This is a genomic window from Streptomyces sp. NPDC091292 (assembly GCF_044757265.1).
Lineage (GTDB): Bacteria > Actinomycetota > Actinomycetes > Streptomycetales > Streptomycetaceae > Streptomyces.
Window position 1 is genome coordinate 115,344 of sequence record NZ_JBIVUQ010000011.1, and the last position, 100,873, is coordinate 216,216.

A 100,873-nucleotide genomic window follows, 5' to 3' on the forward strand; every position below is an offset into this window, starting at 1 on the left:
CCCCGAAGCCGACCACGGCTCAGGCTGGCGGATCAGCCGGGCGGGCGAGCTGTCCCCTGAGGCCGGTCTGACCGCCGTCACCACCGCGGGCGAGGACGCGGCCTGGGCCGTGGGGCAGCAGGGCTTCGCGGGCAGCGCCACCGGCACCGTCCTGAAGTGGAACGGCAGGTCCTGGACCGAGGACTCCGCGCCCGGCCTCCCGGAGGTCAAGTACTGGCACGCCGTGAGCGCCGTCTCCGCGCGCGACGTGTGGGCGTACGGCTGGGACGAGACCGAGGAGACCATGGCGCGCTACGACGGCCGTCAGTGGCGCCGTGTGGCCCTTCCCGAACTGCCCGGGGGCGCGCAGCACGGCTTCTCGGAACTCGCCGCCGTGCCGGGCCGCACCTGGTTCGCCGGTGGCCGCTGGATCAGCACCCACGCGCGGGGCACCTGGACGACGACCGACCTCGGTGTCGGCACGGTCGTCACGGACGTCTACGCGCGCTCCGCGCGGGACGCCTGGGCCGTGGGCGGGTTCGCGCTCGTCGGGCAGCCGTCGCGCCCGGTCGCCCTGCATTGGGACGGCGCCCGGTGGACCGACGTACCGCTGCCCTTCCCGGGGATCCGCCTCGCCGACGTGTACGCGGAGTCCGCCCGCAGCGTCTGGGTGAGCGGCTACACCTCACCCGTCGGCGAGGACGGCCTCCGGCCGAAGGTCCTGCACTGGGACGGCGCCACCTGGCGCGATGTGACCGGCCCGATCAAGGACATCTCCCCGGACGCCCTGAGCGGGGACGGCCGGGGCGGCGTCTGGTTCTCCGGCGACCCCGCGGGGTGGGAGGGGCCGCCGGTGTTCTGGCACTTCGCGCGCGACCGGTGGACCCGGACGGAAGGTGCGACCGTGTCGTACGAGCTGATCGAGCGCTCCCCGCGCTCATCGCGCTGATCCCGGCGGGAGACCGGGTCCGGCAGACCGGGCCTCTCGTGGCTCCGGCCCGGTCGCCCGCTCGACCCGGGCTCAGTCCTGGGGCTCCCGGGCGCGGAAGCGGTGCAGGACGTCGTACGGATACGGCAGCGGCCTCGCGCTCGCCTCCGTGAGCCGCCGCTCCTGCTCCGCCGTCAACTCCCAGCCCACCGCGCCGAGATTGTCTGTGAGCTGTTCCATGGTGCGCGCGCCGACGATCGGGGCGGTGACCCCGGGCTGCTGGAGCAGCCAGCGCAGCGCGACCTGGGCCGGGGTGCGGCCGGCCTCGTCGGCGACCGCGAACACGGTGTCGACGACCCGCCAGGTGTTCTCGTGGTCGCGGTCCCGCCACGTCTCACGGCCCTGCTGTTCCTGGGCGTGGGACTCGCGTGAACCGCTGGGCGCCGCCTCCATGCCCCGGCGGTACTTGCCGGAGAGCCAGCCGCCCTGGAGCGGGCTCCAGGGGATGACGCCGACGCCTTCCGCCTCGCTCAGCGGGAGGAGTTCCCACTCCACCTCGCGCGCGAGGAGGTTGTACAGCGGCTGAAGGCACACATAGGGCTCCCAGCCATGTGTCCGTGCCACGTCGAGTGACTTCTGCAGTTGTGACGCGGACACATTGCTCGCGCCGATGTAGCGCACCTTGCCCGCCTGGACGAGGGTGTTGAGCGCGCCCAGGGTTTCCTCGATCGGTGTGGGCGCGTCCCACACATGCGTCTGGTAGAGGTCGATGTAGTCGGTGCCCAGGCGGCGCAGGCTGGCCTCGACCGCCGACAGGATGTGCTTGCGGCTCAGGCCGCCTGCGTTCGGGGCGTCGCCCATCGTGCCGAACACCTTGGTGGCGATGACCAGTTCGTCCCGGCGCCGCCCCTTGAGCCAGCGGCCGAGCACTTCCTCGGACACGCCTTTGGTGTACACGTCGGCCGTGTCGATGAAGGTGCCGCCGGCCTCGGTGAACGCGTCGAGCATGCGGTGCGAGGTCGCCTCGTCCGCGCCCCCGTCCGCACCGAACGTCATGGCGCCCAGGCACAGCTCGCTGACCCGCAGTCCGGTGCCACCCAGATAACGCTGCTTCATGGTCCAGTCCTTTCGGATCGTCTTCGGGCACGCTAGGAGGTGAAGTGCGCTCGAAGGCAACCGATTTACGTGCCGCGCCGACGGACCCGCCGACCAGCCCGCCGACGGACCACCCACACCCGCAGACGGACCCCCTCACACCTGCCGAAGCACCGCACACGACTCGCCCGGCACCCGCAGCATGCCGTCCGCGCCGGGCGGCTCCACAGGCTCCCAGGCGGCGAGTACGCGCGCGGGGCGGGTGCCGAACGGGATCGCGGCCGTGTCCTTCGCCAGATTGACGACGACCCGGACGTCCCCGCGCCGGAAGGCGAGCCAGCGGGCGTCCGCGTCGTACGCGACCCGGACCGCCGCCAGATCCGGGTCCGAGAGATCGGCCTGCGACTGCCGCAGCGCGAGCAGATCCCGGTACCAGGCGAGCACGCGCGCGTGGTGGCCGTCCGAGGGCTCCGACCAGTCGAGACAGGACCGGTCGCGGGTGGCAGGGTCCTGCGGATCCGGTACGTCCTCCTCGGCCCACCCGTGCGCCGCGAACTCCCGGCGCCTGCCCCGCCGTACGGCCTCGGCCAGCGCGGGATCCGTGTGGTCGGTGAAGAACTGCCAGGGCGTGCCCGCCGCCCACTCCTCGCCCATGAACAGCATCGGCGTGAACGGGGCGGTCAGCGTCAGCGTCGCCGCACACGCCAGCAGCCCGGGGGACAGGGTCGCCGCGAGACGGTCCCCCTGTGCGCGGTTGCCGATCTGGTCGTGCGTCTGGGAGTAGCCGAGGAGCCGGTGCGCCGAGGTGCGCGTACGGTCCAGGGGCCGTCCGTGGCCGCGTCCCCGGAAGCTCGAATAGGTCCCGTCGTGGAAGAAGCCGCCGCTGAGCGTCTTGGCGAGGGCCGCGAAGGGTGCCTCGGCGAAGTCGCCGTAGTAGCCCTGCGACTCGCCCGTCAGGGCTGTGTGCAGGGCGTGGTGGAAGTCGTCGCTCCACTGCGCGTCCAGGCCCAGACCGCCCCTCTCGCGCGCGGTGATGAGCCGGGGGTCGTTGAGGTCCGACTCGCCGATCAGGAACAGCGGCCTGCCCAGGTCGCCCGCGAGCCGGTCGACCGCGTGCGACAGCTCTTCCAGGAAGTGGCACGCGCGCGTGTCGCGCAGCGCGTGCACGGCGTCGAGCCGCAGTCCGTCGAGCCGGTAGTCGCGCAGCCAGGCCAGCGCGCTGCCGACGAGATACGCGCGCACCTCGTCCGAGCCGGGCGCGTCCAGGTTCACGGCGGCGCCCCACGGCGTCTGGTGCGTCTCGGTGAAGTACGGCCCGAAGGCGGGCAGATGGTTGCCCGAGGGGCCCAGGTGGTTGTGTACGACGTCCAGGACGACGCCGAGCCCCAGGGCGTGGGCGCGGTCCACGAACCGCTTCAGCGCCTCGGGGCCGCCGTACGGCTCGTGCACCGCCCACAGCGACACCCCCTCGTACCCCCATCCGTGGCGGCCGGGGAACGGGCAGACCGGCATCAGCTCCACATGGGTGACGCCGAGGCCCGCCAGATGCTCCAGACGTTCGGCCGCCGCGTCGAAGGTGCCCGCGCGCGTGAAGGTGCCCACGTGCAGCTCGTACAGGACGGCGCCCGGCAGCCCGCGCCCCGCCCACTCCGTACGCCAGATGTGGCGTCCGTGGTCGACGACGGCGCTGAGGCCGTCGGGGCCGTCCGGCTGGCGGCGGGAGCGGGGGTCGGGCAGGACGGGCCCGTCGCCCGCGCCCTCGGCCGCGTTGCCGAGGGAGTACCCGTAGCGCGCCCCGTCGTCGGCCTCCGCCTCGGTCGACCACCACCCCGGGCGGTCGTCGTCGCGCTCCAGCGCGCGCGTGGTGCCCTCCAGGTGGAGTGCGACGCGGTCGGCCTCTGGTGCCCACACCTCGAACTGCACGGACGGTATCCCCTCGTCTCCCGACAGTGACTCCTGTCCATGGTGGGGCACGCGTGCGTCAGACGAGATTGATTCGCTTCTCCGTCACGGGATATCCGGCGCGGGTGAAGTTCGCCGCCATCGGAACGTTTCCGTCGTCGGTGGCCCCCGCGATGAACTCGGCGCCCTGCTCGACCAGGAAGTGCGTCGCCTCCACGAGCAGGTCGTACGCGTATCCGTGGCCGCGCTGCTCCGGTACGACGCCGATGAAGCCGATGCAGGGTCCGCCCGGGTTGTGCGCGGGGACCTCGATGCCGACGAGTTCACCCTCCGGGGTGTACGCCAGCCGCAGCCACGCGCGCGGGGACGGGCACCAGTGGAAGAAGTCCAGCTCCTCCTGGGCGGCGGCCTCCAGCCCCGACGCGGCGGTGGTGGCCAGGGCGTGCGCGTCCAGCGTCGCCGAGTGGACCCGCTTCAGCACCTCCAGGACCACGGCGTCGTCCGGCTCGGGGCGGAAGACGAGCCGCCCCGGGCGCTCGGGCAGCCCCCGGTCCGGGGTCCAGCGGTACCGCATGCGCTCCACGAGGAACGTCATGCCCGCCCGTTCCGCGGCCCGGATCCGCGCCTCGCCCGCCTCCCGCGCCTCGGGCCGCTCACGCCAGTCGGCGGGCAGGATCAGCTCGTACTCGACGTCGTAGGGGGCCCGGCGGAGCAGTTCCACCGCGGCGTCCTCCTCGCCGTCCGCGAAGTCGAACCAGTTCAGGTTCACGGGCTTGTCGTCGTCGGCGCCGCCCCACCACGCGGCCCGTGCGACCACGCGGCCCTCGCGCATCGCCACCCAGGTCCACTCGGGGCGGTAGTCGCCGCCCTGGGTCACGGTGCGGTAGTCGGTGCCGGTGACGGCCCGGCCGACGAGACCAGGGTCGTCGAGCGTGTGGAACAGCTCGGCGTCGGACTCGGTGAGCGCGCGGACGGCCAGTGAAGACAAAGTGATGGTGTTCCCCTCGGGGGTGTCGGTACGCGAGCGCCACGTCGGCGCCGTGGCCGGGTGACGGTAACAGCGGGGCCGCCCGTGCCCCCACCGATTTTCTGGACACCCGGCGCGCGCTGTCCGACAATCGCGGACGTGACCTCACCCGAGTTCTCCACGTACCCCGCTCGGCGGCTGTCCGACGCCGAACGCGACCGGGCGTTACGGATGCTCAGGGAGGGCGTCGCCGAGGGCAGGCTGTCGCACGACACGTACGTACGGCGCATGGAGCTGGTGTTCGCCGCCCGCCGCGCCGACGAACTCGCCGTCCTCACCGCCGATCTGCAGACCGAGGGCCGCTGGGCACGGGCCGTGTTCGGCACGGTCGAGGCGGTCTCCGGGTTCACGGTCCGGCTGCGCCGCGCCTGGCAGGCGGAGCGGCTGCCGAAACTGCTGCTGCCGACGCTCATGGGCGCCTACCCGCTGCGGATAGGCCGTGACCCGGCGAACGGCCTCTGCCTCAGCCACGAGACGGTGTCCCGCGTCCACGCCGAACTGACCCGCCAGGGCGGCCTCTGGGTCCTCCGCGACCTCGGCTCCACCAACGGCACATCGGTCAACGGCCGCCGTGTCATCGGAGCGGTCATAGTCCAGTCCGGCGACCAGGTCAGCTTCGGCCACCTGATGTTCCGCCTCTCCGGGAGCTGAGCGGCGAACTCAGGCGCACGCGCGCGTGGCCATGCGAAACCCTTCCGCGCACGCGTGCGTGGCCATGCGCCGGGCCCTACCGCCCCACCCCGCGCGCGTGGCGGGCCGCCGCCAGGACCGTGCGGGTCTGGTGTTCGACCTGGTGTTCCAGGGGGACCCAGCGGGCCCGGAAGTGGGTGGCGAAGGAGGTGCACCAGTCGGTGACCAGGGCCTCCAGGCGGGGGGCCGCCGCGTCGTCCAGGTCGTCGAGTACGCGGAGCAGCATCGCGGCGGCCCGCAGCGGCAGGCGCCGGCCGAAGGCGTCGATGCTGCCGACGAAGGCCACCGTCGTCTCCGGCGGCGGTGGTTGGATCCAGTCGTCCGCCAGGCCCGGGACCAGGGCCAGGGCCCAGCGGGTGGCGCGGAGCAGTGCGCCGTCCGCGCGCGGGAGGCGGGGGGTGACCTCCCTGAGGATCTCCTCCACGCGGTGCGTGTCCTGGCGCAGGCGCAGCGACAGGCGGCGCATCTCCTCGGCCGGTGCGGGATGCGGTGCCGGGTCGTCCACGATGTCGCTCGCCCACATCGGCACCTCGACGATCGCGGTCAGCCCGCCGTACTGGTGCGCGTAGTGCCAGGTGCTCTGCCGGGCGTCGTCGGGCATGCTCGGGAACGCCGCGTGCGAACCCGGCGCAGGCATCACATGGACACCGGGGCCCGAGGCCGGCCAGCCCGCCGCGTCCGACGCGCCCGTCTCCACCGGGATGTGCAGCTCCGCCGCCGACTTGGCGAAAGGTTCCGCCAGACCGGGCACGTCCTTCGTCAACTGCACCCAGCTGCCCCCGAGATCGGTGCCGTGCAGGGACACCTGGAGGTACGGCCGTACGTCGTCGATGACCGACGTCAACGCGCGCGTCTCGGGCGGCAGCCGGTCGGGCGGCAGCACCGAGGGCGACCACTCGGGCTGTTCGGGTCCCGCCGGGCGGAAGAAGTGCCGGTGGTAGTCGAGCAGGGTGCGGGGCGCCGGGGTGCGGTGCAGATGGGCGCCGTCCGGATCGGCGCACAGCAGGAAGTGCCAGGACGTCCGCTCGCGCAACACCGGTTCGTGCAGGGTCCGTTCGGCCAGGTGCAGCACCGTGGAGCCGCCGGTGGGCTCATTGGCGTGGGCGCCCGCGACGACCAGGACGGCGGCGGGCGCGTGACCGACGGACAGAAGGTGGAGGGGGCGCCCCGCGCGTGAGGTGCCGATCTGTCTCAGCCTGCTGAGACCGGGGTGGAGGGCCGTCAACGTCCGGGCGGCCGACACCAGTTCCGTCACTGTGGGGTAGCGCTGCTCCGTCAGGTGACTCACCCCCGTCTGGCCCGCCCGGCGTCGCAATCCGCAGTACTCCACGGACGGCGGCACCTGTCAAGGAGTTGCCCCCGTGTGCCCCGGAGGCAAGAGAGGCGGAGGGGGACGTACCGGTGGCCGCCCGACCGGGCCGCCGTGAGGAGCCGCAGGCAGCGGGCGGGGCGCGGCCCCGGCCCGCGAGTGCGTCCCCGGTCCGCGGGCCGTTCCCACGGGCCCTTTATTCACCCGTACGAGGGGCGCGCCGCAGCAGGGCGACGGGTTGCTCGGCGAAGAGGTCCGCGACCCGCACGCTCCCCGTGAACTCCCGCCCCGGCGTGAGCACATCACCCCAGACCCCCTCCGGCAGCGCGAGTACGGTCCCGCCCCAGCCGCCCGACTCCTCCAGACGCAGCGAGAGGCGCGTGACGGCCGCCAGGACGCTCCCGGAGCGCACCTGGGCCACACAGTGCCCGGCGGCCGTCCCGGAGGCGTACAGCGGCTCGTACGCCGCCGCGTCACCGAACACCTCGGGCCACTCCCGGCGCAGCTCCAGCGCTGCCGTCGTCAGGGCCGCCTTCTCGGCCGACAGATCACGGCGCCCCGAGCCCTCACGGGCCTCCGTCAGAAGCTCCGGCACGAACCGCGCGGGCCGCCGGTTGTCGGGGTCGACCAGCGCGCGGTACTCACGCTCCGTGCCCTGGTACAGATCCGGCACCCCCGGCATCGTCAGATGCAGCAGCGCGGCCCCCAGCACGGCCGCCCGCACATGGGGCGCGAGGGCGGACGCGAACTCGGCGACGGTGTAGAGCGGGGGCCCGGCCGGCCCGGCCTCCACGTACTGCGCCACGAGCCGCTCGTACGCCGGGTCCTGCTCCGTCCACGACGTGTGCAGCCCCGCCTCCCGCACCTGCTTCAGCAGCGCCTCGTCCAGCCGTTCGCGGGAGGGGAACCCGAAGGCGACGGCGGTCTGCCACACCGCCCACACCGTCTGCGGATCCGGCGCCCGCACCCCCGCGAGCCCTGCCGTCCGCGCGGTGACGTCCGCCAGGAGGGCCGCCCAGCGCCCGGGACACTGCGTGAGCACGGCGATCCCGGCCCGCAGATCCGCGCTCCGCTTCGTGTCGTGCGTCGACAGGACCGTGCCGGTGAGCGGCCAGTCGCGCTGCACGCGCGCGCAGAAGGCGTGGAAGTCCTCCGGTGTCACCGCAGGGCTGCCCGGGTCGCCGCCGACCTCCGTGGCCGACAGGAGCGGCGTGTAGCGGTAGAACGCCGTGTCCTCGACGGCCTTGGCGTGCAGCGCCGACGCGGTCTGCGCGAACCGCGCGCGGAACGCGTCCTGTTCGGCGCCGTGCCCGTACCCGCCGGTCAGGAAGGACCGGACGACGTCGACGGCCGCCGCCTCGTCGGGCACCGTGAACGCGCCCTTCGCCTCCCGCACGGCCCCCTCGCTCAGCAGTCGCGCGGCATCCCCGGTGCTGTACGGCCGGTACACCGGTAGACGCACCATCAGCTCCCGGATCGCGGTGCGCAGGGCCCACGGCGCGTGGTCGCGCAGCGCCGGGTCGGCCGCGCACAGGCGGTGGCACGCGCGCGTGAGGCGGTCCACCTCGGCGGCCAGTTCATGCGTGACGACCTTGTACGACGCCCTGCGTACCGTCGCCTCCCACTGGCCGCCCCGGTCGGCGGGCGCCCCGGTGAAACGCCGGTACTGGCCCAGGAGTTCCCCCGCCCCCGCCGGATCCGTGAACAGCCCGTCGATCTGCCGCAGCGCGTCATAGCCCGTCGTCCCGGCGACCGGCCACGACGCGGGCAGCCGCTCGCCGTCCATGAGGATCTTCTCGACCACCGTCCAGCACCCGCCGCTCGCCTCGTGCAGCCGCTGGAGATACCCGCCCGGATCCGCGAGGCCGTCCGGATGGTCGATCCGCAGCCCGTCCACGACACCGTCCCGCACCAGCTCGACGATCTTCGCGTGCGTCGCGTCGAACACCTCCGGATCCTCGACACGGACCGCGATCAGCTCCGAAATCGTGAAGAAGCGCCGGTAGTTCAGCTCGGTCCTGGCCAGCCGCCACCAGCCGAGCCGGTACCACTGGGCGTCCAGGAGCGCCGGCAGCGGCAGGTCCTGGGTGCCCTTCCGCAGCGGAAACGTGTGCTCGTGGTACCGCAGGACGTCCCCGTCGACCCGCAGCTCAGACAACTCCTCCCCGACGCGCTGCCCCAGCACCGGCAGCAGCACCTGTCCACCGCCCGCCTCCCAGTCGATGTCGAACCAGCGCGCGCAGGGCGATCCGGGTCCTTCGCGCAGGGTCTCCCACAGCGGCCGGTTCAGCCGGGGCACCGCCGCCATGTGGTTCGGCACGAGGTCCACGACCAGACCGAGGCCGTGCGCCCGCGCCGCGCGCGCCAGCGACCGCAGCCCCTCCTCACCGCCCAGCTCGCCGCGTACGCGCGCGTGGTCGACGACGTCGTAGCCGTGCGTGGAGCCCGGCACCGCTTCGAGCACCGGCGACAGATGCAGATGCGACACGCCGAGCGCGGCCAGGTAGGGCACGGCCGCCTCGGCCGCGGCGAACGGGAACGCGGGCTGGAGCTGAAGCCGGTAGGTCGCGGTGGGCGGTACGGGGAGCACGGGCTCGGCGGGCGCAGACGTCATGCGAACGTACGTACCCGCATGGGCGCGATTCGTCTCATCGGGTGGGCAGGCGGCGTAGGCCATCGGTGGGACGGGCGGCGTGCCTCGCCCGTCGGGCGGTGGCGCACGGGACGCCACCCCACCCTCCGCCGGGACGCCCCATCCTTCGCCGGGACGCGCCCCCCGCCCTTCGCCGGGCCCCGCGTCAGGCCGGCCGCTGCAACACCGTCATGCTCCGGTCGAGCAGCGTCAGCCGGTCACCGGCGGCCACCTTCCGGCCCGTGCCCGGCGGCACCCCCTCGGCGCGTGCCGTGTCGACGACCACCTGCCACTGCCGGCCGTGGTTGACCGGGATGACGAACTCCAGCGGCTCCGGCGACGCGTTGAACATCAGCAGGAACGAATCGTCCGCGATGCGCTCGCCGCGCGGACCCGGCTCCGAGATCGCGTTTCCGTTGAGGAACACCGTCAGCGCGCGTGCCTGTGCCGCGCTCCAGTCACGCTGCGCCATCTCGCCTCCCTCGGGCGTGAACCAGGCGATGTCCGACAGCTCGTCGTGGGTGCCCTCCACCGGCCGGCCGTGGAAGAACCGCCGTCTGCGGAACACGGGATGGTCCCGCCGCAGCCACACCATCGCGCGCGTGAACGCCAGCCGCCGCGCCGCAACCCCCGCACCGGCCTCCGCCTCCAGGGCCGACCCGGTGGACCGGGCGGACCCGCGCCCCTCGGAGACCCCCTTGCCGGACCCGCCTTCGCCCGCCCCGACCTCGTCCGGCCAGCTCACCCACGACAGCACGCTGTCCTGGCAGTAGGCGTTGTTGTTGCCGCGCTGGGTGCGCGCGAACTCGTCCCCGTGGCTGAGCATCGGCACACCCTGCGACAGCATCAGCGTGGCGATGAAGTTGCGCATCTGCCGTTCCCGCAGATCGAGGACGTCCGGATCGTCCGTGTCGCCCTCCGCGCCGCAGTTCCACGACCGGTTGTGGCTCTCGCCGTCCCGGTTGTCCTCGCCGTTCGCCTCGTTGTGCTTGTCGTTGTACGAGACCAGGTCGTGCAGCGTGAAGCCGTCGTGACAGGTGACGAAGTTGATGGACGCCAGCGGGCGCCGCCCGTCGTCCTGGTAGAGGTCCGACGAGCCCGTCAGCCGGGACGCGAACTCCGCGAGGGTACGCGGCTCACCGCGCCACAGATCGCGCACGGTGTCCCGGTACTTACCGTTCCACTCCGTCCACATCGGCGGGAAGTTTCCCACCTGGTAGCCGCCCTCGCCGACGTCCCACGGCTCCGCGATCAGCTTCACCTGCGACACCACAGGGTCCTGCTGCACCAGGTCGAAGAACGACGACAGCCGGTCCACCTCGTGGAACTGCCGGGCCAGCGTCGCCGCCAGATCGAACCGGAACCCGTCGACATGCATCTCGGTGACCCAGTACCGCAGTGAGTCCATGATCAGTTGCAGGACGTGCGGGGACCGCATCAGCAGTGAGTTCCCGGTGCCCGTCGTGTCCATGTAGTACCGCGGATTGTCCGCCAGCCGGTAGTACGAGGGATTGTCCAGGCCCCGGAAGGACAGCGTCGGACCCAGGTGGTTGCCCTCCGCCGTGTGGTTGTAGACCACGTCAAGGATCACCTCGATCCCGGCCTCGTGCAGCGCCCGCACCGCCGACTTGAACTCCAGGACCTGCTGTCCCCGGTCGCCCCAGGACGCGTACGCGTTGTGCGGGGCGAAGAAACCGATGGTGTTGTAGCCCCAGTAGTTGTTGAGGCCCATCTCGACCAGACGGTGGTCGTTGACGAACTGATGGACCGGCATCAGCTCCAGCGCGGTCACCCCCAGCTCCGTGAGGTGCTCCAGGATCGCCGGGTGCGCCAGCGCCGCGTAGGTGCCCCGCAGCTCGTCCGGGAGCGCCGGGTGCCGCATCGTGAGGCCCTTCACATGGGCCTCGTAGATCACCGTGCGGTGGTAGTCCGTCCGGGGCGGCCGGTCGTCGCCCCAGTCGAAGTAGGGATTCACCACGACCGACGTCATGGTGTGCGGCGCCGAGTCGAGGTCGTTGCGTCTGTCGGGCGCGCCGAAGTGGTAGCCGTACACCTCCTCGCCCCACTCCACCCGACCGCTCACCGCGCGCGCGTACGGGTCGAGAAGCAGCTTCGCCGAGTTGCAGCGCAGCCCCCGCTCGGGCGCGTACGGGCCGTGCACACGGAAGCCGTACCGCTGCCCCGGCATGATGCCGGGCAGATACGCGTGCCGCACAAAGGCGTCGCTCTCGCGCAGCTCGACGGCCGTCTCGGAGCCGTCGTCGTGCAACAGACACAGCTCGACGCGGTGCGCGGCCTCCGAGAAGACCGCGAAGTTCGTGCCGGCGCCGTCGTACGTGGCACCTAGGGGATACGCCTGTCCAGGCCAGACCTGCATGGATACGACTCTTCCACTTCCGGCCCGTGGTCTGGGGGCCACTGGGGGCAGAGTCTCCCCGAAAGTGAGTGAACCTCCTAGGACTTCGGTCCGTCCTACCGGGTGACCACACATACTCGGTATGCCCGCACACCGGGCACAGGGGACTTTGGGGGAAGAAGTGCGCCAATGGGCCAGACGCCATCTGGGGAAGGTGGTGGCCGGCGGAGCACTCGCCGTGGCCGGCACCGCCCTGATGGTCGCGGTGACCCTGCCGGGCACGGCGGGGGCGGGGGAGGCCAAGGACACCGGCGGCACCGCCGCGTCCGGCACGCCCGCCGCCGGATCCGGACAGCGGGAGCAGGCGCCCCCGGACGGCGTCGTCGAGGACGCGCCCGACGAGGGCGAGCGCGGGACGGGCAGCGACCCGCTCACCGACGACGAACTCCGGCGGGCCGAACAGATCGCCATGGCAGGGGGCCTGCGCGCGAGCGCGCGGAACGTCGAGGGCGACCGGGGACCGGAGCGGCTCTCCACGAACCTCGGCGAACCCGACCCGTCCGACGCGCCGGGCAAGGACGGACACCGGTTCGCCGAGATCGTCCTGTACGACTACAAGAGCGACGCCGTCATCACCAGGACCGTCGACCTGACCACCGGCAAGGTCGCGGAATCGACCACCGCGCGCGGGGTGCAGCCGCCGCCCGGCCAGGGTGAGCTGACCGAGGCCGCGCGCCTGCTCATCGACGACCGGCTCGGCAAGGACCTCAAGGCCGACTACCGCCACGCGACCGGCAAGCAGCTCACCGACCCGGGCCAGCTGGAACTCAGCGGCATGGTGTTCCGCAAGGAGACCACCCAGCGGGTACCGGCAGGGCTCGCCGACTGCGGCACCCACCGGTGCCTGCGGATCGTCGTCAAGGTCAAGAACGGCCCGTGGATCGACACGCGCGCGATGGTCGTCGACCTCAGCGCCCGCACCGTCGGCCGCCTGGGCTAGCCGTTCCGCGGGGCAGCCGCCCCGCCCTCTTCTTCTCCCGATCAGCTTCTCTCCCAGAGGGAGTCACACCGCATGCACGTCCGCAGACTGTCGCGCGCCCGCAAGACGGCCGGCGCGGCCCTCGCCACCGCCGCGCTCCTCGGCACCGCCGCCGCCGCGGGACCCGCCCAGGCCGCGCCCGCGGCCCCACCCGCCGCCCCCGCCCCGGCGGCCGACTGCAGCGCCGCCTACCGCATCCAGCAGACCCTCGACGGCGGCACCACCTGGCGCATGTGCTGGCACTACAACACCCTGTCCGGGCTCGTCCTCGACAAGATCAGCTACCAGCCCAAGGGCGAACCGAAGCCCATCCCGGTCCTCAACAGCGCCCGCCTCGCCCAGGTGCACGTGCCCTATGACGACGGCGAGGCCGAGTACGACGACATCACCGGCACCGACTTCGGGTACGCCCTGCAGAACCTGAAGCCCGCCGAGTGCCCCGGCGGAACCGTCAAGACCGTCAAGGTCCCCGACCGGGGCGACGTCAAGGGCCTGTGCACCACCACGCGCGCGCGGGGCCACGCCTACCGCCTCGCCAACGACGAGGGCACCAAGGTCTGGCAGGCCCAGGGCAAGGACCTGCTCGTGTACAGCGTCAACAAGGCGTCCTGGTACGAGTACATCACCGAGTGGCGCTTCTCGTCCGACGGCACCATCACCTCCAACGTCGGCGCCACCGGCAGCCTCTCGCCCTACGACTACGACGGCGGCGACAGCCGCGGCTGGCCCATCGGCAAGGGCGCCCGGGACTACGCCGAGAGCCACAGCCACAACGTCTTCTGGCGGCTCGACTTCGGCCTCGACGGCTCCACCAAGAACAAGGTCGAGCAGTACGACTCCGCGGTGACCCCGCCGCGCGGCAACGGCAGCCCCACCACGAAGACGACCCGCACCCCCGTCACCAAGGAACTCGCCGGCGACGCCAAGGCGCTGCGCTGGTGGCGCGTCGTCAGCACCGCGGGCAAGAACAAGGACGGCCACCCGCGCTCGTACGAGATCGTCCCCGGGCACACCGCCAAGTTCTCCGGACGCCCGTACACCAAGCACGATGTGTACTTCACCCAGTACGCCAAGTGCGAGAAGTACGCGAGCAACAACCCGAGCTGCGCCACCGGAGCCCCCACCAGCGTCGACAAATGGGTCAACGGAGAGACCCTCAAGCACCCCATCACCTGGGTCAACATCGGGTTCCACCACATAGCCCGGGACGAGGACCAGCAGCCCATGCCGGTGCACTGGCAGGGCTTCTCGCTCGCCCCGCGGGACGTGACCGCTATGAATCCGCTCACTCCCGCCGACCTCGCCGACCAGAACGGCAGGCCGCGCGCGGGGAGTTGAGAAACGACCCTGGCCATCCGGCTGCACCGCCGACCGCTCCCGGAGTACCCTTCCTTGATCGTTGACTGGGGGAGTGCGCAGGGGTGCGGAAGGCGGTGCGCGGGTGAGCGCGGGAGGGCTGGAGCTGCCCCCTGGTGACGGTGGTCACGAGGAGGGCTCCGCAGACGTCCCACCCGGAACGGTCTCCCTCGCCAGGCCGATGGAGATGGGATCGCAGATCGGACCCGAACTGGACTGGGGCGCCGACGCCTGGCGTGAGGTGCGCACCCGCGCGCGGCGCGCCGGGCGGGCCTACATCTGGCTGAACCTGGTCGAGCAGCGGCTCCGCGCGGTCGTCGCCGCCGTGCTGCGTCCGGTGTACGAGCCGGTGCACGGCGACGACTGGGTGGTCGCCGCCGCGGGTCCCGCGGGACAGGAGTGGGTCCAGCGCGCCGTCGCCGTACGGGAGGTCAGCCGCCGCAAGGGGTACCTCCTCGACCCGGCCGACGACAACGTCCTGAGCTTCCTGACGCTCCCGCAGCTACGGGAGCTGATGGTGCAGCACTGGCCGTGCTTCGAGCCCTACTTCGACGACCGGCGCGACGTCGAACTCGCCCTGGACGAGCTGGAGGTCACCCGGAACGTCGTCTCACGCAACCGCGCGCTGTCCGAGGCCGTCCTCGCCCAGGCCGAGCGTGCATCGGCGCGGCTCCTGGAGATACTCGCCACGGGCTCGGACGTGCCGTCCGCGCGCCGACTGCCCGTGGACGCCGTCGAGGATCTCGTCGGCGACCGGTTCGCGGACGTGGTGGGGGTGCATCCGGACCGGGTGCGGCTGATGCGCCAGTTCCCGGCAGAGGACATCTTCGGCGGCGCCCGCCGGGTCGACGCCATCGGGATCGGCCTCAATCTGCTGGTGCAGAACTTCTCCGGGCGGCGGCTGATACGCCTCGCCGAGTCGGGGTGCCGGGTGCGGCTGCTGTTCCTCAACCCGGCGTCCAGCGCCGTCAAGCGGCGGGAGCGGGAACTGGGGCTGAAGCGCGGGGAGTTGAGCCGTTCGGTGGAGATGAACATCCTGCACATGCGGCGGGTGCGGGCGCGGCTGCGCGATCCGGGGGCGTTCGAGATCCAGGTCTTCGACGAGACCCCCCGCTTCATGGCCTATCTGGTCGACGGGGACGGGCCCGACGGGATCGCCGTCGTCCAGAGCTATCTCCGGCGGACCCGGGGGATGGAGGCGCCCGTGCTCGTGCTGCGGGGCGGCGGCCGGGTCGTGAAGGCCGGCGAGCTGGGCGAGGGCGGACTCTTCGAGACCTACCGCGAGGAGTTCGAGTCGGCGTGGGCCGACTCACGGCCGGTGTCCTGAGGCGCACCGGCCGGTCTTCCGGGCAGACGAGGGGCGCCCCAGGGGGCTAAGCGGAATGCGGCCGTCGGATTGTCAGTGGCCCGTGACAGGGTGGTGGTCACCGGGGGAACGCACCACGAAGGAGGGCGCCGCATGGGGTGGCACCAGGAGCTGCTGATCGGCTTCGACCTGGAGACGACCGGGACGGATCCGCGCGAGGCGCGCATCGTCACGGGAGCCGTGATCGAGGTGAGGGCGGGTCAGCAACTGGGGCGGCGTGAGTGGCTGGCCGATCCGGGGGTCCCGATCCCGGCGGACGCGGTCGCGGTGCACGGCATCTCGAACGAGCGGGCGACGGCCGAGGGCAGACCGGCCGACCAAGTGGCCGACGCCATTGCGAACACCCTCGTGACCTACTGGAACGCGGGCGTGCCGGTCGTCGCGTACAACGCCGCCTTCGATCTGACGCTGCTCTCCGCAGAGCTGCTGCGGCACGGACTGCCGTCCCTGCGCGACCGGTTGGGCGGCCGGGACCCGGCGCCGGTCATCGATCCCTACACCATCGACCGGACCGTCGAGCGGTACCGCAGGGGCAAGCGGAATCTGGAGGCGGTCTGCGCGGAGTACGGCGTGGTGCTCACCGCCGCCCATGACGCGTCGGCCGACGCCCTGGCCGCGGCCCGCCTCGCCTGCGCGATAGCCGTCCGCCACGCGAAGGTCGCCTCGGCGGGCCCGGCCGAACTGCACCGCCGCCAGATCGAGTGGTACGCGGAGTGGGCCGCCGACTTCCAGAGCTTCCTGCGCCGCAAGGGGGACGAGACGGCGGTGGTGGACGCGTCGTGGCCCCTGCGGGATCCGGCGCCGGACCCGGTTCCGGGGGCCGACCGGACAACCGGGTGACGCGGTGAGCGGGGGCCCCGGGTATCAGAACGGGTGCCAGCGAGTGGTCTCGTCCGCCGTCCGCAAGGACGTGACGCGGCGCCGGAACTCCTCCAGGGCCTTCGGGTTGCTCGGGGCGTGCTGGGCGACCCACGCACAGCTCGCCGTCTCCCGGGCGCCGCGCAGCACCGCGCACCCCTCCCACGCCCGGACATCCCAGCCATAGGCGTCGGTGAACGCGTCGTACGCCTCGTCGGAGAGTCCGTACCGGTCGTGGGAGAGGGCCATGACCACCAGGTCGTGCTCGCGGAAGTCCCAGGAGAAGGTCTCCAGGTCGACCAGGACCGGACCGTCCGGGCCGACGTGCACATTGCGGGGCAGCGCGTCCCCGTGGATCGGGCCCATCGGCAGATGCGGCGTCAGGGCAGCGGCGGCTGCCGCGAATCCGTCCCGGCGCTCCCGCAGGAACGCCGCGTCGGCCGGGTCGACGGCGTCCCCCGCCAGCCGCAACCAGCGTTCGACACCGCCGAGGAGTTCACGGCGGGGCAGTTCGACATCGGGCGACGGCAGGGCGTGCACCAGACGCAGGAGGCGGGCCAGGTCGCGGGGTTCGGCGGGGCGGACGGCGTCCGGCATGCGGTGCCACACCGTCACCGGGTGACCGTCCACCAGCAGCGCGTCCGGCTCGGCCGCCCGGACGGCGGGGACGCCCGACGCGGCCAGCCACCGGGCGACCCGCACCTCGCGGCGTGCCCGGTCGAGGAGATCCGTGCCCCGGCCGACCTTGACGACCCGGTCGCCGGCCGCGAAGACGGCGTTCTCGCCCAGGGACAGCAACCGCGCGCCGGACACCCCGGCGGGCAGGACGTCCCGCGCCACACCGGCCAGCACCTCCCGTGCCCGCACCTCGTCCATCCCGTGCCACCCGCTTCCCGCTCCCGCTGCCGTACCCGTTCGTCGGTCAGTGTCGCATTCGTACTGGTCGGGACATGGCCTGGGGCGTGCGCGGTGCCTTGACGGCGGGAAAGTCCGTCAGCACGATGACGGGGGCCGCCAGGGCGGCCGGATCTGGATCAGCCGCCCGAGAAGGAGCCGATGCAGTGACCTGGGCGACCGCGACGACGCGGCCCGCGAAGCGAGCGGACTTACCGGGCGGCGCGCCCGGACCCGGACCCGGTGGCGGACCCGGTGGCGGATCGGGCAAGGACCGGAGGTTCGTCGACCACGGCGCCTGGTTCCTGGTGCTCCCGGCGCTGATCCCGATCCTCGTCCTCAGCGTCGGACCCCTCCTCTACGGCATCGCGCTGGCGTTCACCGACGCGCAGTCGGGCCGGACCCAGCCCACGCAGTGGATCGGGTTGCTGAACTTCCGGGACCTGCTGCACGACACCCTGTTCTGGGACTCGTTCCGGATCGGGCTGCTGTGGGCCGTCGGCGTCACGGTGCCCCAGTTCCTGCTGGCGCTCGGACTGGCGCTGCTCCTCAACCAGAACCTCCGGTTCCGCTGGCTGGCGCGGGCACTCGCGATCGTGCCGTGGGCGATGCCCGAGGTCGTCGTCGGCATCATGTGGCGCCTCGTCTACCACCCCGACGCGGGCGTCCTCAACGAAACCCTCCGCGATCTCGGCCTCGGCGACGGCCGCGACTGGCTGACCGGCCTCGGCACCGCACTGCCCGCCGTGATAGTCGTCGGGATCTGGGCGGGCATGCCGCAGACCACGGTGGCGCTGCTCGCCGGACTCCAGAACACTCCGCGCGAACTGCACGAGGCGGCGGCGATGGACGGCGCGGGCGCCTGGCGCCGGTTCCGTACGGTCACCTGGCCCGCGATCCGGCCCGTGGCCCTGGCCATCTCGGCGCTCAACCTGATCTGGAACTTCAACGCCTTCGCCCTGGTCTACGTCCTCACCAACGGCGGACCCGGCGGCCGGACCCGGCTGCCGATGCTGTTCGCGTACGAAGAGGCTTTCCGCTACGGCCAGTTCGGCTACGCGGCGGCGATGGGCTGCGTGATGGTCGCCGTGATCTCGGTGTTCCTGGCCTGCTTCCTGGCCGGCCGCCTCAGGGGAGGCGACGCGTGACGACACCTCGACGCGTGACCGCGCCCCGGACCGTGGCCCGCACCGGGCAGTACCTCGCGCTGCTCGCGTATCTCGTCTTCCTCGCCTTCCCGTTCCTGTGGCTGATCTCGACGGCCTTCAAACCGCCGCGTGAGCTGGGCAGTCTGCATCCGACGTGGATTCCGGAGGATCCGACGCTCGCCAACTTCCGGCAGGCGTTCGACGAGCAGCCGCTGCTGCAGGCCGCGCTGAACTCGCTGGTCGCGGCGGTCGGCGCGGCCGTCATCGCGGTCGTGATCGCCACACCCATGGCGTATGTGATGGCCCGCCGCAGGACCCTGTTCGCGCGGGCGGCCACCGGCTGGGTCGTGGTCAGCCAGGCGTTCCCGTTCGTCCTGGTCATCATCCCGCTGTTCCTCGTCCTGAAGAACCTCCGGCTGATCAACTCCGTACCCGGGCTGATCATGGTGTACGTGGTGTGGGCGCTGCCGTTCGCGCTGTGGATGCTCGTCGGGTACGTACGGGCGGTGCCGGTCGAGTTGGAGGAGGCGGCGGCGGTCGACGGGGCCGGGCGGCTGCGGACGCTGCTGTCGATCACCGCGCCGCTGCTCGCGCCGGGCATCGTGGCCACCGCGCTGTTCGCGTTCATCACCGCGTGGAACGAGTTCTTCTTCGCGCTCGTCCTGCTCAAGACCCCGGAGAAACAGACCTTGCCGGTCGTCCTCACGCACTTCATCGGCGCGGAGGGGGCCGCCGACCTCGGGCCGCTCGCCGCCGCCGCGTTCCTCGCCACCATCCCGTCCCTGGTGATCTTCGCGATCATCCAGCGGCGGATCACGGGCGGGATGGTCACCGGGGCGGTGAAGGGCTGATGCGCCGCCACGCGCTGGCCGCCGTCCTCGCCCTCCTCCTCCCGCTCGCCCTCACCGGCTGCTCCGGCGGCGACGGCGGAGGCGACGACGGCGGCCGGATCACGCTCGACTTCCAGTCGCTGGCCTGGCAGAAGGAGTCCGTGGACGCCAACAAGCAGTTGGTGGAGGAGTGGAACGCGACCCACCCGGACGTCCAGGTCCGCTATGTCCAGGGGAGCTGGGACAGCGTCCACGACCAGTTGCTGACCTCGTTCGAGGGCGGCGAGGCGCCCGACATCATCCATGACGCGTCGGACGACCTCGCGGACTTCGCGTACGGCGGCTACCTCGCCGATCTGCGCGACCTGCTGCCCCGGCGGCTCAAGGACGACATCCCGCAGCGCAGTTGGGACACGGTGACGTTCGGCGAGGGGATCTACGGTGTGCCGTTCCTCCAGGAACCGCGGGTCCTGATCGCCAACGCCACCTGGCTGAAGGAGTCCGGTGTACGCATCCCGACCCCGGAAGCCCCCTGGTCCTGGGACGAGTTCCGGGCCATCACGAAAGAGCTGAGCGGCAAGGACCGGTACGGGATCGCGTGGCCGCTGAAGGAACCGGTGTCGGCGACGCTGAACCTGTCGCTGTCCACGGGCGGCCGGATGTTCGTGCGGGGCCCGGACGGCAAGGTGAAGGTCCGGTTCGAGGCGGCCGACGCCGTCATGCCCCGTACCGTCCACGACCAGGTCGGTGCGGACGGGAGCGCGTCCGGCGCGACGCTCGGGATGGGCGGCTCGGACACGCTGCCCGGGTTCTTCGGCGGCAAGTACGCGATGGTCCCGCTCGGCTTCTCCTACCGGCAGCAGATCGTCCAGCAGGCGCCCAAGGGCTTCGACTGGCAGGTGCTGCCCGCGCCCGCCGGGGCGGACGGGCTCGCCCAGGGCGTCAGCCCGCAGACGCTGTCCATCGCCGAGGACAGCCCGCACAAGAAGGAGGCCGCCGCGTTCGTCGACTTCCTGCTGCGGCCCGCGAACATGGTGCGGCTCGCGCTCGGCGACTGGATGCTGCCGACCGGTACCGAGGCGCTGAAGGACCCGGCCCTGCGCACGGAACGCGACGACTGGGCGACCGGGACCGCGCTCGCCGAAGGGCTGCGCCCGGCGCCCGCGCAGTCCGTACGGGGCTATCCCGAGTGGAAGGACAAGGTGGCGACCCCGGCGTTCCAGGAGTACTACAGCGGGGCCATCGGCCTGGAGGAGCTGCGGAAACGGCTGGTCGACGACGGGAATCTGGTGCTGGCGCGCTATCAGCGGTGAGGTGGCCGGGCGGAGCGCCTGTCCAGGTAATCGGTTGCACGAGACGTTTCGTCTCGCGTAGGGTCACGGGCATGACCACCCCCCGTAACCCCGGCGCGTCCCGACCCGCCCACATCGCCATGTTCTCCATCGCCGCGCACGGCCATGTGAACCCGAGCCTCGACGTGATCAGGGAGCTGGTCGCCCGGGGGCACCGGGTCACCTATGCGATCCCGCCCGCCTTCGCCGAGAAGGTCGCCGAGACCGGCGCCGAACCGAAGCTGTGGACCTCGGTCCTGCCCACCGACGACGAACCGGAGGCGTGGGGCACCGAGCTGATCGACCACATCGAGCCGTTCCTCACCGACGCCCTCCAGGCCCTCCCGCAACTCGCCGACGCGTACGCGGGGGACGAGCCGGACCTCGTCCTCCACGACATCACGTCGTACCCGGCGCGCGTCCTCGCCCACCGCTGGGGCGTCCCCCTCGTGCAGCTCTCGCCGAACCTGGTGGCCTGGGAGGGGTACGAGGAGGAGGTCGGCAGGCCGATGTTCGAGCCGCTGAAGCAGACCCCGCGCGGCAAGGCGTTCTACGAGACCTTCGGCCGCTGGATCGCGGAGAACGGCTTCGAGATCGGCGTCGAGGACTTCATGGGCCGCCCCGACCGCTGTCTCGTCCTCATCCCGAAGGCGCTCCAGCCGCACGCCGACCGCGTCGACACCGAGCGCTACACCTTCGTCGGCGCCTGCCAGGGCGACCGCGCGGCCCAGGGGGCGTGGCGGCGGCCCGCCGGCGCCGAGAACAAGAATGTGGTGTTGATCTCACTCGGCTCGACCTTCACCAAGCAACCGGCGTTCTACCGCGAGTGCCTGAAGGCGTTCGGCGATCTCCCCGGGTGGCATGTGGTGCTCCAGATCGGCAAGCATGTCGACCCGGCGGAGCTGGGAGAGATTCCTCGCAATGTCGAAGTGCATGACTGGGTTCCGCAACTCGCGATTCTGCGGGAAGCTGATGCATTCATCACACACGCAGGTGCGGGTGGCAGCCAGGAAGGGCTCGCCACGGCGACCCCGATGGTGGCCGTTCCCCAGGCCGTCGACCAGTTCGGCAACGCGGACATGCTCCAGGGGCTCGGCGTCGCCCGGCACGTACCGGCCGATGAGGCGACCGCCGAGACGCTGCGCGCCGCCGTGCTCGATCTGGTCGCCGATCCAAAGGTGGCCCGCCAACTCGCCGCGATCCAGCACGAGATGGCGACCGAGGGCGGCACTCCGCGCGCCGCCGACCTGATCGAGGCGGAACTTTCGGCAAGCCTGAAGGCGAACGGAACGGCAAGCGGAACGGCGAGGGCGGTTCGGCCTGGGCAGGGCGAGGGATGAAGGTGCCCTGTGCAACCAAGATGGCCGACCGGTTCGAAAGGTTGCCCGGTGGCCGCCACTTATTCATAACCATCGGATAACGCCGCACACAACCTGCCATGGCCATTGACCCGGTTGTCCAGTGAGACCAGTACCCCTCACCAAAGGTTGCCCACGCAGCTTCTTGAATTTGGTGTGAATTTCTTTCTAGCGTGAGAAGAACTCAGATCGAACGCCAGGAAGTTGACCATGCCCCGAGACATTCCGCCCCTCCATGAGGTGCGCCGCATCACCCAGAAGAAGCGCGACGCGTGGTGGACGGTGTTGCTCGTCGACCCCGTCGCCACGCCTCTGGTGCGGGTGACGGCCAAGTGGACGCGGATCACGCCCAACCAGATCACCTGGGCGGCCCTGCTGCTCGGTCTCGTCTCGGCGGGCTTCTTCGCGATGGGGGACTGGCGGTGGCTGATCGTGGGCGCCGTCCTCTATCACGTCAGCTTCATCCTCGACTGCATGGACGGCAAGGTCGCCCGGCTGACCGGCCGGGGCTCCGTGTTCGGCGCCTGGCTCGACTACATCTTCGACCGGATACGGGTCATGGCCTGCGCCATCGCCCTGATGTGGGGCCAGTACGACCGTACCGGCGACACCGTGTACATCTGGCTCGCGGCGGGCGTCGTGTTCCTCGACGGACTGCGGTACCTGAACGCGCTGGAGATCTTCAAGACCCGGCACAACATGCGCAAGCAGATCAAGGCCCGTATGCGGGCCGCGCGCCAGGCCGAGGACGAGTCGGGCGTCGCGTTCATGGAGGACCTGCTCCGGGACAACCCCGAGGCGGACATCGAGCACGACAACCAGACGGCACAGACCGCCGCCGCGGAAGCCGCCGCGACTCCGGAGGTCCCGGCGCAGAGGACCACCTCGGCGACGGCAACCCCGGGCGCGACGGCAACCCCGGCCACGGCGGCCACCGTGACTACGGCCGAGACGGTGGAGTCGGACGAGTCGGATGGGCCGGCCACGCCCAAGCAGGTCATCGACCTCCAGCAGGAGTTCCGCCACCGCTTCCCCGCCTACCTGCGGTTCCGCTCCTTCCTGCTGCGCCACCGCATCCGGACCCACCTCATCAGCGGTATCGAGTTCCAGATGGGCGTCTTCATCGTGGGCCCGCTCCTCGACGCCGTGATCCCCGTGACGCTCGTCTCCGGCGCGATGCTGCTCGTCTTCGAACTCGCCATCGTCTACAAGCTCCTGCTGTCCACCCGGGACTTCACCCGCACCCTGGACTCCTTCGACCTCGACGAGCGGAAGATGCCCGTCACGACCGCCTGAGCAGCGGCACGGATCACGGCGGTACGGAAACGGCGGTACGGGGAGGGACGCGCGCGCGTCCCTCCCCGTACCGCCGTATCTCTGTGTCAGGGGCCCGTCAGACCCCGACCCGCTCGCCCTCCACCGACGGCGGCCGGGGCGGTGCGACCGGCGCGGCGGACGCGTCGGACTCGTCGTGCGTCAGGTCGGGCAGCTTGTGCAGCCACTTCGGGAAATACCAGTTGCGCTCGCCGAGCAGGGTCATCACGGCCGGCAGGAGTACACCGCGGATGATCGTCGCGTCGATCAGGACGGCCGCCGCGAGACCCACACCCATCTGCTTCATCGACTGCATCGACAGGGTGCCGAAGATGGCGAACACCGCGACCATGATGACCGCCGCGCTGGTCACCACGCCCGCCGTCGTCACGACCCCGTGCGTGATCGCGTCCTTGGTGTCGCGGCCCCGCATCCGCGCCTCACGGATCCGCGACACCACGAACACGTGGTAGTCCATCGACAGTCCGAAGAGGATCACGAACAGGAACAGCGGCAGCCAGCTCACGATCGCTCCCACGCCTTCGGCGCCCACCAGCGACGCGCCCCAGCCGTGCTGGAAGACCGCGACGAGGATGCCGTAGGCCGCGCCGACCGACAGCAGGTTAAGGACGATCGAGGTGATCGCGACGGTCAGGGAGCGGAAGGACAGCAGCATCAGCAGGAAGGCGAAGACCACGACGAACGCGAAGATCGGGGCCACGGACCCCACGATCTGGTCGTTGAAGTCCTTCGACCCGGCGACCTGCCCGGTCACCGGCGCCTCCACACCGTCGACCTTGCCGAGCGTCGCGGGCCGCACCTCGTCGCGGATGAGTGCGAGGCTCTTCTCGGCCCGGCTCTGATCGGAGCCGCCGACCAGCGGCACGGACACCAGCGCGACGTTCTGCGTGTCGTGCACCTTGATGTCGACCGGCCCCCGCGAGGCGCCCGAGCTGACCGCCTGGGCACGGAAGTCGGCGAGTGCGGCCTTCACCTCGGGGGCGTTGATGTCCTTCGCCTTGACGACGACCTCGGCGGGCTGGGAACCGCCCGGGAAGGCTTCGTTGAGCCGGTTGTACGTGGCGACGATCGGCAGCGAGTCGCCGAACTCCTGGTCCATGGTGAGGTTCTGCGTCTTCATACCGAGCGCCGGTGACGCGACGGCCAGCAGGGCGCCGGTCGCGACGACCAAGGAGACGACGGGACGGGCCAGGACGACGCCCAGCACCTTCTTCCAGAACCGGCTCTCGTTGATCGCCTTGCCCTGACCGCCCTGCGCCGCCCCCGCCCCGGACCGCCGCGCTCCGCGCCGCAGAAACGGGATGCGCCCCTTCTCGACCCGCTCACCGAGCAGCGAAAGGAGCGCCGGCAGCACCGTCACGGAGCCGACCATGGCGACCGCCACGACCATCAGCGAGGCCAGGCCCATCGCCTCGAACTCCGCGATCCCGGTGAACAGCATGCCCGCCATCGCCACACACACCGTGACACCGGACACCACGATCGCCCGGCCACTGGTCGCCGCCGCGATCCGCAGCGCGGTCTCCGGGTCACGGCCCGCCTCGCGCTCCTCCCGTTCGCGCCGCAGATAGAACAGGCAGTAGTCGACGCCGACGGCCAGACCCACCAGGAGCATCACGGAGTTGGCCGTGTCGCTCATCGGCTGGAAGTGGCTGACGACCCCCATCAGACCCATCGTCGCCATGATCGCGGTGATCGCCAGGGCCACCGGGAGCAGCGCGGCGACCAGCGCGCCGAACGCGATCAGCAGAATGCCCAGCGCGACCGGCACGGCCGAGTACTCGGCCTGCTTGAAGTCGTCGCCGAACGCGTCGTCGAACGTCTTGTTCATGCTGGCGCTGCCGATCTCCGATATCCGCAGGTCGCCATGGTTCTTCTGGACGCCGTCGACGGCCTTGAGGACCGGCTCGACCCGCTGGCCCGCGGTCTCCGCCTCGCCCCGCATCTCGAACTGCACCAGCGCGCTGCGGCCATCCTTGGAGATGGTCTGCGCGTCGTACGGGGAGGTCACGGCGGTCACCTTGCCGGTGGCCTCGACCGCCTTCATGACATCGGCGACGGCGGCCCTGAAGTCCGCGTCGGTGGCCTTGGTGCCCGCGTTCTTGCCCTGGATCAGCACCGTCTCGCCGGCCGGTTCGTCGATGCCGGCCGCGTCGATGATGCGGGCGGCCTGACTGGTCTCGCCCGACATCTGCTCGCTGTCCTTGACCTTCACGGTGCCCGCGGCGGAACCGAGACCCATCGCCAGGACGACGAACAGCACCCAGATCCCGACGGCGGCCCATCGGTGGCGGGCGCTCCACGCGCCGGCCCTCGCAGCGACGCCCCGCACGCGTGTGTCTCGGTTCCCCATGACGGGATTGCCCCCCCTGTGTGCGGCGGAGCGCCCTTCGCCGCCGCCTCCCCGAAGAAGCTACGGGCACAGGGGTGGGTCTCTCGTCGTGCTCCCCGGTGAACCGGGCGGCCCCCGTCTCCTCCCTCCGGACCCCGCCCCCTCACCTCGGGGAAGGACGATGGGCCCCTACATCTATCGGGGTAACCGGAGGTTAGCCCTCAGGGCCCAAGGGGGCGTGGCGGCCCGTCGCGGTACCCGTCCACTGTCGTACCCGCGTCCTATCGTGGGCGCATGACGACGTACGCGGCGCTGTTGCGCGGGATCAATGTCGGCGGCAGGAGACTCCCGATGGCGGACCTGCGGGGCCTCCTTGAGGGTCTGGGGTACGGGGACGTGCGGACGTATCTGCAGAGTGGCAATGCCGTCTTCACGAGCGCGGGGCGCGACGAACAAGGGATCGCCGACGACCTCGCGGACGCCCTGGCGGAGCACTGCGGATTCCGGGTCGACGTCCTGGTGCGCGGGCACGCCTATCTGCGGGCCGTAGCCGACGCCTGCCCCTTCCCCGCCGCCGAACTGGAGGGGAGGCAACTGCATGTCACCTACCTCTCCGAGCCCCTGGACGCCGACCGGTTCGCCCACCTCGACCAGGACGCGTATCTCCCCGAGGCGTTCCGCCTGGGCGACCGGGCGCTGTATCTCTACACACCCGACGGCCTCGGCCGGTCCAAGCTCGCCGAAGCCCTCGCGAAGCCCGGCCCGTACCGGGGCGCGATCGCCACCAGCCGGAACTGGAACACCGTCGTCAAGCTCGTGGAGATGACCCGTGGCTGACCCGAGGACCGCCGTCGAGGCCGCCATCGAGGGGGAGTTGCGCCTCCTCGACCCCGAGGTGCGCCGCTCCCCGGAGCAGGTCGGCGCGCTGCTGCACCCGGACTTCGCCGAGATCGGCGTCTCGGGGCGGCTCTGGGACCGGCCGACGATCATCGCCGCCCTCGCCGCGCGGGCCCGCCCCGGAAGCCGGCCCGTCACCACGTCCCGGATAAAGGGCGTCCAGCTCACACCGGACTGTGTGCACCTCACGTTCGACACCGAGCACAACGGCCGCATGGCGCACCGCAGTTCACTGTGGCACCGCACCGAGGACGGCTGGCGGCTCTACTTCCACCAGGGCACACCGTTCACCCCGGAGCAGGAGGACTGAGGCTCACGTACAAGAAGACCGAGGGCTCATTCCTCGATGGGCAGCGTGACCTTCCGTACCCCGCCATGTGTGGTGTACGAGATGATCTCGCGCGGCAGCGCGAGGCGCGGATCGGCGGCGAACCTGGCGAGTGCGTCCCGGGCTGCCTCCTCCGGCCGTTCGTGTGCGGCGGCGAGGGCGTCGAGCAGGTCCAGCTCGTCCGCCGGGACCTCCGCCGCCGCCTCCGGCGCGGCGATGCCCCAGCAGTCCCACGGCAGCACCTCCACACCGTGCAGCGCGGCGAGATCGCGGAGCATGTTGCCGCGTACCATCCACAGCCCGAGCAGCCCGTCGATATGGCCCACGCCGAAGGTCGCCGGGTCCGCACCGCCGGACCGGCACGCGCGCCATGCCGCGTCCGCGACGAGGAACTGATCGCGGGGTACGTCCATGGGGTCGAACGGCACATCGTGGCCACCGTCCGCCAACTGGGCGTCGACCAGCCGCCACCCGCCGTCCGGCAGGCGGTACTCGGTGACCCAGTGGTCGTCGTGGAAGCCTTCGCCGAAGTACCGGGCGTAGCCGCAGCGGACCCGCGCCGGTGTGCCGGTCGCCCGCAGCAGCGCGCAGTGCAGTACCGCGAAGTCCCGGCAGGTCCCGACGATCCGGTCCTCGGGCGGGCGGCTCTCGGTGAGCGGTGCGGGGGAGCGGTCGCCGAGAATCCGCAGCATCTCGGTGACGTACCGCGACTCGGGCTCCTCACGGAGGCGGTCCATCGGGATGGTGTGGCCGAAGCGGTCGCCCTCCAGGGTGTGCAGGACCAGTCCGCGTACGAGGTGGGCGAGTCCGGGGGGTCGCGCGGCAGTCCCGCGAGATCGAGTCCGCCGAGGTCGGTGTAGGGGGTCTGTTCGAGATACCGGGCAGCCGGTTCTGTGCGGTAGGTCATGCCGGAAACCTCGGCCTTGCCCCAGGGGCAGGGTCAAGCAGCCGGGTGGCCCGGGGGCTCAGGCCAGCGCGTCCAGCCGGGCCACGTCCTGCGGGGACAGCCGCAGCCGGGCCGCCGCCAGGTTGTCCGTCAGATGGGCCACCGTGCTCGTCCCGGGCGTCGGGCACAGGACCGGTGAGTGCTGGAGCAGCCAGGCCAGGGCGACCTGCGCCGGACTCACGCCCCGCGCACGGGCGATGTCCGCGCACACCGGGTCGTCGGCCAGGGAGCCGTTGCCCAGCGGGAACCACGGCAGGAACGCGACACCGCGCGCCTCGCACAGCTTCAGCAGCGGCTCCGACGCCCGGTCCAGGACGTGGTAGCGGTTCTGTACGGACACGATGTCCACGATGCCGAGATCCACGGCGGCTTCGAACTGCTCGGGCGTGACCGAGTCGAGGCCGACATGGCGGACCTTGCCCGCCCGCCGCAGCTCCGCGAGCGCCCCGAGCTGATCGGCGAGCGGAATCCCGGGGTCGAGTCGGTGCAGTTGATACAGGTCGATCGTGTCGACCCGCAGCCGCCGCAGACTCGCCTCGCACATCGCCCGCAGCCGGTCCGGATGCCCGTCGACATGACACACGTCGGGCCCGGTGCGGACCACACCGCCTTTCGTCGCGACCGTCAGCCCGGGAGCGTACGGATGAAGGGCCTCGGCGATCAGTTCCTCGGCGACCGACGGGCCGTAGTTGGCGGCCGTGTCGATCAGCGTGACACCGCCGTCGACGGCGGCCCGCAGCAGGGCGACGGCGTCCTCGGTACTCCCGCGCGGGCCCCAGTAGCCGGGGCCGGTCAGCTGTGCCGTCCCGTAGCCGAGCCGCCCCACGGACACCTCGCCGGCGATCGCAAAAGTTTCCGAAATCATTCCGTGGACCCTACACGCGTCTGCCCGAGGTGCCAGGCTCGACATATGCGCTACATCATCATCGGAGCAGGGGCGGTCGGCGGCACCGTCGGGGGACGTCTCGCGCAGGCGGGGCACGAGGTCGTACTGGTCGCGCGCGGGGCGCACTACGCGGCGCTGCGCGACGGCGGGCTGCGGCTCAGGACGGCCGACGGCGAACGGACGCACCGGCTCCCCGTCGTCGACGGGCCCGAGGCGCTCGGGCCGCTGCGCGCCGACGACGTACTCGTGCTCGCCGTGAAGACCCAGGACGGCACCGCCGCGCTCGACGCCTGGTGCGACCGGCCGGTCGCGGGCGGCTCCACGGCGGCCGAACGGCTGCCGCTGGTCTGCGCGCAGAACGGCGTCGCCGGGGAACGCATGGCCCTGCGCCGCTTCCAGCACGTGTACGGCATGTGCGTCTGGCTGCCCGCGACCTACGTCGAACCGGGCACCGTCGCCGCTGCGGGCGCCCCGCTCACCGGCATCCTGCACATCGGCCGCTACCCGTCCGGCACCGACGACACCGCCCGCCGGATCGCCGGCGATCTGGAGAAGTGCCCGTTCGAGGCGCCCGTCGTGGCCGATGTGATGCGCTGGAAGTACGCCAAACTCCTCGGCAATCTCGCCAACTCCGTCGAAGCCGTCACCGGAGTCCTCACCGGCGACGACGGCCTCGCCCTCTACCGGCGCGCCCGCGCGGAGGGCGAGGCCGTGCTCGCCGCCGCCGGGATCGAGGCCACGAGCGAGGACGAGCAGCACCGGGTCAGGGCCGACAAGATCCGCTTCGCGCCCTTCGACGGCTCCGCACGCGGCGGCGGCTCCTCCTGGCAGTCCCTCAGCCGGGGCACCGGCACCATCGAGGCCGACTACCTCAACGGCGAGATCGTCCTCCTGGGCAGGCTGCACGGCATACCGACCCCGGTGAACGAAGTGCTGCGCCGCGTCGCCAACACCTTCGCACGGGAGCGCCGGGCGGCCGGTTCGATGACGGTGGCGGAGCTGACGGCCCTGGTCGACGCCGAATCGGCATACGCCGCCGACTGACCCCGCCCCCCGCTCGCATCCGCCGCCTTGTCGCTTTTCTTCAAGCCCCGGCGCCCGCGCCCCGCCTAGCGTCGGAGGCATGGAGAACGAGCACGACACCCCTATGAACGAGCACTACACCTGTATGAAGGAGTGCGCCGCCGAGGCCGCCCGGGTCGCCCGTGGTGTCGACCCCGCCCGGCTGCCGGAGCCGTCTCGCTGCGCCGACTGGGACGTCCGGACCCTCGTCAACCACTGGGTCCTGTACACCTCGTACGGCCTGGAGCACCGCGCCCGCCGCACGACGCTCCCCGACGAGCTGACGGCGCGCGATTTCACGGCCGAAGCGGACTGGGCCGAGCGGTACGCCGGCCAACTGGAACGAGCCGTCGCCGTGTGGTCCGACCCGGCCGTGTGGGAGGGCGACATCGACCTCGGGTACGCGAAGGTGCCGGCCGCCGACGTCGCCGCGCTGGTCACCAAGGAGATGGCCCTGCACGGCTGGGACGTGGCCCGCTCGACCGGCCAGGACTTCCGCCTGACCGACGCCTCGGCCCTGCTGATCCTCGCCACGGTCGACGCCAACGCCGAGCTGTACCGGCAGTACGACGGCTTCGCCGCACCCGTACCCCTGCCCGACGAGGAGTCCGCGCCCCCCTTCGCCCGAGCCCTCTCCCACAGCGGACGCGACCCGCACGCCTGAGCCGGGGCGGACTCGTACAGCCGTCCGGGATATGCTCCAACGCCCGCGAAACGGCGGGGCGGTGCTGGGGAGCGCCGGGGATCTCGGGTGGGGGAAGCTTCATGGTGGAGGACCGCAGACCGTCGGGCACGGGAGCGAGGCTGTCGGGCACGGGAGCGCGGAGGTGGCCGATCGCCGTGCTCCTCGGGCTCCTGGCAGGTGTCTGTGCCGCGCTGGCCGTCGAATTCCACTGGCTGGGCTGGACGTCGATCCCTGGCGGCTCCTGCGGCGGCCGTTACGGGTCCGCGTGCCCGGACGGCACGGGGCCCACCCTGCTGCTCGCGTTCCTGTTCACCTTCGCCGGACTTCCCCTGATCGTCACTTCGCTCGGCCTCTGGCTCCCGTTCCGCCGGGGCCTCCTGATCGCGCCCGCCCTGATCTGCGTCGGCGCCGCCCTCGCGGTGTGGCCGGGCTACCAGGCGTACCTCTGGATGCGCGGACCCGTCCTCGACGTCGCCTGGGACACCCCGCACGACCGGCCCAAATCGGTCCAGGGCAAGGGGGTGTGGGTGCGCGCCGACGGTACGGTGATCCGCGCCAAGGACGACGCGCTGGTGGCGTACGACCCCGGTGACGGCTCCCGGCGCTGGACCGTGAAGGCCCCGGTCCGCAAGTCGGTCTGCGCGATGAGCCGGAGCGCCCCGGACGGCGTCGGCGTCGTCGCCTACCACCGGCACGGTAAGCCGTGCGACACGGTGGCCGGGATCGATCTGGACAGCGGGCGCACCCTGTGGGAGAAGCCGTTCGACGGCACGACCAGGTTCACCAACGCCTCCGACGGGCTCGTCGCGGCGGACGGCGGGACCGCCGTCGCGGTGACCGAGGACGGCGTACGGGCCTTCGGCCTGCGCGACGGCGAGCCCCGCTGGACGCACCGCATCGGCGACGACCAGCGCCCGTTCCTCACCGACGCGGCCGGCGGACGGGTCCGTGTCGTCACCGAGAACGGCACCGACGGGTCCGCCGCGCCGGAGGCCCGGCTCGTGACCCTCGACGCCGAGAGCGGTGACGAGGTGGGCGCCGAGCCGCTGCCCGTGGAAAGCGGGGTCGAGTCGGTCTGGGTCGTCGCGGCCGAGCCGTTCACGCTGTGGCTGAAGGAGGAGGACGACCGCGGCATCGACGCCTTCCTCGTCTTCCCCGCGCAGGGCGGTGATCCGCTGGTCGTGGACCGTACGTCCGACGACGAGGACCTGGTGGCGGAGCCCGGACTCGGCCTCTTTCCGGCCCGCCCGCCGCTGCTCGCGACCGTCAGGGGCGACACCCTGATCGCCGCCTCGCAGAAGCCGGGCGAGGACTATCCGACGGCCGTGTCCGCCTACTCGCTCAAGGACGGCGAGCGACTGTGGCGTACGGGCGTCGGCGACTCGGTCCACGCGATGGTGCCGTTCGGCACCGACCGTCTCGGGGTGCTCACCCAGGAGGGCCGGGTGTGGAACCTGGACGCCCGGACAGGTGCCAAGGACTCCGACGCAGGCGTTCCGATCCGTGACGAGAACGGCAGCTTCGGCCGGTATCCGCAGCTCGTCGCGGAGGGGGACGGGGACTGGCTGGTCGTCAACAATGACGGTGACGAGTTCCCGCCGGTGATCGGCCTCACCAGGGGGTGACCGGGGGGACCAGGGGGGTGGCCAAGGTGCGGCCGAGGGGCGCTTCAGGCTCCCACGGCGATCCGGTGTTCCGCCCGCACCGCCCCGTCGTACCGCCGCAGCAGCACCCGCGCCACCTCGGGCGCGGGCCCCAGCACCCCGGCGAGCACATCGGCCCCGGCGTCGACGGCGCCCCGCGCGATGCGGTCGGGCAGGAACCCGGGCGCGAGGACGTAGGGGGCGACCGCGATTCCGTGACGAGAACGGCAGCTTCGGCCGGTATCCGCAGCTCGTCGCGGAGGGGGACGGGGACTGGCTGGTCGTCAACAATGACGGTGACGAGTTCCCGCCGGTGATCGGCCTCACCAGGGGGTGACCGGGGGGACCAGGGGGGTGGCCAAGGTGCGGCCGAGGGGCGCTTCAGGCTCCCACGGCGATCCGGTGTTCCGCCCGCACCGCCCCGTCGTACCGCCGCAGCAGCACCCGCGCCACCTCGGGCGCGGGCCCCAGCACCCCGGCGAGCACATCGGCCCCGGCGTCGACGGCGCCCCGCGCGATGCGGTCGGGCAGGAACCCGGGCGCGAGGACATAGGGGGCGACCGCGATCCGGCGCACGCCCTCGGCGCGCAACCGTCGTACGGCCTCCTCGGTGCGGGGGAAGCCCGCGGGGGACTCGGGAGAGGACGCGGAGGCGAACGCGGGCCGCACGGCGCACCAACCGGTGTGCCGCCACTCCCGCGCGATTGCTGCGATCACCGCGATCGCCTCCGGGTCGGTGGAGCCCGCCGAGGCCAGGACGACCCCGGTCGTGGGCTTGTCGCCGGGCGCCAACCCGGCCTCGTACAGGCGCCGTTCGAGCGCGGACGTGAGCAGCGGCGACGGGCCCAGGACCTCCGCCTGCCGGATCCGCAGCCGCGCGGGCGCCGCGCCGAGGACGGCCGGGATGTCGGCCTTGGCGTGGAACGCCCGGGTGAGCAGCAGCGGTTGGGCGACGACGTCCCGTACGCCGTCCGCGGCCAGCGACTCCAGGACGCCGGACACGGACGGCACGTTGAAGTCGAGGAAGCCGGTCTCCACGCGCAGGCCTGGCCGCAGCGCCCGGACCCGCCGTACCAGGGCGTGCACGGTCGCGGCATGGCGGGGATCGCGGCTGCCGTGCGCCACGACGACCAGCGCCGGGCCGTAGCCGTGTCCCTGGCCGTAGCCGCTCCCGTGCACGGACATCAGCTCTTCACCAGCAGACCGCGCCCGCGCAGCACCCGCCGCTCCAGCGGACTGAAGATCAGCAGGTCGATGGCGATCCCGACGAGCAGGATGAGGAAGATCGCGAGGAACACCTGCGACATGCTGCTGTTGGTCCGGCCCGCCTCCAGCAACTGGCCGAGCCCGATGCCCAGATCGGGCGACGACGCGATGATCTCGGCGGCCATCAGCGACCGCCACGAGAACGCCCAGCCCTGCTTCAGGCCCGCGAGATAGCCGGGCAGCGCCGCAGGCATCACGATGTGCCAGGTGCCCCGCAGGCCCGTGGCGCCCAGGGTGCGGCCGGCGCGCAGGAACAGCGGCGGGACCTGGTCGACGCCCGACACCAGACCGTTGGCGATCGACGGCACCGCGCCGAGCAGGATCACCGCGTACATCATCGAGTCGTTGAGCCCGAGCCAGATCACGGCCGGCGGCACCCACGCGACCGACGGCAGCGACTGGAGCCCCGACAGGATCGGTCCGATGGCCGCCCGCACGAACCGGACCCGCGCCACCAGGAGCCCCAGCGGCGTCCCGATCGCCAGGGCGAGGAGGAAGCCGAGCAGGCCGCGGGACACGCTGGTCCAGATGTAGTCGAGGAGGGTGCCCTGCTCCCAGGCGCCCACGACCTCCTGCCACACGTCGGCGGGCGGCGGCAGCTTGTAGGTGTCGGTGACCTTCGCCCAGACCAGGATCTGCCACACCACCAGGACGAGCGCGACCGCGATGACCGGCGGCAGCACCTTCTGGACCAGCGTCTCGCGCAGCGGTGTCCGCCGGGTGTGGACCGTGTCCAGGGCGTCGAGCCCCGCTTCGAGTCCGGCGAGATCGTGCCCGTCACCCCGGGACACGCCCGCGCTGGACCCGGAACCGTCGGCCCCGGGCGCCCGGCCGTCCTTGCCGACCGTCGTCTCAGTGCTGCCCATGGCGGCGGATCTCCCCACGCAGTTGTTCGGTGATCTCGACGGACAGCTCGGCCACGGCGGTGTCCTCGATACGGCGCGGCTGCGGAATGTCGACCGTCCACTCCCGCGCGATCCGGCCGGGCCGGGACGACAGGAGCACGACGCGCTGCGCGAGCCGTACCGCCTCCCGGACGTTGTGCGTGACGAACAGGACGGACAGGCCCGTCTCGCGCCAGATCCGGGTCAGCTCGTCGTGCAGTACGTCCCGGGTGATCGCGTCGAGCGCCGCGAACGGCTCGTCCATCAGCAGCAGCTTGCTGTCCTGCGCGAGCGCGCGGGCCAGCGCGACCCGCTGCCGCATCCCGCCGGACAGCTCGTGCACCCGCTTGCCGTACGCGTCGGTCAGCCGCACCAGTTCGAGCAGCGCCTCGGCCCGCTCCCGGCGCTCGGCCTTCGGGACGCCCCGCAGTTTCAGGGCGAGTTCGATGTTCTTGCCCGCGGTCAGCCACGGGAACAGGGCGTGCTCCTGGAACATCAGGGCGGGCCTGCCGTGCGTGCTGATGGTGCCCGCGCTGGGCCGGTCGAGACCGGCGGCGAGGTTCAGCAGCGTCGACTTCCCGCACCCGGAGGCTCCCAGGAGGGTGACGAACTCGCCGGGCGCGACATCGAGGGTGATGTCGTCCAGGACGAGCTGGGGCCCCGAGGGCCCCCCGAAGGACTTCGAGACGTGCTCGATCCGCGCGGCGTGCTCCACCGCTTCCGTGCCGTCGGCGGCCTTGGCGAGTGTGGTGGCCATGGTCGTCACCTCCTGGGAGTCGGGGAGTGCGGGCTACTTGGCGCCGAGACCGGCGTCGGCGACCGCCGGTTCGCCCTCGGCCTTGAGGACCTTGTTGAGCGTGGTCAGGTCGTAGATCCCCTGGAGGTCGGGCTGCTCCAGGAGGCCGGCCTTGACGGCGTGCTGTGCCTCGGTGTCGAGGGTCGACGCCAGCGGGTCGTCCGTGAACTGGATGGACTTCCACGCCGGGTCGATGACGTCGGCGGGCAGCGCCTTGCCGGACAGCTCCTTGAGCTTGGCGTTGGCCGCTGCCTTCGCCTGGTCCGGGTTGGCGTTGATCCACGTGTTGGTGCGCACCGAGCCGCGCAGGACCGCCTCCACGACGTCCGGGTGCTCCTTGAGGAACTTCTGCGACACGATGATGTTGGTGATCACGAACTTCTTGTCGGGCCACAGGTCCGACTCGTCCAGCAGCACTTTGCCGCCCTCGGCGACCAGCTTCGACGCGGTCGGCTCCGGCACCCAGGCACCGTCGATGGAGCCCGACTTGTAGGCGTCAGGGGTGATCTTGTTGTCGGTGCGGACCACCGACACATCGCCCTTGCCGCTCTGCGCGTCGACCTTCCAGCCCTTCTCGGCGATCCAGTTGAGGAACGCCACGTCCTGCGTGTTGCCGAGCTGCGGAGTCGCTATCTTCTTGCCCTTGACGTCGTCCAGGGTCTTGATCTTGTCCGGGTTGACGACGAGCTTCACCCCGCCGGACGCCGAGCCGCCGATGATGCGCAGGCTCTTGCCCTGGGACTTGGTGTAGCCGTTGATGGCGGGCGACGGGCCGATCCAGCCGATGTCGATGGAGCCCGAGTTCAGCGCCTCGATCTCCGAAGGGCCGGCGTTGAACTGCGCGTACGACGCCTTGGTTCCGCCCAGTTCCTTCTGGAACAGGCCCTGCTGGTCGCCGACGAGCGCGGTCGCGTGCGTCAGGTTCGGGAAGTAGCCGATCTTGACGGTGTCGGCGGAGAGCTTCTTCGCACCGGCGGCGGGAGCGGCGGCGTCGGACGAGTCGTCCGCCTTGGAGCCGTAGCCGCAGGCCGTCGCGGCGAGCGCGAGGAGCGGGAGCGCGGTGGCGGCGGCGATGCCGCGGCGCAGGGCGACGGAGCGGGTGGTGGCAGGCACGGGAGGCGGTCCTCTCGTTGGCCCGGCGGTCACGACGTCAGGTCGTGGCCGGGAGGTCGGCAGGTCTGCGGCGCCCTCGGTGGGCGCGGCGATGGGGACAGCGGTGCGGGTGGAGCCGGTGGGCGCGCAGGCAGTGCGCGTACGTCATCGCGCACATCGAGCCACCCCGCCCTGGCCGCTGCCGAGGGCGCCGCTGCCGACCCGGCCGCCCTCCTTCGCGAAGGTCGAGAACATGTCGATGCCCGTCATGCCGCGTCTGTCCGTGACGGTCGGACCCGTTCGGTGAGCAGTGATCGGACTGTCCATGATCAGAAGTCCCACCCGTCGTCGTCTGCCGGAGAGGCCGCAGCGGCCGGGGCGGGCGCGGCGGGCCGCGCGGCGAACGAGTCGCCCGCCATGCCCGCCGCGAGCGTCGTCCCGTCCGCCGGGTCGATCAGCAGGAAGGAGCCGGTGCGCCGCGAGTCGGCGTACGCGTCCATGGCCAGCGGTTCCGCCGTACGGACGCGGACCCGGCCGATGTCATTGGCGACGAGCTGCCCCGGCTCGGGGTGGAGCGAGAGGTCGTCCAGGGTGAGCCGGGACGGGATCCCTTTGACGATCGCCTTCACCGTGCGGGTGGTGTGCTTGAGCAGCACGCGCTGCCCGACGGCCAGCGGCTGGTCGGCGACATGGCAGACGGTCGCCTCGATGTCCTGGGTGGTGGCCGGGGCGTCCGTGCTGGGCACGATCAGGTCGCCGCGCGAGACGTCGACGTCGTCGGCGAGGAGCAGCGTCACCGACTGCGGGGTCCATGCCACGTCGACCGGGGTGCCGAGCAGGTCGATCCCGGCGACCGTGGAGGTCAGCCCGGACGGCAGTACGGTCACCGGCTCGCCGACGCGGAAGGTGCCGGCGGCGATCTGGCCCGCGTACCCGCGGTAGTCGGGGTGTTCGGCGGTCTGCGGGCGGATGACGTACTGCACGGGAAGCCGCGCGTGGCAGGTCGTCAGGTCGTGGCTGACGGGCACGGTCTCCAGGTGCTCCAGGACCGTCGGGCCGCCGTACCAGTCCATGGTCGCGGACGGCTCGACCACATTGTCGCCGACGAGCGCGGAGATCGGGATGGCGGTGACCTCGGGGACGCCCAGCTCGGTCGCGTACGCCGTGAACTCCTCGGCGATGGCCGCGAAGACGGGCTCCTTGTAGTCGACCAGGTCCATCTTGTTGACGGCGAGCACCACGTGCGGCACCCGCAGCAGCGCGGCGATGGCGGCGTGGCGGCGGGTCTGTTCGACCACGCCGTTGCGGGCGTCGACCAGGACGACCGTCAGCTCGGCCGTCGACGCGCCGGTGACCATGTTGCGCGTGTACTGCACATGCCCGGGGGTGTCGGCGAGGATGAACCGGCGCCGGGGCGTGGCGAAGTAGCGGTAGGCGACGTCGATGGTGATGCCCTGCTCGCGCTCCGCGCGCAGCCCGTCGGTGAGCAGCGCCAGGTCCGGTGCCTCCTGGCCACGGCTGCGGGACGCGTGCTCCACGGCCTCCAACTGGTCGGTGAGGACCGACTTGGAGTCGTGCAGGAGGCGGCCCACCAGGGTCGACTTGCCGTCGTCGACGGAACCGGCGGTGGCGAACCGGAGCAGGGTCGTCGCGGAGAGACCGGCGAGCTGCCCGGCGGCTGCGGGTGTGGTGCTGGTCATGGCTAGAAGTACCCCTCGCGCTTGCGGTCTTCCATGGCTGCCTCGGAGAGCTTGTCGTCGGCCCGGGTCGCACCCCGCTCGGTGAGCCGGGACGCGGCGATCTCCGCGATCACGGCGTCCAGCGTGGTGGCGTCCGAGTCGACGGCGCCCGTGCAGGACATGTCGCCGACCGTGCGGTAGCGGATCAGCCGCTTCTCGACGGTCTCGCCGTCCTTGGGGCCGCCCCAGTCACCGGCCGTCAGCCACATCCCGGAGCGCTGGAAGACGTCCCGCTCGTGCGCGAAGTAGATCTCCGGCAGCTCGATGCCCTCGCGGGCGATGTACTGCCAGACGTCCAGCTCGGTCCAGTTGGACAGCGGGAACACCCGGACGTGCTCACCGGGCGCGTGCCGGCCGTTGTACAACTGCCACAGCTCGGGGCGCTGGCGGCGCGGGTCCCATTGTGAGAACTCGTCGCGCAGCGAGAACACCCGCTCCTTGGCGCGGGCCTTCTCCTCGTCGCGCCGCCCGCCGCCGAACACCGCGTCGAACTTCTCGTGCTGGATCTTCTCGGTGAGGGGAAGGGTCTGGAGCGGGTTGCGGGTGCCGTCGGGCCGCTCGCGCAGGGTGCCCGCGTCGATGTACTCCTGCACCGACGCGACCAGCAGCCGCAGCCCGTGCCGGGCGACCGCGCGGTCCCGGTAGTCCAGGACCTCGGGGAAGTTGTGCCCCGTGTCGACGTGCAGCAGCGAGAAGGGGACGGGGGCGGGAGCGAACGCCTTCAGCGCGAGGTGCAGCATGACGATGGAGTCCTTGCCGCCGGAGAACAGGATCACCGGCCGCTCGAACTCACCCGCCACCTCACGGAAGATGTGCACCGCCTCGGACTCCAGGGCGTCCAGGTGCGACAGCGCGTACGGACTGTCGGTGTCGCCGGGGACGGCGGCCACGGTCGTCGTCATGACAGGCCCCTCTCGATGAGCAGCGCGTGGAGCGCCGCCGCGGACTCCTGCACGGTCTGGTGCTGCGACTCGATGCGCAGATCGGGCGACTCGGGCTCCTCGTAGGGGTCGTCGACCCCGGTGAGCCCGGAGATCTCACCGGCCGCCTGCTTGGCGTACAGCCCCTTCACATCGCGTACGGAGCACACATCGACCGGCGTCGCCACGTGCACCTCGATGTACGCGGTGCCCTCGCCCTGGTGGCGCCCCCGCACCGCGTCCCGGCTGTCCGCGTACGGCGCGATCACCGGCACCAGGGCCAGCACGCCGTTGCTCGCGAGGAGTTCGGCGACGAAGCCGATGCGCTGGACGTTGGTGTGCCGGTCCTCGCGGGTGAAGCCGAGGCCCGCCGAGAGGAACTCGCGGATCTCGTCGCCGTCGAGTACCTCGACGCGGCGGCCCGCGGTCCGCAACCGGTCCGCCAGTTCATGGGCGATGGTGGTCTTGCCCGCGCTGGGCAGACCGGTGAGCCAGACCGTGGCACCGGTCACCTGGTTCCCTCCCGTCGTCGCTGCCGTCACGGCGGCCGTCGCTTCCGTGGTCATCAGCCGTGCAGCCCGCATTCCGTCTTGCCGCGCCCGGCCCAGCGGCCCGCGCGGGCGTCCTCGCCCGCCAGCACCCTGCGGGTGCAGGGCGCGCAGCCCACGGACGCGTAACCGTCCGTCAGGAGCGGGTTGGTGAGGACCCCGTGCTCGGCGACGTACGCGTCCACGTCGTCCTGGGTCCAGCGGGCGATCGGGGAGACCTTGACCTTGCCGCGCCTTTCGTCCCAGCCGACGACCGGCGTGTTCGCGCGGGTCGGCGACTCGTCGCGGCGCAACCCGGTCGCCCACGCCTGGTACCCGGCGAGGCCCTCTTCGAGGGGCTTGACCTTGCGCAGCGCGCAGCACAGGTCGGGGTCCCGGTCGTGCAGCTTCGGGCCGTACTCGGCGTCCTGCTCGGCGACGGTCTGGCGGGGTGTGAGGGTCAGGACGTTGACGTCCATGACGGCTTCCACGGCGTCCCGGGTGCCGATGGTCTCGGGGAAGTGGTAGCCGGTGTCGAGGAAGACGACGTCGACGCCGGGGAAGACGCGGGACGCGAGGTGGGCGACGACGGCGTCCTCCATCGAGGAGGTCACGCAGAAGCGCGGGCCGAAGGTGTCGGCGGCCCAGCGCAGGATGTCGGACGCGGACGCCTCTTCGAGGTCCCGGCCCGCCCGCTCGGCGAACTCCCTGAGGTCGGTCTCCGTGCGGTCGGTGCGGCCGGTGCTGTCGTGTGCGACGGTCATATCTCGTCCCCTCCACTGTCCTGGCGCCGAAGGCCCCGGGCGAGCAGCCCGAGGAACTTCAGTTGGAAGGCGCGGTTGCATGCCGCGCATTCCCACGCGCCGTGACCGGTCTCGTTGGGCCGCAGGTCCTCGTCGCCGCAGTAGGGGCAGTAGAAGGGCGCCGCACGCTCACTCACGACAGGGCCTCCTCTGAAGCGCGGGCGGCCCACGTCGCGAAGCGTTCGCCGGTCTCGCGCTCGGCCTGGAACCGCTTCAGGACCCGCTCGACGTAGTCGGGCAGCTCGTCCGACGTGACCTTCAGGCCGCGGACCTTGCGGCCGAACCCGGCCTCCAGGCCGAGCGCGCCGCCGAGGTGGACCTGGAAGCCCTCGACCTGGTTGCCGTCCTGGTCGAGGACGAGCTGGCCCTTGAGACCGATGTCGGCGACCTGGATACGGGCGCAGGCGTTCGGGCAGCCGTTGATGTTGATGGTGATCGGCTCGTCGAACTCGGGGATGCGGCGCTCCAGTTCGTCGATGAGTGAGGCGCCGCGCGCCTTGGTCTCGACGATGGCGAGCTTGCAGTACTCGATGCCGGTGCAGGCCATCGTGCCGCGCCGGAACGGGGACGCGTTGACCTTGAGGTCCAGCGACTCCAGGGCCGCCACCAGCGACTCGACCCGGTCCTCGGCGACGTCGAGCACGATCATCTTCTGCTCGGCCGTGGTGCGCACCCGGCCGGAGCCGTGCGCGTCGGCGACCTCGGCGATCTTCGTCAGCGTGGTGCCGTCGACCCGGCCGACGCGCGGCGCGAAGCCGACGTAGAAGCGGCCGTCCTTCTGCCGGTGCACGCCCAGGTGGTCCCGCCAGGTGCCGGCGGGCTGCTGCGGCGCGGGTCCGTCGGTGAGCTTGCGGTGGAGGTACTCGTCCTCCAGGATCTGCCGGAACTTCTCCGGGCCCCAGTCGGCGATCAGGAACTTCAGCCGGGCGCGGGTGCGCAGCCTGCGGTAGCCGTAGTCGCGGAAGATGCCGATGACGCCGCCGTAGACGTCGGGGACCTCGTCGAGCGGGACCCAGGCGCCGAGCCGTACGCCGAGCTTCGGGTTGGTGGAGAGGCCGCCGCCGACCCACAGGTCGAAGCCGGGGCCGTGCTCGGGGTGGTCGACGCCGACGAAGGCGATGTCGTTGATCTCGTGCGCCACGTCGAGCTGTGGGGAGCCGGAGATCGCGCTCTTGAACTTGCGCGGCAGATTGGAGAAGTCCGGGTTGCCGATGAAACGGCGCTGGATCTCGTCGATCGCGGGCGTGCCGTCGATGATCTCGTCCTCGGCGATCCCGGCGACCGGGGAGCCGAGGATGACCCGCGGAGTGTCGCCGCACGCCTCGGTCGTGGACAGGCCGACGGCCTCCAGCCGCTGCCAGATCTCCGGGACGTCCTCGATGCGGATCCAGTGGTACTGGACGTTCTGCCGGTCGGTGATGTCGGCGGTGCCGCGCGCGAACTCCTGCGAGATCTCGCCGATCACGCGCAGCTGCTCGGTGGTCAGCCGGCCGCCGTCGATACGGACCCGCAGCATGAAGTACTTGTCGTCCAGCTCCTCCGGCTCCAGGATCGCGGTCTTGCCGCCGTCGATCCCGGGCTTGCGCTGGGTGTAGAGACCCCACCAGCGCATCCGGCCGCGCAGATCGTTCGGGTCGATCGAGTCGAAGCCCGTCTTGGAGTAGATCGTCTCAATACGTGTCCGTACGTTGAGACCGTCGTCGTCCTTCTTGAACTGCTCGTTGCCGTTGAGCGGGGTGTAGTGCCCCACGGCCCACTGGCCCTCGCCGCGGTGACGGCTCACCTTGCGGCGGGGCGCGGCTGCGCCAGGCTTCTGCGGCGTTGCGGCCATGGGTATTCGTCCTCCGGGACAGGCAGGAAAGCGGCTCGGACTTGCGACTGACGTGCGCATAGGGAGAGGGCACGGTGGGCGGGGCCCATCCGTGCGCCACGGTGCGCAGAGATGCGTCTGAGGAAATCAGAGGATGTCTGAGAAGAGCGGAACGGCGGTGCTGGAGAGATCAGCTCGCCGGACAGATGGCGCTGGACATGCGGCCGAGGTCGACGTGTCGCCGACTCACCAAGGCAATTCCAGCTCTGGACATGACGGAAGCGTGTCACGGCGGTCTCGGGGGAGTCCACCATTATCCATCATGTGGACACCCTTGTCCCGAATGGTGGGACAAGGGTGGTATCGGTCACACCGGGGTCCGCCGGTGTGGGAAACGGGGTCCGCGTGTGCTCAGGCGCCCGGCCAGGGACCCGGCGTCGCCACCTCCGGCTCCTCCTCGACCTTGGTGTCGAACAGCTGGAACCCCCGCCGCAGATAGTTGTCCATCGCGTGCTCGCCGTCCTTGCTGCACGTATGCAGCCACACCCGCTTGGTCGGGGGCAGATCCGGCCACCGCTCCGCCAGGTCCCACGCCCGCGCCACCCCGTACGAGAGCAGATGCCCGCCGATGCGGCGGCCCCGGAACGCGGGGATCAGCCCGAAGTAGACGATCTCGACCGCGCCCTCGTCCTGCGCCTGAAGCTCCACATAGCCCGCCGGGGTCCCGTGGTCGTAGGCGACCCAGGTCTCGGTGCCGCGGCGCCTCAGGGCCTCCTCCCACTGCGCGTACGTCAGTGCGAGCCGGTCCGTCCAGCGGATGTCCTGGCCGACCGCCGTGTACAGGTAGCGGCTGAACTCCGGCGAGGGGGTGCCGGCCCGGACGACCGTCACCTCGCCGGGGGGTGCCGTCGCCGGGCGCAGATCGGCCGGCGAGGTCTGCTCAAGGGACCAGGTGGTCACAGTGATGCTCATGCGGGCCAGGGAACCATGGGCGGACCGTCCGGTTCAAAGTGACCGGGCACGCAGGATCGCCGGGGCCGCCGAGTGCGGCAGCAGGTCCGCGGGGTGCGGGGGCAGCACCGCCTCGACCTCCGTGTCCTCACGGAACCGGTACGGCCGGTGCTCGATGAGGCCGCCCAGATAGCGGCGTATCCGCGACAGCTCCGCCCGGACCGTCACACGGCGCCCCGGGTCCCCGAACAGGTCCCCGGCCAGCTCCGCCGCGCTGCGCCCCGCGCGATGCGCCGCGAGGAGGTACAGCAGCTCCGCGTGGCGCGGGCTCAGCTCGTGCGTCCAGTCGCCCGCCCCGCCCGACACGGTCACCGACCAGCGCCGGGGCCCGCTCACATCGAGCACCACCCGGGTCACCGCGCGCCGCCGCTCCTCCGCCGCGCCGGGATCGTCGGCGCGCACCAGCCAGCCGCCGCACGGCAGCGCCTCCACCGCGCACGCGCCGAGCGACGGCAGCCAGGCGCGGCCCGCCGTGAGGCCGCGCGGCAGCGCGAGCCGGTCCACCGCGGCCATCCCGGTCACCGCCGCCGTCCAGCCGTCCGCGTCCACCGCGATCGCCCGCCCGCCGACCCGGGCAAGCACCGGCGCCGCCACGGACCGCAGCCGCTCCAGCGAGGCCACGTGCAGCTCTCGCAGCCGGGCCTCCGCGAGCTTCGCGACCGCCGCGACCAGCGCCAGCGTCGCCGGATGCATCGTGTCCAGCGGCCCGCTCACATCCACCACACCGAGCAGCCGCCCGTCCTTCGGATCCGCGATCGGCGCGCCCGCACACGTCCAGGGGTGATGCGTCCGTACGAAGTGTTCGGCCGAGAACACCGACACCGGGCGGCGCACGATCAGCGGCGTCCCCACCCCGTTCGTGCCGACCACCGACTCGGCCCAGTCCGCGCCCGGTTCGAAACCGAGCAGGTCCGCCTTCCGCAGCACCGCCGCGTTGCCCTCACGCCACAGCACCCGGCCCTCCGCGTCGCACACCACGACGATGTGCTGCGCCTCGTCCGCCACCGACACCAGACCCTCCCGCAGCACCGGCAGGATCTCGCGCAGCGGCGAGCGGCACCGCCGCTCCGCCAGGTCGTCCGGGCTCAGCAGCCCCGACCGCCGGTCGTGGTCGGGGTCCACACCGCCGCGCAGCATCCGGCTCCACGACTCGCCGATCACCTGGCGCGGCGCACCGTGCGACGGCTTCCCGGTGAGCGCCGCCGCGCGTATCTCCTTCAGCAGCCGGGCGGCGCGCGCCGCGTCCACGGCGGCGAGCTTCGTCACGTCGATCGGTGACGTCGTCACTGGGTCCTCCCCGGTCCCGGGCGGAGACGTTGCAACCCCTTGCAACTCTGGTGAACGGCCTTCCGGTGCCGGAGGCTTGCCGCGGGGGTGGTGCCGTGTCGGCGCAGCACCACCCCTGCGACCTCACCCCTTTCGCGGCTTCCCCTCGGGCCCCTCACCCTCAAGCCCCTCGGCCTCCTGCTCGACTGAGCGCGTACGCCGCCGGGCGTGTCACTCCCCCGCGTCCACCGGGCGGGCCCGCTCCACCACGGACGCCAGGTCGAGGCTGTGCGGCAGCGTGCCGAAGGCCGCGCCCCAGTCCCCGCCGAGCCGGGACGCGCAGAACGCGTCGGCGACCTCGGACGGCGCGTACCGCACGAGCAGGGAGCCCTGGAGGACCAGCGCCATCCGCTCCACCAGCCGCCGCGCCCGCGCCTCCACGCCCTCCAGATCGGCGAGTTCGGTCAGCAGGCCCTTGATCGCACCGTCCAGGCGGTGGTCCGCGCCGCGCGCGGTGCCGACCTCCTTCAGGAACGCGTTCAGCGACTGCGGCTCACGTTGCAACGCCCGCAGCACGTCCAGCGCCTGGACGTTGCCCGAGCCCTCCCAGATCGAGTTCAGCGGCGACTCGCGCAGCAGCCGGGGCATGCCCGACTCCTCCACGTACCCGTTGCCGCCCAGGCACTCCAGGGCCTCCGCCGTGACCGGCGTGCACCGCTTGGTCACCCAGTACTTGGCGGCCGGCACCGCGAGCCGCAGCAGCGCCCGCTCCTGCTCGTCGCCCTCGGCCGCACGGTCGTAGGCCGCCGCGAGGCGCAGCGCCAGCGTGGTCGCCGCCTCGGACTCCAGCGCCAGATCCGCGAGGACGTTGCGCATCAGCGGCTTGTCGACGAGCCGCCCGCCGAACGCCTCCCGGTACGTGCAGTGGTGCACCGCCTGCGCGACGGCCTGCCGCATCAGCGACGCCGAGCCGATCACACAGTCGAGCCGGGTCGCCGCGACCATGTCGATGATCGTGCGCACCCCCCGGCCCTCGTCGCCGACCCGGCGCCCCCACGTCCCGTCGAACTCGACCTCGGCCGACGCGTTCGACCGGTTGCCCAGCTTGTCCTTCAGCCGCTGGATCGCGAACACGTTGCGCGAGCCGTCCGCGAGGACCCGGGGCACCAGGAAGCACGTCAGCCCCTCTCCGGCCTGCGCCAGCACCAGGAAACCGTCCGACATCGGCGCCGAACAGAACCACTTGTGCCCCGTCAGCTCGTACGCCCCGGCCTCCGCGAGCGGACGCGCGACCGTCGTGTTGGCCCGTACGTCGCTGCCGCCCTGCTTCTCCGTCATGCCCATCCCGAAGAGCACGCCGGCTTTCCGCGCGGCGGGCCGCAGCCCCTCGTCGTAGACCAGCGAGGTCAGCCGGGGCTCCCACTCGGCGGCCAGCTCCGGGTCGGCGCGCAGCGCGGGCACCGCCGCGTGCGTCATCGACAGCGGGCAGCCGTGGCCCGCCTCGACCTGCGACCACACCAGGAACGCCGCCGCCCGCCGCACATGGCCCCCCGGCCGCGACCAGGCGGCCGTCAGGCCCGCCGACACGCCCTTGCCGAGCAGCCGGTGCCAGGCCGGATGGAAGTCGACCTCGTCGATCCGGTGGCCGTAGCGGTCATGGGTGCGGAGCTTCGGCGGGTTCTCGTTCGCCTGGAACCCCCACTCCTGCGCCTGCGCGGAACCCGCGGTGCGGCCCAGCTCCGAAAGCTCGGTCCGCGCCTCGTCGAGCAGGCCCGGATCGAGGTGCCGGTCCACGGCCTCGGACAGGGCCCGGTCGGCCCCAAAAACGTCATATCCGACCAGGGGAGGAGCCTGGTTGGTCACTGTGTGGGTGCTCGCTGCCATGCCGCTACGGTAAGGAGGTGCACCAGGCAAAAGAAACACCTGAGCGGCCGACCGGCCGTCTTCACCGGGCTCGGGTCCTCTACCGAAATGTGTCGATGCGCAGGACCGCCTGGCTGCTGCTCAAGGACACCGTCAACTCGTGCATGGAGTACCGGATCCTCGGTCTGGCCGCCGAAGCCGCGTTCTTCACACTGCTGTCCGTACCACCCCTGCTCCTGAGCCTCATCGGCCTCTTGGGTTACGTGGACGACTGGACCGGCGCCAGCACCATCGCCAGCCTTCAGACCAACCTTCTGGAGGCGTCCCGGACCGTCCTGTCCGACCAGGGTGTCCGCGAGATCGCCAAGCCGATCCTCGACGACGTGATGAAGGGCGGCAGGCCCGACATCATCTCCATCGGATTCCTGTTCGCCCTCTGGTCGGGATCGCGCGCGGTGAACGTCTTCATCGACACCATCACCGTGATGTACGGACTCGACGGCGCCCGAGGCATCGTCAAGACCCGGCTGCTCGCCTTCCTGCTGTTCCTCGTGGCGCTGGTGATCGGTTCGATCGCGCTGCCGCTGATGGTCGCGGGACCGGACGCCGTCGTCTCGATCGTGCCGTGGTCGGCGACGGTGGTGCAGATCCTCTACTGGCCCGTCGTGATCGTGCTGTCGGTGGTCTTCCTGACGACGCTCTACCACGTGTCCGTGCCGGTGCGCTCGCCGTGGGTGGAGGACGTGCCCGGCGCCCTCGTCGCCCTCGCCATGTGGGTCCTGGGCTCCTTCCTGCTGCGGATCTATCTGACCAGCACCGTCGAAGGCCCCACGATCTACGGCTCCCTGGCCGCGCCCGTCGCCGTCCTCCTGTGGATCGGCGTGTCCGCCTTCGCCGTCCTCGTCGGCGCCGCCGTCAACGCCGCCATCGACCGTGTCTGGCCGTCCCTGGCGACCGCCGCCGCGCGCGCCGCGCAGGAGCGGCTGCGGCAGGCCCAGGCCGCCGAGTACGTGGCACGGGCGGCGGCCTGGCGGCGGCACGGGGGCGCCGCGTACTCCGACTACGCCGACTACGGCGCCGGCGGGGACGACGCCGACTACGCCGACTACTCCGACGACCCCGACGACCCCGATGACGCGGCCGATGGGGACATGCCGTCCGAGTTCCCGGAGCGCTGGTCGAAGTTCCTGCCCCCGGACGACGTCGGCTCCCGGCTGCGGACCCACGTCAAACGCGGCGGCGACCATCCCGGGGCGCCGGGGACGCACGAGGACCCGGCGCGGGGGTCGAACGGGGACGCGGGGGCGGAACCGCGCAAGTGAGCGGGGGTCGGGAGCGGGGCGCCGGGAGCGGGTCGGCCGCTCGAACGAACGTCTACGCTGACCCGTATGGACGCCCTCGCCGGCCTGCTGGAAGGGCCACGCGCGCGTGGCGCCTTCATGATCCGCGCCTGCTTCGATCCGCCGTGGTCCATCCGGATCGAGGACCGCGCCCCGCTCTCCCTGATGGCCATGGCCCGGGGCGAGGCATGGGTACGGCCCGACGGCGCCGAACCCTTCCTCCTGCGCCCCGGTGACGTCGCCGTCGCGCGCGGCCCCGACGCCTATGTCTGCGCCGACGACCCGGCGACCGCACCGCGCGCCCTGATCCTCCCCGGCGGCGCCTGCGCAACGCCCGACGGGCGGTCACTCGACGGGGCCATGGACCTGGGCGTACGGACCTGGGGCGACAACCCCGACGGGTCCGTCGTCATGCTCATCGGCACCTACCAGATGCGGGGCGAGATCAACGGGCGGCTCCTCGACGCGCTGCCGCCGATGCTCGCCCTCACCGCCGACCAGTGGCGGTCGCCGCTGATGCCGATGCTCGCGGAGGAGATGGTGCGGGACGCGCCGGGGCAGGAGGTCGTCCTCGACCGGCTCCTCGACCTCCTCATCATCCAGGTGCTGCGGGCCTGGTTCTCCCGCCCCGAGGCGGCGGCGCCTGCCTGGTACCGGGCGCTCGGCGACCCCGTCGTGGGCCCGGTCCTGCGGCTCCTCCAGGACGACCCCGCGCACCCCTGGACGGTCGCCTCGCTCGCGGCGGAGGCGGGGGTCTCACGGGCCGCGCTGGCGCGCCGTTTCAGCGCGATGGTGGGGGAGCCCCCGATGACGTACCTCACGGGTTGGCGCCTCGCCCTCGCCGCCGACCTGCTGCGCGACGGCGACCACACCATCGCGGCGATCGCCCGGCAGGTGGGGTACGGCAGCGCCTTCGCGCTGTCGAGCGCGTTCAAGCGGGAGTACGGGGTGAGCCCGGCGGACCACCGGGCGGCGAGCTGACCTGGTGGGCAGGTAGCCATGTCGTCCGGTGGGGCGGCTTAGGGTGGGTGAGTGGGTTATGCCGAATGGGGTGCGCGGACGGCGGGGAGCGTGGTCTGGACGCTCACCGGCCACGCCGACGACCCCGCCCCCGTCCTGCCCGACGGGTGCATGGACCTGATCTGGACCGAGGGGCGGCTGATGGTCGCCGGGCCGGACACGCGGGCGTACCGGCCGGAGCGCGGGGCCCGGCGGTATGTCGGGATCCGTTTCTCCCCGGGCACAGGCCCCTCCCTCCTGGGCGCCCCCGCCCACACCCTGCGCAACCTCCGCGTCGACCTCGCCGACCTCTGGCCCGCCGCCGAGGTCCGCCGCCTCACCGCCGAGGTGGACGGCGCCGAGGACCCCGCGACCGCGCTGGAGGCCATCGCGCTGCGCCGCGCAGCCGAGACGGAGCCCCCCGATCCGCTGCTCGCGGCCGTCGTGGCGCGCCTCGCGGCGGGCCAGTCCGTCGCGGCGACCGCCGACGCGCTGGGCCTCGGCGCCCGCCGCCTGCACCGCCGGTCCCTCACCGCGTTCGGCTACGGCCCCAAGACCCTGGCCCGCATCCTCCGCCTCCAACGAGCCCTCGCCCTGGCCCGCCAGGGCACCCCCTTCGCAGCCACAGCAGCACACGCCGGCTACGCGGACCAGGCTCATCTGGCCCGGGATGTAAGGGAGTTGGCGGGGGCACCGCTCAGCTCACTGATCCGCTGAGGGTGGGCCCGAGCGGAGGTGCGAGGGGGTCGGCGGGTGCGCGGAGAGCGGTCCCGGGTGGCGTACGGCTCACCGGTCCGACCCGCGCGGGAGCGGGCGGGTGTGCCGCTCGGCGGCTGATCCGCTGACGGTGTCGGCGAAGGCATCCGCCGGAGGAGAGAGTGGGCCGGACCGGCACGCGGCTCACGGTGCTGGGCTGCGAGGGCATCGCCTTGACGGATACGGCAGTCCGTGTCGGCCCTACGGACCAGGCTCATTTCGCCTGGGAGGCGGGGGAGCGGGCGTGCCGCTCAGTGGGCCGATCCGCTGTCCGGTCCGGCCTGCCGGGTTGGTGACAGTGTGCCAGTGGCGTCAGCGGGTCTGAGCCGCATACGGCTTACGGCACTGGCCCGCGTGGGCAGTCCTCGTCGCGGACGGGTTGGTCGGTGTGCCGCTCTGCGCGCTCTGCGCGCTGATTCGCTGACTGTGGTGTCGAAGGCGTGCCGGTGGCGACCGTAGGTCCGGGCGGTGTGCTGCCTGCCATGTCGGCCCGCGCGGTCTCCCACATCGCGGACGGGTTGGTCGGTGTGCCGCTCAGTGGGCCGATCCGCTGTCCGGTCCGGCCTGCCGGGTTGGTGAAGGTGTGCCAGTGGCGTCAGCGGGTCTGAGCCGCATACGGCCTACGGCACTGGCCCGCGCGGGCAGCCCTCGTCTCCGTCGAGTTGACCGGTGTGCCGCTCGGCGTGCTGATTCGCTGACTGTGTGCCGAAGGCGTGCCGGTGGCGACCGTAGGTCCGGGCGGTGTGCTGCCTGCCGTGCCGGCCCGCGCGGTCTCCCACATCGCGGACGGGTTGGTCGGTGTGCCGCTCAGTGGGCCGATCCGCTGTCCGGTCCGGCCTGCCGTGTTGGTGAAGGTGTGCCAGTGGCGTCAGCGGGTCTGAGCCGCATACGGCTTACGGCACTGGCCGGCGCGGACAGTCCTTGTCGCCGTCGAGTGGGTCGCCGTACCGCTCATCCTGTTGATTCGTTGAGCGTGCCCATACCGCTCACCGTGTCCGCGAACGCTCGCGCCAGGGGCGACAAGGTGTCCCAGCGGCGTACCGCCCAGCCGACCGGGAGTGGCGGCAGGTCCGGTACGGGGAGGAAGCGGAGGGGGCCGTTCGTGCCGGGGACGTAGCGGCCCGGTACCGCTGGTACGACCGCGTGGCCGAGGCCGAGTTCGGCGAGCAGGACGGCGGTGTCCCAGTCGGCGACGCTCGTGTCGGACGTCAGCGGAATGCCCAGCGTGGCGAATGCGGCGTCCAGGTGGGCGCGGGACGACGAGCGGTGCGGGAGCCGGATGTGCCGGGCGGCGGCGAGGTCGTCGGCGTCGGCCCGGGGGCGTTCGGCGAGCGGGTCGTCGGCGCGGACCGCCAGTACCCACGGCAGTTCGATGACCGTCCGCTGCTCGATCCCGCGTACCGGGGCGCCGACGGTCACCCAGGCGAGGTCGAGCAGGTGCGAGGAGAGCGCGTCGAAGCAGTGCCGGCTCGAACTCGCCGTCTGGAACTCCAGGTTCACCCGGGGATGCCGCTGCCGGAAGGCGACGACGGCCTCGGCCATGAAGTGCCGTACGGTCGTCGCGCCCGTCGTGACCCGTACCGAACCGGCCTCCTCCCGTACGAACTCGCCCAGGCGGCGCAGCGCGATGTCCAGTCCGGTGATGCCGTCCGCCGCCGCCGTGAGCAGGATCCGCCCCGCAGGGGTGGGCACGACACCGCGCGGCCTGCGCTCCAGGAGCGGGGTCCCGGTCTCGCGCTCCAGCCGTTTCACCCGCTGACTCACCGCGGACTGCGTGCACGACAGATCCCTGGCCACCGCGCTCAGGCTCCCCGCCCGGCACACCGACACGAACACCCGCAGGTCGTCAAGGGTCATGACCCCCAAGGTATCGCTTGGGTACGGTGAAGGAATCCTGACGATTGACTTGGGTGTCCGACCTGATCGATCATCACCACAGGGCCCAGGGCGGCAACCCGTCCCCCACCCCCGACACCGGTCCGGACCGGCGCCCGGGGACGGGGGAGGGGTGCCGACCCACCGCCGTCGCAAGTCCAGCCCGCCCGGAAGGACGTCCCCGCCGTGCCCACGCCCCCCGCCACCCCCGACGACCCCGCCCCGTACCCCCGGATCACCGTCGCCGTTCTCGGTCCCGGCGGTGTCGGCGGGCTGCTGGCCGCGCTGCTGTCCCGCGCCGGGCACCGGGTCGTCTGCGTCGCGTCGGCGGAGACGGCGGACATGCTGCGCCGGGACGGAATCCGCGTACACAGCGGGCAGTTCGGCGACTTCACGGCGCGCGTCGATGCCGACACGGAGCTGCGCGAACCGGTCGACCTGTGCTTCGTCACCGTCAAACACACCGCGCTGGACGCCGCGTTGGAGCGCGTCCTGCCGGGCCTGGTCGCCGACGGCCTGGTCGTACCGCTGCTCAACGGCATCGAACACCTGGACGCCCTGCGCGCCCGCTACGGCACCCGGCAGGTCGCGGCGGCCGTGATCCGCGTCGAGTCGACCCGCACGGCGCCGGGCGTCGTGGAGCACGGCAGCCCGTTCACGGAGATCGACCTGGCCGGGCCGCCCGAGCGGCTGGCACCGGTGGCCGCGCTGCTGACCGGCGCCGGGATCCGTACCCGCGTGGTCGAGGACGAGACCACCGCGCTCTGGGCGAAACTCGCCTTCCTCGCCCCCTTCGCCCTGCTCACCACCCGCTACCGCCTCACCATCGGCGAGGTACGCACCGCGCACCGCGACGAGCTGACCGCACTGGTCGCGGAGGCCGCCCAGGTCAGCGCGGCGTGCGGCGCCCCGGCCGACCCGGAGCGGGCCATGGCGCTGTACGACGCGTTCCCGGCCGGCGGCAAGTCGTCCATGCTGCGCGACGCGGAGGCGGGCCGCCCGCTCGAACTCGACGCGATCGGCGGGGCGCTGCTGCGGGCGGCCGACCGCCACGGCATCCCCGTACCGGTCGCCGCCCGACTCGTCGCCGACCTGTCAGGCTGACGGCGCCGCCGGAAGCGCCGCGAACAGATCGACACCGTTCCCGTCGGGATCCTGGACCACCGCGTACCGCTGCCCCCAGAAGGCGTCCCAGGGCTTCAGCTCACCCTCGTACCCGGCCGCCACCAGCGCGTCGTACGTCCGGTCGACGTCCTCGGGACCGTCGCACACGAAGGCCAGGCTCATCCGGCCGCCCGTCACGGGCCGCCAGTCGGGGTGGAAGGACCGGACGGTCTCCTCGGTGTCGAGCGCGAACCGCACCCCGCCGGGCAGCGTGGCCTCGACATGCGGTGCCTCGTCGGAGCCGTCGGGGAACGCGATCCCGAGTCGGCGGTAGAAGGCCAGCGAAGCGGCCATGTCGGAGACGACGAGGCCGACAAGATCAAAACGTGGAGTCATACCGCGAGCGTAGGTACCGCCGGCCGCTTCGTCTTGTACGGATCGGACACCCCGTACCGTGTCCGCAAGCAAGCGGGGAGGAAGGAGCGCCGTCGTGACCGACGCGCCTGTGGTACGGACCGTCCATGGTGCGGTACGCGGCCGGTACGAGGAGGTGTCCGGGGGAGCCGGAATCGGCACTTCCAGGCGGGTCGCCGTCTTCCGGGGGATTCCGTACGCCGCGCCGCCGTTCGGTCCGCGCCGCTTCCGGCCGCCCGTGCCGCCCGAGCCCTGGGACGGCGTGCGGGACACGGTCGCCTTCGGGCCGACCGCGCCGAAGGTCCCGTACACGGAGGTGTTCGCCCGGCTGCTCGCCGATCCGGCGGTGCCCGGGGACGACTGCCTCACCGTCAATGTGTGGACGCCCGAGCCCGCGCCCGGCGCGCGTCTGCCGGTCTTCGTGTGGATCCACGGCGGCGCCCTGACCCGTGGCTCGTCGGCCGTTCCCGTCTACGACGGCGGCGCCTTCGCGCGGGACGGTGTCGTCCTGGTCTCCCTCAACTACCGGCTCGGCGTGGAGGGGTACGGCCTCTTCCCCGACGCCCCGGCCAACCCCGGCCTGCGCGACCAGATCGCCGCCCTGGAGTGGGTACGCGACAACGTCGCCGGATTCGGCGGCGACCCGGACCGGGTGACCGTCTTCGGCGAGTCCGCGGGCGCCATCAGCATCGGCGCCCTGCTCACCAGCCCCCGCGCGCAAGGGTTGTTCCGGCGGGCGGTGCTCCAGAGCGGCCCGCCGGAGACCGTGCCGCGCGACAAGGTGCGCCGCATGGTCCGCCGTATGGCCGACCGGTTGAAGGTCCCCGCGACCGCCCGCGCGTTCGCCGCCGTGGACCGGACCGCGCTCCTCGCCGCGCAGCGCGAGGCCGTCCGGCGCAGCAGCCCGCTCCTCGGCGGACCGGCGTTCGGGATCGTCGTGGACGGCGACACCGTGCCCGCCGAACCCCTGGACGCCCTGACCGCGGGTGCCGCCGCCGACATCGACCTGATGGCCGGCTGGACCGCCGACGAGTACCGCCTGTGGCTCGCACCCACCGGACTCACCGACCGTATCGACCGGCTCGGCCCGCTCGCGGTGGCCGGCGCCATGGCCCGCTGCCGCTGCGGACCCGACGTGGTCCGCGGCTACCGCGCCGCACTGCCCGGCGCCCCCACCTCGACGCTGGTCGGCCAGATGATCACCGACCGGATACTCAGACTGCCGGTCCAGCGCGTCGCCGAGTCCCGCACCGCCGGACCCGCCCGCACCTTCGTGTACGAGTTCGCCTGGCCGTCGCACATCCCCGGACTCGGCGCCTGCCACGCCCTGGAGCTGGGCTTCGTCTTCGACACGGTCGGCACCCCGGAAGCGGCGATGCTCACCGGACCCGGCGCCCCGCAGGGCCTCGCGGACGCGCTGCACGGCGCGTGGGTGCGGTTCGCGGTCACCGGCGACCCGGGGTGGCCCGCGTGGGACGCGGGCCACCCGGTGCGGCGCTTCGGCACGGACGGCGGGCCCGAGGTGGTCCACGGGCCGCGCGACCGCGAACTCGCCCTGTGGCGGCCCGCGTCCGCCGCGCGCTGACCGACCCGGCTCAGCGGTTCCCGGTGGCCCCGGTGGCCCCGGTGGCCGAGAACACGAACGAGAACGTGGCCGGTCCGGCGCCGAGCGCGTACTGAGGAAGGACCCCGGGCCCGCAGGACGCCGAGCCGATGCCCTGCTGCCCGTGGTCGACGGTGACATGGACGCGGTCGCCGGGCACCAGGTCCGTCAGATGCGTCGCCGCGTCCAGCTCCTCCGTGGTCCAGCGGCGGGCCGTGAACCAGAACAGCGGATCACCGTCGATCCGCAACCCCCGCCCCCGGTCCGTCAGTTCGGCCCAGCGGACCTCCGCGCGGGCACCGTTCTCCTGGGGCCGCACATAGGGCGACTGGAGCGCGTCCACGTCCTGCGACCACCGCGCGACCAGTTCGCCGCCACCGGTGTCCGGATACTTCTCGCCCGGCCCCGCCCCGTACCAGAGGACGTCGCCGAGGCCCCGCGGCAGGGCGAAGCGGACACCGAGCCGGGGCAGCGGCACGTCCCAGTCGCCCTCCGGTTCCACGGTCACGGTCAGCGCGAGGCGGTGCTCGTCGGCGGTCCACCGGTACACCGTGGCCAGGCCCAGATCGGTGGCCGCCGGGGCGACCCGGGTCCGGACCGTCAGCGCGCCGTCCGTCAACTCCACGCCGTCCAGGCGGTGCCGGACCCGGTGCAGACCGATCTTGTGCCACCGGGCGGCGAGCTGGGTCGCGGGCCGCCAGGAGGCGCCGCCGTCGTTGTCCGTGGGCGCCCGCCACACATCGAGGCGCAGCCCCTCGACCGGCACAGGGCCGACCGTGCGCAGCTCACCGGTGTCCGCGTCGAACGACGCCGGGCCCAGCGTGATCAGCCGCTCCCCGCGCACGGGCGCGTCCCCGCTGGGCAGCCCGAGCGGCGGCCGGGGCGCGACCGCGACCTGCCCCCGCGCCACGGCGTACCCGAGCCGGACCCAGGGCGTCGCGACGGCGGTCAGAGCCGTCACCGTCGCATACGTCTCCTGAGCCGGACCCCTCGACGGTGATGACGGTGGCGCGGGCAGCTTGACCTCGGCGCTCTCGCCGGGCGCCAAGGGCGGCACGCTCAGCGGCCCGTGACCGACGGTCTCCCCGTCCACCGCGTACGACCACTCGAAACTCAGCGCCGACAGATCGGCGAAGTCGTACAGATTGGTGATCCGGACCGTGTCCGCGCCCGGGTCGCCCTCGATCCGCACCGGCTGCACGACGTGCTTGAAGTCGGTCAGGCCGGGGGACGGGGTGCGGTCGGGGAACAGCAGCCCGTCGCACACGAAGTTCCCGTCGTGCGGGTCCTCGCCGAAGTCACCCCCGTACGCGAACCCCAGCGTGTCGTGGCGCAGGCCGTGGTCGATCCACTCCCAGACGAAACCGCCCTGGCAGCGCGCGTACGTCTCGAACAGCCGCTGGTAGTCGGCGAGCCCGCCGGGGCCGTTGCCCATGGCGTGCCCGTACTCGCACAGCACGAACGGCATCGCGCGCCTGCGGGCGTCCGCCTCGGGGTCCTCCAGCGGGTCCTCCGTGCGCTCGCCGATCCGGCGGACCTCCGCGTGGTCGGCGTACATGCGGGAGTAGAAGTCGGTGTCCGCGCAGGACCAGTCGCTCTCGTAGTGGATCAGGCGGTCCGGGTCGCGGGAGCGGATCCACTCGGCCATCGCGGTCAGCCCCGCGCCGGTCCCGCACTCGTTGCCGAGGGACCAGACGATCACCGACGGATGGTTCTTGTCGCGCTCCACCATGCGGGCCGCGCGGTCGAGAAGCGCCGGGGTCCAGCGCTCGTCGGCGACGGGGTTGCCGCGCCAGCCGACCGCGTGGAAGCCGTGCGTCTCCAGGTCGCACTCGTCCACGACCCACAGGCCCGCCTCGTCGCACAGGTCGAGGAACGCCGGGTGCGGCGGGTAGTGGCTGGTGCGGACCGCGTTGATGTTGTGCTGCTTCATCAGGCGGATGTCGTCGCGCATGGTCTCCAGGTCGACGGCCCGGCCGTGCTCGGGGTGGAACTCGTGCCGGTTGACGCCGCGCAGCAGGATGTGGCGGCCGTTGACCTTGATGAGCCCGTCCTCCACGACGACGGTCCGGAAGCCGATCCGCAGCGGGATCCGCTCCCCGGCGGTGGCCAGTTCGGCTCCGTACAGGCGCGGCGTCTCGGCGGTCCAGGGCTCCACCGGCACGGTCACGGATTCGCCGGTCGCGATGTCGATGCCCAGTTCGGGCACGGTGACCCGGCCGCCGGGCGCGCACTCCACGCGCAGCGTTCCGGTGCCGTCCCGGTGGTCGTAGGAGGCGTGCACGAAGTGGTCGCGTACGGCGCCCGACGGGCGGTGCAGCAGGGTCACGTCACGGAAGATCCCGGGCAGCCACCACTGGTCCTGGTCCTCCAGATAGCTCCCGGACGACCACTGGTGGACCCGGACCGCCAGCACATTGCCCTCGGGCCGCAGCAGCGCTCCGACCGCGAACTCGTGCGGCAGCCGGGAGCCCGTGAACTCGCCCAGCTCGGTGCCGTTGAGCCACACCCGGGCACAGGAGTCGACGCCGTCGAACCGGAGGAGGACGTCACCGGGGTCCTGGTCGTCACCGGCGCCGCCCCGGGTGCCGGGCCACTCGCCGGCGGGCAGGTCGAAGGTCCGCAGATGGTCCCCGGTCGGGTTCTCGGTGGGCACGCGCGGCGGGTCGACGGGGAAGGGGTAGAGGGTGTTCGTGTACGCGGGCGAGCCATGGCGTCCGTCGCCCTGGAGCACCCAGTGTCCTGGCACCGTCAGCTCGTCCCAGCCGGCCGCGTCGAAGCCGGGCCGGGCGAAGGAGTCGTCGTGGGTGGTCGCTGTGGGGGAGAGCCGGAACCGCCAGGCGCCGTTGAGCGGGAGTCGGGCGGCGGTCGACGTCGCGTACCAGGCGCGGGGCGGAAGGCTGCCGTGACCTGGGGAGACGTGGTCATGCGTACGCGGGTCCTGAGGCATGTGTCCCATCAGATCCAACGCGGGATGCCGATTCAACCCTGCCACGGCGGCCACCCGTTGGACTTTCCGGGACCCGGTTGGACTCCCCACCACGGGACCCGCCCGGCGAGAGGCATACGGTGAGGAACGGGAGCAACGCGCGCTCACGCCACGAGCAGCGGGGACGCCACGAGGAGCGAGGAGAGACGATGGGCACCACGGACAGCCGCACCGCACTGGTCGAGGATCTGCTGGAGCGGTTTCCGCATGTGCCGCGCGAGGCCGTGTTCAAGGAGGACCTGCTGCGCGGCGGCCTCGCCTTCGACGAGTCGGCCCTCAGCGACACGGCGAACGAGGCATCCGGCGACATCAAGCCCAAGTCGTACTTCATCTTCTCCTTCGACCACGGCACCCTGCCCGAGCTGGGCGCCGCCGCGCTGCGCCGCCCGCCCGAGGAGATCGTCCTGACCGGCGGCCCCTACGACCTGCGCCGCACGGTCGTGTCGGTACGGGTCAACCCGGCGTCCCCTTACCGGGTCGCCGCCGACGAGGACGGCGTACTCGGCCTCTACCTGGACGGCCGCCGCATCTCCGACGTCGGCCTGCCGCCGATGCCGGACTACTACCGGCACACCCTCGCCAACGGCAAGTCGGTGATGGAGGTCGCACCGACGATCCAGTGGGGCTACCTCGTCTATCTGACGGTCTTCCGGGTCTGCCAGTACTTCGGCGCCAAGGAGGAATGCCAGTACTGCGACATCAATCACAATTGGCGCCAGCACAAGGCGGCGGGCCGCCCCTACACCGGGGTCAAGGACGTAGACGAGGTCCTGGAGGCGCTGGAGATCATCGACCGGTACGACACGGCGAAGACCTCCACCGCGTACACCCTGACGGGCGGCGCGGTCACGTCGAAGGTCGCGGGCCGCGACGAGGCCGACTTCTACGGGCACTACGCGAAGGCCATCGAGGAGCGCTTCCCCGGCCGCTGGATCGGCAAGGTCGTCGCGCAGGCACTGCCGAAGGACGACGTCCAGCGCTTCAAGGACTACGGCGTGCAGATCTACCACCCCAACTACGAGGTGTGGGACCGGCGCCTGTTCGAGCTGTACTGCCCCGGCAAGGAGCGCTACGTCGGCCGTGACGAGTGGCACCGCCGCATCCTCGACTCGGCCGATGTGTTCGGCGCGCGCAATGTCATCCCGAACTTCGTGGCGGGCGTCGAGATGGCGGAACCCTTCGGCTTCACGACGGTCGACGACGCGATCAAGTCGACCACGGAGGGGCTGCGGTACTTCATGTCCCACGGCATCACGCCCCGGTTCACCACCTGGTGCCCCGAGCCGACGACCCCGCTCGGCAAGGCCAACCCGCAGGGCGCGCCGCTGGAGTACCACATCCGCCTCCTGGAGTCGTACCGCGCCACGATGGACGAGTTCGGCCTGTCGTCGCCGCCCGGCTACGGTCCCGCGGGCCCCGGCCGGGCGGTCTTCTCGGTCAGCTCCTTCATGGACAGCCTGCAGGCGCAGGAGGAGGGGGCGGTGTGACGGCGCCGTAGTCGAGTGATCCGGTCGGGTCAGCGCTTGGGCTTCGCGCAGAGGGCCGCGTCGACGGCGCCCTGGAGGTGGGCGAGGCGGGAGCCCTGTGCGGACCAGGTGGTCGTGTAGACGGTGACGGTGCCCCGGCCGCCGGTGGCCCGTCCGCCGCCGACCGAGTTGCCCGGGAGGTCGCCGCCGTGGCCCCAGTACACGCCGCCGCAGCTCAACGGGGTACTGGCGACGCCGTACCCGTAGCGGCTGCCCGCCGGGTACACGTCACGCCCACCGACGTCGGTCGTGTCGTGGGTCATCAGCCGCAGGGCCCAGCCCGGCAGGAGCTTGCCGCCGAACAGGCCGTCCCAGAAGGCGTTGAGGTCCTTCGGGGTCGTCACCAGACCGCCCGACGCACCGAACTCGTAGCCCGGCAGCTCCGTCACGTCGATCTGGCCCGCCTCGGGGGCGGCCGGGTGGAATCCGTAGTTGCGGGCGTGCGGGCCCCGCAGGGTGAGTTCGCCGGGCGCCGGCCAGTACGTGTCCTTCAGGCGCAGGGGCTTGAGGACGGTCCGCTCGATGTACGTGCGGAAGTCGGTGCCCGACACGCGGTCGATCACCATGCCGAGGACGAGGTAGTTGGTGTTGGAGTAGCCCCACGCGGTGTCGGCCTCGAAGTCGGACCCGTGGCGCAGCGCCAGACCGAGATAGGTCTCGGGTGTCCCCGGCTGCTGCCAGTCGACCAGGTTCGCGTACTCGGTCAGACCGCTGCGCTGCTTGAGGAGTTGGCGAAGAGTGATCGGGCTGCCGGCGAGCTGGGGCACGTAGCGCCCCGCGCGGTCGTCCAGGCGGAGCTTGCCGTCCGCCACCAGACGCATGACCGCCGCCGCCGTGAACGCCTTGGTGTCGCTCGCCGCCCGGAACCGGCCGTCCGTCCCCACCATCGGCTTCCCGCTGCCGAGTTCGGCGGTCCCCGCGGTGACGGTGCGCCGCCCGTCGTAGGCGAGCGCGCCCGGCACCCCGTCCTCGCCGACGAGAAGATCCAACTGCCGCTGCACGGAAGGCTTTTCGGCTCTACGGGGGCTGTCGGAGTTCGCCGTGGTCGTGGCGGCGGTGGCGAGCGGCGCGGCCGTGGCCGTGAGTGCGGCGGCGAGCAGGACGGCGGTGGTGGCGCGCAGGCGCTGAGTGGTCATACGAGGTCTTCCCCCTTGTCGTACGGGCCCGATGATCGTCGTGGGACCCGTGATCCACGGTCGCCCCTGAGGGCGTGCCTCCACTCTGGCCGAATCCGACACCGGTGATCACTGGGGCTGCCCACCCGACCTGGGGGTGTACCTAGGCCCCCTCCAGGGTGCGACGTGATCATGGCCGGGTCGCGCGCTACCCACCCGTACGCGGGTCTGCTGCGATGGTGCGAGGAAGCGGGGACGGCGCCTGTGTCCCCGCCGGTCGATCTGATGGCGGTGGTGGTGTGGAAGCGGAGCTGGTGGCCCTGGCGACGACGGGGGCGACAACGCTCGTCACGGTGATGGCGTCGGATGCCTGGGTGCAGATCAAGGACCGGTTCGCCGGATTCTTCGCCCGGCGCGGAGATGATCACGCGGCCGAGGAAATGCGGGCTTCACAGCGGGAGTTGACGGCTGCGGCACAGGACGGTGGCGAGGACACCGCAGCCGATATCGAGGCGGGTTGGCGCATTCGGCTGCGCCGGGCGCTGGCGGAAGATCCGGCGGCTGCGGATGAACTGCGGGAGCTGCTGGCCGAGTTGGCCCCTTCTCCGGATGGTGAACGGGAAGGCGGGGTCCACAACAACACGATCAAGGGCGGCGTCGTACGGACGGTGGTTCAGGCGCGGGATATTTCGGGGCTGACGATTGGCGATACGAGGGGTTCCTGACCGGGTGGGAAGGCGGGGTGATTTTGCGGCCACCCCGCCTCTTTGCCTTCCGGTACGGATTCAGAGCTGCGGTGGCACCGTTTCTTTCGTCATGATGCACCGCTGAGCGGTGGCGACGGTTTTCTCATGTGACGGGGCCGAGTAATCCGAAGTTGTGGCGGTCTGGACTCCTACCACCATCAGGATTCCGGAGGTTATGAGTGACACGACCACAGCTCGCAACTTCACCACGCGCTTGTTCCCTCTGCTGCTGTTCGATCTTGAGAGGGCACAGTAGCACCGGTGTGCGAGTTCCGGAAATTCGGACGAAATTAGCTACCGGCAAGTTACTTGCGTTCGGTACCGTCCATCGCGCCCGTGAAATCGGCGAGCCGTATGCGTAGAATGTCTAATTCTTCCGGGTCGAGTGCATCAAGGGAAGCCAAGCCTTCGCTAACCAGCGCTCGAATATCGGCGGGCCCTCCCAGGGCCATCCTCGCCTCCGCCAACCCCATATGCGCCGCCGCCACCTCGTCCAGGTCATGGATACGGGCCGCCGCCGCGCCGGCCGTCTCGAAGTGGCCGACCGCCAGGTCCACGCGCCCTCGCTCCAGGTGAGCGCGGCCGAGGCAGCGGTGGGCCTGGGCCACCTGATGGGCCGCCCCGATGTCCGTGGCGAGCCGGAGCGCGTCCGTCTGGAAATTCACAGCCTCTTCAAGGCTTCCGACGCGGCGGTGCGCCTCACCGATGCCGATCAATGTCTCGGCCTGGCTTTTACTGTCGCCCAGGGACTGGAATTCCTGGAGGGATTCCCGGAACAGCGGAAGGGCCTCGGCGGCTTCGCCGATCTCCGTCAGGGTATCCGCAAGGCTCGCACGGGCGGTGGCCCGGTCATAGCGATTACCCGCCGTCTCCATAAAGGAAAGCGCCTCCTCGAAATGGCGCCTCGCCTCTGGATAATTCCCCTCACGCAGACGTAAGTCACCGACATTATTGAGGGCCTTGGCGGATGACAGTTTGTCGCCGCCTTCCGTGAAGCCGGCGATCGCCTGCTGGAAATACTCCAGGGCCCTGTCGTGTTCCCCGAGGAAGAGTAGTGTGATGGCCACGTTGTTCTGCACTCTGGCCTGCTGCCATGCGTCACCGGTCGCCGCCTTGATAGCCAATGACTTCTGGAAACAATCCAGCGCGGCGCGATTCTCCCCCAGATGCCAGTTCAGCATTCCGGCGATGCGCAGGGCCTCCGCCTCGGCCTCGGTGTCCCCCGTCGCGCGGGCGAGGCCGAGCGCCTGCGTACCGGTGTCGGCGGCCTCCAGATAGCGACCGGTGTTCCCGTGCGTCGCGCTGAGCGAGATCAGCGCGCGGCACAAGGCGTCCTGAGTACCGCTCCCGGCCCAGTGCGCGACGGCGTGCCGCAGTACGGACTCCGCGTCCTGCCAGTGGCACTCGGCTTCGAGGAATCCGGCCAGGGAGTAGGCGATACGGGCGTGCCCTTCGTGATCGCCCTCGGCGCGGGCGTGGTCCTCGGCGGCGAGGAGATTCCCGCGCTCGGTCTCCAGCCAGGACTTCGCGGCATCGGCATCCGGCCACACCGGCACCGCGAACCGCGCCTCACCCCTCGGGAGCCGCCGCCTGAGGCGGCGCGGATAGGCCACGCGGTCGGCACGGTCGACGGCCTCCCCGTAGAAGTCGGTCATCCGCCGCAGCACGTGCGCGCGAGAGCCGCTGTCGTCCTCGGACAGGGCGAGCGACCGCGCGTACTCACGGAGGAGGTCGTGATAGCGATACCGGTCCGGCTGAGGCTCCCGTAACAGGTGACACACCATCAGCTCTTCGAGCAACCGCTCGGCCGTCCCGACCGGCACATCGAGCATCGCGGCGGCCACCTCCGCGCCGAAGTCGCCGCCCGGATGCAGGCTCAGCCGGCGGAAGGCGGTGCGCTGGTCGTCGGTGAGGGTGCGGTACGAGAGGTCGAACGCGCGCGCCATCTCGGTGTCGGCGTCCCGGATTTCGGCCAGCCGGCCGGGACTTCGGGCCAGCCGGTCGCCCAGGGTGGCCGGCGTCCAGGAGGGCCGCGCCTGGAACCGGGTCGCGACCAGCTCGATCGCCAGCGGGAGATGACCGCACAACTGCACGATCCGGCGCACCTCGCGGACATCCGCGGTGCGGTCCTCACCGGCGAATCGGCGGAACAGGGCGATGGCGTCGGGCGTGGGCAGCACGTCCAGCGCGATCGTACGGGCGTGCGGGAGGCCGGTCAGGTGGCGCCGACTGGTGATGATCACCAGCGATGACGACCCCTCAGGCAGCAGCGGTGCGACCTGGGCGGCGTTGACGGCGTCGTCCAGGACGACGACCGCGCGCCGCTCGGCCAGCATGTGCCGCCACAGGGTGATCCGTTCGTCGAGATCCACCGGAATGGTCTGCGCCGGGGCGCCGAGCAGCCGTAACAGCGTGGCCAGCGCCTCGGCCGGGGCGAGCGGCCGTTGGGCGGGGGAGTGCGCCCGCAGATCCACGTACAACTGGGCCGCCGGGTATCGGGCTGCCAGCCGCATCGCCGTGTGCACCGCGACGGTCGTCTTCCCGACCCCGGCCATCCCGCTCACCGTCTCCAGCGAGATCACCGCGCCGTACGCCGTGGCGGTCACCGCCTCGGTCAGGGACCGGAGTTCGGCGCTGCGGCCCACCAGCGGGGGTTGATGCGGCAGATTCCTGGGCGCGGGCGGTACCGGTGCCGCCCTCTTCCCGCTTCCGCCCACCCTCCCCGGCCCCGGCCCCGTCCCCGGCCCCGTCCGTGGAGACCCTTCCGGGGCCGTGGGCCGCGCCCCCGGTACCAGATCCCGTACCGGCACATGGTCGAGGATGCCGACGTGCAGCCGGTTGAGTTCGGGGCCGGGCCGGGTGCCGAACTCCGTCGTGAGCGTCTGCCGTGCGTCCTGATGGACGCGCAGCGCCTCGCCGTACCGTCCGCTGCCGTAATAGGCCACCATCAGCTGGCCCAGGACGGTCTCGTCGGCGGGGTACCGCCCGGCCAGCGCCGACAACTCGCCGACCACGTCCGCGAAATGGCCAAGCCGGAGCTGGGCTCCGGTGCGCAGGACGGTGGCCCGCAGCCGGCTCTCCTCCAGGGTGCGCCGCACGTCCTCGGCCCAGGCACCCGGCAGTCCGGCCAGCGGCTCGCCCTGCCAGAGGCCGTCCGCGCGGGTGAGCAGGTCGACGGTGCCACGGTCGTCGTCGGCGGGGCGGGCGGCCACCAGGCGCCGGAAGACCTGCCAGTCCACGAGATCGTCGTCGCCCTCCAGGCAGTACGTGTGTGCCCGTCCGGTGATCCGGGGCGCCGAGTCTCCGGCCAGTCGCAGGCGTTTGCGGATCCGGGAGACGTAGACGTGGACGTTCTCGCGGGCGCGGTCGGGGGCTTCGCCGTCCCAGAGCCGCCCGACCAGCGTGTCCAGGGACACCGCGCGGCCGGCGTCGAGCGCGAGTGCGGCCAGCAGCGTGCGCGACTTGTCGGATCCCAGGTCGACCAGGCCACCGTCGATCCGCAGTCCGACCGGCCCGAGTACGAGGATGTCCACCAGCGCGCCCTCCCCGCTGGTTCGTCGGTCCGCTGGTCCGTGCGTCCGCTGTGCGTCCGTCGTTCGTCCGTTTTGATGAGCATGACAGCACGCTCACCGTGGTCACCAGACGGCACGGCCAGGCTGGCTCAAACCCTGTGGTGACGGTGAGTTCGCCCATGCGGTCGGCATCGTGGTGACCGGCACCCGGGTAGGACGCAGAGAGTTCGGTCGACCGCACGGATTCTCGTACGGCACGACTTCAGGACCGCGCAGGACTACCAATTCACGTGCGGCACAACCAATCGGGGGACACGGTGGCGGGACCGGAGCAGCGGGGCGAGCGCGTCGTCGCGCGCCACGACAACACCATCGGGGGAGCGGCGCACATCCAGGGCGCGGCCATTCAGGCGCGCGATGTGCGGGGCGGGATCCACATCCACGAGGCGCCACCCGACCCACTCCCGCCCCGCCCCCGCCAACTGCTCCCCGTCCCCGCCCACTTCACCAATCGCCGCACCGATCTGGCCGCACTGGACCGGCTGTTCGGCGAAGCCGCCACGGCCCGTCCCGCGCAGCCGCTGATCGTGGTGAGCGGCCCGGCCGGTGTCGGCAAGACGACCCTGGCGTCCAAGTGGCTGCGCGGTCGCGGCGCCGACTTCCCCGACGGACATCTCTACGTCGACCTGCGCGGGCACGCGCCCGACGGCCCCGCCGATCCGGGCGAGGCCCTGGGGCAGTTCCTGCGCGGCCTCGGTGCCCGTACGGTGCCGGCCACGCTCACCGAGCAGGCGTCCCTGTGGAGGTCCGTCACCGCCGGACTGCGGATCGCGGTGATGCTGGACAACGCGTTCACCGCCGCCCAGGTCAGGCCCCTGCTGCCCGGCGCACCGGAAAGCCTCGTCGTCGTCACCAGCCGCCGCGCGCTGTCAGGGCTCGTCCTCGACGGCGGGCGCTTCCACCGGGTGGGGACACTCGCCCCGGCCGACGGGATGGAACTGCTGACGCGCGCCATCGGCGAGGACCGGGTCGCCGGTGAACTCAGTGCCGCCGGACGGGTCGTCGCCCTGTGCGCCGGGCTCCCGCTGGCCGTCTGTCTCGCCTCGGCGCGGCTGGCGGCCCGGCCCGAGCAGCCCCTGGAGGCGATGGCCCGCGCACTCACCGGCGCCACGGGCCGGCTCGCCGCACTCGACCTGGAAGGGGAAGCGACCGTGAGCAACGCCCTGGACGCCTCGTACGCCGTACTCTCCCCGGACGCGGCGCTCCTCTACCGGAGGGTCGGCCTGCTGCCCGTCCGCACCTTCGACGCGCACCTCGCCGCCGCGGCCTGCGACCGGCCGCTGAGCTGGGCGGAGCGTGCGCTCGACGCACTGATCGACGCCCACCTCGTGGAGGACAACGGTTCCGCCGGCTGCCGGTTCCACGACCTCGTCCGTATCCACGCGCACGACAAGGCCAGTGCCGACGAGCCGCCCGCCCTGCATGAGGAGACGCTGCGACGCGTGTGCGACTGGCATCTGCGGACCGCGACGGCCGCCCAGGCGCGCCTGACCCCCGCCCAGTACACGCTGCCCCGCACCTACGCCCACCCGTCCGACCTGCCGCCGCCCTTCACGGACGACCTCGGCGCGCTGGCCTGGCTGGACGACCGGCGCCTCACCCTCATGACCCTCCTGCGGTCGGCCGCGGACAGCGGATGGCACGACACGGCATGGCAGTTGGTCGACGCGATGTGGCCCCTGTTCCTCCGATTACGCCACTACGACCTGTGGGTGACGGCCCATGAGATCGGCCTGGAGTCGGCCCGCCGCGCCGGAGACAAGGAGGCGGAGCGCCAGATGCTCAACTCCGGAGCCATCGGCCTCAGCGCGGCCCGACGGCTCCGCGAGGCCGCCGACTGGTACCGGCTGTCCCTGGACGCCGCCCGCGAGGCCGGAGACGTACGGGACGAGGGGCAGGCGCTTCTCGGTCTGGGCGCCTGCCACCGCGAGGCGGGCGAGTTCACTGACGCCGTGCCCCGCCTGCACGAGGCCATCGCCGCCTGGGAGCGGAGCGGCTACCCGCGTGGCGTCGCGCTGGCCAGGATCGTCCTCGGCGAGATCGCCCTGGAGCGGGACGACCCCGAGCAGGCCATGGCGGACTTCACCCGGGCCCGCGACCAACTCATCGCCGCCGACGACCCGCAGGGAGCGGGCCGCGCCCTCGCGTTCCTCGGCCGCGCCCGCTCCCTTGCCGGGGACTACCCGGCGGGCAGGGCCCAGTTGGAAGAGGCCCTGACCGCCTTCACCGCGTCGGGCGCCACGCACTGGCGGGCCCGCACCCTGGAGATGCTGGCCCGCAGCGCCCGTGACCACGGCGACACGTCGGACGCCGACGACCTCACCGCCCAGGCGATCCGCCTGTACGAGACCACCAGCCCGGCCGACGCCCGCAGACTCAGCGGGGCCGAGGACGGAGCGGGACCCGAGGACCCGGCGCCCTGATCCTTCCGTCGTCGTTCCTTGCGTCCCCGGCCGCGCGGCACGTGATCCGCGCGGCCGACAGCTCCGTCAACTCCCGTCCCGCGACCAGCCATCCGTGCAGGCACGACGCGAACAGCGAGCTGCCCGCCGGTACGGCACAGGGCAGCATGACGGCCGTCCCGTCCGGACCGGACAGCGCCGTCCACCCGCCGCCCGCCAAGGGAGCCGCCACCAGACGGCACCCGGGATGCGCGGCGGCGACGGCGGTCAGCCATCGCACGGCCTGCCCGGCCGGTCGCGGCCGACTCCCGTACAGCACATCCGCGCACGCCGCCCGGACGTCGTCGTCCCGGGCCTGATCGGCGTCCACCGCCACGTGCTCGTCGAGTATCCAGCCCATCCGGCCCGTGCCTCCTCCGGTACGGGCCAGCAGGCCGTACCGGCCGGACGGAAGGTGCACGGACATGGAGAGCGCCGACCCTGGCGGGAGCGACCATTCCGGTGCCGGATCGACGGGGCACCGCTCGACGGTGACCAGGCACCACCTCATGCGGACACCTCCCCGCGCTCTTCCCCGCGTCCTTGCCCGCGCCCGGACTCCCAGCCGTCCAACGGCGCGGGCGCCGGCAGCGGAACCGTCACCGGATCGTGCGCCGGCTGGGGCAGCCCCAGCACCCGGTACATCAGCCGCCGCATATTGCGGTTGAACCGCCCCGGCTCCGAGGTGATGCGGGACGCGATGGCCGCGTACTCGGCGCGCCGGTACTCGCCCGCCGCGTACTCCAGTTGCCCCGCGAGACAGTGCGTCGCGGACAGCGCGGGCGCGACGACCGCGAGCGCGGCGGCGGGCGAGGCCGGATTGATCTCGTGCTCCGGCGACCCGGACAGCAGGATCGGCGCCGGGGTCAGCGTTCCGTACACCGTCACGGACCCGTGGTCACCGATGATCCAGTCCGCCGCGATCAGGACGCTGCGCCAGTCGGCCTCCGGCGGCACCAGGCCGATGCCCCGGTGGCGGCAGCGCGCCAGCCACGCCTTGACCTGCCAGGCGCCGTGCTTCGCCCAGACGTTGGGATGCACCAGGACCGCGGTGCGGAACCGGGCCGAGCGCAACTCGCCCATCAGCCGCGGCAGGAGCGAGTCGAACCGTGCGAACGACGAACTCGGCCCCCAGGTCGAGGCCGCGACCACCAGCCTGTCGTCGTCGGCGAGGCCGAGCGCCCGCCGGTACGCGGCCCGGTGCCCCAGGCTCGCCTGGATGCGGTCGTGGACGGGGTCGCCGACCACATGGGCCACCGGGTGCACCTCGGGGCATCGGTGCCACAGCTCCGTCAGATCCTCGCGGTGCGGCAGGACGACGGCTGCCGGGGGCCGCCCGCCCGGCATCAGATCGCGGCGCCGCAGCCCCGCGACGCCGTCGTCCGTGGTCCCCGTGATGCGCTTCAGATAGTTCGCCCCGTGCGGAAGCGTGATCACCGGCGCGTTCACCTGCTCCATGCCGCCGGGTCCCGCCGCCAGGGCGAGATCGAAGGTCATGCGTACGGCCTCCTCCCAGGCCACGACCGTGCTGCCCAGTCGTGCGAGGAACCGTGACACCCCGTCCCCGAACACGTGCGGAGGCACCGTGAAGCTCACTTGGAGCCGGAAGTCGGCCTCAAGGAGCGAGAGCACATCGAGCAGGCGTTTCCCATAGGTGACCGTGTGGACCACGGCCAGCACTTTCTTGCACCCGACCAGCGTCAGCCACTGGCGGGATTCGGCCGCCGGTGAGTGAGTGGTCGTCGTCTGTAACGCCGACATGGCGTCCCCCAGTTTTTCCTCTGTAGCTTGTACGGACTTTGTCGCGCTGACGGAATGCCCGTACCACCGGACGGAAGCCTTGCCCGGCCCTTGCAGAAAGCTTGCACAGCGGAAATGGAGGGGTCAGTCGGTGGTCGCCGTGACGTAGTTGACGCGGTGGTAGACCTCCTGCCAGCCGTCCCGGGTGTGGTTCTTGAGGGACTGGTTGGGGCGGGCCCGCTGTCGCTGTTGCCAGGTCTCGCCCGTGAAGAGGGAAGCGCCCTCGGCCAGGCCGTCCTTCAGCCGCAGACGCGAGAGCGCCGTATGGGCTCCTCGGCGGCGGTAGCGGCGCAGCGTTCCGCTGTTTCCGCACCATGCGGAGGTGCCGTGCGGGACCGAGGTGCCGTGCAGAAACAGGGAGGCCGTGGCCACGGGCAGATCGCCGTCCCAGGCCATGTAGTGCCGCCAACCGGGACGCCCGACCAGCCCTTCGTAGAGCGGCGCCCATTCGTCGGGCATTCCGTAGCCCGTGCACAGGGTTTCGGCGAAGCTCGTGGCGTCGGAGGGGCCCACGGTTCGGACGCGCAGGTCGGTGTCCGGGGGCGGGGGGTTTTCGGTGCCGCGCCGCAGGGTGATCCACTCACCTTGCGGTTCCATCCCTTCCTCGCCGAGCCAGGCCGGTAGTTCGTCATCCGGGTTGCTGGCCGGGGTATGCACCATGCATCTCGCGCCGGCGTCGCGGTAGAAGTCCGCGATGTCGTGGACCAGTGTGCGGCTCGGTTCCTGGAGTACGGACAGCCCGACGACCCGGTTGAAGAAGACGGTTTCCGTTCCCGGGGCGAGAACGGCGAGTGCGGTACCGAAGAGTTCCGTACGGACCCCGAACTCCGCTGCCGTCCCCGGGTCCAGTGAGGCCGCCCAGTCGGTGAGGGCCGCGATCTCGTTGGCGTCGACGGTCTGCGCACATTCCGGCAGCCCCGTCAATCCTGGGAATTCCGGGAATTCCGGGTTCATGGCTCACCGTCTCCTCATGGCGGGGGTGGCTGCGGGCCGGGATCCGGGCGGGGCAGACGCGGCAGGCGCGGAATCGGGGATTCGCCGGTACTTGCTGTGCTTCCCGTGCTTCTACTGCTTCTCGCGCCACTCGTGCTTCTCTGCTGTGTGCGGCGTACGGATTCGGTGAACGTGCCCAGTTCCGGATTCCGCAGCAACTCCCGCAACCCCGACTTCACGCCGAGTCGCTGTTTCACCAGGGACAGCATTCTGGCGGCGAGCAGGGAATGGCCTCCGAGTTCGAAGAAGTCGTCATCGCTGTGCACGGCATCCACATCGAGAACGTCGGCCCAGATGCCGGAGAGCACGGCCGAGACCGGATCGGACGGATTCGGGGGCGGGGCCTGTGATTTCGGTGGATCCGAAGGGCGCAGCGCGTCCCGGTCGAGTTTTCCACGGGCGGTCATCGGCAGCCGCTCCATGGCCCTCAGCGTGGCAGGCACCATGGGCAGCGGGAGCGATGCGGCGAGATGGTGGCGCAGTTCGGACGGCGATACGGGAGGGCCGCTCGGCGGTGATACGTAATAGCCCTCCAGGCCGACAGTCCCCGAATGGTCCTCCCGGGCGACGACTGCGGCGTGCGCGATGCCGGGATGGCTCAGCAGGGCGGCGGTCACCTCCTCCGGCTGGACCCGGACACCGAGGATCTTGACCTGGTGGTCGAGCCTCCCGAGGAATTCCAGCACGCCGTCCGGTCCGTAACGGCCTCTGTCTCCCGTGAGGAAGACGAGGTCGGACGGGTCCGCGCCGTGGAGGTGGGGAACGAATCGGCGTGCGGTCTCCGCCGGATCATCGAGGTAGCCCAGGCTGCGGTAAGGGCTGCGGACGGCGATTTCCCCGGGCTCTCCCACCCCACACGGTTCGCGCTTCTCGTCGAGGACGAGCAACTGGGTTCCCGGGATCGGACGGCCGAGTGGCTGTGTTCCGGCGGGGGCCGGGTTCTCGACCACATGGAAGCAGGTGGCGAGGGTGGTCTCGGTCGGTCCGTACAGATTCACGACCTGCCCGGTCGCGGGGAAGACCGACCGCCAGCGCTCGACCAGCGCGCCGGTCAGCGGCTCGCCCGCGAAGAAGACGATCCGCGGCCCCGCCTGGGCGCCCGGCCGCGCGGCGGACAGCCAGGCATGCGCCAGGGTCGGCACGGCGTGCACGACGGAGATCCGCTCGCGCTCCAGCCACGGCACCACGTCGTCCGGCGCGAGGTCTTCCTCCGCCGCCGGGAGACAGAGGGTCGCCCCGCTGACGAGGGGGAGGAGGACGTCTCTCAGGACGACGTCGAAGGACAGCCTGGTGAGCTGGGCGCACCGGTCGCCGGGGCCCACGCCGAACGCGTCGCGCTGCCACTGGAGGAAATGGCTCAGCCCGCGGTGAGTGCCGAGTACGGCATGGGGCGAACCGGTGGTGCCGGATGTGAAGAAGACGTAGGCCGCCCGCTTGTCCGGGCCGGGCGCTGCTTTCTGAGAGGGGCTTTCGGTGGCACGCTCGGCGGAACCTTCGGCGGATCCTTCGGCGGAACTTCCGAGGGGCCCGATCTTGACGTCCCCGATGTCCCCGATGTCCCCGACGTTCTCGACGTCTCCGACTTCCTCGACGCCCCCGCCCGTCGCCTCCACCGCCATCTGCCAGCGGGCGGCGGCCAAGTCCGCCATCAGTTCCCGGCGCTGGTCCGGCAGTTCCGGGTCAATGGGCAGCAGCACACCCCCTGCCATCGGTACGGCGAGCATCGCGGCGACGAGTGCGGGAGTACGCGGCCCGGTCACCGCGACCATGTCCCCGTGCCGGAGGCCGAATTCCCGCAATCGGGCGGCCAATGATGCGGCGCGACCGGCGAGTTCCGCATAAGTGAGGGTCTGGTCGCCGTATTCCACCGCGGGTGCGTCGGGATTGTTCTCGACCTGTTGGGAGAACAACTTTGTGACGGGTATCCAAGAAGTGGCGGAAAGCGGCGTCGATGGTTCCGGTACTCCGGGTGGAGCGGCGGTCATACTTCCCTCCTTCCCGACAGCGAACACGTCCGTTACCATCCAGCCAAATCTAGGTCCGGACGACGTCTGATCACAAGGAGAGAGATCGATGCGTGGTGCCGGCCGGGAGTACCGTCGCCGTTCCGAACGACTCGACCATGCGGGCGACGATGACGGCGATGACGGCGATTCAGCACTTTCCTTCTCCGATTCCTCCTTCAAACCTCTCTCTTTCAGCCAGGAGCGGCTCTGGTTTCTGCATCAGGTCGATCCGGCCTCCACCGCCTACAATGTGTCGACCTCTTATCGGTTCCACGGCCCCCTGGATGTCGACGCCTTCGCCGCCGCATTCACCGAAGTGACCCGGCGCCATGAGATGTTGCGCGCCCGCCCGGTCGTGACACCGGAAGGCCCCGGTCAGGTCATCGATCCGGTGAGTGATCAACTCGTCCGCGTGGACCTCGCCCAGGTACCCGCCCCGGCGCGGCTCGAAGAGGTCCGGCGGATGGCGGCGCGGGACGCCATGACCCCGTTCGACCTCAAGTCGCCGCCCCTGCGGACCTCGCTGGTACGCCTCGGAGAGCGGGACCACGTCTGGCTGCTGACCCTCCATCACCTCATTTGTGACGGTTGGTCACTCGACATCCTCTGGCGTGAACTCGCCGCTCTGTACGACGCCTTCACCACCGGATGCACCAGTCCACTCACTGGCCCACGCACCAGTCCACTCACCGATCCACTCGCCCATCCGCCGTCCCTCCGTTTCACCGCGCACGCCCGCCGCGAGCGGGAGGCGGTGGAGAGCGGTGCGCTGGACGGGCAGTTCGACTACTGGCGCGAGGCGCTGGCCGACGTCCCGCCGCTGGCGCTGCCGACCGACCACCCGTACCCGCCCCTCGCCTCATCCCGAGGCGCACGGGTCGAACTGAAGCTGCCCGCACCGCTGACGGCGGACATCCGGCGTATCGGCCTGGAGCAGCGCGTCACCCCGTTCATGCTCCACCTCGCCGCCTTCCAGGTACTCCTCGCCCGGTACTGCCGACAGAGCGACATCGCCGTCGGACTTCCCGTCGCCGGCCGGACGCGCACCGATGTCGAGCAGTTGATCGGATGCTTCGTCAATACGGTGGTGCTGCGCGGGAAGATCCTGGGGAGCCGGACGTTCCGCGAGGTGTTGGTGGCCGCGCGCGGGACGGTGCTCGACGCCATGGACCATCAAGAGCTGCCGTTCGAAAGCCTGGTGGCCGGACTGCGACCACGACGGGACCCGGCCAGGCCCCCGCTCTTCCAGGCGATGATCTCGGTGGAGAACCCGCCGACCGTTCCCGAACTGCCCGGTCTGCGGGTCGAGCGGCTGCCCGTGCGGCGTGACACGGCACAGTTCGAACTCACCCTGACCCTGCGCGGCTCCGGCGACGCGATGGCCCTCACCTTCGAGTACGCCACGGATCTCTTCGACCACGCCACGATCGACCGCCTCGCCCATCACTACCGCACCCTCCTGGAAAGCGTCGTCGCGGACCCGGACCAGCGGGTCGACGGACTCGCCCTCCTCACCCCGGACGCACGCGAACAGGTTCTCGTGAGGGGCCGAGGCCCGCGCCCCGTACCTCCGGCGGCCGACCGCCTGCACGCCATGGTGCTGCGCCAGGCGGCACGTAATCCCACGGCCACCGCCGTCGAGCACGGAGACACCCGGCTCACCTACGCGGAACTCACCACGGCGGCGACCCGGCTCGGCGCGCGGCTGCGCGGCATCGGCGTGACCCCCGGGGCACCGGTCGGCCTGTACGCCGAGCGTGGACCCGAGCTGATCCTCGGCATGCTGGCGATTCTCGGCGCGGGCGCCGCCTGCCTTCCCCTCCGCCCCGGCCAGCCCGCCACCCGCGTGGCCGCCCTGCTGGCCGACGCGGGCGCCGAGTACGTACTGACCGGCCCCGGAACAAAGATCCTCGGCGAAGTCGGCGCCGACGAAGCGGCCCCGGGCCCGAACGCCGCCGCTCCACCGTTTCCGCACCTGATCCCCATCAACCGGCACGAACTACTCCGAGCCGACAGCACCAACAGCCCCAACAGCACCGACGTACCCCCGAAACACCCCCCGACACCCCCCGACCACCCCACCCCCGACGCCGCCTTCGTCCTCCACACCTCCGGTTCCACCGGCACCCCGAAGCCCGTGGAACTCACCCACACGGGCCTCGTCCCTCTCTTCACGCACATGGTGAGCACCCACGGGATCACCCCCGAGGACCGCGTGCTCTCGTTCTCGTCCATCGGCGCCGACATGTGCGTCGAGGAGATATTCCTCGCGCTGTGCGGAGGCGCGACCGTCGTCGTCAGCGACGACATCGTGGACACGGCACCCCGTTTCTTCGCCACCTGCACCCGGCTCGGCCTCACCGTCCTCAATCTGCCGACCGCCTACTGGCACGAACTCAGCGGCAGCGCTTCGGCCGGGTCGGCGCGGCTCCCCGACACCGTGCGGCTGGTCCTGATCGGCGGGGACCGGGCCCTGCCCGCGCATCTGCGCCGCTGGTTTTCCCCCGACGGCCCGAGAACACCGCTGGTGAACGCCTACGGGCCCACCGAGACGACGATCAACGCCGTGCAGCACCGCTTCACGGACGACCGGGATCTCACGACCGGCCGGGAGGCCCCGATCGGACGGCCGCTGCCCGGCGTGAGCGTGTACGTCCTGGACGACAGCCTGCGACCGCAACCGGTGGGAGTTCCGGGCGAGTTGTACATCGGCGGGACAGGTGTGGCGCGCGGATACCTCGGGCAGCCCGCACGCACAGCCGAACGCTTCCTCTCCGACCCGTACGCCCCGGAGGCCGGCGCCCGTATGTACCGGACCGGGGACCTGGTGCGGTGGCGCGCGGACGGACTCCTGGAGTATCTGGGCCGGGTGGACGACCAGGTGAAGATACGGGGGTTCCGCGTCGAGCCGGGCGAGATCACGGCCCACCTGCGCCAACACCCTGACATCGGCGACGCGGCGGTCCTCGTCCACGGAGATTCCGCGGGGGACCGGAGGCTCGTCGGGTACGTGGCCCCGGTGCCGGGCCGCCCCTGCCCCGACGGCGACGCCCTCCGCGCCTTCCTCGCCCGGACACTGCCCGACTACATGGTTCCGGCGGCCTGGGTTCCGCTGGAGCGGCTGCCGAGGACCGGCAACGGGAAGGTGGACCGGCGTGCCCTGCCCGCGCCCCGCACCACGCACGACCACGCCGACGCCGCGCCCCGCACCCCGCTGGAGCGGCTGCTCGCCGAGCTGTGGTCCGACGTACTCCAGACCTCCGCCGTCTCCATCGACGCCAACTTCTTCGATCTCGGCGGCCACTCCTTGCAGACGGTCCAACTGGCCGGCCGGATATCGGCCGCCCTCGGCACGGACGTCCCGGTCAAGCTGATCCTTCGGCACCCGACCGTGGCGGCGCTCGCCGAGGCGATCACGGCACTGCTCGCCGCCACACCTCCGGCGCGCGACGTCGTGCCCGGTGTCCGGGCCGCCCCGAAGAGGACCGGCAAGGGCGCCGATAACTCCGTACGAGACGAAGACCCCGACCTCGTACGAGACGAAGACCCCGACCTCCTGCGACACGAAGGCGACGACTTCGTACGATTCGACGCCCGCCCCCTCCACGCGCTGATCGCCTCCGGTGAACTCCCGCCCGTGGACGCCGCCACTCTCAGCTGCGTACCGGAATCCCTGCTGCTGAGGCGTGGCATGGGGCGGGACGAATACATCGGCGACTGGTGCCAGGGCGTTCCGATGGTGTCCGGCATCAAGGAGACACGTCTCGGCCGGATCGCGCTGATGACTCTTCCTTTTCCCGAGGCCGACGCCTATCGGGACCCGGCGGGGCTCGTCCGGGCGGTGGTGCCGGGGCTGAGGACGGCGCGGCAGATCGGGGCGCGGGCCGTGTCCCTCATCAACCTGCTGCCGTCGGCGACCGATTACGGCCGCTCGATCGTGGAGGCGGTGCGGGGCCGGACCGATGTCCCGGTGATCACGACCGGGCACGGGACGACGATCGCCGCGATCGTGCTCAACACCGAGCAACTGCTCCGCCGGGCGGGCCGCGAGATGAGCGAGGAGTCCGTCGCCTTCGTGGGCCTGGGATCCATCGGCGTCTCCGCACTGCGGCTGCACCTGCGGCGGCTGCCTCCGCCACGGCGCATCACCCTGTGCGACCTGTACAGCCGCCGCTCCCATCTGGAGGAGATCCGCACGGCGATACGGAGCGACTACGACGGGCCCGTCGACATCGCGGAAGCCACGGACGGTTCCGTGCCCGACGCGGTGTACGCGGCGTCCCTGATCGTGGCCGCGACCAATGTGCCGGACGTCATCGATGTCTCCCGGCTGCCGCCCGGCTGTCTGGTGATCGACGACTCCGCGCCCCACTGCTTCGACCCGGACCGCGCGTGGGAGCGGATGCGTGGCGCCGGTGATCTCCTCTGCGTCGAGGGCGGCGAGCTGCACAGCCCCGAAACGGTCAACGAACTGCGGTACGTCCCGCCCTGGGTGCGACGGCGGACGGAGCCCGCGACGTTACGCGGCTGGTTCGAGCAGGACCCGTTCGCGATCGGCGGCTGCGTCCTGTCGTCCCTGCTCACGGCCGTGTTCGAGGAGATACCCGGCACGGTGGGCGTGGCCGATCTCGCGGCGGGGGAGCGGAACCACGCGCTCCTTGCCCGGCTCGGCTTCACCGCGACACGGGCGCAACTGGAGGACACGACCCTCACGGGGGATCTGCTGGGGAGGTTCCGCGAGCGCCACGGGGCAGGCTCGGGCCACCGGAACTCGGGACACCGGAACTCCGGCCGTCGGCGGGGTGACTGACCATGTGCGGCATCGTCGGATCCGCCGACCTGGACCTGCGCAGGCCCGCCGACCCCCGAGCGCTCACCGCGATGGCACGCACCCTGACCCATCGCGGCCCGGACGACGAGGGCTCCTGCTTCCAGGACGGCGTCGGTATGGCCGTCCGCAGGCTGAGCATCGTCGATGTGCCGGGCGGCCGGCAGCCGATGAGCAACGAGGACGGCACCGTCGTCGTCTGCTGCAACGGCGAGATCTTCAACCACCAAGAACTGCGCGAAGAGTTGCGGGCGGCGGGACACCGCTTCCGTACGGCGTGCGATGTGGAGGTGCTGGTCCATCTCTACGAGGAATACGGCACCGGGCTTGTGCACCGGCTGAACGGGCAGTTCAGCTTCGCCGTCCACGATCTCCGCCGCCGCCGTCTGGTGCTGGCGCGTGACCAGGCCGGGATCACCCCGCTGCACTACACCACCGTGGACCGCACCCTCCTGTTCGCCTCGGAGATCAAGGCACTGCTCGCCCATCCCCGTACCCCGCGCGCGGTGGACCTGACCGGGCTCGACCAAGTGCTCGTGCTGCCGGGCCTGGTGAGTCCTCGGACCATGTTCGCCGGCATCTCCAGCCTGCCGCCGGGCCATCTGCTCGTACTGGAGGACGGCAGGGTGCGGATCGAGCAGTACTGGGACCTGGACTACCCGAGGCTGCCCGACCTCCCCACGCTCCCGGACCCCGAACCTGCCGCCGCATCCGCATATGTAGGCGAGTTGGAGAGTGCTCTGCTCCGGTCCGTCGAGCTGCGGATGCGGGCCGACGTGCCGCACGCCTACTACCTCAGCGGCGGCCTCGACTCCTCACTCGTCGCCGCCATGGCCACCGGCCTGCGGCCCGGCGACCGGCCCCGCACCTTCTCGGCCGTCTTCCCGGGCGGCGAGATGTCGGAACAGCCCTTCCAGCGGCTGATGGCGGAGAAACTCGGCTCCCTGCACACCGAGGTCCCGCTCACCCCCGGGGATCTCCTCGACGGACTGCCCGAGGTGATCCGCCACTGCGAATGCCCCGTGAAGGAGAGCTACAACGTGGCATCGCTGCGGCTGTCCCGGGCGGTGCGGAGTCAGGGCGGCAAGGTCGTGCTCACCGGGGAGGGCGCGGACGAACTCTTCGCGGGATACATCGGCTACCAGTACGACCGGTTCAGGATCGCCCGCAGCGACCCCGCCCGCCCCCTGTCCGCCGAGGAACGGCTACGGGCACGCCTGTGGGGGCATCCGCAGCTCGCCTACGGCAGGGAGTTCGCCGGCCTCGCCCGACTCCGGCGACGCCTCTACTCACGTCAACTCGCCCACAGACTGAACGACTTCAGCTCCCTTGCCGAGCCCCTGGTCGATCCGGCGCGGCTCGAAGGGCGGCACATCCTGCACCAGCGCTCCTATCTCGACTTCAAGTTACGGCTGCCCGACCACCTCCTCGGCGACCACGGCGACCGCATGGCGCTGGCCAACTCCGTCGAGGCGCGCTACCCGTTCCTCGACCCCGGTGTCATCGCCTGCGCGCGGACCATGCCGCCCGACATGCTGCTGGCCGACTTCGAGGAGAAGTACCCGGTCAAGCGTGTCGCGGACGACTATCTCCCGGCCGATGTCGTGGAGCGGGAGAAGTTCGCCTTCCGCTCCCATACGAGCCCCGAACTCCTGCGGCTCGGCAGGGACTGGGCCGACGCGCTCCTCGATCCGGTCCGGATCCGCCGGGAGGGCTACTTCGACCCCGAGGCGGTACGCCACCTGCGAAGCCGCCTCCCGGACGGCGAACGCGGACTCGATCTCCTTGTCGAGGACGACGTGCTGATGCTGGTCCTGACCTTCGGGCTCTTCCTGGAGACCTTTGACCTGCCCCATCTGACGTGACCCGGCCGTCCCCGGAGGTGCCGCCGCATGGAACCGTTCGTCTGCCGACCGTCGTACGCCCAGGACCGGTTGTGGCTGCTGCACCGGATGTCCCCGGACGATCCCGCGTACCACCTCGCCTGGGCGTTCCGGCTGACCGGCCCGCTGGACGTGACCGCGCTGGCCACCGCCTTCACCGCCGTGGCCGCGCGCCACGAGGTGCTGCGGGCCACCTTCCGGGACGAGGCCGGACGCCCGGCGCAGGTGATCGCGCCCACCTGGGACTGCCGCCTGCCGGTCGAAGACCTCACCGGACACGAACCGGCCGTACGCGATGCGGTGCTGCGCCGGCGGATGCGGGACGCGGCGTGGAAACCGTTCGATCTGGAGCGGGGTCCGCTGCTGCGGCCCGTGGTCTTCCGGCTGGCCGACGACGAGCACGTGCTGCTGATCGGGGCGCACCACATCGTCTTCGACGGAGGATCGGTGCCGATCCTCCAGACGGACCTGGCCCGCGCCTACGCCCATGCGTCCGAGGGCGGTACCCTGCCCGAACTCCCGCTCCAGTACGCCGACTTCGCCGCCTGGCAGCGCTCGCCCGCGCAACGCGTGGACCAGGAACGGCAGTTGGACCACTGGCGCGACCACCTGGCGGACGCCCCCGCCCCCCTACGGCCGCCGACCGACCGCCCCCGCGACGCGGACACCGCGCCACTCGCCGGGCGGTACGAGTTCCCGCTGCCGCGTGCGGTCGTGGACGGGGTACGGGCGATGGCGCGGGCGGAGTCGGCGACCCCGTTCATGCCCCTGCTGGCCGCCTTCGCGACCCTGCTCGGACGCTACACACGCCGCGACGACCTGGTCATCGGGGTACCGGTGGCCGGGCGTGACCGGCCCGAACTCGCCGACACCATAGGTCTGTTCGTCAACACGCTGCCCCTGCGCATCGGGCTCGTCGCGGATCTCACCTTCCGGCACCTGCTCGGCCAGGTCCGCGAGGTGTGCCTCGGCGGCTTCGAGAACGCCGACGTACCGTTCGAGCGGCTGGTGGAGGAGATCAGGCCGCACCGTGATGCCGACGGGCAGCCGTTCTTCCGCGCGATGTGCGTGATGCACCCCGCCGAACAGCCCGTCCTCCGCCTGCCCGGCCTCGCCACCCTCCGGGAGCCGGTCGACCCACTGCCCGCCCCGGCCGAACTGGTCCTGTCCTTCATCCCCGAGGACGGGAATGGGGGCCGGGGCGGGGGCATACGGGCGCGGCTCGACTACGCGGCGGAACTCTTCGACGAGGCCCGTGTCGTACGGATGGCCGGTCACCTCCGTACGCTCCTGGCCGCCGGCTGCGCCCGGCCCGACGCACCCCTGTCCACGCTGCCGCTCCTCACCGACGCCGAGCACGCCCAAGTGGTGCACGAATGGAACCGCGCCGAGCCGAGCGACGCGGACGCCTGCCTGCACGAACTGGTCGCCGGATGGGCCGCGCGCACACCGGACGCACGCGCGGTGACGGACGGCATGAGGAGTCTCACGTACGGCGAACTCACGTGGCGTGCGGACCTGGTGGCCCACCGCCTCCGGCGGCTGGGTGTCGGCCCCGACGTGATAGTCGGAGTCTGTCTCGAACGGTCAGTCGATCTCGTGGTCGCCCTGCTCGGCGTACTCAGGGCGGGCGGAGCGTATCTGCCGCTGGACCCGGCGTACCCGCCGGAGCGGCTGGCGCTGTTGCTGGAGGACTCGGGCGCGGGGGTGGTCGTTACGGAGGAGGGGGTGCGGGGGGTGGTGCCGGGGGCGGGGTACGAACTGGTGTTCCTGGACGGGGACGTGGACGGCGACCGGGCCGTGAACGCTGACGCTGACGTGGCCGTGGCTGTGGACCGGCCTGCGGCGACACCCGATCACCTCGCCTACGTCATCCACACCTCCGGTTCCACCGGCCGGCCGAACGGGGTCCTCGTCACCCACGCCAACGTCGTACGGCTCCTGCGGTCCACCGCCGCCTGGTTCGGCTTCGGCCCGGACGACGTATGGACGCTCTTCCACTCGTTCGCCTTCGACTTCTCCGTCTGGGAGTTGTGGGGCGCGCTGGCGCACGGCGGCCGGGTCGTCGTCGTGTCCCGGGACGCCGCCCGCGAGCCGGACGTCCTGCTCGACATCCTCCGCCGTGAACGCGTCACCGTGCTCAACCAGACCCCCACCGCACTCCTCCAACTGGACCGCGCGGACGAAGCAGCGGGCCGCCCTCCGCTCGCCCTGCGGCAGGTGATCCTCGGCGGAGAGAAGTGCGACCCGGGCACCCTGCGCAACTGGATGGAGCGGCGCGGGCATACGCGGCCCCGCCTGTCGAACATGTACGGCATCACCGAGACCACCGTCCACGTCACCCATCACCCGCTGAAGCCGGCCGATCTCGCGGCCGGGACCGGCAGCCCGATCGGGGTCCGCATCCCCGACCTGCGTACCTACGTCCTGGACGAGGCGATGCTCCCGGTGCCGGAGGGCATTCCCGGCGAGCTGTACGTCGGCGGTCCCGGTGTCGCGCGCGGCTATCTGGGGCGTCCCGAGCTGACACGGGCGCGTTTTCTGCCCGACCCGTACACCGACCGGCCCGGAGCGAGGCTGTACCGGACCGGTGACCTCGTCCGATGGCTCGCGGGCGGGCGCCTTGAGTTCATCGGCCGGGTGGACGACCAGGTCACGATCCGTGGCCATCGCGTCGAACCGGGCGAGGTGGAGGCCGCGTTGAGGGCGCATCCCGGTGTCCTCGCGGCGGCGGTCGTCCCGCGCGAGGATCCGACCGGCGGGCATGTCCTCGTCGCGTATGTGGTGCCCGCCCGGGACGGCGTGGCGCCGGACCCGGCGGAGCTGCGCGGCTTCCTCGGCGGACGGCTGCCCGCCCATATGCTCCCCGGCCACTTCGTCACACGCGAACGGCTGCCGCTCACACCCAACGGCAAACTCGACCGCGCGGCCCTGCCCGCCCCCGACACCGCAGCCGTTGCCTCACGCGACTCACTCGATGCGGCGCCCGGCACGCCGGTCGAGACCGCGCTCGTCCGCATCTGGGCCGAAGTCCTCGCTCTGGACAAGGTCGGGGTCCACGACGACTTCCTCGATCTGGGCGGTCACTCGCTGCTCGCGGTGCGCATCGTCAACAGGGTCCGCGACGAACTCGGCTTCCCCCTGACGGTCCGCAAGCTCTTCGAGCACCCGACCGTCGCCGGGATCGGCCGGCTGATCGACGGGGAGACGTGAGGGTGGTGGGCTCGCCGTACGCCGTCGGCCACGGCTCACTCGGGGCGGGGTATCTCCTCGACGCGCGGGGCCCGACGGATCGTACGGAGACTCATGGCCAGCGCGGCCAGCGCGATCATGAACACGGCATAGGCGACCAGCGTCCCCCGCGCGCCCAGGGTCTGGAGCATGGCGCCGGCGGCCAGTGAGCCGAGCGGGATCGCGCCCCAGACGATCAGCCGGGCGGCACCGACGGTACGGGCCTGGAGACGGTCGGGCGCGAGCGCGTAACGGTACGACGAGAGCACCACGTTGAACACCGGCTCCGGCAGTGCGGTCACCGCCACCACCGCGCCGAGCGCCAGCGGCGAGGGCAGCCACACCAGCGCCACCATGCCACCGGCCCACAGCCACAGCGACCCGATCACCACCACCCTCGGTGACAGGCGGCGTTGCAGCCAGGGAGCGGCGAAGGCACCGGCGATCGCGGCACCGCCGGGCAGCGCCAGCATCACACCGATCAGCGAGGCCGAGGCCCCCAACTGCTGGGCACGCACGATCAGTACGAGCGTCAGTGCGGCCAGGACGAGATTGACCGCGCCGGTCAGGGCCACCAGGACCCGTAACAGCCGCTGGTGCCACAGCCACACCAGGCCCTCGCGGATCTCGGCGAGCAGGCTCCGGCGCGGCGCGTCCGCCCGCCGCTCCTGCAACCCGGGCCGCACGAACAGCATGGTGACGAAGCCGAGGAGGTAGGAGAACAGGTCGAAGACGAAGGGCAGGAGGTGGCCGACGCCGAACAGGGCGCCGCCGAGCGGGCGTCCGGCCAGATCGGCGCCCAACTCGCGGGCCTGGTTCTGGGCCAGCGCGGTGGGCAGTTGGGGGCGCGGGACGATGTGCGGCAGGGCGGCGGACTCGGCGAGCTGGAAGAACACGAAGCAGGCGCCGTCCAGGAAGACGACGACGAGCAGCGGCGCCACGGTGACCTGGTCGAACGCCACCGCCAGCACCACGAGCCCCATGAGCACGGCCCGGATGCCATCGGCGGCCAGCATCACCCGCTTGCGGTCCCAGCGGTCGACCAGCGCACCGGCCGGCAGATAGAGCACCAGAAACGGCAGGGTCTGCGCGAACCCCACCAGCCCGGCCTGGAACGGCGAACCCGTCAACGCGAGGACCAGCAGCGGGTACGCGAGCGTCGTGACCCGCATGCCCACGGTCGAGACGACCTGACCGCTCCACAGGAGCATGAAGTCCCGGTTGCGCCATAACGGCCGTGTGTCGTCGGGCGGCGCGAGGAGTTTGGTCATCGCAGCCAGGGTGACGCGTCAGCTTCGACGTGTCCATGCCTCCTGCCTCCGGCCGAGGGGGGAAGCGGCGACAAAAGACGTGGCGCGGCCGTATCGGCTCCCGTACGGTCTGGGCGGCAGCAAAGCCGTTCGCGTTGCGACGAAGAAGAAGTTCTCTTCGTACGCGGCTGACGGGCTCGTCGTCGGGCGGGTCGTGCGGGTCGATCGCGGGCAGTGCGACGTCGTCACCGCCGAAGGTCTCGTCCGGGCCGACACCGCCCATGTCACGCCCCACGATCCGCTGCGCGTCGTGTGCACCGGGGACTGGGCCGTCGTCGAACCCGCCGGCGACCCGCGCTACGTCCGCGCGGACCGGCAGGTCCGGCAGGTTCTTCGCCCGCTGGTGGAAACGGCTGCAGTTGCTCGTGGCCTTCGACGTCGCCGCCCGTCCCACCGATCGATCAGTAGACCACTTCACATCATTACCGGGAGAACCGGTGACCGTGAGCAAGAACATGAACAACTCCGTGGGCATGGGCGGTGGCCGGCGCAAGAAGCTGTCTCGCGCCGAACGGCAGAACAACGGTCCGCACCGCAACCTCGGCCGCCAGAGTGCCGCCGACCGGAAGGCGGAGCTGGTGCGCAAGATGCGCGAGAAGGCCGGCGCAGCGGAGGGCGCCGGACAGACGAGCGACGACACCGCACAGAGCTGATGCGCCGCCGCCGGGCGGCACCACAGGGGGCAGTGCCCGGACTGCGACGCACATGGCCTGCACTTCTGGCGTGAAGAGCGATCCTGTTCGTCGCCAGGGGACGGGCGGGATGTGATCGTCGGCAGGGAAGCCGCAGAACGGCCACCGCGATGCGAGCGGTGAGAGGGCGCTTCTGCTGAGTGTTGGGTTCTTGGCGCTCGTCACGCAGCAGGGAGGGGCCAAGCAACGCGGTGGGGTGCGCCCTTCCGCGTCTTCGCCCCAGCGAGATCACGCTGCTGACACTGCGCTCCCCACAGCGGCCTCCACGCGACAACACACTGCGGGACGACCTTCCCTCATCGACCGGTTCACCGAGTCCAAGCCCGCCTCGTCCTCCCGTGCGCGGACGCCGCTGGTCGGCCGTTTCACGCCTCAACGCATCCCTGACCTTGTGCCACCAGCCGACGCGCACCGCCTATGAAACCGCTGGACAACACAGACTGCGGCCCCCGGTCAGAGTCCTTCCCCGCGTGCGCCTCGACACCTGGGTCTGGTAGCCGGTGCCGGGCAGCAGGGCGCTCGGATCTGTCATAGGTCAGTCAGGGGTGGCGGACAGGCCGGTGACGATGATGTCGGCCACCAATTCGGCGTGGCGTCGGACGTCCTCCGGTGTCGGTGGCCGGGGGACGCCGAGGAGTGCGGATTCGACGGGGCTGGCGTACGGGCCTCCGCTGCCCTGGACCACCAGGTAGTGCAGGGTGGCATAGGGCACGGGTCGGATTCGGCCCTCGTCGATGAGCCGGTTGAGGCGCTGCTCAAGTGGTGCGCGCAGCGGGCTGATGACGTACTCGAAGATGAAGCGCATACGGGGGCTGTCGATGGCCCCTTCGTGGGTCATGATGCGCACCAGTTGGGGGTGCGCTGCCGAGAACGTGACCTGGTGGACGATCCCCTGGCGCAGGACGTCGAGATCGTCGCGGTCGTGGTCCTCGGCGAGTTCGCTCCACGATCTCTTCGTCTGGGACAGGACGTGTTCCATCGCCGCGAACCACAATCCTTCCTTGGAGCCGAAGCGTGCGGTGAGAAGCGCATGGCTCACGCCAAGGCGTCGGCTCAGCTCCCGTACGGAAGTGCCGTCGTAGCCGTTCTCGGCGAACGCGTCCAAGGTGGCCGTGAGCAGGAGTGAGTCGTCGACTTCCTGGCCTGCCGGTGGGCGTCCCATGCGTCTGGCGGGTGATGTCTTTGTCACGTCGTGGCCCTCCGAGTGGATGCGACGCCCCATTTGTGCCGCAAGAGCGAGTCGCGCATAGTGGACATAAGGTAAGTATCCACCTGGAAACTATCCCGGGACCGCTTCGCTGGACAGGATCGTGATCTTCGTGTCCCACCACAGCACCGCCCCCGCCCGTCTCGGCAGCACCACGGAGGACTACGCGCGGTTCGGCATCGAACCCCGGACGATCAAGCCCCACGAGGACGGCCTGCGTACCGACGGCGGGCCGGGCAGCTATGAATGGTGGTACTTCGACGCGCACTTGGACGACGGCGCCAAGCTGGTCGTGGTCTTCTTCACCAAGGAGTTCACGGTCATCGACCGGCCCCTGACGCCGGTCGTCCGGATCGACCTGACGCTGCCCGACGGGACCGCGCTGACCAAGCTCGTGGAGCTGGCCCCGGCGACCTTCTCCGCCGCCACCGACACGTGCGATGTCCGGATCGGCGACAACGTCTTCACCGGCGACCTGCACACCTACGCGATCCATGCCCAGGTCGAGGAGGTCGAGGTCGACGTCACGCTGACCGGACAGGTACCCGCCTGGCGCCCCGAGACGGGGCACTGGCTCTTCGGCGAGCAGGACGAGCACCTCTTCGCCTGGCTGCCGTCCGTCCCGCAGGGCAAGGTCGAGGCGACCTACAGCGTGGCCGGCCGCAGCAGCACGTCCACAGGCGTCGGATATCACGACCACAACTGGGGCAACGCCCTGATGCTCAAGCTCATGCACCACTGGTACTGGGCCCGCGGGGCGGCAGGGCCGTACTCGGTGATCTCCTCGTACATCACCGCGGAGAAGCCGTACGGGTACACCGAGTTGCCGGTGTTCATGCTGGCTCGCGACGGAAAGCTCGTCGCGGACGACAACAGCAAAGTCACCTTCGAGGAGCTGGGCCGCTACACCGACACGGAGACGGGCAAGCCGGTCGCGAACGTCACCCGCTACACCTACGACGCCGGAGACGAGCGGTACGTCGTCACCTACACCCGGCACTCCGACCTGGCCGCGTCGAAGATGGCCGACGGCCTCAAGGGCCCCAAGAAGGCCGCCGCCAAGCTGTCGGGGTTCGACGGCGCCTATCTGCGCTTCGCCGGCGAGGTCCGTATCGAGCGCTACCAGGGTGCTGACTTGGTGGAGAGCCATGTCGACGACGCCCTGTGGGAGCTCATGTACTTCGGCAAGACCCGCCCCTGAACCCGACCCCCGCCCCAAGGAGCCCACGATGTCGCTCTCCACCGACAACCACGTACCCGCCATCGGCGACAAGGTCACCGTCGACGGGAAGACCTTTACCGTGGCCGAGCCCCGCTCGGTCATCGACATCGACCGCGACCTGCCCGAGCACAGCGGACGGTGGCCCAACGAATCCTGGTTCGTCGTCGCCAATCTGGACTCGGGCGGGCAGCGCTTCGGGCTCCAGGTCCACTTCCTGGTCCAGCGCCCCCCGGGCGGCACCGACATCGCGCAGCTCAACGTGGTCGTCGTGAACGAGGGGACCGGCGCCTCGCGCGCCACGGAGTACATCCACCCGCTTGAGCAGACCGAGATCGGCACGGACCGCTTTTCTCTCAGCAGTCCCGAGCTGACCTGGACCGGCGACCGCAACGGTTACACGCTGAGCGTCAAGGGCGACGAGGTGCGGATCGACCTCACCGCGACCGCCTCCGGACCGCCGCTGCTCATGAACGCGCAGGGACAGATGCGCTTCCTCGGGCTCGACGAGCAGTACGAGTTCGCCTTCCCCGCGATGAAGACGAGCGGCACGGTCGTCCTCGACTCGGCGAGTTACGACGTCACCGGCATCTCCTGGCTGGACCGACAGTGGGGCGGACTGCCCGACTTCTTCGCCGACTCGCTCGGCAAGAGCCACGAAGCCGCCCAGACGAGCGCGGAGACCCCGGCCGGCCCGATGAACTGGATGTGGATCTGCCCCCAGCTCGACAACGGCGTCAACATCGGTCTCGCCCAGCTGCGCGACATGGTCAACCAGGAGATCTTTCTCGCACTCACCGCGGTCCACCCCGACGGCACGCACGTCGTCGCACCCACGATGCTGCCGGTGGAGGCCACCGACCACTGGACCAGCCCGGTCACCGGCCGCAGCTACCCCACCCGCTGCGTCGTCCGCGCCCCGCAGATCGACACCCAGCTGATCATCGAAGTGCCGTACAAGGAGCAGGAGATCGTCTCCAAGGAACCATCGTTGACCAAGTTCGAGGGCGCGGCCACCGTCACCGGCACCTACCAGGGCCAACAGGTGACCGGCCACGCCTACCTCGAACTCGTCGGCGACTGGTCCTAGGCGAACCTCGGGAACAGCCTGAGCGCGTTGTCGCGTTCCACGCCTCGGAGCTGGGCCTCGTCGAAGCCGTCGAAGCCGGTGAGGTTGTCGATGTTGCGCACGACCGTGGGTTCCGGGGCCGCGGGCCAGTCGGTCCCGAAGAGGATGTGGTCCGCGCTGGTCACCTCCAGCGTCGGCAGCAGGGAGTTGCGGCTGCCGGCGAGTGCCGTCTCGTAGTAGAGGCCCCGCAACACCTCCGCGACATGCGCCGGATCGATGTCCGCGTCCTCCGGCCCCCGTCCCATGACGGTGTGCTCGCCGATCCGCCAACCGAGCGTGGGCAGCGCCCCTCCGCAGTGCGCCAGGATCAGCCGCAGCCCGGGGTGGCGCTGGAAGACACCGGTGTACAGCGCGTTGGTGATGGTGCGCGCGGTGTCGAAGGGGAACTCGACGATCGAACTCGGCCGGCCGAAACCGAGGACGTCGATGTGCGGGCAGTCCTGGGGGTGGACGAAGACCGGTACTTCGCGCCGTGCCAGCTCCGCCAGTACGAGTTCGAGGGACGGGTCGCCGAAGTAGCGCCCAGCCATGTTCGAGGTCAGCACCACTCCGTCGAGCCTCAACTCGTCCAGGGCGTACGCGACTTCCGCCAGCGCCTCGTCGGGACCGTCCGCCGGAAGCGTCGCGAACGCTCCGAAGCGGCCGGGGTGCTTCGCGATCAGCTCGGCGTGCCCCTCGTTGATCAGCCGGGCCAGCCGCGTCCCGAAGTCTGGATCGTCGTCCGCCCCCGCGAACGACATAGGCATGGACACGAGCTGGGCGGCGATCTCCTGCCGGTCCATGTAGGCGAGGGCGGCCTCCGCTGTCCATCGCGCCGAGATGCGGTACCCGCCGGTCGGCCGGAAGCCCCGGCCCGCGATAGCCATCATCGCCTCGTCCGACACGCCATGAGTGTGCACATCAATCCGTTGACCAGGCACGACGGTGCTCCTCTGCTCCGTGCTGTGGGTGTGCTGCCGAGCCTAAGCATCAAACTGTTACTAGTCAATTTAATCACACCCCTATCGGGCGTGACGAGGCCATGTGTGCACTATCCGCGGGATAAATAAATTGACGTTCGACATTTTAATGGTTACGGTCGAGGCATGCAGATAGGTGATGTGACAGTCGAACCCCTCACTGACGGCGTCATACCGATGCCGCCGAACCTTCTCTATCCGGACGTGCCGTTGTCCGTGTGGCAGGCGCTGCCCGGCGTCCTCGACGAGCATGGGATGCTTCAGATCCCGTTCGGCGGATTCCTGGCCACCGACCGACAGGGGCATCGCGTCGTCTTCGACCTGGGTGGCGGGCTCGCCCCGCAGCTGCTGCCCGACGGCGAGCTGCCCCCGGTCTGCGAACTCCTGCCGGAGCGGCTGGAGGAGCTGGAGTGCCCGCTCGGCTCGGTGACCGATGTGGTCCTCAGCCATCTGCATATCGACCATGTGGGCTGGGCCTCCACTGCGGGTGTCCCCGCGTTTTCCCAGGCCAGGCATCACATCCATGCCGCGGACTGGAAGTACTTCGTGGACGGGGACGCCGACGACGCCGTGCGCGGCAAGGTCGCTCCACTGCGGGACGCTGCCGTGCTGTGGGAGGGCGATGCCGTCTCGCCGTACGAGTGGCTGCGTCTCGTGCACGCGCCGGGCCACACGCCGGGCGCCTCCGTCGCTCTGATCGAGTCGCGGGGCCAGGGCCTCGCCCTGGTCGGTGACCTCTTCCACCATCCGGCGGCGCTGGACCACCCGCACTGGCGCTGCGGCTTCGACTGGGACGCACCGGCCGCCGCGGCCACCCGGGCCCTTTGGCTGGAGACGCTGCGCGCCACGGGCACCCCGCTCGTCGGCCCGCATTTCCCCGAACTCCGTCCGGTCTCACTCCGATGAACCGGCCGCACCCTCCGAAGGGCTTGCCATGAACAGTGTGAAAGCGGCGGTGTGCCGGCCGGACAGCGGCGATCCCTTCGCGCTGGAGGAACTGCGCATTGGCGACCCCCGTCCGGACGAGGTACTGGTGCGCTTCACCGCGGCCGGGCTGTGCCATACGGATCTGGAGGTGGCGGCCGGACGTATGCCCACGCCCCTCCCGGTCGTCGCCGGACACGAAGGAGCCGGCGTGGTCGAGGCGATCGGCGCCGCCGTCACCGGGTTCGGGCCTGGCGACCGTGTGGTGGCCAGCTTCAGCTTCTGCGGAACCTGCCGGAACTGTCTGAGCGGACGGCCCGCGTACTGTCCCCTCCACTTTCCGCTGAACTTCGGTGCTCAGCGCGCCGATGGCTCGGTCGGGCTGCGCGACGCCTCGGGCGAGCCCGTGCACGACCACTTCTTCGGACAGTCGTCGTTCGCCGGGTACGGGCTGTGCCGGCCGAGCAGCCTGATCAAGGTCGGCGAGACGGACGTGCCCGATCATGTGCTCGCTCCCCTCGGTTGCGGCGTCATCACCGGCGTCGGCGCGGTCTGGAACCTGCTGAAGGTCTCGCCCGGCAGCACGGTGGCCGTGTTCGGCGCGGGAGCGGTCGGGCTGAGCGCGGTCATGGCGGCTGCGGCGGCGGGCGCCGCACGGATCATCGTCGCCGACCCGCACCCGTCGCGGCTCGACCTTGCCGCCCATCTGGGTGCGACCGATGTGGTCGACGCGACCGACGGCCTCGCCGTCGAGCGGGTACGGGAGTTGACCGGCGGACCGGGCGTCGAATTCAGCGTGGAGTCCAGCGGCGTACCCGAGGTGATGGCGCAGGCCGTGGCCGCGCTCGCTCCGCTGGGAAGTGCCGCGATCCTCGGAGTCGCTCCGGACGCGGACCTGCGGACCAGCGCGTTCGCGCTCCTCGAAGGACGGACCGTGACCGGTTCGATCGTCGGCCACCAGGCCCCGGCCGTCCTCGTTCCCCGCATCCTCGACCTCCACGGCAGGGGCCGCTTCCCGCTGGAGGCCATGATCCGCACCTACGCGCTGGACGACATCAACAAGGCGGTCGGCGAGGTGCGTTCGGGGGCGGCCGTCAAGGCCGTCCTCGTCCACTGAGCCGCGCCCCAAAAAAGATGAGCCGCCAGCACCCCCTACGAGCCGCCAACTCTCCTATCAGGCAAGGACGAAAGACAATGCCAGGGATTCGTCTGTCCGAGGTCGTGCTGCGGACGACCGACTACGACCGCCTCTGTGATTTCTACTCGCTGCTGCTCGGTCAGCCGCGCAGTGTGGAGATGACACCGCCCCCGTCCGACGACCCGGACGAGCCGTCACGCATCTGTTTCTTCGACTTCTACTACGACCATCCCTACACCGAGCGCATCGCCGTCTTCGAGTGCACGGACCTCGGGCCGGGCAGGTCCTCGCGCGGACTGCACCACTTCCAGTTGCGGACGCCGACCGCCGACGCCCTGCTGGATCTCTACGCCACCCTGAAGGCGGCGGGCTTCCTTCCGGTCGAGGCGTCCAACCACGGCCCGGGAACGAGCATTTACTACCTCGACCCGGACGGGAACCGCGTTGAGTTGTCGTCCCTCAACTTCGCCTCGCGGCAGGAGATGCGGGACTTCATGGCGACCGAGGAGTTCAAGAGCAACCCCAACGGCTTCCCGCTCGACCCCGAGCGTCTGCTCAAGGGCCGCGAGGTCGGCCGGGACCTGAGCGCACTGGTCTGGGAACGATGACGCTCACCTCGGCGCCGGGCCCCACCGGCGACGTCTCGGACGACGCGACGTACGACGTGGTGATCGTGGGCGGCGGTCCCGTGGGGCTTGCAACCGCCATCGAACTGGGCTCCCGCCGACTGTCCGTGCTCCTCGTCGAGCGCGAGGACGGCGTGGTCCGCTATCCGACTGCGGAGTCCATCGACACCGCGTCCATGGAACTCCTGCGCCGGTGGGGGATCTCCGACGCGGTTCTCCGCAGCGGCTTCCCCGCGGACGCTCCGCGGGACATCTCGTTCGTGTCCCGCATGACCACGTACGAGCTGGCACGCTTCCCTCGCCCCTGCAACGCGGCCCGGCGCGACACCACGCACGGGCTGAGCCCCGAAGGGGGCGTGTGGTGGCCGAAGTTCTGGTTCGACCCCGCCCTGCGGGACCGCGCCGCCGCCGAGACCACGGTGGACCTGCGCTACCGGTGGACGTGCGACGCGTTCGACGACGGCACGCACGGCGTGGCCGTACGGCTCTCCTCGCAGGCGTACGGCCGCAGGACGGTGCGCGCACGCTACCTGGTGGCCTGCGACGGTGCTGCCTCCCCGGTCCGCAGGGCCCTGGGCCCCGGGTCGCTGCGGGACTCGGCCGACGTCCGGGCCCGCTGGCAGGGAGCCTTCGTGCGGCTTCCCGGACTGCGCGACCGTGTTCCGCACGCCCCTGCTGTGCAGTACTACCTGGTCAACCCCCGTCGTATGATCCTCGGTTCGCTCGACGGAGATGAGCTGTGGCGCGTCACCTATCCACTCGCGGACGGGGAGTCGCCCGCTGCCGCCGAGGTGCGGGCCACCGTCGCCGACGTCCTCGACTGCGGGGTCGCGGAGGTCGAGGTGCTCGACTCCCGGGAGTGGAGCGGCGACGCGGTGGTCGCCGAGTCCTTCCGGTCGGGACATGTGCTGCTGGCGGGCGATTCCGCCCACCGCATGTGGCCTTCGGGCGGGCACGGCATGAACACCGGTCTGGGCGACGTGGCCAACCTCGGCTGGAAGCTGGAGGGCGTGCTGCGGGGCTGGGCCCCGGACGCCCTGCTCGACACCTACACCGCTGAGCGCCGCCCGCACGCCGAACGCATGGTCCGCCGCGCCTGGCACAACTACCGCGCCGACAATGCACTCCTGCCCGACCCGGCACTGGATGACCCGGCGCAGAAGGAGGCACGCGACCTGGCCGGCGAGCGGATCGTGGGTACCCGCCAGACCGAGTGGCGCTCCCTCGGGGTCCAACTCGGCCTGCGCTACTCGCAGTCGCCGCTCATCGTCTCCGACGGAACCTCCGAACCCCCCGCGGACCCGGAGGAGTACGTGCCGACGGCCCGCCCCGGGCATCGCGCCCCGCACGTCGCACTGGCCGACGGCAGCTCCGCCCTCGACCTCTTCCACGGGCACTTCGTCCTGCTGAACCTCGCCCCCGCCGTGGACAGCGGGCCGCTGTCCCAGGCATTCCGGACCCGGGGAATACCCCTCGACGAGGAGTGGATCGGCGCTGACGGCGCCCGCCAGGCGTACGGAGCGGCCATCACGCTCGTACGCCCCGACGGCATCGTCGCCTGGCGCGGAAACACCTGCCCGGCGGACACCGACGCCTTGGTGGACCAGGTCACCGGCCGGTCGTCCGTGGACTCCGGAACGGCCGAAGCCTGCGGAACGGCCGAAGCCTGAAGAACGGAGAAAACACCATGCTGCTCGCACAGACCGACCACGGCCTGGCCCGGGTCGATCCCGACGGACTGCGACTCTTCGACGCCCCGGGCCGATCGCTGGACGACTTCATCGTCGAGGGAAGGCTGGCGGAGGTGGCGGGCCTGCGGCTCGGCAAGGAGATCAGCAGACAGCACGCCACCTTCGCACCCCCGGTGCGGCGTCCCGGCAAGATCGTCGTCATCGGCCTCAACTACCGGGACCACGCGGCCGAGACGAACAGTCCGCTGCCCGCTCTTCCGCGCTTCCACTTGATCCCCGGCTCCGCCGTCACCGCCCCGGGGGCCGCCGTTCACCTGCCGAAATCCGCGCCGAAGCGGGTCGACTTCGAGGGGGAACTCGCCGTCGTGATCGGGCGCACCGGCCGCGACATTCCGGAGGCGGACGCCTGGGACTTCGTCGCGGGCGGGACGGTCGCCAACGACCTCTCGGCGCGAGACGTCCAGTCGGGTGAGAATCCGGCGCTCCCGATGGCCAGCCCGGCGCTCGCCAAGGGGTTCGACGGCTTCAAGCCGCTCGGGCCCGCCCTGCTCACCGCCGACGAACTGCGCCTGCACGACGCGCTGGACCTCACCACCAAGGTCAACGGTGTCGTACACCAGCACTCCTCGACGGCCGAACTCATCTTCCCGATTCCTCAACTTCTCGCGTACGTCAGCTCGTTCCTGACCCTGGAAGCTGGTGACGTGATCCTCACCGGGACCCCCGGAGGCACCGGCGTCGCGGACGGTCGGTTCCTGGCAGCTGGCGACGTGGTGTCGGTCACCCTCGCCGGAATCGGCACGCTGACCAGCACGATCGTCCCTCCGAAGGACGGGACTCGGCGGGGGCGGACATGACGAGAGACGGATGCGTTCTCTGCGGACGGGCCGTAGCGCTCGCGGACGCGGACCCCGGCTGGCTGGTGCGGACCGGTCGCTGGGGAGTGTCCATGCACCCGGCTATGCCTGCACCGGGCTGGGTCGCCGTCCAGACGCTGCGGCACACCGAGGGACTCGCCGATCTGGACGAGGCCGAGGCCGGCGAACTTGGCCCGCTCCTCGCCCGGTTGAGCGCCGCGGTGACACGGGTGACCGCCTCACAACGGGTCTACACCTACTCGCTGGGCGAGGGCAGTCCGCACACCCATGTGCTGCTGGGCCCGCCTCAACGCGACCTGCGCGGAGCGGAGTTCATCACCGGAATGATGCGCCGCGACGTATCCCTGGCGGACGAAACAGCCGCCCTCCGCATCGCCCGCGCCCTGGCGGACGAACTGGCCGCCGGAAACACCCCAACTACCTGAAAGCGGTGAGATCAATGACGCAGTCGACCGAAGTGGCGATCCCCACGATCTTCACGTACTTCGAGACGGCAGCGAGCCGTCAGGGCCAGGCACTCAAGGCGCAACTCGAACGCTACGCCAAGTGCCGGCTCGACGTCCCCGAGGACCTGGCGAAGGCATTCGGACGGGCCATGAACACCGGGGACCGGCTGGGCGACGCCTACATCGACGCCGCCTTCGCCTTGCCCAAGGGCAGGTCCCGCGCCCGGAAGGACGTCGAACTGGCGCTGCAGGGCGGTATCAAGAACGTCAGCGATCCCTCTCCGGAACTGGTGGCACTGTTCGACCAGATCAACACCGACCCCGAGTGGGTGGACTGGGACAAGGTCGAGCACGGCGCGGAGGTCTTCCGGCGGTACAAGGAGCTGTACCCGTTCTTCGGAATGTCCACGTTCAACGCGTACGGCCTGGAGACCGTCGCCAAGCCGCTTGCGCTGACCGGCGCCTACACCGGCGGGTCGGCGTTCGGCCGGTTCGTAGAGACCTCCCGGCTCTGGACCGACACCACCGAGCCCGGGGCCATGCGGCCCGGTGCCGTAGGACGCCGCTCCGCGGTGTTCGTACGCGTCCTGCACTCGATGATCCGGCACACTCTGCTGCCGCACCCCGAGTGGGACCGGGGCCGGCTGGGTATGCCCATCAGCCAGTTCGCGCAGACCGGGACGCTGCTGCTCAGCTCGTTCGCCCCCGGGATGCAGTTGAAGCTTCTCGGCTACCGCCCCACCGACGCCGACGTCGAGGCGATGATGCACCACTGGCGCTATGTCGGACACCTCATGGGTGTCGAGGCACCGTGGTACCCGGAGACGGTGGCCGATGGTTTCCTGGCCAATCTGCTGCTCGGGCTCTCGGAGCAGCCGAAGATCGACGACGACTCCCGGGAACTGTGCCGGTCGTTCATGGACACCTACCTTCCCCCGGAGGACGCCAAGGGACTGCGCCAGGTCTACGGCAGGCTGCGCTACAAGGCACAGCTCGGTCATGCGCGCTTCTATCTGGGCGAGGAAAGCTACCGGAATACGGGCCTACCCGATACCGGCCTGTGGCGTTTCGCTCCTCTTGCCCGAGTTCCCGGGAACCTGACACGCGAGACCCTGCGCCGAAACGTCCCCGGTGTGGCCGGTTGGATCGACCAGGTCAACCGGCGCGATCGGCACGCATTCCTCAATGCGAACCTCGAAGGCGGCGAAGCGAAGTTCAAGCCCGTCGACAAGCTCACGCGGTAAAGGAATGGCCACCCTACCCGCCCGCCTCTCCTCCGCCCCCACGGGGGAGAGGAGAGGTCGCTAAACTGGCCCCATGCCTGATAATCCGCCCCGCGTCACCCGCCCACGTGGACGTCCGCCCAAAGATGCGCAGCTCGCCCCGACCGACCAGGTCATGGCCGCCGCGATCGAGGCTTTCTCGGTGCATGGATACAACGGAGTGTCGCTACGGACGGTAAATGACGAACTGGGCGTCAGCCGCAATCTGCTCTACCAGCGTTTCGGTTCGAAGGCGAAACTGTGGCAGGCTGCCGTAGACTGGGCCTTCCGCCCTCTCGTGGATTACCTGGTCGCCTCGGACGACGAATCGGCCGACCCCATGGTGCGATTGAGAATGCTGATCCGCAATTTCATCGAGTATTCGGCGACGCGCCCCTATCTGGCTCGCCTCGTCACACTGGAAGGCGCTGCCGCCACAGATCGCCTGGACTATCTCTACCACCACTACATCGAGCCCATAAGATCGCGCTTCATCCCCGTTTTTGAACTCCTGTACGATCAGGGCAGAATCAAGAAAATCCCCTACGAGACGTTCTATTTCCTGCTCACTTCGGGCGGATCCGCGCTCTACGGCCAGATCGCGCTCGCCTCGATGATGAACCCGGAGCTGACGTCGACGGCGGAGACGCGCGTGCGGCTCTACGCCGAGAACGTGGCCGAAGTGCTCCTCAACGGCCTGTCGCTGTCCAGCTGAGTCGACGTGGACACCGTCACCGTCGCACGGCTTCCTCAGCGTCGCCGGCCGCAGCGGTGGCGAGCCCGAAAGCCTTCCTCAGGATCGGTTCCAGCGACTCGTCCAAGCCTTGCGGCGATGTGCCGGGGCGAGGACCTGCCGGTGACACGTTCCCAGCGCTTCTGGGACTGTCGGTCGCCGCTGTCGCCGTGATCATGCTGATGGTGGTGTTGACCGACCGGACCGGCCGATGGGGGCCCACCCGGGGACGATGCCGCGCGGGACCCCGGCCTCAGCCGGAGCGGACCCGGCCGGCCTGGCGGCGTACAACCCTGACGTACACGGTTGCGGCGGTGCTCGCGGGCCGGCAGGTCGTGCGGCACGAGGTGACGGCGGTGCGCGTGGTCGCCGCGGCGTTGAGCGCGCTCGTGTGGGCGGCGTTCCTCTGGGTGGCGGACCGGCGGATCGTGGCGCTGAACACGCCGCGCCCGTGCGCGCTTCCGATGCGCGCGGGGGGTGGCGGCGGCCGTCTGTGTGATCGGTCTGGCGGCGTTCGGGGTGGCGGTGCTCTGAGCATGCTCCGAGGCTCTGGGGAGCCTCTGAGCAGGCGGTATTCCCTGGTTACGGGGTCTGGTCCCCCGTGCGAGCTACGTGCGGATGTCCACTGCGGGGTGACGATTCCTGATCACTGAATCCCTAGCGTGGGGTGCAGCCGCAGCGCACGGGTTGCGGTCTCCATTCTCTTATGGGAGAGCACCATGATCCGCCATTACAGGGCATCCGCCGCGATCACGCTGGTCTGCGCCGTGGCCGGTGCGGGGCTTGTCGGCTGCGAGGAAGCCTCGCCTGCGGATGCGAAGCCGTCCGCGAGTGCCACGGCCACCGGCGGCGCGGACGGGGCCGCCGAGAACGCCTCGTTCACCGGTACGAAGAAGATCGAGGTCGAAGGCCGTTCGGTGAACGTGTCCTGTTCGGGCGACCCGGCGGAAGGCCGGCCGGTGGTCGTGCTGCTGCACGGGGGCGGTGACGGGCTGGACAAGATGGCTGACTTCCAGAAGACCCTGGGCGAACAGAACCGCACCTGTTCCTACGACCGGCTCGGCGCGGGCGCCAGCGATCAGCCCGGCGGTCCCCAGACCCTCGAAGACGGCGGGAAGGTACTGACGGAGGTGCTCGACCAGTTCGCCGGGGACGCGCCGGTCGTCCTGGCCGGGCATTCGCTGGGCGGGCTGATCGCCGCCAGGTACGCCCCCGACCATCAGGACAAGGTCAAGGGGCTGGTCCTGATGGACGCCACCTCACCGACACAGAGCGCCGACCTGAAGAAGGAGATCCCCGAGTCTGCCACCGGCATGGCGGTCGACCTGCGTGAGCAGACCCTCGCGGTCCTCCGGGGCGAGAGCCCGGAGAAGCTTGTCGTGCCGGACGGGGAGGTTCGCTCCGCGGGGAACATCCCGGTGGAGGTGATCCAGCACGGGAAGCAGTACCTCGCGGCTGTGCCCGAGTACGGGCAGGACCTGGAGCGTGCGTGGTCCAAGGGTCAGCGCAAGTGGCTCGCGATATCCAGCGACAGCGAGCTGAGCACGGCCGAGAACAGCGAGCACTACATCTATGTCGACCAGCCCGATGTGGCGGTCAAGGCGATCCAGCGCGTCGTCTCGAAAGCCGCGGGCTGACGCACCGCGCCGTCAGGTGACCAGGCCGTGCCGGTAGGCGTAGACGACGGCCTGGACACGGTCGCGGAGTCCCAGCTTGGTGAGGATGCGCGACACGAAGGTCTTGACGGTCTCGGGGCTGATGTGGAGTGCCGCGGCTATCTCACTGTTGGAGAGGCCGTCCGCGATGAGGCACAGGACCTCCAGCTCGCGGGGGGTCACCGGCAGGTCGTCCGGGGCGCGCCCGGCGGGCCGGATCCGGGCGGCGTGCACGCCCACGAGCTGACGCGTCACCTCGGGATCCAGCAGTGCGGCCCCCGTCGCCACGGTCCGGATCCCGTGCAGCAGTTGGGCCGGCGGCGCGTCTTTGAGCAGGAAGCCGCTCGCACCGGCGCGCAGCGCCTCGTACACGTACTCGTCCAGGTTGAACGTGGTCACGACGAGCACCTTCACGGCCTGCGTCACCCCGGTGCCGGCGAGCAGGCGGGTGGCCTCGATGCCGTCGAGTACGGGCATACGTACGTCCATGACCACGACGTCCGGGGCCAGTTCGCCGGCCAGATCGACGGCGCTGCGACCGTCTCCGCACTCGCCCACGACCTCCAGGTCGGGCTGGGCGTCGATGATCGTGACCAGCCCGGTGCGGACCATCACCTGGTCGTCGCAGACCAGAACCCGGACCGGCGCGGTCACGACGGGTCCACGGTGGGGATGCGGGCCCGTACGGTGAAGCCGCCGTCCGGGCGGCGGCCCGCGCTGAAGTCGCCGCCCAGGGCGTCGACCCGTTCGCGCAGACCGGCCAGGCCACGCCCGCTCCCGCCGGTGGACGCGGCGCGTGAGCCGGAGCCGTCCGTGCCGATCTCCACGGTGATCTCCCTTTCGCCGTGGTGCACCTGGACCGAGGTGCGGCTGCCGTGGTCGTACTTGAGTACGTTCGTCAGAGCCTCCTGCACGACCCGGTAGACCACGAGGTCGGTGCCGGTCGAGCGCACGGGAGCGCCCTTCTCGGTGAACTCCACCGGCTGCCCGGCCCGCCGGGTCTGCTCCACGAGCGGGAGGAGTCCGCCGACGGACGCAGTCCTGGCCCCGGTGCCATGGTCGGGGTTGAGCAGGTCGAGCAGGTGCCGCAGATCGGTGATGGCCCGCCGGCCGGTGTCGGCGACGCCCGTCAGGGTCTCGTCGAGCCGATCGGGATCGGCGGTCAGATAGCGAGCCGCCTCGGACTGCACGACCATCGCCGTCACATGGTGAGTCACGACGTCGTGGAGTTCGCGGGCGATACGGGCGCGTTCGGCGGCGCGGGTGTCATCGGCCACGCGGCGGCGGCGTTCCGACTCGGCGGCCCGGTTGGAGCGCAGCCACGCGCCGATGCCCCAGACGAGAGCCAGCGCCAGATAGAACGTGACGAACTCTTCCACGGGCTCGCCCGGGGCGAGTTGGTCGAGCGCGACCGCCAACGGCACGTACGCGGCGGAGAACAGCAGCACGGTGGCGCGCCGGTGCCGTTCCAGCCGGGAGCCCAGGGTCAGCACGGTGATGGCCAGTGCGCTGCCCGCGAAGGAGTGGTAGCCGCGGAGTTGGTCGAGAGCGAAGCCGGTCGACACCAGAGTGAGAGCGACCACGGGCCATCGTCGGCAGATGACGAGCGGAAAGCACTGAAGGGCGACGGCCACGACGGCGAGCGCGTCGAAAGGGCGGGTCGGCACGCCGCCGAGCACCGTTCCGTGACCGTGCAGCGCCGGTACGAGCGACCCGGCGAAGAACAGTACCCCGACGGCGAGATACCGGACCGGCCCGCCAACGCGGCCCCACCACTGCGGGGCCCGCGGAAGGTTGGTCACCGGAGGAGCGTAGTCCCCATGCCGCTGTTTCAAGGAACTGGCTGAGTGCGCGTGACGTCGGTGTGCCACCAAGCGATCACCACATGCGGTTGGGGCCCGCATTTAATCGGTGGTGCCGTGCCCTGGGGTGGGGCTAGGGTTCTGCTTGTCCGTTCCGAGGAACGGTGTTGGTTCGTGGAGAAGAAGCAGGAGGTGAGGACATTGATGACTGTCATGGTGACGGGCGCTGCCCGCATTCAGGAGTTCATCGTTTCCACCCCTGTGGTCTCCGGCTGACACCCACTCGACTTCCGCGCGCAGAGCGCGCCGCCGGGGGCTGCCCTTCGAAGGGTTCCCCTTGTTCAACGCTTCGCTCAACACGTCTTCCACTTCTGATGCTCAGCACGTCCTCGCCACCTACGGCTGGGACGAAGGCTGGGCGGCCGAGTTCACTCCGTACGCCGCCCAAGGCCTGGTCCCGGGCCGGGTCGTCCGGGTCGATCGCGGTCAGTGTGATGTGGCCGTCCCTGACGGCGTCGTCCGTGCCGATACCGCGTTCGTCGTTCCCCATGACCCGATGAAGGTCGTGTGCACGGGGGACTGGGTCGCCGTCGATCCCGAGGGCAGTGATCCGCGGTACGCGCGGACGATCCTGCCTCGGCGGACTGCCTTCGTGCGGTCGACGTCGTCCAAGCGCTCCGAGGGCCAGGTGCTGGCCACCAACATCGACCACATCGTCATCTGTGTGTCGCTCGCGTTCGAACTCGACCTCGGGCGGATCGAACGGTTCCTCGCGCTCGCGATGTCCAGTTCGAGCGGTGAGGCACTGCTGCGTACGTCGGCGGACTCTTGGGAATCGGGGGCGCAGCCCCTGGTCGTCCTCACCAAGGCCGACCTCGTGCCCGACCCGGTGACCCTGTCCCATCTCGTACAGGACGTGGAGACCAGCGCGCCCGGTGTGCAGGTCCTCGCCGTCAGCTCCGCCGCCGGCGACGGGCTCGACGTCCTCGCCGCGACCGTCGCCGGCGGTACGAGTGTGCTGCTCGGGCAGTCCGGCGCCGGTAAGTCGACGCTCGCCAACGCGCTCCTCGGCGAGGACGTGATGGAGGTCCAGGCCAACCGTGACGTCGACGGCAAGGGCCGTCACACCACGACCACCCGCAATCTCCTCGTACTGCCCGGGGGCGGTGTCCTCATCGACACACCGGGGCTGCGCGGTGTCGGGCTCTGGGACGCCGAGGCCGGGGTCGGTCAGGTGTTCGCGGAGATCGAGGAGCTGGCCGACGGCTGCCGGTTCCAGGACTGCGCCCATGAGGCCGAGCCCGGGTGCGCCGTACTCGCCGCCCTGGCCGACGGCACCCTCCCGGAACGCCGCCTCGACAGCTACCGCAAGCTCCTCCGCGAGAACCAGCGCATCGTCGCCAAGACGGATGTACGGGTACGGGCGGAGCTGCGGCGCGAGTACAAGCGACGGGGCGCGGAGGGCCGGGCGGCGATGGAGGTGAAGCGGGGGAATTGGGGGCGCTGGAGCTAGTGCCTCCGGCGGTTGACCGGTTATTCGCCTCCGGCGGGGTTGCCTCCGGCGGCGGACCGGGATTGGTGTCGTTGGGGATTCCGCCGGACTCTGCGCGTCGGGGCTTGGCGCCGTGGCGGCGGGATTTCCCCTGCGGGGGGCTCTCCCCTGCCGGGGGCTGTTCCCCTGCGGGGAGCTTTCCTCTGCCGGGGGCTGTTCCCCTGCGGGGAGCTTTCCTCTGCCGGGGGCTGTTCCCCTGCGGGGAGCTTTCCTCTGCCGGGGGCTGTTCCCCTGCGGGGA

79 protein-coding genes and 1 pseudogene (1 of these 80 running past the window's edge) are annotated in these 100,873 nt (G+C 71.2%); 42 read left to right on the forward strand and 38 right to left on the reverse strand.

Annotated elements, in window-relative coordinates:
* A protein-coding gene (locus tag ACIQNU_RS27035; protein WP_401371374.1) for a hypothetical protein crosses the window boundary here: on the forward strand, nucleotides 1–928 show its 3' portion. It extends 134 nt beyond the left edge of the window; only the last 928 of its 1,062 coding nucleotides appear in the window; the start codon falls outside the window, past its left edge; it ends in the stop codon at nucleotides 926–928.
* Nucleotides 929–1,000: 72 nt separating this feature from the next.
* Here ACIQNU_RS27035 and ACIQNU_RS27040 read toward each other — a convergent pair whose 3' ends face one another.
* The 3 genes from ACIQNU_RS27040 to ACIQNU_RS27050 form a co-directional block, all read right to left on the reverse strand.
* Nucleotides 1,001–2,023, reverse strand: a complete 1,023-nt coding sequence (locus ACIQNU_RS27040) for an aldo/keto reductase (RefSeq protein ID WP_401371376.1) — start codon at nucleotides 2,021–2,023, stop codon at nucleotides 1,001–1,003.
* A 135-nt stretch (nucleotides 2,024–2,158) separates the two neighbouring features.
* Nucleotides 2,159–3,925 (reverse strand): malto-oligosyltrehalose trehalohydrolase, encoded by a 1,767-nt coding sequence (treZ, locus tag ACIQNU_RS27045; RefSeq protein ID WP_401371379.1) that lies wholly within the window; start codon nucleotides 3,923–3,925, stop codon nucleotides 2,159–2,161.
* Nucleotides 3,926–3,983: 58 nt separating this feature from the next.
* Entirely contained in the window at nucleotides 3,984–4,892 is a 909-nt protein-coding gene (locus ACIQNU_RS27050) for a GNAT family N-acetyltransferase (RefSeq protein ID WP_401371382.1), read from the reverse strand.
* Between the two features lie 138 nt (nucleotides 4,893–5,030).
* Between ACIQNU_RS27050 and ACIQNU_RS27055 the strand changes: the two genes are divergently transcribed.
* A complete protein-coding gene (locus ACIQNU_RS27055) occupies nucleotides 5,031–5,582 on the forward strand; it encodes an FHA domain-containing protein (protein ID WP_401371385.1) in 552 nt (183 codons plus the stop codon).
* A gap of 76 nt (nucleotides 5,583–5,658) precedes the next feature.
* Here ACIQNU_RS27055 and ACIQNU_RS27060 read toward each other — a convergent pair whose 3' ends face one another.
* From ACIQNU_RS27060 to glgX, 3 genes are all read right to left on the reverse strand, one after another.
* Nucleotides 5,659–6,909 (reverse strand): M14 family zinc carboxypeptidase, encoded by a 1,251-nt coding sequence (locus ACIQNU_RS27060; RefSeq protein WP_401371388.1) that lies wholly within the window; start codon nucleotides 6,907–6,909, stop codon nucleotides 5,659–5,661.
* 217 nt (nucleotides 6,910–7,126) lie between these two features.
* Nucleotides 7,127–9,544 (reverse strand): malto-oligosyltrehalose synthase, encoded by a 2,418-nt coding sequence (treY, locus tag ACIQNU_RS27065; protein WP_401371390.1) that lies wholly within the window; start codon nucleotides 9,542–9,544, stop codon nucleotides 7,127–7,129.
* Nucleotides 9,545–9,728: 184 nt separating this feature from the next.
* Nucleotides 9,729–11,939, reverse strand: a complete 2,211-nt coding sequence (gene glgX / locus ACIQNU_RS27070) for a glycogen debranching protein GlgX (RefSeq protein WP_401371393.1) — start codon at nucleotides 11,937–11,939, stop codon at nucleotides 9,729–9,731.
* Nucleotides 11,940–12,156: 217 nt separating this feature from the next.
* Here glgX and ACIQNU_RS27075 point away from each other — a divergent pair, with 217 nt between their 5' ends.
* From ACIQNU_RS27075 to ACIQNU_RS27090, 4 genes are all read left to right on the forward strand, one after another.
* Nucleotides 12,157–12,918 carry a Tat pathway signal sequence domain protein gene (locus ACIQNU_RS27075; protein WP_401371396.1) on the forward strand — a complete coding sequence of 254 codons (762 nt, stop codon included), beginning with the start codon at nucleotides 12,157–12,159 and terminating at the stop codon, nucleotides 12,916–12,918.
* Between the two features lie 72 nt (nucleotides 12,919–12,990).
* The gene (locus ACIQNU_RS27080; RefSeq protein ID WP_401371399.1) at nucleotides 12,991–14,295 is read left to right on the forward strand and encodes a copper amine oxidase; all 1,305 of its coding nucleotides are present in this window, start codon (nucleotides 12,991–12,993) and stop codon (nucleotides 14,293–14,295) included.
* Nucleotides 14,296–14,398: 103 nt separating this feature from the next.
* Nucleotides 14,399–15,640 carry an SAV2148 family HEPN domain-containing protein gene (locus tag ACIQNU_RS27085; RefSeq protein ID WP_401371402.1) on the forward strand — a complete coding sequence of 414 codons (1,242 nt, stop codon included), beginning with the start codon at nucleotides 14,399–14,401 and terminating at the stop codon, nucleotides 15,638–15,640.
* Between the two features lie 132 nt (nucleotides 15,641–15,772).
* On the forward strand, nucleotides 15,773–16,519 hold the full coding sequence (locus tag ACIQNU_RS27090) for a 3'-5' exonuclease (protein WP_401371405.1): 747 nt from the start codon (nucleotides 15,773–15,775) through the stop codon (nucleotides 16,517–16,519).
* A gap of 24 nt (nucleotides 16,520–16,543) precedes the next feature.
* Here ACIQNU_RS27090 and ACIQNU_RS27095 read toward each other — a convergent pair whose 3' ends face one another.
* Nucleotides 16,544–17,413, reverse strand: a complete 870-nt coding sequence (locus ACIQNU_RS27095; RefSeq protein ID WP_401371408.1) for a phosphotransferase — start codon at nucleotides 17,411–17,413, stop codon at nucleotides 16,544–16,546.
* Between the two features lie 185 nt (nucleotides 17,414–17,598).
* Between ACIQNU_RS27095 and ACIQNU_RS27100 the strand changes: the two genes are divergently transcribed.
* The 5 genes from ACIQNU_RS27100 to ACIQNU_RS27120 all read left to right on the forward strand — a co-directional run bounded on the left by ACIQNU_RS27100 (nucleotide 17,599) and on the right by ACIQNU_RS27120 (nucleotide 23,394).
* Nucleotides 17,599–18,579, forward strand: coding sequence for a carbohydrate ABC transporter permease (locus ACIQNU_RS27100; protein WP_401371411.1), 981 nt, complete (start codon nucleotides 17,599–17,601; stop codon nucleotides 18,577–18,579).
* Complete coding sequence (locus ACIQNU_RS27105) at nucleotides 18,576–19,430, forward strand: carbohydrate ABC transporter permease (RefSeq protein WP_401371414.1); 855 nt, start codon at nucleotides 18,576–18,578, stop codon at nucleotides 19,428–19,430. The genes ACIQNU_RS27100 and ACIQNU_RS27105 overlap by 4 nt, the downstream gene beginning before the upstream one ends.
* Nucleotides 19,430–20,722 (forward strand): ABC transporter substrate-binding protein, encoded by a 1,293-nt coding sequence (locus ACIQNU_RS27110; protein ID WP_401371417.1) that lies wholly within the window; start codon nucleotides 19,430–19,432, stop codon nucleotides 20,720–20,722. Before ACIQNU_RS27105 ends, ACIQNU_RS27110 begins: the two co-directional genes overlap by 1 nt.
* A 71-nt stretch (nucleotides 20,723–20,793) precedes the next feature.
* Nucleotides 20,794–22,080 carry a macrolide-inactivating glycosyltransferase gene (gene mgt, locus ACIQNU_RS27115; RefSeq protein ID WP_401371420.1) on the forward strand — a complete coding sequence of 429 codons (1,287 nt, stop codon included), beginning with the start codon at nucleotides 20,794–20,796 and terminating at the stop codon, nucleotides 22,078–22,080.
* 228 nt (nucleotides 22,081–22,308) lie between these two features.
* Nucleotides 22,309–23,394, forward strand: coding sequence for a CDP-alcohol phosphatidyltransferase family protein (locus ACIQNU_RS27120; protein ID WP_401371423.1), 1,086 nt, complete (start codon nucleotides 22,309–22,311; stop codon nucleotides 23,392–23,394).
* 97 nt (nucleotides 23,395–23,491) lie between these two features.
* Here the strand turns inward: ACIQNU_RS27120 and ACIQNU_RS27125 are convergent, their stop codons facing one another.
* A complete protein-coding gene (locus ACIQNU_RS27125; protein WP_401371426.1) occupies nucleotides 23,492–25,786 on the reverse strand; it encodes an MMPL family transporter in 2,295 nt (764 codons plus the stop codon).
* A gap of 273 nt (nucleotides 25,787–26,059) precedes the next feature.
* On the opposite strand from ACIQNU_RS27125, the gene ACIQNU_RS27130 reads away from it, so the two are divergent.
* Complete coding sequence (locus ACIQNU_RS27130; RefSeq protein WP_401371428.1) at nucleotides 26,060–26,602, forward strand: DUF1697 domain-containing protein; 543 nt, start codon at nucleotides 26,060–26,062, stop codon at nucleotides 26,600–26,602.
* A complete protein-coding gene (locus ACIQNU_RS27135) occupies nucleotides 26,595–26,972 on the forward strand; it encodes a DUF4440 domain-containing protein (protein ID WP_401371431.1) in 378 nt (125 codons plus the stop codon). Before ACIQNU_RS27130 ends, ACIQNU_RS27135 begins: the two co-directional genes overlap by 8 nt.
* 26 nt (nucleotides 26,973–26,998) lie before the next feature.
* Here ACIQNU_RS27135 and ACIQNU_RS27140 read toward each other — a convergent pair whose 3' ends face one another.
* The gene (locus ACIQNU_RS27140; RefSeq protein WP_401371434.1) at nucleotides 26,999–27,727 is read right to left on the reverse strand and encodes a transglutaminase-like domain-containing protein; all 729 of its coding nucleotides are present in this window, start codon (nucleotides 27,725–27,727) and stop codon (nucleotides 26,999–27,001) included.
* 228 nt (nucleotides 27,728–27,955) lie between these two features.
* A complete protein-coding gene (locus ACIQNU_RS27145) occupies nucleotides 27,956–28,801 on the reverse strand; it encodes an aldo/keto reductase (protein ID WP_401371437.1) in 846 nt (281 codons plus the stop codon).
* Between the two features lie 45 nt (nucleotides 28,802–28,846).
* Here ACIQNU_RS27145 and ACIQNU_RS27150 point away from each other — a divergent pair, with 45 nt between their 5' ends.
* The 3 genes from ACIQNU_RS27150 to ACIQNU_RS27160 all read left to right on the forward strand — a co-directional run bounded on the left by ACIQNU_RS27150 (nucleotide 28,847) and on the right by ACIQNU_RS27160 (nucleotide 32,194).
* Nucleotides 28,847–29,866: a ketopantoate reductase family protein gene (locus ACIQNU_RS27150; protein ID WP_401371439.1), complete on the forward strand. Its 1,020-nt coding sequence runs from the start codon at nucleotides 28,847–28,849 to the stop codon at nucleotides 29,864–29,866.
* 79 nt (nucleotides 29,867–29,945) lie between these two features.
* Nucleotides 29,946–30,548, forward strand: coding sequence for a TIGR03086 family metal-binding protein (locus tag ACIQNU_RS27155; protein ID WP_401371441.1), 603 nt, complete (start codon nucleotides 29,946–29,948; stop codon nucleotides 30,546–30,548).
* A gap of 101 nt (nucleotides 30,549–30,649) precedes the next feature.
* The gene (locus tag ACIQNU_RS27160) at nucleotides 30,650–32,194 is read left to right on the forward strand and encodes a PQQ-binding-like beta-propeller repeat protein (RefSeq protein ID WP_401371443.1); all 1,545 of its coding nucleotides are present in this window, start codon (nucleotides 30,650–30,652) and stop codon (nucleotides 32,192–32,194) included.
* A gap of 399 nt (nucleotides 32,195–32,593) precedes the next feature.
* Here ACIQNU_RS27160 and ACIQNU_RS27165 read toward each other — a convergent pair whose 3' ends face one another.
* The 14 genes from ACIQNU_RS27165 to ACIQNU_RS27230 all read right to left on the reverse strand — a co-directional run bounded on the left by ACIQNU_RS27165 (nucleotide 32,594) and on the right by ACIQNU_RS27230 (nucleotide 46,210).
* Nucleotides 32,594–33,397 carry a sirohydrochlorin chelatase gene (locus ACIQNU_RS27165; protein WP_401371445.1) on the reverse strand — a complete coding sequence of 268 codons (804 nt, stop codon included), beginning with the start codon at nucleotides 33,395–33,397 and terminating at the stop codon, nucleotides 32,594–32,596.
* Nucleotides 33,397–34,344 carry an ABC transporter permease gene (locus tag ACIQNU_RS27170; protein WP_401371447.1) on the reverse strand — a complete coding sequence of 316 codons (948 nt, stop codon included), beginning with the start codon at nucleotides 34,342–34,344 and terminating at the stop codon, nucleotides 33,397–33,399. Before ACIQNU_RS27170 ends, ACIQNU_RS27165 begins: the two co-directional genes overlap by 1 nt.
* Nucleotides 34,331–35,119 (reverse strand): ABC transporter ATP-binding protein, encoded by a 789-nt coding sequence (locus ACIQNU_RS27175; RefSeq protein ID WP_401371449.1) that lies wholly within the window; start codon nucleotides 35,117–35,119, stop codon nucleotides 34,331–34,333. Before ACIQNU_RS27175 ends, ACIQNU_RS27170 begins: the two co-directional genes overlap by 14 nt.
* A gap of 33 nt (nucleotides 35,120–35,152) precedes the next feature.
* Nucleotides 35,153–36,271, reverse strand: a complete 1,119-nt coding sequence (locus ACIQNU_RS27180; protein WP_401371451.1) for an ABC transporter substrate-binding protein — start codon at nucleotides 36,269–36,271, stop codon at nucleotides 35,153–35,155.
* A gap of 308 nt (nucleotides 36,272–36,579) precedes the next feature.
* On the reverse strand, nucleotides 36,580–37,950 hold the full coding sequence (locus tag ACIQNU_RS27185) for a sulfate adenylyltransferase subunit 1 (protein ID WP_401371453.1): 1,371 nt from the start codon (nucleotides 37,948–37,950) through the stop codon (nucleotides 36,580–36,582).
* Nucleotides 37,951–37,952: 2 nt separating this feature from the next.
* Entirely contained in the window at nucleotides 37,953–38,891 is a 939-nt protein-coding gene (cysD, locus tag ACIQNU_RS27190) for a sulfate adenylyltransferase subunit CysD (protein ID WP_401371455.1), read from the reverse strand.
* On the reverse strand, nucleotides 38,888–39,475 hold the full coding sequence (gene cysC, locus ACIQNU_RS27195) for an adenylyl-sulfate kinase (protein ID WP_401371457.1): 588 nt from the start codon (nucleotides 39,473–39,475) through the stop codon (nucleotides 38,888–38,890). Before cysC ends, cysD begins: the two co-directional genes overlap by 4 nt.
* Nucleotides 39,475–40,200 carry a phosphoadenylyl-sulfate reductase gene (locus tag ACIQNU_RS27200; RefSeq protein WP_401371459.1) on the reverse strand — a complete coding sequence of 242 codons (726 nt, stop codon included), beginning with the start codon at nucleotides 40,198–40,200 and terminating at the stop codon, nucleotides 39,475–39,477. Before ACIQNU_RS27200 ends, cysC begins: the two co-directional genes overlap by 1 nt.
* Nucleotides 40,197–40,376 (reverse strand): hypothetical protein, encoded by a 180-nt coding sequence (locus ACIQNU_RS27205; protein WP_401371461.1) that lies wholly within the window; start codon nucleotides 40,374–40,376, stop codon nucleotides 40,197–40,199. The genes ACIQNU_RS27200 and ACIQNU_RS27205 overlap by 4 nt, the downstream gene beginning before the upstream one ends.
* Nucleotides 40,373–42,070: a nitrite/sulfite reductase gene (locus tag ACIQNU_RS27210; RefSeq protein ID WP_401371463.1), complete on the reverse strand. Its 1,698-nt coding sequence runs from the start codon at nucleotides 42,068–42,070 to the stop codon at nucleotides 40,373–40,375. The genes ACIQNU_RS27205 and ACIQNU_RS27210 overlap by 4 nt, the downstream gene beginning before the upstream one ends.
* A gap of 169 nt (nucleotides 42,071–42,239) precedes the next feature.
* Nucleotides 42,240–42,323, reverse strand: coding sequence for a putative leader peptide (locus ACIQNU_RS27215; RefSeq protein WP_313879519.1), 84 nt, complete (start codon nucleotides 42,321–42,323; stop codon nucleotides 42,240–42,242).
* A gap of 137 nt (nucleotides 42,324–42,460) precedes the next feature.
* The gene (locus ACIQNU_RS27220; protein ID WP_401371465.1) at nucleotides 42,461–43,021 is read right to left on the reverse strand and encodes a GNAT family N-acetyltransferase; all 561 of its coding nucleotides are present in this window, start codon (nucleotides 43,019–43,021) and stop codon (nucleotides 42,461–42,463) included.
* A 33-nt stretch (nucleotides 43,022–43,054) separates the two neighbouring features.
* The gene (locus ACIQNU_RS27225) at nucleotides 43,055–44,347 is read right to left on the reverse strand and encodes a GAF domain-containing protein (protein ID WP_401371467.1); all 1,293 of its coding nucleotides are present in this window, start codon (nucleotides 44,345–44,347) and stop codon (nucleotides 43,055–43,057) included.
* Between the two features lie 210 nt (nucleotides 44,348–44,557).
* Nucleotides 44,558–46,210, reverse strand: coding sequence for an acyl-CoA dehydrogenase family protein (locus ACIQNU_RS27230; RefSeq protein ID WP_401371469.1), 1,653 nt, complete (start codon nucleotides 46,208–46,210; stop codon nucleotides 44,558–44,560).
* Between the two features lie 17 nt (nucleotides 46,211–46,227).
* Here ACIQNU_RS27230 and ACIQNU_RS27235 point away from each other — a divergent pair, with 17 nt between their 5' ends.
* The 3 genes from ACIQNU_RS27235 to ACIQNU_RS27245 all read left to right on the forward strand — a co-directional run bounded on the left by ACIQNU_RS27235 (nucleotide 46,228) and on the right by ACIQNU_RS27245 (nucleotide 49,245).
* A complete protein-coding gene (locus ACIQNU_RS27235; RefSeq protein ID WP_401371471.1) occupies nucleotides 46,228–47,511 on the forward strand; it encodes a YihY/virulence factor BrkB family protein in 1,284 nt (427 codons plus the stop codon).
* Between the two features lie 66 nt (nucleotides 47,512–47,577).
* On the forward strand, nucleotides 47,578–48,510 hold the full coding sequence (locus tag ACIQNU_RS27240; RefSeq protein WP_401371473.1) for an AraC family transcriptional regulator: 933 nt from the start codon (nucleotides 47,578–47,580) through the stop codon (nucleotides 48,508–48,510).
* A gap of 51 nt (nucleotides 48,511–48,561) precedes the next feature.
* Nucleotides 48,562–49,245: a helix-turn-helix domain-containing protein gene (locus tag ACIQNU_RS27245; RefSeq protein ID WP_401371475.1), complete on the forward strand. Its 684-nt coding sequence runs from the start codon at nucleotides 48,562–48,564 to the stop codon at nucleotides 49,243–49,245.
* 990 nt (nucleotides 49,246–50,235) lie between these two features.
* Here the strand turns inward: ACIQNU_RS27245 and ACIQNU_RS27250 are convergent.
* A complete protein-coding gene (locus ACIQNU_RS27250) occupies nucleotides 50,236–51,141 on the reverse strand; it encodes a LysR family transcriptional regulator (protein ID WP_401371477.1) in 906 nt (301 codons plus the stop codon).
* Between the two features lie 204 nt (nucleotides 51,142–51,345).
* On the opposite strand from ACIQNU_RS27250, the gene ACIQNU_RS27255 reads away from it, so the two are divergent.
* Nucleotides 51,346–52,263, forward strand: coding sequence for a ketopantoate reductase family protein (locus tag ACIQNU_RS27255; RefSeq protein WP_401371479.1), 918 nt, complete (start codon nucleotides 51,346–51,348; stop codon nucleotides 52,261–52,263).
* Here ACIQNU_RS27255 and ACIQNU_RS27260 read toward each other — a convergent pair.
* Nucleotides 52,255–52,659, reverse strand: a complete 405-nt coding sequence (locus ACIQNU_RS27260; protein ID WP_401371481.1) for a VOC family protein — start codon at nucleotides 52,657–52,659, stop codon at nucleotides 52,255–52,257. The genes ACIQNU_RS27255 and ACIQNU_RS27260 overlap by 9 nt on opposite strands.
* 94 nt (nucleotides 52,660–52,753) lie before the next feature.
* Here ACIQNU_RS27260 and ACIQNU_RS27265 point away from each other — a divergent pair, with 94 nt between their 5' ends.
* Nucleotides 52,754–54,262: a carboxylesterase/lipase family protein gene (locus ACIQNU_RS27265; protein ID WP_401371483.1), complete on the forward strand. Its 1,509-nt coding sequence runs from the start codon at nucleotides 52,754–52,756 to the stop codon at nucleotides 54,260–54,262.
* Nucleotides 54,263–54,272: 10 nt separating this feature from the next.
* Here the strand turns inward: ACIQNU_RS27265 and ACIQNU_RS27270 are convergent, their stop codons facing one another.
* Complete coding sequence (locus ACIQNU_RS27270) at nucleotides 54,273–57,230, reverse strand: glycoside hydrolase family 2 TIM barrel-domain containing protein (RefSeq protein ID WP_401371485.1); 2,958 nt, start codon at nucleotides 57,228–57,230, stop codon at nucleotides 54,273–54,275.
* Nucleotides 57,231–57,418: 188 nt separating this feature from the next.
* On the opposite strand from ACIQNU_RS27270, the gene ACIQNU_RS27275 reads away from it, so the two are divergent.
* Nucleotides 57,419–58,756: a radical SAM protein gene (locus tag ACIQNU_RS27275; RefSeq protein ID WP_401371487.1), complete on the forward strand. Its 1,338-nt coding sequence runs from the start codon at nucleotides 57,419–57,421 to the stop codon at nucleotides 58,754–58,756.
* A 29-nt stretch (nucleotides 58,757–58,785) separates the two neighbouring features.
* Here the strand turns inward: ACIQNU_RS27275 and ACIQNU_RS27280 are convergent, their stop codons facing one another.
* Nucleotides 58,786–59,931 carry a serine hydrolase domain-containing protein gene (locus ACIQNU_RS27280; RefSeq protein ID WP_401371489.1) on the reverse strand — a complete coding sequence of 382 codons (1,146 nt, stop codon included), beginning with the start codon at nucleotides 59,929–59,931 and terminating at the stop codon, nucleotides 58,786–58,788.
* 278 nt (nucleotides 59,932–60,209) lie between these two features.
* On the opposite strand from ACIQNU_RS27280, the gene ACIQNU_RS27285 reads away from it, so the two are divergent.
* Nucleotides 60,210–60,635, forward strand: coding sequence for a hypothetical protein (locus ACIQNU_RS27285; RefSeq protein ID WP_401371491.1), 426 nt, complete (start codon nucleotides 60,210–60,212; stop codon nucleotides 60,633–60,635).
* Nucleotides 60,636–60,961: 326 nt separating this feature from the next.
* On the opposite strand, the gene ACIQNU_RS27290 is transcribed toward ACIQNU_RS27285, so the two are convergent.
* Nucleotides 60,962–64,189, reverse strand: coding sequence for an AfsR/SARP family transcriptional regulator (locus ACIQNU_RS27290; RefSeq protein WP_401371493.1), 3,228 nt, complete (start codon nucleotides 64,187–64,189; stop codon nucleotides 60,962–60,964).
* 269 nt (nucleotides 64,190–64,458) lie between these two features.
* Here ACIQNU_RS27290 and ACIQNU_RS27295 point away from each other — a divergent pair, with 269 nt between their 5' ends.
* Nucleotides 64,459–66,651: a tetratricopeptide repeat protein gene (locus tag ACIQNU_RS27295; protein WP_401371495.1), complete on the forward strand. Its 2,193-nt coding sequence runs from the start codon at nucleotides 64,459–64,461 to the stop codon at nucleotides 66,649–66,651.
* On the opposite strand, the gene ACIQNU_RS27300 is transcribed toward ACIQNU_RS27295, so the two are convergent.
* The 4 genes from ACIQNU_RS27300 to ACIQNU_RS27315 all read right to left on the reverse strand — a co-directional run bounded on the left by ACIQNU_RS27300 (nucleotide 66,605) and on the right by ACIQNU_RS27315 (nucleotide 71,486).
* On the reverse strand, nucleotides 66,605–67,180 hold the full coding sequence (locus ACIQNU_RS27300) for a hypothetical protein (RefSeq protein WP_401371497.1): 576 nt from the start codon (nucleotides 67,178–67,180) through the stop codon (nucleotides 66,605–66,607). The genes ACIQNU_RS27295 and ACIQNU_RS27300 overlap by 47 nt on opposite strands.
* Entirely contained in the window at nucleotides 67,177–68,430 is a 1,254-nt protein-coding gene (locus ACIQNU_RS27305; protein WP_401371499.1) for a hypothetical protein, read from the reverse strand. Before ACIQNU_RS27305 ends, ACIQNU_RS27300 begins: the two co-directional genes overlap by 4 nt.
* 123 nt (nucleotides 68,431–68,553) lie before the next feature.
* Nucleotides 68,554–69,423 (reverse strand): hypothetical protein, encoded by an 870-nt coding sequence (locus ACIQNU_RS27310; protein WP_401371501.1) that lies wholly within the window; start codon nucleotides 69,421–69,423, stop codon nucleotides 68,554–68,556.
* A 14-nt stretch (nucleotides 69,424–69,437) separates the two neighbouring features.
* Nucleotides 69,438–71,486, reverse strand: a complete 2,049-nt coding sequence (locus tag ACIQNU_RS27315; RefSeq protein WP_401371503.1) for a non-ribosomal peptide synthetase — start codon at nucleotides 71,484–71,486, stop codon at nucleotides 69,438–69,440.
* Between the two features lie 49 nt (nucleotides 71,487–71,535).
* Between ACIQNU_RS27315 and ACIQNU_RS27320 the strand changes: the two genes are divergently transcribed.
* The 3 genes from ACIQNU_RS27320 to ACIQNU_RS27330 are packed head-to-tail and all read left to right on the forward strand — an operon-like array spanning nucleotide 71,536 to nucleotide 81,392.
* The gene (locus tag ACIQNU_RS27320; RefSeq protein ID WP_401371505.1) at nucleotides 71,536–76,278 is read left to right on the forward strand and encodes an amino acid adenylation domain-containing protein; all 4,743 of its coding nucleotides are present in this window, start codon (nucleotides 71,536–71,538) and stop codon (nucleotides 76,276–76,278) included.
* Between the two features lie 2 nt (nucleotides 76,279–76,280).
* On the forward strand, nucleotides 76,281–78,161 hold the full coding sequence (gene asnB, locus ACIQNU_RS27325) for an asparagine synthase (glutamine-hydrolyzing) (protein WP_401371507.1): 1,881 nt from the start codon (nucleotides 76,281–76,283) through the stop codon (nucleotides 78,159–78,161).
* Nucleotides 78,162–78,188: 27 nt separating this feature from the next.
* Nucleotides 78,189–81,392, forward strand: coding sequence for an amino acid adenylation domain-containing protein (locus ACIQNU_RS27330; RefSeq protein ID WP_401371509.1), 3,204 nt, complete (start codon nucleotides 78,189–78,191; stop codon nucleotides 81,390–81,392).
* 35 nt (nucleotides 81,393–81,427) lie between these two features.
* Here the strand turns inward: ACIQNU_RS27330 and ACIQNU_RS27335 are convergent, their stop codons facing one another.
* Nucleotides 81,428–82,681, reverse strand: coding sequence for an MFS transporter (locus ACIQNU_RS27335; protein ID WP_401371511.1), 1,254 nt, complete (start codon nucleotides 82,679–82,681; stop codon nucleotides 81,428–81,430).
* Between the two features lie 109 nt (nucleotides 82,682–82,790).
* Here ACIQNU_RS27335 and ACIQNU_RS27340 point away from each other — a divergent pair.
* Both ACIQNU_RS27340 and ACIQNU_RS27345 read left to right on the forward strand, forming a co-directional pair.
* Nucleotides 82,791–83,027, forward strand: a pseudogene (locus ACIQNU_RS27340) (hypothetical protein); the annotation flags it as partial.
* Between the two features lie 130 nt (nucleotides 83,028–83,157).
* The gene (locus ACIQNU_RS27345; RefSeq protein ID WP_401371513.1) at nucleotides 83,158–83,373 is read left to right on the forward strand and encodes a DUF6243 family protein; all 216 of its coding nucleotides are present in this window, start codon (nucleotides 83,158–83,160) and stop codon (nucleotides 83,371–83,373) included.
* Nucleotides 83,374–83,947: 574 nt separating this feature from the next.
* On the opposite strand, the gene ACIQNU_RS27350 is transcribed toward ACIQNU_RS27345, so the two are convergent.
* Nucleotides 83,948–84,574, reverse strand: a complete 627-nt coding sequence (locus ACIQNU_RS27350) for a TetR/AcrR family transcriptional regulator (protein ID WP_401371515.1) — start codon at nucleotides 84,572–84,574, stop codon at nucleotides 83,948–83,950.
* A gap of 157 nt (nucleotides 84,575–84,731) precedes the next feature.
* Between ACIQNU_RS27350 and ACIQNU_RS27355 the strand changes: the two genes are divergently transcribed.
* Nucleotides 84,732–85,820, forward strand: a complete 1,089-nt coding sequence (locus ACIQNU_RS27355) for a hydroxyneurosporene dehydrogenase (RefSeq protein ID WP_401371517.1) — start codon at nucleotides 84,732–84,734, stop codon at nucleotides 85,818–85,820.
* A gap of 28 nt (nucleotides 85,821–85,848) precedes the next feature.
* Complete coding sequence (locus tag ACIQNU_RS27360) at nucleotides 85,849–86,928, forward strand: lipocalin-like domain-containing protein (RefSeq protein WP_401371519.1); 1,080 nt, start codon at nucleotides 85,849–85,851, stop codon at nucleotides 86,926–86,928.
* Here the strand turns inward: ACIQNU_RS27360 and ACIQNU_RS27365 are convergent.
* Nucleotides 86,925–87,887 carry an amidohydrolase family protein gene (locus ACIQNU_RS27365; RefSeq protein WP_401371521.1) on the reverse strand — a complete coding sequence of 321 codons (963 nt, stop codon included), beginning with the start codon at nucleotides 87,885–87,887 and terminating at the stop codon, nucleotides 86,925–86,927. The genes ACIQNU_RS27360 and ACIQNU_RS27365 overlap by 4 nt on opposite strands.
* Before the next feature lie 165 nt (nucleotides 87,888–88,052).
* On the opposite strand from ACIQNU_RS27365, the gene ACIQNU_RS27370 reads away from it, so the two are divergent.
* From ACIQNU_RS27370 to ACIQNU_RS27415, 10 genes are all read left to right on the forward strand, one after another.
* Complete coding sequence (locus ACIQNU_RS27370) at nucleotides 88,053–88,832, forward strand: MBL fold metallo-hydrolase (protein WP_401371523.1); 780 nt, start codon at nucleotides 88,053–88,055, stop codon at nucleotides 88,830–88,832.
* 28 nt (nucleotides 88,833–88,860) lie between these two features.
* Entirely contained in the window at nucleotides 88,861–89,967 is a 1,107-nt protein-coding gene (locus tag ACIQNU_RS27375; RefSeq protein ID WP_401371525.1) for an NAD(P)-dependent alcohol dehydrogenase, read from the forward strand.
* A gap of 77 nt (nucleotides 89,968–90,044) precedes the next feature.
* A complete protein-coding gene (locus ACIQNU_RS27380; protein ID WP_401371527.1) occupies nucleotides 90,045–90,596 on the forward strand; it encodes a VOC family protein in 552 nt (183 codons plus the stop codon).
* Complete coding sequence (locus tag ACIQNU_RS27385; protein WP_401371529.1) at nucleotides 90,593–92,284, forward strand: FAD-dependent monooxygenase; 1,692 nt, start codon at nucleotides 90,593–90,595, stop codon at nucleotides 92,282–92,284. Before ACIQNU_RS27380 ends, ACIQNU_RS27385 begins: the two co-directional genes overlap by 4 nt.
* Nucleotides 92,285–92,301: 17 nt before the next feature.
* Nucleotides 92,302–93,162: a fumarylacetoacetate hydrolase family protein gene (locus ACIQNU_RS27390; RefSeq protein ID WP_401371531.1), complete on the forward strand. Its 861-nt coding sequence runs from the start codon at nucleotides 92,302–92,304 to the stop codon at nucleotides 93,160–93,162.
* A gap of 104 nt (nucleotides 93,163–93,266) precedes the next feature.
* Nucleotides 93,267–93,608 (forward strand): hypothetical protein, encoded by a 342-nt coding sequence (locus ACIQNU_RS27395; protein WP_401371533.1) that lies wholly within the window; start codon nucleotides 93,267–93,269, stop codon nucleotides 93,606–93,608.
* A 14-nt stretch (nucleotides 93,609–93,622) separates the two neighbouring features.
* A complete protein-coding gene (locus ACIQNU_RS27400; RefSeq protein ID WP_401371535.1) occupies nucleotides 93,623–94,873 on the forward strand; it encodes an oxygenase MpaB family protein in 1,251 nt (416 codons plus the stop codon).
* 73 nt (nucleotides 94,874–94,946) lie between these two features.
* Nucleotides 94,947–95,606, forward strand: coding sequence for a TetR/AcrR family transcriptional regulator (locus tag ACIQNU_RS27405; RefSeq protein ID WP_401371537.1), 660 nt, complete (start codon nucleotides 94,947–94,949; stop codon nucleotides 95,604–95,606).
* 200 nt (nucleotides 95,607–95,806) lie between these two features.
* A complete protein-coding gene (locus ACIQNU_RS27410) occupies nucleotides 95,807–96,277 on the forward strand; it encodes a DUF202 domain-containing protein (protein ID WP_401371621.1) in 471 nt (156 codons plus the stop codon).
* Between the two features lie 66 nt (nucleotides 96,278–96,343).
* Nucleotides 96,344–97,261 carry an alpha/beta fold hydrolase gene (locus ACIQNU_RS27415; RefSeq protein WP_401371538.1) on the forward strand — a complete coding sequence of 306 codons (918 nt, stop codon included), beginning with the start codon at nucleotides 96,344–96,346 and terminating at the stop codon, nucleotides 97,259–97,261.
* Nucleotides 97,262–97,273: 12 nt separating this feature from the next.
* Here ACIQNU_RS27415 and ACIQNU_RS27420 read toward each other — a convergent pair whose 3' ends face one another.
* Nucleotides 97,274–97,933, reverse strand: a complete 660-nt coding sequence (locus ACIQNU_RS27420) for a response regulator (RefSeq protein ID WP_401371540.1) — start codon at nucleotides 97,931–97,933, stop codon at nucleotides 97,274–97,276.
* Entirely contained in the window at nucleotides 97,930–99,081 is a 1,152-nt protein-coding gene (locus ACIQNU_RS27425) for a sensor histidine kinase (RefSeq protein WP_401371542.1), read from the reverse strand. The genes ACIQNU_RS27420 and ACIQNU_RS27425 overlap by 4 nt, the downstream gene beginning before the upstream one ends.
* A 337-nt stretch (nucleotides 99,082–99,418) precedes the next feature.
* Here ACIQNU_RS27425 and rsgA point away from each other — a divergent pair, with 337 nt between their 5' ends.
* The gene (rsgA, locus tag ACIQNU_RS27430) at nucleotides 99,419–100,594 is read left to right on the forward strand and encodes a ribosome small subunit-dependent GTPase A (protein ID WP_401371544.1); all 1,176 of its coding nucleotides are present in this window, start codon (nucleotides 99,419–99,421) and stop codon (nucleotides 100,592–100,594) included.
* The last annotated feature ends 279 nt before the right edge of the window (nucleotides 100,595–100,873 follow it).

Excerpts from the sequence above, each read along its gene's own strand:
- ACIQNU_RS27125 (WP_401371426.1), bottom strand. The coding sequence starts at position 25,786 with ATGGGGAACCGAGACACACGCGTGCGGGGCGTCGCTGCGAGGGCCGGC.
- asnB (WP_401371507.1), top strand. The coding sequence starts at position 76,281 with ATGTGCGGCATCGTCGGATCCGCCGACCTGGACCTGCGCAGGCCCGCC.
- ACIQNU_RS27410 (WP_401371621.1), top strand. The coding sequence starts at position 95,807 with ATGGTGGTGTTGACCGACCGGACCGGCCGATGGGGGCCCACCCGGGGA.
- ACIQNU_RS27090 (WP_401371405.1), top strand. The coding sequence starts at position 15,773 with ATGGGGTGGCACCAGGAGCTGCTGATCGGCTTCGACCTGGAGACGACC.
- ACIQNU_RS27320 (WP_401371505.1), top strand. The coding sequence starts at position 71,536 with ATGCGTGGTGCCGGCCGGGAGTACCGTCGCCGTTCCGAACGACTCGAC.
- ACIQNU_RS27215 (WP_313879519.1), bottom strand. The coding sequence starts at position 42,323 with ATGTCCAGAGCTGGAATTGCCTTGGTGAGTCGGCGACACGTCGACCTC.
- ACIQNU_RS27375 (WP_401371525.1), top strand. The coding sequence starts at position 88,861 with ATGAACAGTGTGAAAGCGGCGGTGTGCCGGCCGGACAGCGGCGATCCC.
- glgX (WP_401371393.1), bottom strand. The coding sequence starts at position 11,939 with ATGCAGGTCTGGCCTGGACAGGCGTATCCCCTAGGTGCCACGTACGAC.
- ACIQNU_RS27210 (WP_401371463.1), bottom strand. The coding sequence starts at position 42,070 with ATGGCCGCAACGCCGCAGAAGCCTGGCGCAGCCGCGCCCCGCCGCAAG.
- ACIQNU_RS27400 (WP_401371535.1), top strand. The coding sequence starts at position 93,623 with ATGACGCAGTCGACCGAAGTGGCGATCCCCACGATCTTCACGTACTTC.
- ACIQNU_RS27040 (WP_401371376.1), bottom strand. The coding sequence starts at position 2,023 with ATGAAGCAGCGTTATCTGGGTGGCACCGGACTGCGGGTCAGCGAGCTG.
- ACIQNU_RS27380 (WP_401371527.1), top strand. The coding sequence starts at position 90,045 with ATGCCAGGGATTCGTCTGTCCGAGGTCGTGCTGCGGACGACCGACTAC.
- ACIQNU_RS27165 (WP_401371445.1), bottom strand. The coding sequence starts at position 33,397 with ATGTCCGTGCACGGGAGCGGCTACGGCCAGGGACACGGCTACGGCCCG.
- ACIQNU_RS27220 (WP_401371465.1), bottom strand. The coding sequence starts at position 43,021 with ATGAGCATCACTGTGACCACCTGGTCCCTTGAGCAGACCTCGCCGGCC.
- ACIQNU_RS27360 (WP_401371519.1), top strand. The coding sequence starts at position 85,849 with ATGTCGCTCTCCACCGACAACCACGTACCCGCCATCGGCGACAAGGTC.
- ACIQNU_RS27240 (WP_401371473.1), top strand. The coding sequence starts at position 47,578 with ATGGACGCCCTCGCCGGCCTGCTGGAAGGGCCACGCGCGCGTGGCGCC.
- ACIQNU_RS27370 (WP_401371523.1), top strand. The coding sequence starts at position 88,053 with ATGCAGATAGGTGATGTGACAGTCGAACCCCTCACTGACGGCGTCATA.
- ACIQNU_RS27200 (WP_401371459.1), bottom strand. The coding sequence starts at position 40,200 with ATGACCGTCGCACACGACAGCACCGGCCGCACCGACCGCACGGAGACC.
- ACIQNU_RS27275 (WP_401371487.1), top strand. The coding sequence starts at position 57,419 with ATGGGCACCACGGACAGCCGCACCGCACTGGTCGAGGATCTGCTGGAG.
- ACIQNU_RS27155 (WP_401371441.1), top strand. The coding sequence starts at position 29,946 with ATGGAGAACGAGCACGACACCCCTATGAACGAGCACTACACCTGTATG.
- ACIQNU_RS27170 (WP_401371447.1), bottom strand. The coding sequence starts at position 34,344 with ATGGGCAGCACTGAGACGACGGTCGGCAAGGACGGCCGGGCGCCCGGG.
- ACIQNU_RS27095 (WP_401371408.1), bottom strand. The coding sequence starts at position 17,413 with ATGGACGAGGTGCGGGCACGGGAGGTGCTGGCCGGTGTGGCGCGGGAC.
- treY (WP_401371390.1), bottom strand. The coding sequence starts at position 9,544 with ATGACGTCTGCGCCCGCCGAGCCCGTGCTCCCCGTACCGCCCACCGCG.
- ACIQNU_RS27130 (WP_401371428.1), top strand. The coding sequence starts at position 26,060 with ATGACGACGTACGCGGCGCTGTTGCGCGGGATCAATGTCGGCGGCAGG.
- cysC (WP_401371457.1), bottom strand. The coding sequence starts at position 39,475 with ATGACCACGGAAGCGACGGCCGCCGTGACGGCAGCGACGACGGGAGGG.
- ACIQNU_RS27405 (WP_401371537.1), top strand. The coding sequence starts at position 94,947 with ATGCCTGATAATCCGCCCCGCGTCACCCGCCCACGTGGACGTCCGCCC.
- ACIQNU_RS27280 (WP_401371489.1), bottom strand. The coding sequence starts at position 59,931 with ATGACCACTCAGCGCCTGCGCGCCACCACCGCCGTCCTGCTCGCCGCC.
- mgt (WP_401371420.1), top strand. The coding sequence starts at position 20,794 with ATGACCACCCCCCGTAACCCCGGCGCGTCCCGACCCGCCCACATCGCC.
- ACIQNU_RS27250 (WP_401371477.1), bottom strand. The coding sequence starts at position 51,141 with ATGACCCTTGACGACCTGCGGGTGTTCGTGTCGGTGTGCCGGGCGGGG.
- ACIQNU_RS27140 (WP_401371434.1), bottom strand. The coding sequence starts at position 27,727 with ATGGACCGCCTCCGTGAGGAGCCCGAGTCGCGGTACGTCACCGAGATG.
- ACIQNU_RS27395 (WP_401371533.1), top strand. The coding sequence starts at position 93,267 with ATGCCTGCACCGGGCTGGGTCGCCGTCCAGACGCTGCGGCACACCGAG.
- ACIQNU_RS27390 (WP_401371531.1), top strand. The coding sequence starts at position 92,302 with ATGCTGCTCGCACAGACCGACCACGGCCTGGCCCGGGTCGATCCCGAC.
- ACIQNU_RS27160 (WP_401371443.1), top strand. The coding sequence starts at position 30,650 with ATGGTGGAGGACCGCAGACCGTCGGGCACGGGAGCGAGGCTGTCGGGC.
- ACIQNU_RS27110 (WP_401371417.1), top strand. The coding sequence starts at position 19,430 with ATGCGCCGCCACGCGCTGGCCGCCGTCCTCGCCCTCCTCCTCCCGCTC.
- ACIQNU_RS27300 (WP_401371497.1), bottom strand. The coding sequence starts at position 67,180 with ATGAGGTGGTGCCTGGTCACCGTCGAGCGGTGCCCCGTCGATCCGGCA.
- ACIQNU_RS27260 (WP_401371481.1), bottom strand. The coding sequence starts at position 52,659 with ATGACTCCACGTTTTGATCTTGTCGGCCTCGTCGTCTCCGACATGGCC.
- ACIQNU_RS27330 (WP_401371509.1), top strand. The coding sequence starts at position 78,189 with ATGGAACCGTTCGTCTGCCGACCGTCGTACGCCCAGGACCGGTTGTGG.
- ACIQNU_RS27175 (WP_401371449.1), bottom strand. The coding sequence starts at position 35,119 with ATGGCCACCACACTCGCCAAGGCCGCCGACGGCACGGAAGCGGTGGAG.
- ACIQNU_RS27335 (WP_401371511.1), bottom strand. The coding sequence starts at position 82,681 with ATGACCAAACTCCTCGCGCCGCCCGACGACACACGGCCGTTATGGCGC.
- ACIQNU_RS27385 (WP_401371529.1), top strand. The coding sequence starts at position 90,593 with ATGACGCTCACCTCGGCGCCGGGCCCCACCGGCGACGTCTCGGACGAC.
- ACIQNU_RS27120 (WP_401371423.1), top strand. The coding sequence starts at position 22,309 with ATGCCCCGAGACATTCCGCCCCTCCATGAGGTGCGCCGCATCACCCAG.
- ACIQNU_RS27230 (WP_401371469.1), bottom strand. The coding sequence starts at position 46,210 with ATGGCAGCGAGCACCCACACAGTGACCAACCAGGCTCCTCCCCTGGTC.
- ACIQNU_RS27270 (WP_401371485.1), bottom strand. The coding sequence starts at position 57,230 with ATGCCTCAGGACCCGCGTACGCATGACCACGTCTCCCCAGGTCACGGC.
- ACIQNU_RS27080 (WP_401371399.1), top strand. The coding sequence starts at position 12,991 with ATGCACGTCCGCAGACTGTCGCGCGCCCGCAAGACGGCCGGCGCGGCC.
- ACIQNU_RS27150 (WP_401371439.1), top strand. The coding sequence starts at position 28,847 with ATGCGCTACATCATCATCGGAGCAGGGGCGGTCGGCGGCACCGTCGGG.
- ACIQNU_RS27185 (WP_401371453.1), bottom strand. The coding sequence starts at position 37,950 with ATGACCAGCACCACACCCGCAGCCGCCGGGCAGCTCGCCGGTCTCTCC.
- ACIQNU_RS27350 (WP_401371515.1), bottom strand. The coding sequence starts at position 84,574 with ATGGGACGCCCACCGGCAGGCCAGGAAGTCGACGACTCACTCCTGCTC.
- cysD (WP_401371455.1), bottom strand. The coding sequence starts at position 38,891 with ATGACGACGACCGTGGCCGCCGTCCCCGGCGACACCGACAGTCCGTAC.
- ACIQNU_RS27315 (WP_401371503.1), bottom strand. The coding sequence starts at position 71,486 with ATGGTAACGGACGTGTTCGCTGTCGGGAAGGAGGGAAGTATGACCGCC.
- ACIQNU_RS27305 (WP_401371499.1), bottom strand. The coding sequence starts at position 68,430 with ATGTCGGCGTTACAGACGACGACCACTCACTCACCGGCGGCCGAATCC.
- ACIQNU_RS27145 (WP_401371437.1), bottom strand. The coding sequence starts at position 28,801 with ATGATTTCGGAAACTTTTGCGATCGCCGGCGAGGTGTCCGTGGGGCGG.
- ACIQNU_RS27310 (WP_401371501.1), bottom strand. The coding sequence starts at position 69,423 with ATGAACCCGGAATTCCCGGAATTCCCAGGATTGACGGGGCTGCCGGAA.
- ACIQNU_RS27415 (WP_401371538.1), top strand. The coding sequence starts at position 96,344 with ATGATCCGCCATTACAGGGCATCCGCCGCGATCACGCTGGTCTGCGCC.